Origin of the sequence: Pontibacter saemangeumensis (genome assembly GCF_039541895.1) — a bacterium.
Lineage (GTDB): Bacteria > Bacteroidota > Bacteroidia > Cytophagales > Hymenobacteraceae > Pontibacter > Pontibacter saemangeumensis.
In genome coordinates this window covers 1-115,343 of sequence record NZ_BAABHC010000039.1, presented here as the reverse complement: position 1 = coordinate 115,343, position 115,343 = coordinate 1, and the positions used below count along the sequence as shown (strand labels likewise).

At 53.0% G+C, this 115,343-nt stretch carries 76 protein-coding genes and 1 tRNA gene (1 of these 77 running past the window's edge); 45 read left to right on the top strand and 32 right to left on the bottom strand.

From position 1 onward, the window contains the following. The 3 genes from dnaK to ABD920_RS22885 form a co-directional block, all read right to left on the bottom strand. On the bottom strand, positions 1–753 hold the 5' end (the start) of the coding sequence (gene dnaK / locus ABD920_RS22895) for a molecular chaperone DnaK (protein WP_345162741.1). It extends 1,182 nt beyond the left edge of the window; only the first 753 of its 1,935 coding nucleotides appear in the window; its start codon is at positions 751–753; its stop codon lies off the left edge, out of view. Between the two features lie 314 nt (positions 754–1,067). Beyond that, the gene (locus ABD920_RS22890) at positions 1,068–2,009 is read right to left on the bottom strand and encodes a leucine-rich repeat domain-containing protein (RefSeq protein WP_345162739.1); all 942 of its coding nucleotides are present in this window, start codon (positions 2,007–2,009) and stop codon (positions 1,068–1,070) included. A 186-nt stretch (positions 2,010–2,195) separates the two neighbouring features. After that, a complete protein-coding gene (locus ABD920_RS22885; RefSeq protein ID WP_345162737.1) occupies positions 2,196–3,860 on the bottom strand; it encodes an alkaline phosphatase PhoX in 1,665 nt (554 codons plus the stop codon). 294 nt (positions 3,861–4,154) lie between these two features. Between ABD920_RS22885 and ABD920_RS22880 the strand changes: the two genes are divergently transcribed. After that, on the top strand, positions 4,155–6,110 hold the full coding sequence (locus tag ABD920_RS22880) for a cytochrome-c peroxidase (RefSeq protein WP_345162735.1): 1,956 nt from the start codon (positions 4,155–4,157) through the stop codon (positions 6,108–6,110). Between the two features lie 270 nt (positions 6,111–6,380). Here the strand turns inward: ABD920_RS22880 and ABD920_RS22875 are convergent, their stop codons facing one another. The 12 genes from ABD920_RS22875 to ABD920_RS22820 all read right to left on the bottom strand — a co-directional run bounded on the left by ABD920_RS22875 (position 6,381) and on the right by ABD920_RS22820 (position 31,273). Further along, positions 6,381–8,126: a glycoside hydrolase family 43 protein gene (locus ABD920_RS22875; protein ID WP_345162733.1), complete on the bottom strand. Its 1,746-nt coding sequence runs from the start codon at positions 8,124–8,126 to the stop codon at positions 6,381–6,383. Between the two features lie 69 nt (positions 8,127–8,195). Next, on the bottom strand, positions 8,196–11,159 hold the full coding sequence (locus tag ABD920_RS22870) for a glycosyl hydrolase 115 family protein (RefSeq protein ID WP_345162731.1): 2,964 nt from the start codon (positions 11,157–11,159) through the stop codon (positions 8,196–8,198). A gap of 113 nt (positions 11,160–11,272) precedes the next feature. Further along, positions 11,273–12,442, bottom strand: a complete 1,170-nt coding sequence (gene uxuA, locus ABD920_RS22865; protein WP_345162729.1) for a mannonate dehydratase — start codon at positions 12,440–12,442, stop codon at positions 11,273–11,275. 300 nt (positions 12,443–12,742) lie between these two features. Beyond that, on the bottom strand, positions 12,743–14,134 hold the full coding sequence (locus tag ABD920_RS22860) for a glycoside hydrolase (RefSeq protein WP_345162727.1): 1,392 nt from the start codon (positions 14,132–14,134) through the stop codon (positions 12,743–12,745). A gap of 223 nt (positions 14,135–14,357) precedes the next feature. Next, entirely contained in the window at positions 14,358–16,313 is a 1,956-nt protein-coding gene (locus tag ABD920_RS22855; protein ID WP_345162725.1) for a RagB/SusD family nutrient uptake outer membrane protein, read from the bottom strand. 11 nt (positions 16,314–16,324) lie between these two features. Further along, positions 16,325–19,438: a SusC/RagA family TonB-linked outer membrane protein gene (locus tag ABD920_RS22850; RefSeq protein WP_345162723.1), complete on the bottom strand. Its 3,114-nt coding sequence runs from the start codon at positions 19,436–19,438 to the stop codon at positions 16,325–16,327. Between the two features lie 1,256 nt (positions 19,439–20,694). After that, on the bottom strand, positions 20,695–22,362 hold the full coding sequence (locus ABD920_RS22845; protein WP_345162722.1) for a RagB/SusD family nutrient uptake outer membrane protein: 1,668 nt from the start codon (positions 22,360–22,362) through the stop codon (positions 20,695–20,697). Positions 22,363–22,384: 22 nt separating this feature from the next. Then, on the bottom strand, positions 22,385–25,444 hold the full coding sequence (locus ABD920_RS22840) for a SusC/RagA family TonB-linked outer membrane protein (RefSeq protein ID WP_345162720.1): 3,060 nt from the start codon (positions 25,442–25,444) through the stop codon (positions 22,385–22,387). A gap of 833 nt (positions 25,445–26,277) precedes the next feature. After that, on the bottom strand, positions 26,278–27,462 hold the full coding sequence (locus ABD920_RS22835) for a Gfo/Idh/MocA family protein (protein ID WP_345162718.1): 1,185 nt from the start codon (positions 27,460–27,462) through the stop codon (positions 26,278–26,280). 67 nt (positions 27,463–27,529) lie between these two features. Beyond that, positions 27,530–28,978 (bottom strand): putative oxidoreductase C-terminal domain-containing protein, encoded by a 1,449-nt coding sequence (locus tag ABD920_RS22830; protein ID WP_345162716.1) that lies wholly within the window; start codon positions 28,976–28,978, stop codon positions 27,530–27,532. A 21-nt stretch (positions 28,979–28,999) separates the two neighbouring features. Then, positions 29,000–29,833, bottom strand: coding sequence for a ThuA domain-containing protein (locus ABD920_RS22825; RefSeq protein WP_345162714.1), 834 nt, complete (start codon positions 29,831–29,833; stop codon positions 29,000–29,002). A gap of 42 nt (positions 29,834–29,875) precedes the next feature. Further along, the gene (locus ABD920_RS22820; protein WP_345162712.1) at positions 29,876–31,273 is read right to left on the bottom strand and encodes a Gfo/Idh/MocA family protein; all 1,398 of its coding nucleotides are present in this window, start codon (positions 31,271–31,273) and stop codon (positions 29,876–29,878) included. A gap of 583 nt (positions 31,274–31,856) precedes the next feature. Between ABD920_RS22820 and ABD920_RS22815 the strand changes: the two genes are divergently transcribed. From ABD920_RS22815 to ABD920_RS22800, 4 genes are all read left to right on the top strand, one after another. Continuing rightward, positions 31,857–32,885, top strand: a complete 1,029-nt coding sequence (locus ABD920_RS22815; protein ID WP_345162710.1) for a LacI family DNA-binding transcriptional regulator — start codon at positions 31,857–31,859, stop codon at positions 32,883–32,885. A gap of 120 nt (positions 32,886–33,005) precedes the next feature. Beyond that, positions 33,006–35,168: an alpha-glucuronidase family glycosyl hydrolase gene (locus ABD920_RS22810; protein ID WP_345162708.1), complete on the top strand. Its 2,163-nt coding sequence runs from the start codon at positions 33,006–33,008 to the stop codon at positions 35,166–35,168. 22 nt (positions 35,169–35,190) lie between these two features. Beyond that, positions 35,191–35,949 (top strand): SDR family NAD(P)-dependent oxidoreductase, encoded by a 759-nt coding sequence (locus tag ABD920_RS22805; RefSeq protein ID WP_345162706.1) that lies wholly within the window; start codon positions 35,191–35,193, stop codon positions 35,947–35,949. A 154-nt stretch (positions 35,950–36,103) separates the two neighbouring features. Beyond that, positions 36,104–37,312, top strand: a complete 1,209-nt coding sequence (locus ABD920_RS22800) for an endo-1,4-beta-xylanase (RefSeq protein WP_345162704.1) — start codon at positions 36,104–36,106, stop codon at positions 37,310–37,312. A 314-nt stretch (positions 37,313–37,626) separates the two neighbouring features. On the opposite strand, the gene ABD920_RS22795 is transcribed toward ABD920_RS22800, so the two are convergent. Beyond that, entirely contained in the window at positions 37,627–38,655 is a 1,029-nt protein-coding gene (locus ABD920_RS22795) for a LacI family DNA-binding transcriptional regulator (protein ID WP_345162702.1), read from the bottom strand. Positions 38,656–38,888: 233 nt separating this feature from the next. On the opposite strand from ABD920_RS22795, the gene ABD920_RS22790 reads away from it, so the two are divergent. The 5 genes from ABD920_RS22790 to ABD920_RS22770 all read left to right on the top strand — a co-directional run bounded on the left by ABD920_RS22790 (position 38,889) and on the right by ABD920_RS22770 (position 44,321). Next, positions 38,889–40,373 (top strand): xylulokinase, encoded by a 1,485-nt coding sequence (locus ABD920_RS22790; RefSeq protein WP_345162700.1) that lies wholly within the window; start codon positions 38,889–38,891, stop codon positions 40,371–40,373. Positions 40,374–40,399: 26 nt separating this feature from the next. Further along, positions 40,400–41,731, top strand: coding sequence for a xylose isomerase (gene xylA, locus ABD920_RS22785; RefSeq protein ID WP_345162698.1), 1,332 nt, complete (start codon positions 40,400–40,402; stop codon positions 41,729–41,731). Positions 41,732–42,022: 291 nt separating this feature from the next. Next, complete coding sequence (locus ABD920_RS22780) at positions 42,023–42,682, top strand: SGNH/GDSL hydrolase family protein (protein WP_345162696.1); 660 nt, start codon at positions 42,023–42,025, stop codon at positions 42,680–42,682. 187 nt (positions 42,683–42,869) lie between these two features. Beyond that, a complete protein-coding gene (locus tag ABD920_RS22775) occupies positions 42,870–43,646 on the top strand; it encodes a ThuA domain-containing protein (RefSeq protein ID WP_345162694.1) in 777 nt (258 codons plus the stop codon). Between the two features lie 180 nt (positions 43,647–43,826). After that, positions 43,827–44,321, top strand: a complete 495-nt coding sequence (locus tag ABD920_RS22770) for a hypothetical protein (protein WP_345162692.1) — start codon at positions 43,827–43,829, stop codon at positions 44,319–44,321. Positions 44,322–44,510: 189 nt separating this feature from the next. Here the strand turns inward: ABD920_RS22770 and ABD920_RS22765 are convergent, their stop codons facing one another. Next, the gene (locus ABD920_RS22765) at positions 44,511–45,296 is read right to left on the bottom strand and encodes an NYN domain-containing protein (RefSeq protein ID WP_345162690.1); all 786 of its coding nucleotides are present in this window, start codon (positions 45,294–45,296) and stop codon (positions 44,511–44,513) included. Between the two features lie 304 nt (positions 45,297–45,600). On the opposite strand from ABD920_RS22765, the gene ABD920_RS22760 reads away from it, so the two are divergent. Together ABD920_RS22760 and ABD920_RS22755 are read left to right on the top strand one after the other, a co-directional pair. Then, on the top strand, positions 45,601–46,575 hold the full coding sequence (locus ABD920_RS22760) for a DUF1028 domain-containing protein (protein WP_345162688.1): 975 nt from the start codon (positions 45,601–45,603) through the stop codon (positions 46,573–46,575). 364 nt (positions 46,576–46,939) lie between these two features. Next, the gene (locus ABD920_RS22755) at positions 46,940–48,340 is read left to right on the top strand and encodes a M28 family peptidase (protein WP_425568684.1); all 1,401 of its coding nucleotides are present in this window, start codon (positions 46,940–46,942) and stop codon (positions 48,338–48,340) included. Between the two features lie 149 nt (positions 48,341–48,489). Here the strand turns inward: ABD920_RS22755 and ABD920_RS22750 are convergent, their stop codons facing one another. Continuing rightward, positions 48,490–49,743, bottom strand: a complete 1,254-nt coding sequence (locus ABD920_RS22750; protein WP_345162686.1) for an S-adenosylmethionine:tRNA ribosyltransferase-isomerase — start codon at positions 49,741–49,743, stop codon at positions 48,490–48,492. A gap of 110 nt (positions 49,744–49,853) precedes the next feature. Next, positions 49,854–50,390: a hypothetical protein gene (locus ABD920_RS22745; RefSeq protein WP_345162684.1), complete on the bottom strand. Its 537-nt coding sequence runs from the start codon at positions 50,388–50,390 to the stop codon at positions 49,854–49,856. A 1,130-nt stretch (positions 50,391–51,520) separates the two neighbouring features. Here ABD920_RS22745 and ABD920_RS22740 point away from each other — a divergent pair. The 3 genes from ABD920_RS22740 to ABD920_RS22730 all read left to right on the top strand — a co-directional run bounded on the left by ABD920_RS22740 (position 51,521) and on the right by ABD920_RS22730 (position 65,324). Continuing rightward, positions 51,521–55,990 (top strand): T9SS type A sorting domain-containing protein, encoded by a 4,470-nt coding sequence (locus ABD920_RS22740; protein ID WP_345162682.1) that lies wholly within the window; start codon positions 51,521–51,523, stop codon positions 55,988–55,990. 1,014 nt (positions 55,991–57,004) lie between these two features. Next, entirely contained in the window at positions 57,005–63,967 is a 6,963-nt protein-coding gene (locus ABD920_RS22735; RefSeq protein ID WP_345162680.1) for a PKD-like domain-containing protein, read from the top strand. A gap of 541 nt (positions 63,968–64,508) precedes the next feature. After that, positions 64,509–65,324: a tellurite resistance TerB family protein gene (locus ABD920_RS22730; RefSeq protein ID WP_345162678.1), complete on the top strand. Its 816-nt coding sequence runs from the start codon at positions 64,509–64,511 to the stop codon at positions 65,322–65,324. Positions 65,325–65,359: 35 nt separating this feature from the next. Here the strand turns inward: ABD920_RS22730 and ABD920_RS22725 are convergent, their stop codons facing one another. Beyond that, a complete protein-coding gene (locus ABD920_RS22725) occupies positions 65,360–65,956 on the bottom strand; it encodes a DsbA family oxidoreductase (protein WP_345162676.1) in 597 nt (198 codons plus the stop codon). A 122-nt stretch (positions 65,957–66,078) separates the two neighbouring features. On the opposite strand from ABD920_RS22725, the gene ABD920_RS22720 reads away from it, so the two are divergent. Both ABD920_RS22720 and ABD920_RS22715 read left to right on the top strand, forming a co-directional pair. Further along, positions 66,079–67,263 (top strand): serine hydrolase domain-containing protein, encoded by a 1,185-nt coding sequence (locus ABD920_RS22720; protein ID WP_345162674.1) that lies wholly within the window; start codon positions 66,079–66,081, stop codon positions 67,261–67,263. 201 nt (positions 67,264–67,464) lie between these two features. Beyond that, on the top strand, positions 67,465–68,628 hold the full coding sequence (locus ABD920_RS22715) for an MFS transporter (RefSeq protein ID WP_345162672.1): 1,164 nt from the start codon (positions 67,465–67,467) through the stop codon (positions 68,626–68,628). A gap of 196 nt (positions 68,629–68,824) precedes the next feature. On the opposite strand, the gene ABD920_RS22710 is transcribed toward ABD920_RS22715, so the two are convergent. After that, on the bottom strand, positions 68,825–72,097 hold the full coding sequence (locus ABD920_RS22710) for an amidohydrolase family protein (RefSeq protein WP_345162669.1): 3,273 nt from the start codon (positions 72,095–72,097) through the stop codon (positions 68,825–68,827). A 245-nt stretch (positions 72,098–72,342) separates the two neighbouring features. Between ABD920_RS22710 and ABD920_RS22705 the strand changes: the two genes are divergently transcribed. Beyond that, on the top strand, positions 72,343–73,080 hold the full coding sequence (locus ABD920_RS22705) for an SDR family oxidoreductase (protein ID WP_345162666.1): 738 nt from the start codon (positions 72,343–72,345) through the stop codon (positions 73,078–73,080). A 69-nt stretch (positions 73,081–73,149) separates the two neighbouring features. On the opposite strand, the gene ABD920_RS22700 is transcribed toward ABD920_RS22705, so the two are convergent. From ABD920_RS22700 to rpsF, 6 genes are all read right to left on the bottom strand, one after another. After that, a complete protein-coding gene (locus ABD920_RS22700; protein WP_345162664.1) occupies positions 73,150–75,213 on the bottom strand; it encodes a thioredoxin domain-containing protein in 2,064 nt (687 codons plus the stop codon). A gap of 106 nt (positions 75,214–75,319) precedes the next feature. Further along, on the bottom strand, positions 75,320–75,679 hold the full coding sequence (locus ABD920_RS22695; protein WP_345162662.1) for a hypothetical protein: 360 nt from the start codon (positions 75,677–75,679) through the stop codon (positions 75,320–75,322). Positions 75,680–75,749: 70 nt separating this feature from the next. Further along, on the bottom strand, positions 75,750–76,727 hold the full coding sequence (locus ABD920_RS22690) for a GSCFA domain-containing protein (RefSeq protein WP_345162660.1): 978 nt from the start codon (positions 76,725–76,727) through the stop codon (positions 75,750–75,752). A gap of 184 nt (positions 76,728–76,911) precedes the next feature. Beyond that, positions 76,912–77,355 (bottom strand): 50S ribosomal protein L9, encoded by a 444-nt coding sequence (gene rplI, locus ABD920_RS22685; protein ID WP_345162658.1) that lies wholly within the window; start codon positions 77,353–77,355, stop codon positions 76,912–76,914. A 12-nt stretch (positions 77,356–77,367) separates the two neighbouring features. Next, on the bottom strand, positions 77,368–77,619 hold the full coding sequence (gene rpsR, locus ABD920_RS22680) for a 30S ribosomal protein S18 (protein ID WP_161889224.1): 252 nt from the start codon (positions 77,617–77,619) through the stop codon (positions 77,368–77,370). Further along, positions 77,619–77,987 (bottom strand): 30S ribosomal protein S6, encoded by a 369-nt coding sequence (gene rpsF, locus ABD920_RS22675; RefSeq protein ID WP_345162655.1) that lies wholly within the window; start codon positions 77,985–77,987, stop codon positions 77,619–77,621. The genes rpsR and rpsF overlap by 1 nt, the downstream gene beginning before the upstream one ends. Before the next feature lie 539 nt (positions 77,988–78,526). Between rpsF and ABD920_RS22670 the strand changes: the two genes are divergently transcribed. From ABD920_RS22670 to ABD920_RS22580, 19 genes are all read left to right on the top strand, one after another. Then, positions 78,527–79,861 carry a c-type cytochrome gene (locus ABD920_RS22670; RefSeq protein ID WP_345162653.1) on the top strand — a complete coding sequence of 445 codons (1,335 nt, stop codon included), beginning with the start codon at positions 78,527–78,529 and terminating at the stop codon, positions 79,859–79,861. Positions 79,862–79,904: 43 nt separating this feature from the next. Beyond that, positions 79,905–82,904 (top strand): TAT-variant-translocated molybdopterin oxidoreductase, encoded by a 3,000-nt coding sequence (locus ABD920_RS22665; protein ID WP_345162651.1) that lies wholly within the window; start codon positions 79,905–79,907, stop codon positions 82,902–82,904. 19 nt (positions 82,905–82,923) lie between these two features. After that, positions 82,924–84,351, top strand: a complete 1,428-nt coding sequence (gene nrfD, locus ABD920_RS22660) for an NrfD/PsrC family molybdoenzyme membrane anchor subunit (RefSeq protein WP_345162649.1) — start codon at positions 82,924–82,926, stop codon at positions 84,349–84,351. Then, positions 84,344–84,868 (top strand): DUF3341 domain-containing protein, encoded by a 525-nt coding sequence (locus ABD920_RS22655; protein WP_345162647.1) that lies wholly within the window; start codon positions 84,344–84,346, stop codon positions 84,866–84,868. Before nrfD ends, ABD920_RS22655 begins: the two co-directional genes overlap by 8 nt. After that, positions 84,868–85,554, top strand: a complete 687-nt coding sequence (locus ABD920_RS22650; protein WP_345162645.1) for a c-type cytochrome — start codon at positions 84,868–84,870, stop codon at positions 85,552–85,554. Before ABD920_RS22655 ends, ABD920_RS22650 begins: the two co-directional genes overlap by 1 nt. Before the next feature lie 25 nt (positions 85,555–85,579). Next, on the top strand, positions 85,580–86,848 hold the full coding sequence (locus ABD920_RS22645; RefSeq protein ID WP_425568682.1) for a quinol:cytochrome C oxidoreductase: 1,269 nt from the start codon (positions 85,580–85,582) through the stop codon (positions 86,846–86,848). Positions 86,849–86,872: 24 nt separating this feature from the next. Then, a complete protein-coding gene (locus tag ABD920_RS22640; RefSeq protein ID WP_345162641.1) occupies positions 86,873–87,946 on the top strand; it encodes a cytochrome c oxidase subunit II in 1,074 nt (357 codons plus the stop codon). 19 nt (positions 87,947–87,965) lie between these two features. Continuing rightward, positions 87,966–89,792, top strand: a complete 1,827-nt coding sequence (locus ABD920_RS22635) for a cytochrome c oxidase subunit I (protein ID WP_345162639.1) — start codon at positions 87,966–87,968, stop codon at positions 89,790–89,792. An 8-nt stretch (positions 89,793–89,800) separates the two neighbouring features. Then, the gene (locus ABD920_RS22630) at positions 89,801–90,883 is read left to right on the top strand and encodes a COX15/CtaA family protein (protein ID WP_425568681.1); all 1,083 of its coding nucleotides are present in this window, start codon (positions 89,801–89,803) and stop codon (positions 90,881–90,883) included. A 38-nt stretch (positions 90,884–90,921) separates the two neighbouring features. Then, entirely contained in the window at positions 90,922–91,776 is an 855-nt protein-coding gene (cyoE, locus tag ABD920_RS22625) for a heme o synthase (protein WP_345162635.1), read from the top strand. 9 nt (positions 91,777–91,785) lie between these two features. Beyond that, on the top strand, positions 91,786–92,370 hold the full coding sequence (locus tag ABD920_RS22620; protein ID WP_345162633.1) for a cytochrome c oxidase subunit 3: 585 nt from the start codon (positions 91,786–91,788) through the stop codon (positions 92,368–92,370). A 23-nt stretch (positions 92,371–92,393) separates the two neighbouring features. After that, complete coding sequence (locus ABD920_RS22615) at positions 92,394–93,140, top strand: cytochrome c oxidase subunit 3 (RefSeq protein ID WP_345162631.1); 747 nt, start codon at positions 92,394–92,396, stop codon at positions 93,138–93,140. 80 nt (positions 93,141–93,220) lie between these two features. Next, entirely contained in the window at positions 93,221–93,565 is a 345-nt protein-coding gene (locus ABD920_RS22610) for a cytochrome C oxidase subunit IV family protein (RefSeq protein ID WP_345162629.1), read from the top strand. Positions 93,566–93,700: 135 nt separating this feature from the next. Beyond that, positions 93,701–94,231, top strand: coding sequence for an SCO family protein (locus ABD920_RS22605; protein WP_345163308.1), 531 nt, complete (start codon positions 93,701–93,703; stop codon positions 94,229–94,231). Beyond that, positions 94,209–94,769, top strand: a complete 561-nt coding sequence (locus ABD920_RS22600) for a DUF420 domain-containing protein (protein ID WP_345162627.1) — start codon at positions 94,209–94,211, stop codon at positions 94,767–94,769. The genes ABD920_RS22605 and ABD920_RS22600 overlap by 23 nt, the downstream gene beginning before the upstream one ends. A gap of 32 nt (positions 94,770–94,801) precedes the next feature. Beyond that, positions 94,802–95,068, top strand: coding sequence for a hypothetical protein (locus ABD920_RS22595; protein ID WP_345162625.1), 267 nt, complete (start codon positions 94,802–94,804; stop codon positions 95,066–95,068). Then, positions 95,065–95,451, top strand: a complete 387-nt coding sequence (locus ABD920_RS22590) for a DUF983 domain-containing protein (protein ID WP_345162623.1) — start codon at positions 95,065–95,067, stop codon at positions 95,449–95,451. Before ABD920_RS22595 ends, ABD920_RS22590 begins: the two co-directional genes overlap by 4 nt. A 66-nt stretch (positions 95,452–95,517) precedes the next feature. Beyond that, entirely contained in the window at positions 95,518–99,225 is a 3,708-nt protein-coding gene (locus tag ABD920_RS22585) for a sensor histidine kinase (protein ID WP_345162621.1), read from the top strand. A 22-nt stretch (positions 99,226–99,247) separates the two neighbouring features. Further along, positions 99,248–102,718, top strand: a complete 3,471-nt coding sequence (locus ABD920_RS22580; protein WP_345162619.1) for a hypothetical protein — start codon at positions 99,248–99,250, stop codon at positions 102,716–102,718. 335 nt (positions 102,719–103,053) lie between these two features. On the opposite strand, the gene rfaD is transcribed toward ABD920_RS22580, so the two are convergent. Continuing rightward, positions 103,054–104,019 carry an ADP-glyceromanno-heptose 6-epimerase gene (rfaD, locus tag ABD920_RS22575; protein WP_345162617.1) on the bottom strand — a complete coding sequence of 322 codons (966 nt, stop codon included), beginning with the start codon at positions 104,017–104,019 and terminating at the stop codon, positions 103,054–103,056. A 95-nt stretch (positions 104,020–104,114) separates the two neighbouring features. Here rfaD and ABD920_RS22570 point away from each other — a divergent pair, with 95 nt between their 5' ends. From ABD920_RS22570 to lpxB, 4 genes are all read left to right on the top strand, one after another. Beyond that, positions 104,115–105,005 (top strand): ABC transporter substrate-binding protein, encoded by an 891-nt coding sequence (locus tag ABD920_RS22570; protein ID WP_345162615.1) that lies wholly within the window; start codon positions 104,115–104,117, stop codon positions 105,003–105,005. Next, entirely contained in the window at positions 104,998–106,005 is a 1,008-nt protein-coding gene (locus ABD920_RS22565; RefSeq protein ID WP_345162613.1) for a FecCD family ABC transporter permease, read from the top strand. The genes ABD920_RS22570 and ABD920_RS22565 overlap by 8 nt, the downstream gene beginning before the upstream one ends. After that, positions 106,006–106,428: a 6-pyruvoyl trahydropterin synthase family protein gene (locus ABD920_RS22560; RefSeq protein WP_345162611.1), complete on the top strand. Its 423-nt coding sequence runs from the start codon at positions 106,006–106,008 to the stop codon at positions 106,426–106,428. It begins immediately after the preceding gene. Positions 106,429–106,502: 74 nt separating this feature from the next. Further along, positions 106,503–107,615 (top strand): lipid-A-disaccharide synthase, encoded by a 1,113-nt coding sequence (gene lpxB / locus ABD920_RS22555; RefSeq protein WP_345162609.1) that lies wholly within the window; start codon positions 106,503–106,505, stop codon positions 107,613–107,615. A gap of 134 nt (positions 107,616–107,749) precedes the next feature. Here lpxB and clpX read toward each other — a convergent pair whose 3' ends face one another. The 4 genes from clpX to ABD920_RS22535 all read right to left on the bottom strand — a co-directional run bounded on the left by clpX (position 107,750) and on the right by ABD920_RS22535 (position 111,592). Next, the gene (gene clpX, locus ABD920_RS22550) at positions 107,750–108,973 is read right to left on the bottom strand and encodes an ATP-dependent Clp protease ATP-binding subunit ClpX (RefSeq protein WP_345162607.1); all 1,224 of its coding nucleotides are present in this window, start codon (positions 108,971–108,973) and stop codon (positions 107,750–107,752) included. A gap of 352 nt (positions 108,974–109,325) precedes the next feature. Continuing rightward, positions 109,326–110,024 carry a ClpP family protease gene (locus ABD920_RS22545; protein WP_345162605.1) on the bottom strand — a complete coding sequence of 233 codons (699 nt, stop codon included), beginning with the start codon at positions 110,022–110,024 and terminating at the stop codon, positions 109,326–109,328. Positions 110,025–110,110: 86 nt separating this feature from the next. Continuing rightward, the gene (gene tig, locus ABD920_RS22540; RefSeq protein WP_345162603.1) at positions 110,111–111,436 is read right to left on the bottom strand and encodes a trigger factor; all 1,326 of its coding nucleotides are present in this window, start codon (positions 111,434–111,436) and stop codon (positions 110,111–110,113) included. A 74-nt stretch (positions 111,437–111,510) separates the two neighbouring features. Further along, a tRNA-Leu gene (locus tag ABD920_RS22535) sits at positions 111,511–111,592 on the bottom strand. A gap of 251 nt (positions 111,593–111,843) precedes the next feature. Here ABD920_RS22535 and ABD920_RS22530 point away from each other — a divergent pair. The 4 genes from ABD920_RS22530 (at position 111,844) to ABD920_RS22515 (ending at position 115,274) form a co-directional block, all read left to right on the top strand. Next, positions 111,844–114,039: a RelA/SpoT family protein gene (locus tag ABD920_RS22530; protein WP_425568680.1), complete on the top strand. Its 2,196-nt coding sequence runs from the start codon at positions 111,844–111,846 to the stop codon at positions 114,037–114,039. Positions 114,040–114,063: 24 nt separating this feature from the next. Continuing rightward, entirely contained in the window at positions 114,064–114,564 is a 501-nt protein-coding gene (locus tag ABD920_RS22525; protein WP_345162597.1) for a Fur family transcriptional regulator, read from the top strand. After that, on the top strand, positions 114,536–114,886 hold the full coding sequence (locus ABD920_RS22520; RefSeq protein WP_345162595.1) for an STAS domain-containing protein: 351 nt from the start codon (positions 114,536–114,538) through the stop codon (positions 114,884–114,886). Before ABD920_RS22525 ends, ABD920_RS22520 begins: the two co-directional genes overlap by 29 nt. A 154-nt stretch (positions 114,887–115,040) precedes the next feature. Continuing rightward, positions 115,041–115,274, top strand: coding sequence for a hypothetical protein (locus tag ABD920_RS22515; protein WP_345162593.1), 234 nt, complete (start codon positions 115,041–115,043; stop codon positions 115,272–115,274). The last annotated feature ends 69 nt before the right edge of the window (positions 115,275–115,343 follow it).

Sequence of the window (115,343 nt, the reverse complement as noted above, 5' to 3'; positions counted from 1 at the left end):
GTCTTTGCGCAGGTCGAGGCCTTCGTCTTTCTTGAACTCATCGGCCAGCCAGTTGATGATCTTGGAGTCGAAGTCGTCACCACCGAGGTGCGTGTCGCCGTTCGTGGAAAGCACCTCGAACACGCCGTCACCCAATTCCAGGATAGAGATATCAAACGTACCCCCGCCTAAGTCGAACACCGCGATCTTCTGATCCTTGTGCTTCTTGTCCAGGCCGTAGGCAAGCGCAGCTGCCGTTGGCTCGTTGATGATACGCTTCACCTCAAGGCCCGCAATCTGACCGGCCTCTTTCGTGGCCTGGCGCTGTGCGTCGTTGAAGTAAGCCGGCACCGTGATCACGGCTTCCGTTACAGTGGTGCCCAGATAATCTTCGGCAGTGGCCTTCATTTTCTGAAGCACCATCGCAGAGATTTCCTGTGGTGTGTACTGCCTGTCGCCGATCTCCACGCGCACGGTGTTGTTACCACCCTGCACTACCTTGTATGAAACCTGCTTCGCTTCTTCGCTTACCTCATTGTAGCTGTGGCCCATGAAGCGCTTGATAGAGGCAATCGTGTTCTGCGGGTTCGTGATCGCCTGTCGCTTGGCAGGGTCACCTACTTTGCGCTCGCCGTTTCCGCCGTCCAAAAATGCAACGATGGATGGCGTTGTTCTGCGGCCTTCGCTGTTTGGTATAACCACTGGTTCGTTACCCTCCATTACGGCAACGCAAGAGTTGGTTGTACCCAAGTCAATACCAATTATCTTTCCCATTCTATAGTTTTATTATATGATTTCAAATTCAAGTTGCTGTGATGTCTCTTATATAACAACCCTTATGCCACGGGGCAAACGAGCTTTAGTTTCTGTCAATATGTCACCTTCTATTCAATGGTCATCGCTTTTGTCCGACTCATGCTGGTTATCTTTAGTATAAACCGACAGATTTACCTGTGTAACTTCGGTTGCGCCTGCAGGGGGCTTTACATTGCAACAAGGCCGTTTGGTGGTTGCAGCAGTGGGTATCAGGCAAAAAAGAAGGGATCCGGCACATTGCCGAATCCCTTTCCATCTGTTTACATAACTCTCTAAAAAATAACCGTGGCCAAAGGCAAAGCCCTTCTTATCCGGTCCTGCTCTGCTTCCGGAATACTATTACCGACTAAGAGCAACGTGCGGAGGTTTTTCATCTTTCTGAGAGCAGCCGGCAGGTGAGTAAGTTGGTTATAACTCAGGTCCAGCAGCTCGAGGTTCTCCAGCCGGGTTAGTTCCTCCGGCACAGTTTTCAGCTGGTTGTGCCCCAGCAAAAGCGTTTGCAGCGACTTTGCCTTGCCTACCTGGCTGGGCAGCGACGTGAGCTGGTTAAAGTCCAAGGCCAGGGTTTTCAGCTCTTTCAGGTTGAACAGTGCCGGAGGCACCTCCCGCAACTGGTTCTGTGACAGCGACAAGTCCTTCAGCTTCCGGACCTTTCCAATGTCAGGTGGCAGTGTTTCCATGTGGTTGTAGCTTAAGTTTAAGGTATGGAGTGCGCGCATGCGCCTCACCTGCGGCGACACCGTTCTTATTTTGTTCTCGTTTAGGTGCAGCACCTTTAGCTGGCGCAGGCTGGCAAAACCCGCGGGCAGTTCCGTGAAATGGTTGTGGCTGAAGTCGACGTTCTGCAGTGCCTGGAGGGTGTAAAATGAAGCCGGTAGGGCGGTCAGTTCGTTTTCGCTGAAGTTTATTTCCTGCAGTTGCTGCAGGTTACCTACCTCCGGTGACAGAAAGCTGATTTTGTTTTTCATGGCGTTGATGAACTGCAGGTTCACCAGCTCACAAAGGTCAGGCGGGAAGCTGTAATAATTTTGCTGCCGGATGTTCAGGCGGTGTATTTTTCCTTTCTGCTGCAGCGCCTCCGGAACATCATAGTATACTTTTGTGGAAGCCAGCTCCTGCGGAGGCAGCGGCTTTGCCTGTGCATGGGCTTTGTGCGGTTGCCAAACGGCCAGTAGTATAAGTACTGTAAATATGAATCGCTCAATATGCTGCATTACTTTTCTGTTATCAAAGGGATGAGATGTGTAGCGGTAAATGTCTCTCCTGGAACCTTAGCCTCATCCTGTGCCTTTGTTTATATACTTTGAAAGATTTATTCTATTCAGCTTGCCATCATGGAGAACAAAACACAGGCTATGGGTACAGCACCCATAGCCTGTGCTTAACATTGCTCCGATTAACTATTGGTTCACCTGGAGAATTCTTGTTGTGGACTTCTGGTCGTTTACCTGCGTTTTTACAAGGTAAATAGTGCTACCTGATGATGAAGAGGGGCTGAAGTCATAGGTATACTCCCCGGCTTGGAGGTGACCATTGAATAAAGTTGCTACCTTATTACCCTGCATATCCAGGACCTCCACGCTTACATAACCTTGCCTCGGCACTGCTACCTTTACTTTTGTATTAGCCTGGAAAGGGTTAGGGTAAACCCCTACTTGGTTTTCAGACGCCTGTGCAACTGCAGCATTGTTCTCTTTACCCAAAAACTGCTTGCGGGCAAAAACAAAGGTTATATCTCTGTCGAACTGCACCTCATTGCCGGCGGCGTCCGTGAAGGTAGCCATGTTAGCGCCGCTTGGGTGCTGAATAGAAATGAAGCCATACTTAAAGTCAGGGGAGAAGGTGAGGCCGGTAGACTCTGAACCGAAAGGAGTTGTCAGGAACAGCTCAAGTTTCGGGTTCTCCGGGGTATGGTCGGGCCGCACCACCCACAGGTTGTTGCGGCCACCATCCTGCAGGGCCCACAGGTTTCCTTCCCCGTCGAAGGTAAGGTTGTCGATACCGGTTCCCCAGTTTTCTGCCTGTGTGCCTCCGTTGTAGTTTACATTAAAAAACTGGGGCGTTACCCAGGCTTCAATCTCAGAAACTGTCATGCCATCGTCTTTGAAACGCCAGATAGTGCCTGTTCCCTTTGCTGTGAAGTACATTTTTCCATCAGGGCCAAACTCAATATCCTCCGGGTTTCTCCAGTTGGTGCCACCTACAGCAATGGCAAGGCTACGTGTGTTATTCCGGTCTGCTTGTGTGGTATTCGGAACCACCACCCAGGTGCCGGTAAGGGATGTCTCGCTGTCGCGCTTCAGTACATAGAGTGTTCCCTCAGAGAGGTTGCCGGGTTCATTGGCCACATACTTGAACACACCGCTCGAACCGCCGTCTTCTGCCTGGTACACAGTAACCCGGTCGGGGCTGATGGCGATGTTCTCGTGATTCATGCGGCCGATTGCCCAGAGCTTGTCTGGTTTGCCGTCGCCGTCATAGTCTGCAATCTTGCCGCTTACCGGGTCTATCTCAACCTGCCAGCCCACATCCTGGTAGCCGTCTTCGTTGGCGTCGCCGGTGTTATAGGTCTCTTCTGATGTAATCAAAGTCCCCCAAGGAGTTATGCCTCCGGAGCAGTTTCGGACGGTCTGGACCACCGGAGAAAAATCTACCTTTCGCACCGCATCCACCTCCCACAGGTTAGAGGCTTCATCCAGACGCATGTCCAGGATAGAAACACCTCCAGGGGAAGTTTCATGGTTTATAGTTAAATAACCTCTCTTCACGTTTCCTGCAACAGGGATGAAAGCAGTAAAGTCATTGTTGCGCCCTATTGTTTCTTCAGAACCGGTATAGTTGGTCACATTCGACTTGGCCAGCATCTGGATAGTGTGCGTTTCCGAAGGATAGGTGATTGTCTCAGCCTGTCCGTCAGGCTTTACGGAAGTAAAACTGCCAATCTTGTTTTTGTTCGGCGAGCCGCTTCCTGCAGCGGTTACTGACTGTGCACCTGCTTGCTCAGCCGTAACAGCAGCACCAGCGAAGATGGCAGCAAAGAGCAGTCTTTTGTAGAACTTGTTCATAGTTGTTTTAAGTGGTTTATGAGATAAAATTTCCAATCCCCAAAACAACTGCATTAAGGTTACTCTACAATTAGTGAATGTTTAACCAATTATTATGAATGCAGGGCTGGTGTTACCCTGCTGTTATGTTTGCTTTTGTAAACACGCAGGAATGCAAAACAGGACCTTTTGATAACCATAGGATAATTCCTGCATAAAGTACAGGTAACAGCTGCTTGCTTACTTTGTCATCATCCTTAACCCTGTTATTCCTCCATGGCATATAAAGGCTTACCAACTGATAAAGTTAAACTGATGCCCGTGTTACTGCTGATGAGCATGTGCCTGTTCGCGGGTATTGTGCTGACTTCGTTTAAAACGGAGACTGTAAGAACGAATCAGGTGGCCGACACCGTCAGGCAAAGCCTGATAGCGGATATGAGCAAACTGAAGCAGCAGTCGCAACTACTGGCAGTAACGCTGGAGCTACTAATGCAGGAACAGGCTTCGCTTGAGCAGGCGCAGGAGGCCTTTTACCAGGTGAAGCAGGCCTATAAAAAAGTTGAGTATATGGCGGAGTACCTGGACCCGGAACTGGCTAAGAGAATCAATGGGGCACCACTACCAAAAGTGCTGGTAGAGGAGGTAAACTACCAGACGCTCCACTTTCAGAAGCCCAGCGTCAGAACTTTTCCACCGGAGGGGCTGCAGGTACTGGAAGAGTTGGTGTTTGCGGAGGAGGTGGAGCCGGTTATAGCGAAAGAGGCAATAGTGTTGGCCCATGGCCTGCAGGATGCGGTGTCGCTCCTGTCCGGCTCGCTATACCAGCAGCCATTGTCCGATAAACAAATCCTGGAGAGCCTGCGCGAGCAACTGGTGCGGGTAGTGGCGATGGGTATAACTGGTTTTGATGCTCCTGCTGCCGGATGCGAACTGGCGCATGTCGCCCTGGCGCTGCAGCCGGTCCTGCATGCCGCCCAGCTATATGATTCGTCTTTGAGTGGTAAGGCCAAGACCTATAGCAGCAAAGCAGTAGAGCAACTGCAACAGGCTGTTTTATACCTGCAGCAGCATCCGGCATTTGATACATTCGACAGGCTGTACTTTACAAGAGAACTGGCAGACCTCGCGTACGCGGCTCTTACGGCGCTGCAGCAGGAACTGCTGCCAACAGCTGCTTCCGTACACAAACCAGTAAATGACCATGCCAGCAGTCTTTTCAGTGCTGATTTTCTGCAGGCGGCCTATTTTGCCAAACAAGACCGGAGAGAACAGAAACCAGAGCTAATAGAACTGGGCAAAGTGCTTTTCTTTGACCCGGTGCTGTCAGCTAACAATGAGCGTTCCTGCGCCAGCTGCCATGTTCCTTCCAAAGCCTTTACCGACGGACAGGCCCGCAGTATAGCCTTTGATTTTAAAGGGACGGTGCAGCGCAACTCGCCCACGCTGCTGAATTCCGTTTTCAGCAATGCCTACTTCTGGGACAGCCGCGCCATATACCTGCAGGACCAGGTGCCGGACGTCGTGGTGAAATCAGATGAGCTGCATGGCAATTACGAGGAAGTGGTTTTGAAATTGCAGCAGAGTTCGGAGTACCGAAAGCTCTTTAAGCGTGCTTTCTCCAGTCAGGCAGATAACGGATTAAGCACAAACACCATCAACCGGGCTATTGCGGCCTATGTGCAAAGCCTGGTGGCGCTCAACTCTCCTTTCGACCGCTACATGCGCCGCGAAACCGAGCAGCTTGGTGCATCTGCGAAGCGCGGCTACAACCTGTTCATGGGAAAAGCCGCCTGCGGCACCTGCCATTTTGCCCCGACTTTTAACGGCACGGTGCCACCCCGCTACCTCGAAAGTGAGACAGAGGTGCTGGGGGTAACCGCTTCTGCAGACTTTGCGCATCCAACACTCGACGAAGACCTGGGCCGTGCCGGTGTGATACCCGCGGACGCCTGGAAACATTCTTTCAAGACACCGACGGTACGGAATGCTGCCCTCACAGCGCCTTACATGCATAACGGTGCATTTGCAGTCTTAGCAGAAGTGGTGGATTTTTATGACGCCGGTGGGGGAGCAGGTCTTGGACTCGACGTGCCCAACCAGACTTTGCCTGATAGCCCGCTCAACCTGACAGAAGGAGAAAAGCAGGACCTTATTGCTTTCATGGAATCGCTTACTGACACCGCTACTGTTTATGCAGCCCCGGAAAGGCTTCCGCAGTTTCCAAAGAAGGCTGGATTGAATGACAGGCTAATAGGAGGGCGTTATTAGCATCAGAGAATAAGCACATTTCTTTTAGAAATTTCAATTCGAAGTTGGTTATATATGGATGCTTATAGCAGTACTTTTTGCTCCAAAGGAGGTATAATACCAATATCAGTTGGTTCATGCGCATTGCAATTTGCCTGTCTGCAGATTCCCCTCCTCGGAGGGGCAGGGGTGGGTTCTATAGAACAGCTGCGTGCGCAGTATTCAGTTGATAATGGTATAAAGCAGAAGGGCTCAGCACAAAGCTGAGCCCTTCCATGGTTCATGTCCTACTTACTTTGTTGTTGACAAGGTGTTATAGATAGGGTCTTTCCCCTCATATCTAAACCAATCGAAAGTAGCTTTGCTTTTGGAAGGTTTGCCTTGTGAGGTGGCATACATGCCCAGCGTGGTACCCACAAAGCCTCCGGAAACGCGCGTGCTTAAGAAGGTTCCGTCCACATTGTCCTGCAGTAGTTTCCAGTCACCTTCTTTGGTGCTATAATAAAAGCTGATATTGCCTTTGTCAAATTCCGTTTTCAGGTGAAGCGGCTTGCCCCTTTCGCTTCTGCTCAAGGCCTTCTCTGCCAGAACGGTGGTGGTTCCGTTCGTAGTGCCATCTGTTGGTTTTTCTGATTTTAGCAGCTGCACCACTTCTTTGCCGTTAGAGATGGTTTTGCCCAGCGCATAGTAGTTGTTCTCGCTCTGGAAAGCGGCTATACCTGCAAACTCATTCGCAGATGTGGGCTTGAAGCTCATTTTGGTACTGGCACTTCCCGTAACATGTTGCTGCCTTCTGGCAACAAAGGAAGGATTATTTTTTCCTGATAATGTGGCAGGCTGCAGGTCCAGGGTGAGGTTTCCGGCTGGGTCGCTCAGGCTATACCATTGGGTGCGGGGCGTGCGTAGGAGCAGCCAGTAGAAAGGCAACTTGCTCTCTTTAAAATCTTCCTGTTGCACGAAGTTTCCGCTCAACGGAAACTTAGGCTTTTTCGCTGAGGGCAGGTTTGGGCGCTTGTAAGAATACTGCACCTCCTCAAAATCAGCATTGATGATGGGCCAGCCGTCCTTCCAGGTAACAGGCGCCAGAAAAGTTTCACGGCCAATGTTATAATGGTCTTCCGTGTCGTAGGGGCGGGTGGCTAAGAAGATGGCCCACCACTCGCCGTTTTGCGTTTCCACCAAGTCGGCATGGCCTGTGGCAGATACGGGATTCTTTCTGTCGTTCGGTAGATGGCGCTGCGTGAGGATGGGGTTGTTCTCGTAAGGCACGTATTCTCCCATTACGTTTCTGCTCCTCAGAATCACCTCGGAATGGTTTACGCTCGTGCCGCCTTCTGCCGCCATCAGGTAATAGTAACCGTCCTTTTTATAGATGTGTGGTCCTTCAATCCAGACGGGCTTTTTAGAAATATCCACACCGCCGTTCACCAGTATCTTCGGAGACCCCACTGTTTTCATGTTCTTGTAGTCGAACTCGATAATGCGGATGGTGCGGTGGCCATCGTAGAGTGGCTTGTTGTCAGGCGCCTCGCTGTTGTAGGTGATATACGCTTTTCCATCTTCATCAAAGAAGATGGAAGGGTCGATGCCGCTTACCTCCGGAAGCCAGGTGGGGTTTGACCATGGACCAGCAGGGTCGGTGGCCGTCACAACAAAATTTCCGCCGTTGTCTATCAGGGTGGTTATCATATAAAAGGTACCCTCATGGTGAGAGATAGCAGGGGCAAATATTCCTCTGCTTGCACCCAGGCCATCCAGGTCCAGTTGCTCCGGCCTGTCCAGAATGTTGCCAATCTGGGTCCAGTTTACCAGGTCTTTGCTATGGAAAATAGGCACACCCGGGAAAAAGGAGAAGGAGGAGTGAATCATGTAGTAGTCGTCCCCTACTCGCGTGATGCTTGGGTCAGGATAAAAACCCGGCAGAATAGGGTTCTGGAATGTATCCTCATTCTGCGCAAAAGCAGGTGAACTGCCCAGGTAAAAAAGGCAGCACAGGAATACAAAAGCCTTTTGCAATAAATGGTTTCGTTGGTTCATAAGTATGCAGATTATTAATATGATGAACAGAAAGCTCCGTTAGCAGGTCTTCCAACGGAGCTTTCTGGTTTATTGATTTGCCTTTTCAGGCTGATAAAAGCTTTCCGGTGGCCCCAGGTAGGAGGGTTTTAAACCGCCTGTGTCTACCACAATCTTTTGCAGCACCACACCCGGGTCTACCATCCAGAACTTGAGCACATGCTCGCCTGGCTTGTCTACGTTGTGGGTAGAAGTCAGGATGTTGATGTTATCGGCTACCCACTTGTTCCAGGCACCTTCCGAGTTCTCCTTGTGCATGTTGATGATTTGCGGAGCCTCATCATCAATGGAAACGGCGAACTTGAGCCCGTCGGAGGCGTTGAAATTAAGGGTAGGTGACAGGTAAGCGTGTACCTTCACTTCACCGGCATTCTGGAGGTACATCTTATATTCCAGGTGCGGACTATCACCACCAGGTTTTTGCGTTTCGGCTGTTACCGGGAAAGGCGTCATGGCTGATACCGTTTTGCCCAAATCCGGAATAAGCTGCCACTCTATAATGCCGTTATCTACAGCACGGGTATAATGTGCTGCTTCCATCGATACATAGCCATTGCTCTCTACAAAGCCGCTCACCTTGCCCGGTTTTATAGTAGCCGGATTATTCACAAGGGCCTGCACTTTTACAGTGGTGCCATTCGGACCGGTAACTGTGATCGGAACACGCTGCACGCCGGTTGGTGCTTTCTGCCAGTCGATACTCACCAGCAGCCTTTGCTCTTTGTCAACAGTGCCTTGTGTGGAGGAAACATTTAGCCACGGTGCCCCAGACTGCACTTTATAATTAAAAGGCTCCTTACCCTGGTTAAACAACTCGATGTAATATGTTTGCTGCCCGAAGGGAGTAAACGCAGGTAATTCTGCATGTCCTTTCTCCAGTGGCCACCAGGCATCAGAGCCTTCCACGGCTACGCCCATTGCTGGGCCGTCTGAAGCATGCACCAGTTTCACCAAAGGCATTAGGTCTTTCTCCGGTTGCTGCCAATAGGTATAGCTGATGTGCGTCTGGTCCATCATATGGCTCCACTTGCCGCCTGCCAGCGTGTCGTTGTAATACTTTATCAGGGCCTGGTCCTTCTCAAACAGCTCCTTCACTTTTGCGGCCATGTCGTTGGCGGCGGTGCGGTTTTGTTTGGCATATAGCTGGTTCTTCCCCACCGTGATATGCAGCTCGTTGAGGTTAGCGGAGGCTTTTACCGGGAAGAGTACCAGTTGATAATAAGCGTCTTTGTATTCAGCGGGCAGCTCTTCATAGATTTGCTCTGCTTTCTCCACCAGCTTGTTATACGCTTCCACCACACGCTCTGCTTCCCGGTAATTCGTCAGGCTATAGGTTTCTGGCGATATTAATTCAGGCTTGCGGCGGCCGTTAAACTTGGAGTATTTTGCCAGGATTTCTGCAATCGGCTGGGCGTACTGGCTGCCGAACTGCTCCTCTGCCCACAGTATCGTATACTCCTGCAGCCGCTCTGCCGGCCATTTGTCCGGGTTCCAGGCATAGTCGAGGAAGAACTCCAGCGGGAACTCCATCGGTTTAATGTCGCCCACATTCACAATCCAGATGCGGTCGGCGCCATACTTATGCGCCATTTGCATCTGCTCCCATACCCTCGGGATCGGGTTGGTGTTCAGCCATTTGTAGTTTCTGGGGCCACCCACATAATCGAAATGGTAGTAGATGCCGTAGCCGCCGGCATGCTGTTTCTCGCCCGGCTTCGGCAGTTTCCGGATGTTGCCCCAGTTATCGTCGGCTAAAAGCAACGTCACATCATCCGGCACGCGCATGCCTTTGTCGTAGTAGTCCTGCACCTCTTTGTAGAGCGCCCATATCTGCGGTGTTTCGGAGGCGGGCTTTCCGGTCACGTTAGCTATGATTTCGCGCTGGTCGGTCACGATCTGCTCCAGCAGGGCTATGTTGCTTTCTTCCGACATCGGCTCATCCCCGTCGCCGCGCATCCCGATGGTCACGATACTTTCGTGGGTGCCCATGCGCTCCATGCCTTTTCGCCAGAACGCCTGCAGGTTCTCCTTATTTGTTTTATAGTTCCAGGGGCCTTTCCCGTAGCGCCTCCACTCATCGTGCGCCCGCGTCAAAGGTTCGTGGTGCGAGGTGCCGAGCACAACACCGTATTCATCTGCCAGGGGCGCGCTGAGCGAGTCATCGTCATAGATGGCGTTTCCCCACATGGCGGGCCAGAGGTAATTGCCTTTCAGGCGTAGCAGCAGTTCGAACACCTTATCATAGAACTTGTGGTTGAAGCCTCCGAATTTCTCTTTTGACCACCCGGAAAGTGCCGGCGCCTCATCGTTGATGAAGAAGCCCCTGTACTTCACCGCCGGCTCGCCCTGCGTATGGCGGCCTGGCAACACATACACACTCTGCTTCTGCTTTACCGGCACATCGGCCCACCAGTACCAGGGTGAAACCCCGATCTCGCCTGACAGGTCATACATGCCATATATGGTGCCGCGCTTGTCGCTGCCCACAATCACGAGCGCCCGGTCCACGCCGCGCATCGGCTTCTCCACCACCTGTATCAGTGAAGTCTCCCAGCGCCCGGCAATGCCTGCCACATCCAGTTTCCTGTCCCGCACCATTTTGTCGATGAGGGGGCTTTTGCCCAGCGTCCCCACCAGTACAATTTCATTCGCTTTCGGGGCTTTTTTGCCGACTAGAAGCTGCGGCTCAGCATCGGTGACCATTTTTATATCTGCCTGCAGGTGCTTTGCCACCCGCGCCACGCCTGGGTAATCCTCGGCGCTCACGTAGATAGGCGCAGCCTTGCCGTCAGCAGAAAGCGGGAAACGGCCCATCCCTTTTTCTGTGGCGATGTAGGAGGGAAGGCCGTCTGAGGCGGAAGCTGCCTGGGGGCCGGCCAGAGCAACCAGCAGCAACAGAACCAGGCAGAGCAGCCTTTGCCGCCGGTTTACCAGCGGCGCAGTACAAAGCGCGCCCCGCTGTTGCGGGTGGTGGTTTTGGAAAGATACGTTCATGATGATCTGATGTAAGGAGCCGCTGCACACAGCCGCTCCTGTTCATAAATTTCTACCTGCTTCGATTCCAGGGAAAGCTTTGCCTCACCTTCCTGCCGGCAGGCATATGCCTTTCAGCTGCCGTTCATTGATCTTTCTATTCCCATTTCCAGGCCACGCAACTCGGCCAGTCCGCGGAGCCTGCCGATGGCGGAATAGCCGGGGTTGGTGACTTTGTGCAGGTCGTCGAGCATCTGGTGGCCGTGGTCGGGGCGGAACGGGATCGGCTGCTCCCGCCCTTGGTTGATCGCGACCAGCTCTTTCATCACCCCGAACATATCCACATCGCCCGCCAGGTGGTCAGACTCGTAGAAGCTGCCCATTTCGTCTTTCAGCACGTTGCGGAGGTGCGCAAAGTACACGCGGTGGCCCACCGCTTTCAGGATGTCGACCGGGTCGTTGTGCCTTCCGGCGCCAAGCGAGCCAGTGCAGAAGCAGATGCCGTTTGGCTTGCGGTCTACTTTCCCGAGCAGGTACAGCAGGTCTTCCTTGGAGGAAACCACGCGGGGCAAACCCAGGATGGCGTAGGGTGGGTCGTCGGGGTGGATGGTCATGTTGATGCCCGTTTCCTCGCACACGTCCATGATTGACTGCAGGAAGTACACCAGGTTCTCGCGAAGCCCGTCGCGGCCGATGCGTTTATATACCTCAATACTCCGCGCCAGTTCCTCCACCGTCACGCTGCCCTCCGTCGGCACGCCCATCAGGATGATGTCGGCCAGCTGCTGCAGGTCTTCATCTGAAAGCGCTTTTACCTGCTCCCGAGCCTGCGCCACCACGTCAGGGGCGTAGTCGTTTTCTGCGCCCGCCCGCTTGAGTATATATAAATCAAAAATGGCCAGCTTCACCCAGTCGAAGTGCAGGGCCTTCGCACCGCTCCACAGCTCGTAGGCCAGGTCGGTGCGGGTCCAGTCGAGCACGGGCATAAAGTTGTAGCACACGGTGCTGATGCCGCAGGCCGCGAGGTTGCGAAGCGACTGGCGGTAGTTGTCGAGGTATTTTTCGCAGTCGGCGCTGCGGGTTTTAATGGCCTCGTGCACCGGCACGCTCTCCACCACCACCCATTCCAGGCCAGCCTCCTCAATGGTGCGTTTGCGCTCCTGTATTTCTTCGAATGGCCACACGGCACCATGCGGTATATGGTGCAGGGCCGAGACAATGCCCGTGGCGCCCGCCTGCTTTATATCCTGCAAGGTCACCGGGTCGTTCGGCCCGTACCATCTCCAGCTTTGAGTTAATGACATATGATTTTAATATTTATATGTTATGTTGTTGAATGATATAAGAAAAAAGGCATCCAACGCATTATTGACATAATATCGGGCTCCGAAACCAGATGAATCAAAAAGCTATTTCGATTTCCCTGTTTACTGCTAATATAAGCCTAACCTGCTTCGCTGCACCTATATATCCGGCAAGCAGAGCGTATTTATATAGTGCCTGCCTGCCGGATATAGATTTTCTGTGTCTCCATCCTTTTCGTCACCGTTACTGGTACTTTCCGCATCACCGGTTAAGCTGGAGTTCTCCGGCATATCAGGTGTTTATATAGCCAACACCAGTGTCGTGATGGAGGAGGCCGGAATCTTCACGGTTCCGTTAGCTGGGGTACTGCCCAGGGGTTTAAAGAAATTTCCCTCCACGCTCTGATAGCCTTCCATGCCTTTCACTTCTTCGCCCGTCACCTCCACCGCATAGTCGAAGGCGCGGGCATCGGGGTTCACGATCACGAGTGTCAGCTGCTGTCGGTCGGGGTGCATATAGCCCGTTACCTCCAGGGCAGGTGTGCTGGAGGCGACCTCCACCCGTATATGGCCCGCATCTACGTATTTTGCAAAGTGCTTGATGACGTAGTAAAACGGGCTGACAGTATAGTTACCAGCCCCGTCTATATAGATCATCGCTTTGTCTTTGGTGTTCGCATCCCCCCAAACCAGCTCCCAGTAGATATAGCCCGAGGTATGGGCGTACTTCATGGCCTGGTGGATGAACCGCGCCGTCTTGAACCATGGCATGGCAGAATACTCGGTCATGATGCCGGGCTTGTCTCCGAAGCGCCTGTGCATTTCGCCCAGCTGCGCGGTCGTCTGGCTTATATCAGTGCCCGCGTTGAAATTATAGGGATGGTAGGCATAGATGGGGCAGTATTCCTTGTCTCTCACCACGGGGGCAAAATTAAAGAAGGCCGGAATGTTCTCCGACTCAGGGCCGATCATGACGGGAGCATCCGGCCTCTCCTTGATTTTCTGGTATACCTGCTCGAAAGCTTGCCCATACCCGGCCAGTGTAGCGGTTTCGGTGGGGCTCCACTGGCAGGTGGTCCAGCCGGGGTTCACGTAGCCCGGCTCATTCTGGATGCTGATATAGTCGGGGGCAAAAGCGATGTTGTCGAGGATGTCGGACCAGTAGGTGGCAAACTCCTCGTACATATAGCCGTTCTCGTCTTTCTTCAGGGTGCCTTCCCTTAAGTGATTGTTGCTTTTCAGGGAGGGCGGCGGTCCCCAGGCGCTGAGCAGGACCTTGATGTTGGGGTTCACGGCCTTTGCTTTCCGGTAGAAGGTATTGGTGGCCTCAAACATAGTTTTGTCACCTGCCGTCAACATGGTTTCGGGCGATTTGTTAACCGGGTAATCCAGGGGGTAATACCAGTTTTTCAGGCGCAGGATGTCCATGCCCAAATCCTCAAACATCAGCTGGTAGATTTCCTCGCTTTTGCTGCTGCTCACCACGCGGTCGCTGTACCAGGTCAGGGCACCGCCAAACCCGATCATCTCCTGGTAGGCGGTCGCGGGGTTCACCGTTATGATTTTGCCGGCATCCGGTTTCGGCGCCACAGGCTCGGGGCTTTCCTTTTCGCTGCACGCATATATAGAAAAGCAGCCTGTCAGTAACACAGCCGCCATTCCTTTTCGCATCCCGTTGATTTTATATTGCATAGAAGGGTGTTAAACACATATGCCGGTTACTTACGACGTAAACCGAAAGCAACCGGCATGTGTTGATTGTGCTTGCTAAAGTTAATATGCTTCTGCTTAAACCAGCTTCGGTGTAGCAGCGGAACCCGATGAGGCGGATGTGGCCAGGTTCACTGCTTTGCCTGCCTCAACTGTTCCCGGCCGCGCTTGTACCATTTCCGGCAAGTGTAGCCCCTATAACCGGTTAATTATACCCTGGATTTTGATACGCAGCTTTTTCTGCGGCGGTCATTCCCATCGCATCCAGCTGCCCTTGCGGAATAGGGCGCAGGTAGTGATAGGGTTGAATGTTGCGTGTTACCGTCTCAGGGGTATGGTCTCCGTAGTTGCTTCCGGCAATTCGGTAGGTGCCGGCCAGGTCTTCCCATTTCTGGGTACGCACCAGGTCAAACCAGCGGTAACCTTCGGCATAGTACTCACGCGAACGTTCTGCCAGGATATAGTCAATGTCTATCACTTCCGGCGTGGCTGCGATCATCTCTTCGCTATGGTCCTCCACTTTAACAGCATCCCCGTTGTTGTCGTAGCGCCACATGCCGGCGCGTGCACGAATCACATTGATCAACTCTCTGGCGCTATAACCGGCCTGGGTATTGGCGCCCTTCACAGCTGCCTCGGCCGCTATAAAGTAGAGCTCCGAGAACTTGGCAATATTGAAAGGGCGGGTGCTGGCGGCGTTTGGCTGGCCCAGTCCGTCGCCATTGTCGGTGCGGTAGGTGCCAAGCTTCCAAAGACCAGGATACACGATTCTGCTGATGTCAAGCGGGCCGATCACAAAGTCGGATCTTCCGGGTAACTCCCCTGCGCCGATATTGCTTTTACCTGCTCCGGTAGGGTAGCTGATAGGCGTCTCCGGTTGTTCGTCCAGGAAGGTCAGGATAGGCTCACCCGGAGAAACGGGCAAACTGTTCGCGTTATACACCACTGGTGCAGCTACACCCCCTTTAGGCCAGTTGCCACGGTACACGGTGGTAAAAGTACCGTCGTAGCGGGAGTCGTTGGTCTTGTCGGCAAAGGTGTTTGTGATGACGCCGATAGGGGGAGCCATCCGTGTCCACGGACGCCCCAGGTGTTGTTCTGCCGCACGCTGAACAGAACTCACAAGGTTCGTCCAGTTTGGATCAAGCGCGCTTCTGATGTTGGTGTAGTTCCAGGTCATCATCCACACTGCAAAGTTATCGGGGGCGCCGCCGCTACCATACGTAAGGCTACCTCCGTTGTAAAACTCGCTTGTCTCGGTGTGATCGGCATACAGCAGGATTTCCGGGTTACGGTCGTTTGTGCCCACGTGCACGTCGTAATAGGTGGGCTGCAAAGCAAAAGGCCCCGGGTTTTGAATGGCGTTTACGGCCACGTCATATGCCTGCTGGAAATACCACTGCGCATCATGCCCGTCAGGGTCAGTGCGGGGTGCCTCCGGGTAGGTGGGGATATTATCCGGGTTTTCCAGCCACCAGCCGTAGGTCAGGTAGGCTTTTGCCAAATACAGGCGGGCAAGCGTTTGCGTTGCGCCGCCGGTGACGCGTGGGTTTGCAGGCAACTGTTCTACCGCTGCCAGCAGATCCGGGAAGATGGCTTTGGTATATACCTCCGGCACTGTGTTGCGCACAGAGAATCTCACAGGGTTGTTGTTGAATTTCAACTCCCCCGCACCCAAATCCAACGGCACCCCGCCGAACGTTTGCACCAGCTGAAAGTAATCGAAGGCACGGAAGAACCTGGCTTCGGCAACCACCGCGTCCGGAATCGTTCCTAATTCGGTTGCATTCTCAATCACACCGTTGGCGGTGTTGATGTTAGAGAACGCGGCTCCCCACAACACGTCGGCACGGCTGTCAGTGGAAGTAATCTCTCCCTGGCCGGAAATGTCCATTACCTTAAAATTCTGGTCTGCACTCTGCGCGTAGGTGGCCTCGTCGGTGCCGGTTTCGGTGGCGTTATAGTAGTAGGCTTGCCCGTATATATAGCGCAGGTGCGCATACATGGATGTTACGCCACCATAAATGCCTGTTTCGGTCTGAAAAAACTCAGGTGTATATATAGCGCGTGGCTGTTCGTCCAGAATATCCTCACAGGACGTCAGGGACAGCGCTACCATCAGGGCTGTTCCTATGAAAGCTTTGTTTTTTATAAATTTCATCGTTGTCTTATTTAGAATGTCACATTGAGACCAAGCAGGTAGTTGCGCGTAGCGGGTGCGTTCGTGCCAATTGTCAGCAGACGGTTAGGGGTACCACCAGATACCGCCACGTTTTGGTCGGCGTATGAGTTGGTTTCAGGGTCCATGCCGGATTCTCTGTAGTAAGGAGAGAACATCACCAATGGGTTCTGCGCTGTCGCGTAAAGCCGCAGGTTGCTGATGCCGACTGTTTCCAGCCAGTTGCTGTTGTTGAAGTTGTACCCAAGTGTGATGGTGCGTATCTTCAGGTAAGATGCGTCAAAATAACCCAGCGTGCTGGCATACTTCGGGTTGTCGCCACTTCTGATGCCCGCCGGGTTCGGATATTTGGCGTCGGTGTTCTCCGGTGTCCAATAGTCCACAGCCACGTTGCCACGGCGTCCGCTCAACAAATTGAGGTAGCCTGCCGCCCCGTAGAGCGTGCTGTTAAGAATTCCGCCGTTTTGGAAAGCTGCCACAGCAGTCAGGTCGAATCCTTTATACCCTACGCGGGTGTTAAAGCCCCCCTGGAAATCAGGGTTCGCGTTCTTCACTTTTCGGTCGTCAGGTCCAATTTGTCTCACAGGCGTACCGTCGGCGTTGTACTCGCCGGTATATTCTACTTTGATCATCCCAACGTTTCCGCCCGGTTCCAGGATGTCCAGGTACGGATCTTCCTCCTGCCAGAGGCCAGTTCTGTTGTAGTCGTAGATGACATTGATGGGATGGCCAACAAAAAGCCAGTTGGCTCTGTCTTCCTCTGCCCCCGAAGCAAGCGATACGATTTCGTTGCGGTTGCCATATATGTTGACACCGGCTTCCCAGGTCCAGCCGTTGAGGTCATCCAGGATCACACCGTTTAGTGAAAGCTCCACGCCTTTATTCTGAGTGGCCCCAATGTTTGCCGTGTAGCCGCTAACGCCCGATGTGGCAGGCAGACCAAGGTTCAGCAGAATATCGTCGGTGTTTGTTACATAATACTCTACTGTACCAGACAGGCGGTTGCTCAGGATGGCAAAATCCAGTCCGTAGTTCCATGTATTGGAGTACTCCCATCCCAGGGCAGGGTTAGGCAGTTGCGTTACATAGTACCCGGTTGCGTAAGTGTCAGGCCCAAAGTTGTAAGGCCGGGTGCTCAAAAGCCCGAGCGTGGAGTAGGGGTCAATGGCCTGGTTGGAGGTTTGTCCGTATCCCACACGCAGTTTCAGCAAGTTTACAAGGGGCACATCCTGCATAAACGATTCCCGGGCAATGTTCCAGCCGACTGACACGGCAGGGTAGGTGTTCCATTTATAGCCCGGGGCCAGCCTGGAGGAACCATCAGACCGTACGGTAGCGCTTATCATATAGCGGTCGTCGTAGGAGTACATGGCACGGCCCATCCACGACAGCAAGCCCCACTGGTAATACTGCTGATCGCCAGGGTTCACCGTGATTTCTTCGGCAGCCTGCCCTATGTTGTAGAACTGGAAGGCGTCGGAGGGAATATCCCTTCCCGCTATGCGCGATCTGTCGAATCGCTCCTGCGAGGCAGAATACAGCCCTACTACGTTCACGTTGTGCTTCCCTGCAAAGGTGCGGTCGTAGGTCAGGAGGTTTTCGATGGTCCAGTTGAAGGTTTGCGCGTTGCTGACAGAGGCAGTTGACAAGGTGTTCGGGTCTACTGCGTTAATCCCTGCTGCCGTGTAAGCACCATTCTGGCTATGGCGGTAGTTCAGGCCAAGGTTGGCGCGGTACTTCAAGCCCTCCACTCCCGGTATCTGCACTTCGCCGTAGAGGGTGTTGTAGGTGGCAAAAGCCCTTGTTTCGTTTAGCCACAGATCATCCAGGCCACCGTCTTCCAGCATGTCTTTTGTATATAACCACGTTTCATCCAAGGGCATCCGGATGGTTCTTTTCAAACTACCGTCTGCATTGTAAGGACTGGCAAGAGGCGACAAGCTTAAGATATTATACAGGCCCACGTTAGAGCCTTCCGTCTTGTTATAGTTGTTGTAGGTGTTGAAGCCGACACGGAAGCGCTTTCCGATTTCCTGGTCGATGCTGCCGCGCATGGAGTAACGGGTGTACTGCTGCGTGGGAATCACACCTTCGTCCTCAAAGTAGCCTACGCTGAAGTTGTAGCGGCCCTTTTCGGTGCCACCCGATACGCCCACGTCGTGGCTCGTGGTGATACCGGATTTGTATAACAGATCTTGCCAGTTTGTGTCTACACCCTCCGCCTCATCTACGCCCAATTGGCCTGTGAACTGCCCGGCCGCCTGACGCAGCGCAAAAAGCTCCGGTCCGCTCATCATGTCGTATTCGGCGAAAACCTTTTTCACCCCATGAAAGCCATTGTAGCTGATCTGTGGCTTTTGCCCCGCTTTGCCTGTTTTGGTCGTTACCAATATAACGCCGTTGGCGCCGCGGGAGCCGTAAATGGCGGTCGCCGAGGCATCCTTTAGGATGTCAATGCTCTTGATGTCGTTCGGGTTGATATCGGAGATAGCCCCCGGAAAAGGAATACCGTCCAGCACCACCAGTGGGTCGTTTCCGCCCGTGATGGAGCGCGTACCGCGAATCCTGATTTGCATGGAGGCACCCGGCTGGGAGGAGGACTGCGTAAACTGCACCCCTGGCAAACGCCCCTGCAAAGCCTGCGTGATGTTACCCGAAGGCACCTGGGTAATCTCTTCTGCGCTGATGGAAGCAACAGAGCCCGTCACGGCCTCCGCCCGCTGCGTGCCGTAGCCCACCACTACCACCTCTTCCAGTGCCTTGGCGTCTGTGCCCATTTGCACATCAATGGTAGAGCGGTTGTTGATAGGCACTTCCTGGTCTTCGTAGCCAATGTAAGTGAACACCAGCGTGCCGGTGCCATCCGGCACGTTGATGGTATAGGTGCCGTCCGCGCCTGTGGGGGCGGCTGTGGTGGTGCCTTTCAGCAGCACGGTTACGCCCGGCAACCCGGTATTGGTTTCCGCGTCCGTCACACGGCCGTTCACGGTCAGTGTCTGCGCCATTGCCTGCGCACTCACCAACAGGTAAGCGAACAGGACCATGGCTACCCGAATGGCTCCTGATCTAGGCGCTGGCCTGGAGCTCTGTGTAAAATCAATTTTCATGAGTGAGAATGTTGAAGGTTAATATTAATGTTCCTAAAAACAAGCCCGGGCAAATTCCCTGGCTCTTTTTTGATGAAGCTGTGGCGGTAGCTTTTCTGCATATGCTTTCTTTTGTTTCTAATCTATCCGGCTGCTTCTGGCATGTTGATTCAACTATTACATGTTGAATATCAGCTTCTTACTCTTACTGGTTTCTGTTTGGATTACGTGTTTTCCAAAGCCTTGGTGAGTAATTGCTCACGGCTGTTTTGTAAACTTGAGTATTTTATCTTTTAATTGCAACCGATTTCATAAATATGTTTTAAAATGTGGCTTGAATTTAGGCAAAACTGTGCTGGAATAAAGGAGAAAGTGATGAGGCGTATGCTGTGTGGCACCATGTGCTGCGATTAATCGCGGAATATATAATTATATATAGTTATTCTTTATATAATATTGGTAAAATACAAAGGATGTGCAGCTAACGGTTTCAGATAATGAAGGGTGGGCGGCAGGCTATATGCAACCGATTTCAAAACTGGTGTTTCAAATTCATCTTCTCTTAAGGGAAAAGCATGCAGTTGCCTGAAATTTAAGAGGGTGTGCGTGATCTTTTTTTGTGTGCAGGATACAAGGGAATCTTCCTGTAAAGCGAGACAGGACGACGGGTATATATGCTAAGAAACAAAGCCTGTAGTTGTATGAACAAGCTATCAGTCACCTTAGTTGTCAGACACTGATCGCATCGGCCTTTACTATACACCTGCATGCTTCTGTTGCCGGGAAAGAGAGGATGAGGAGCGAAGCCAGGTATAGCACAGTTTAGAGCCGTAGAAGGCAAACCAGAGAGCCACTATTTCCAGGCATATACCACAGCAGGGCGGGCGGTTGCAGTGTCCCTCTATCCCATGAAAAGGCAAACAGCGGCCCACAGTGTATCTGTTTGTTTCAGGCGATTCAGAGGCGCCCTTCCCGGTAACGTTAGGTAGCTGGCGCCTTTTTGAGAACTTTATATGATCACTGCCTGACTTGAACGCCAACGGATATACAGGGGACTATATGAAATTGAGGAGTTTTTTCTGAAAGCGGTGGGTTTGTCTACCCTTGACTTCTGGCAGGAAGGGCTCCTGGTATGCGGCATCAACTCGAAAGGAGCGTTTTTGGGAGCAGGGTCAAGCAGAGAGGAATCTTGGCTTCGCCACTATGTGTACGCCAAAAAAAAACCGCCGCCCCCTCCAGGGAAGGGGCGGCGGTTGGATGAAAAGCAAAATATTAAATTAGTACCCCGGGTTCTGACCGAAAGGAGTGGCAGCACGGTCGATTTGGTTTTGGGGGATCGGCCTTAACACGTGGTGCGGCTGGATATTCGGCGCAGCCGCCACGTTGTGGGCCTTCACCCTTTCCACCAGGATTCCCCAGCGCTTCAGATCTAGCCAGCGCATCTGCTCGCCGATCAGTTCCCTTGCCCGTTCTTCGATGATGAACTCCATGTCCAACTGGTCGGCTGTGATTTCCATCTCGCTTTCTTTGCCCGGCCACGCCGCTCTGCGCCGCACCGCATTGATGGCCTCCACGGCTTCCGCAACCTGGTCGGTTTGGAGCAGCGCCTCGGCCAGCATCAGGTACGTATCCGCCAACCGGAAAGCGATATAGTCCCGCCCGCCTTGTTCCTGGGTCCGGTCCACGCGGCCACCATCCAGGTGTTTCGTAAGGGCCGGGAACAGACGCTCGTCGTACCGGCTGGGCACCAGTACCTGGTACGGCCGCTTGGCCATTTCCTCCGGTGACATCTCATACCCCGGCAGGTATATAGTGGTATCGCCTTGGGCAAAAGTCACCGATGGTTTGGTCGTGTCAAACGTGGTGTTGTAGGTTCCGGGCTTGTTGCTTAAGTAGGTGTCCTTGAAAGACTTCTTGTACCGGCTGTCGATGTCCCGGTCTGTGAAAACCTCGTTGAGCGTGTAAGCAGTGGGCATGTACCGCTTCCATGGGCGGCCGTTCACGATGTCCCGCTGCATCCCGGGCTGCACGTCATATTCCATCAGGAAATACAGGTGCGAATTGTTTCCCCCTGCATTCGTCAGCGGGTCGCGGGTGTACTGCACAGACCAGATCACTTCGTCGTTCATCTCGTTGCCCTGTTGGTGTACCGACGCAAAGTCCGGAAGAAGGCGCAGGCCGTAGTTGTTGATCACGTTCTGGAACAAGGGGATCGCATTGGCATAATCGTCTGGAGCCGCGGCCTCCGAGGTGGCCTTTGTCAGGTACACTTTCCCCAGCAGGTGCTCAGCGGCAGGGCGTGTGACGCGCCCGAACTGCGATGACTTCGCTTTTGCCTCCAGGTCCGGTATGGCCTCTGTCAGGTCCTTGATGATGGCCGCGTACTGCTCCGCTACCGTAGACCTGGTTACCTCCTTGGTCGGCAACAGCGTTTCGGTAAGACGCAAGTCTACCCCGCCAAAAAGCTGTGTCAGGATAAAGTAGTGATGCGCCCGGATAAACTTGGCCTCGGCCACGCGTTGCTTTTTAACCTCTTCCGTCATGCCCGTCACGCCCGGAGCACGGTCGATGATAGCGTTCGTGGTGTTGATGCCCCTGTAAAACTCGTCCCAGAGCTCCCTTACGTGGCCGTTCTGTGTGTCAAACTGGGTGGTATAGGTGTTCATAAACTTCCACCCTCCGTCTGCTCCGTTCGTATAGGTATCCGTACCGAAAATTGTGAGGTTGTTGCCCCGCTCCGTACCGTACCAGGTGCGCATAGAGGAATAGGCTGCGTTTACGGCGTCTTCCAGGCCCTTGGGCGTGTTCATGTAGTCATTGCCGATCTGGGAGATCACTTCCTCGTCCAGGGTGTCTTCGCAAGCCGGTGCCCCTATCAGGAGAACCCCTAAAAGCCCGATCCTGGCCAGGCCCAGCGCCTTGTTTTTATTTATATATGCATTCATGGTTACTCTCGTTTAGCTGTCCTTAAAATTTTGCGTTTATACCGAAGGTCAACACTTTGGTGGCCGGGGTTACGTTGGAGTTTATCTCTCCGCCACCTACACCCTGGTCGCCATCCACATAGGTTTCCGGATCGATACCCTGGTACTTAGACCGGTAGGAGGCGAAAATAAATGGCTGCTGAATACTGGCGTAAACCCGCAGGCTCTCCATCTTCAGCTTGGAGGCAAATGTGTTCGGCACATTATAGCCTAAATTGATGTTCCGGACTTTCAGGAACGAGCCGTCGAAATATGTAAGTGAACTGCTGTATTTTGGAAACTCCTGGGTTACAACCGGCTGCGGGAAGTTGTTGGTCGGGTTGTCGGGTGTCCAGTAGTCTACCGCCAGGTTGTTGTAGCGCCCCGCCAGGAGGTTTACGTCATCGTGGAAGCGGCTCCTGATCATTTGCCCGTACCGGCCAAACACGAAGAAGGAGAAGTCAAAGTTCTTGTACGTGATGCGGTTGGTGATGCCCCCGGCAAAATCCGGAACGGCGGAACCCAGGATCTGGCGGTCATCCGCATTGATCAGCCCGTCGTTGTTCAGGTCCTCCACTCTCACCTGGCCTACCTTGTCCTGGAACACCAGGGCCTCATCGGCCTGGTCAGCCTGCCATATGCCCAGCTTTCTGTAATCGTAGAACACCGACAGGGGCTGGCCGATGAAGCGCCTGGCGGCCACGTCATCCACTTTGCCGTTTGCCAGCTCAATGATGGCTTCGCGGTTGCGGTTGAACACAAAGTCTGTGGTCCAGTTGAAGTCCCCTTTGTCAATGTTCACCGTCGAAAGCGTCATCTCAACCCCTTTGTTCCGCGTATGGCCGATGTTTGTCTCATACCCGCCAAAACCGATTGAGTTCGGCAGTGGCTGGGGAGCCAGCAGGGAGGTGGTGTTGGTCACGTAGTACTCGAAGCTACCGGACACCCTGCCACTGAATAGGCTGAAGTCGAGGCCGGCATTTGCCGTTTTAGACGTCTCCCACCGCAGGTCCGGGTTGCCTATGGTATTGGGCCGGTAACCGTATGCCGGGGTGTTGTCCCAGGCGTAAGCGGTGCGGCCTAACAAGGCCTGCGTCCGGTAAGGGTCAATCGCTGTGTTACCGATAGCACCGTAGCTTGCGCGCACTTTGGCCATATCCAGCCAGTTAACACCGGACATGAAGGACTCCTCCGAAAGGTTCCAGCCCAGTGCCACAGAGGGGAAATAGCCGAATTTGGTGTTCTCGCCAAAACGGGACGAGCCGTCCGCCCGCATGGTGGCAGTAAGCAGGTACCTGTTCTTGAAATCGTAATTGACCCGTCCCATATAGGATAACAGCGTCCAGGTGCGCAAATCGGTGTTCGCGCCGGTGATCTGGTTGGCATCCCCTAAGGCGTAGTACTGCTGGGTTTCGGCCGGGATTCCCAACACATTGATCGAGGAGTTCTCGTAGCGGTCTCTCTGGATGGACTGGAGCCCGGTGAAGCTCAGGTTGTGGGCGTCGTTGAACTTCTTGTTATAGGTAAGGACGTTTTCGATCGTGTAGTTAAGGACGAATTCCTCAAATACGCTTCCCGTAGGGGCACCGCCCCGGCGTGCGTTTGTCTGCGAGCCCGTAAACCTGCCACTTCTCCGTATCGTCACATCCGGGCCGAAGTTCAAGCGGTACTTCAGTCCTTCGGCAATGTCCCACTCGCCATATATGCTGTTGAAGATCCGGTAGCGTTTGGTTTCGTCAACCTGGGCGCCGTCCACGATTTCCGCCAGCGGGTTTGTCCTCAAACCATCGTTGGTAGGTAAAAAGTTGAGGGTGCCATCGTCGTTGTAGGGCTTGCCCAGCGGGTTTTCGGCGAAAGCTCCCCCGAGCGGGTTGAAGTTCTCCCCGTTCCGGATGCTGTAGACGAACAGGGAAGAGGTACCAACCCGGAGCTTGTCATTGATTTTATGGTCCAGGTTCACCCGGAAGGTGAAGCGGGAGTAATCCTGCTTTTTAACCACCCCGATGTCCTCGAAGTAGTTGCCGGAGATGTTGAAGGTTGTTTTCTCGCTTCCCCCCGATACGCCCAACTGGTGGCTCTGAATCATGCCGGTGCGCAGCATGGCGTCCACGTAGTCGGTGCTCCTGCCTGACTGGATGCTCTCCAGTTCAACGGGCTCAAAGATTTTGGCATCGGCATCGGCAGTGGCTGGCCCAAGCGGGTACTGGCCTATCGCCCTTCTGGATTCGCGCTTGTACTCCGCAAAGCCTGGGCCGTCAAGTACTTCTATTTTTCCCAACACGCTGGTTATGCCCACGAAAGCGTCATATGATACCTGTGTTTTGCCGGCCACGCCTCTTTTGGTCGTGATCAGCACCACACCGTTGGAGCCCCGCGAGCCATAGATGGCCGTGGCGGAAGCGTCCTTCAGTACCTCCATGGAGGAGATGTCCTGCGGGTTGATGTCATCGATGCCCCCGGAAAGCGGGATGCCGTCCACCACGTAAAGCGGGTCGTTGGATGCGTTGAAAGACCGCCGCCCGCGAATCCGGATCTGGGGCCCGGCGCCGGGCTTGCTTCCCGCCTGCACCACGTCTACGCCGGCTGCCCGCCCCTGGATCGCCTGGCGCGCGTTTGTGATCGGCATTTCGCTGATCTCCCGGGATGACACGGAGGAGATGGCCCCTGTCACCTGGCTTTTCTTCTGGGTACCATAGCTAATTACCTGTACTTCCTGCAGGGCTTTGGTGTCTTCTGTCAGGGTTACGTTGATGGTGCCCGGTCCCGTAAATGGCACTTCCTTGTTTGTGGAGCCGATAAATGAGAACACCAAGGTGCCGGGGCTCTCGGGCACAGACAGGGTATAGTTACCGCTGGCGTCCGTAGAAGCACCTACTGTAGTGCCCTTTAATACGACCGAAACACCCGGTAGCGCTTCTCCTTTGAGTGTCACCTTGCCGGAAATCTGCCACGCAAAAGGTGTGACTTCCGTTGCGAAGGCTGCTGGCGAGAACATGTTCCCCGCCATGATGCCGATCAGCAAGAGGCAGAGCCTGGCTTGCCATAAGTGTAAAGATTTTTTCATGCACGGATTGTTTAAGTGAAAGATGGAAAAAAAATTACTGGTGTATTTCAGCGTTTGAGGCCTTTTTTGGAATCGATTGCAGTTGCAACATACAGTATGTTTACTGGCTCATGAACTTTATATTTCCTTAGGGGGAAACGCTTTGAGAGGAAGCCGGGGAAAAGAGAGTTTCTGAGTAGATGCATAAAATTGTTTATTTTAATTATTCAATTGTAATTAATCGATTTTTTCAATCCAGCGAAAGCTTTTGACTCCCGATGATAGAAACAAACCGGGCAAGGCTTAGGCATTTAAATACTGCCCAGAACATCGGAGAAATTATTTTCTGGCCGGTAAAACAAGCTCCAATTCTGGAATCGATTGTGAAGTGTAGGAGCTATATGAGTTAAAAACTCCTTTTACTTCTAATGTCTTCAATCGGAAATTAACATTGGGGATGATTAGTAAGTAATCAATCATTCTGTATGATGTTGAAATGTAGGTAATTATTTTAATTCCCCAAAGCTTTTGTTTGTGAAAAAAATAATGCGGCGTGAGATATAGGGTATGTGGCTTTTCAGTGACGCCTGCCTATGGCCCGTCTCCTAGATAGCTGCCGAACCAATGGAGGGCGGCGCCAAAGACGAGCAGACAGCCATCTGAGGGCGTGGCAGGCGCAGATCTTACCTGCTTTTCAGCTACCTGCTAAAGAAATAAAGGCCAACGTGAGCGCGCTTTTATATGCCCGGTGAGAGTGGCAGCACAGTACTTCGGCTGCTGCTGTATATACCCTTACCCGATTCTGTTTTCCGGCAGCTGCCTTATTGCTGTGGAAAGTCCCGATACATATAAGATCACGCTTTCAGAGCCATCTTATGCGCCTGTTGCTGGGCTTTCAGGGCCAGTTCTGTTGCCAGGAAGCAGTGTTCCTGGGTCATGGCGGTTTCAGTGCGGTTCAGTACGTCATTTACAAGCTGTTCGCCGTAAGGCAGGGCCACCTCGCTGCAATCGATATATTTCGTCTCTTTCTGATCCGTTAGAAATAGGTGGTTGCCCCCGTCCCGCCCGGCGATGTCGATGTTTTTGCGGATTTCGATGAAGCCGTCTGTGCCGAGGATGGTCAGGCGCCCGTCCCCCCAGGATTTCAACCCGTCTGGCGTGAACCAATCGACCCGGATATATCCTGTTCCTCCGTCGCCGCGCACCAGCACGTCGCCGAAATCCTCGAACTTCGGATACTGCGGATGATTGATATTGCCAACCTGGGAAGCCACTATGTCGGCTTTCGTGGTGCCCGTAAAGTACAGGTACTGATCGAACTGGTGCGAACCGATATCGGTGATGATGCCGCCAAAATGCTTGCGGTCAAAAAACCAGTCTGGCCGTGTAGCCGAGTTCATGCGGTGCGGCCCCAGCCCGATTGTCTGGACTACCTTTCCGATTGCCCCGGCTTTCACCAACTCTCCGGCTTTCACCGTCGCCCGGTTCTCGAAGCGTTCGCTGTACATGATGGAGTAGATGCGCTTGGTCTCTTTCTGCACGCGGCGCACGTCAGCAAGCTGCTCCAGCGATGTTATACCCGGCTTATCGGCCATATAGTCTTTGCCGTGGCGCATTACCCGGATGCCGAGCGGCGCGCGCTCGGCAGGGACGATGGAGCTGAGAACAAGGTGAATCGAGCTGTCCTCCAGGATTTCCTTTTCGCTGCGGGCAAGCTTTGCCTCCGGGAACCGTTTGGCAAACGCTTCCAGCAAGTCGGGCTCTTTCGCGTAATAAGAAACGAACTCCCCGCCGCCCCGCTTCACTGCCTCCACCTGGCCATATATATGGCCGTGGTTTATCCCGATGACGGAGAAGCGAATACGCGGGGCAGCGGCATTTCCCTTGCGCTGCGCATGGCCGCTTTTCGATGGTTTGGCAGAAAAAAGAGCCGGGGAGGCCATCGCTTCCTGCGGCAAGGCTGAAAACATAGCCAGGCCGGCTGCCGTTGTAACCGTGTCTCTGATAAATTTGCGACGTTCAGGCTGGGAGCTTTTCATGGGCTTAACAAGGTATGGTGAATGATATTAAAGGAGTATGGGGCGATGTAACGTTCCTGAGGCATCTCTATCTTCCCGAGGTAGGACTGCTTTGCTGTTTTGCTAATTCCAACGCCTTGGTAGTGGTGTAATACTTCGCAATCATATTCGGCACTTCCCATTCCGGCATTTTACCTTCGGCCAAATACTGAAGAAACTTCTCCGCTACCTGTCCGAAGTGCGCTTCATGGCCGTCATGGTATTTTTCCGGTGCGGTCACAAGCCAGTTATTCCCGGACCTGTTTATTTCCACCCCGGGGTACTTCTGCTGTACGGTGGCCATGCTGGCTTTCAGGATTTTTTCAAACGCATTTAAATCCGTGCCCTTCGCAGGCTCAATAGAGAGTTGGGGCTTATAGCCTTGTTCCTGTCCCTGTCGGATCACCAGGTTGGCTTTGGTGCCTTTCATCATAGAAAAATGCGTATCGCCGGCACCTTCGGGTGCTTTGTAGTTCCAGACAACCGATACTTTTGCGTTGATGCCTTTTACCTGATAATTGATTTCGCCGTTGGAGTACACTCCTAACAGGCCGTCTTCCCCTACATCCTTTGCGAGGTAGGCCGGGTAGGCAGACAGTCCTGTAACTTGCTTGAATTGGGTGGGAGTTAGTTCCGTAACCCAGCGGCGTGCGCCTGTAATCCTAATGTCCTGCTCATAGTCAATCGCCTGCTCCGGAAAGCATTCCCACTGTACCAGGTCTACCAGGTGCGTCGTGACGTCTACAATGCCTTCTCCCTCCTGGGTAACGTCAAAAAACCAGGCCGGGCGCTTCAGCGGCATGCCCGAAACATATTTGAAGAAATGGTGTACGCTTTCCTTCGTGATGGCCGGGTCGGCGGGCGTGCCCTTTTGCAGGGTCCCGAAAACCTCGGGCAGCATCGAAAATTCCCGTTGCAGCATGGTCGTGATCTCATAGCGCTCGGTCATGATGTCGTAGAGCAGCACATCGTTTTTTGCGGCGGCGGCAAAAGCCTCCTGCAGCAAAGCAAAGCTCTCGGTGTCGATGGCCATTGGTTTGTCCGCTAACACGTGCAAGCCGGCATCTACCGATGTTTTTATATACTCCGTTTTTTTCTCATTATTACCGGCGATCACGACGACGTTGCCCGCTTTCCCGTTCAGCATTCTCTGCAGGTAATCCTCCCCGGTATATACGACTTCCTGCCAGGTGGTAGGCGCTTCCGGCCGGGTATTATATGCTTCAATCTTTTTAAGGTGCTCCTGTACATCGTCTCCCGCGGGCGCATATACATGCACCACCGGATCTACATTGTCGTACATGCCCTTCTGCACCAGCGCAGCATGGAAATGCCCCGGGTCCAGGGTAATGAGTTTTATTTTTTCTGGAGAGGTCACAACTGTATCTTGATGAGCGGCTGCAGCCTCTGAACTGGCTTCCTGTGTCTTGGTGGAGCAGGAAACGAGCAGGGATAAAGCTGTCGCCGTGAAAGTTAGCGTGGGGATTGCTTTTAGCATAGGGGAAGAATAAGAGCTGGGTTACAAAAGCGGGTGGTCTTTGGCAGTGGCATATGCTTTCGTGAAATCAAGGGTCTTGCTTTGGCTCGCTACAAAATGCATCCCCTGCAGGACATGCTGCATGAAAGTCGGGTCCTCGTAGGAAAGCTTATCATGCCCCAGCGTCGTTATCCAAACGGTGCCCCCGTCGAAGTGCTGATACCAGGCGGCCGGATAATACTCCGCAAACGGCGCGGAGGCGCTTTTTATCTTTTCTTCCTCTTTCTTGTCTAACGAACTCAAATCGTGCGCCATCACTACCTTGATGCCCGGATACAGTTCTTTGGCGAAATAACACTCGTCTTCTCTTTCCCAAACCGCGGGTAAACCCTGCACCGTTGGATGGTCTTTGTCAATCACTTTCACCCTGAATGGCTGGAAGCTGGCGTGCCATAAAAAAGTGCCGCCTACCATCGCCTTGAACCATTTCCAGTTCCGCTCGGTACCGGTAACGGAATGCAGGCCTACAAAACCTCCACCCGCCTCCATATACCGCCTGAAAGCTACCCGCTGCGCATCCGTGTCAAAGACGTCGTTGTTGGTGCTGGGGAACAAGAGAAAAGTGTACTGCTTCAGGTTGCTTTCTGTAAAAACTGCCGGGTTGTCCGTCACATCCACTTGAAACCCCTTCTCCTGGCTCAGCTGCTGTATCGCCTTGACTGCATGCGGAATGTTGTCGTGTACATAGCCTTTCCCATTCTTTGTATATACCAGCACATGCACCTTTTTCCAATCAACAGCATGCGTTGGCTGCGCAAAGGATATAGAGGCTATCAAAAGAAAACAAAAGATGGCGAAGCAGTAGAGTGGCTTCATATATATAATTTAAGATGTTGCCTTTTTGATAGAAATAAACAGTTAGCTAATGGCCCACGGCGATCGCTGTGGCCGCGACAACATGCTGTTTGCCTCATCGTCGTTGCGGAAGCGTTCTTTGATCGGGTCCCAGTATACTTTCCGTTTGAGCTTCATGGCAATCTGGTGGATGAGGCAGGCAGAGCAGGAGCGGTGTCCTACTTCCACCGGGGCAATCGGGGGCTGCCGGCTTTTTATGGACTCCAGCCAGTTACCGTGGTGTTCTTTGCTGTCAGTTAAATGGATCTCGTTCGGGCCAATAGCAGAAGTGATGATTTTGGAGTTACTGGCCGTAAGGGCTTTGCTGCCCTTTTTCTTCGACACAGGGTCACTGGCCGTAGCGGCATAGTCCCCGCGGGTAACGAAGATCCATCCCTCGGTGCCTTCAAACTTGATCCCGTTGTCGAATTCATTATTGACAACCATTTTTACCCCGTTCGCATACAAGGCCTCCGTCTGGAACTTGCCGTGCACATCCCACAGGCCGGACGCGGGGTACTCGGCCCACCCCGAAACCTCTATCGGCCCGGTGTATTCCGTGTCCATCGCCCAATGGGCGCTGTCTATATGATGGGAGCCCCAGCCCGTGATCATCCCGGCGCCAAACTGCTCACAGCGCAGCCAGCCTGGCCGGGCCTCGATGCTGTCCTGAGGGTGCACGCGGTTTTCGGTGTAATATACATAAGGCGTAGTGCCCAGCCACATGTCGTAGTTCAGGTTCTCAGGAATTGGCATCGCGGGCTCCTCGTTTCCGCCCGGGTCGCCTGGCAAACCGATGGAAACTGTTTTCAACTGCCCGATCCGCCCGTTCCGCACCAGCTCTGCCGCAAGGCGGAACTGCGGCGAGGAGCGTTGCTGGCTTCCTATCTGCAGGATACGGCCCGTGCGGTGGACCGCGTTACTCATTGCCCTGCCTTCGCTGATGGTGAGAGATGCCGGCTTTTGCATATAGATGTCTTTTCCTGCCTCGGCTGCCAGTATCGCAATGGGGGCGTGCCAGTGATCGGGTGTGCTGATGATGACCGCGTCAATGTCTTTGTTCTGCAGGAGCTCCCGGAAGTCGGTGTAGGCGGTCACGCCATCGTATGTCTTCCCGTTTTGCTTCGTGTAATAATCGTTCACGAACTTTTTGCCTGCTGCTGCCCGTTTGCTATCCACATCACAGACCGCCGTAATTCTGGCGGTATCGTACTGCAGCACCCCCGGCATGTCGTGGCCGAATGAAATACGCCCCGTGCCGATCGCGGCCACGTTGATGCGGTTACTGGGGGCATTTTTGCCGAATACGGATGCGGGCACAATGGTCGGAAAGCCGCTGATTCCCAGGGAAGTGGTGAGCGCTCCCGTTGCCGTGGCTTTGATGAAATTCCTCCGGTTGATAGCGTATTCTTTATGCTGCATTGCCTTCTTATGTTTAAGGAGTTTGACTTTAGGTTTCTGGGAAACAGGCTGCTCCCGGTACTGTTGGTAAAAAGGAGGTAAACAGAGGGTGCCCCTTTATGAGCGACTCCTGTTTCTGCAAATGCTGGAACTTGCTGCTTGCTATATATAATGCCCGAAAGTGTTGATCGTATTATAGCCAGCGGGCCTCTTGCCTGAGGCGATAGCCAACGCAGTAGACGGTTTTAGTTTAGTGCTTATCAGTAATTTATATGTAAGAAGTTGCTGCGATAGCTTTCGCCATAGCATGCGTGCATACAATATAAAAGTAACTGCTCACTTTTGTAAACTTGAATATATTTTTTGGTAATTGCAACCGATTTCATAAGTTTGTTTTATCAAGATGAAAGCGGGTGACTGAAGCATAGGCGGGGGAGGTTGACACGGAAGCAAAGTTAGGTAGTGAGGAAGTCAGCCGTTCATTCAATTCGGCGGTATGAATTCAGGCTATTTGCCGGTGGGGGTGGAAAATCTCAGGCAGCATGCCTTTCGCAATGAAAGCTTAAGATCGGTTTAGACCCTGGTCCTATATAAATTTTAGTAAATGGATAAAGACATCACCATATATGACATTGCGAAAGGAGTGGGTTTTTCACCTACCACGGTTAGCCGTGCGCTGAATAATCATCCGGCGGTAAATCAGAAAACAAAGCAGCGCATATATGAGATCGCAACCCAGATGGGGTACCGCTCTAATATGTTCGCCAGCAACCTGCGGCGGCAGCGCACCCATACCATCGGCGTCATTGTGCCGATCCTGAACAGCAGCTTCCAGTCTTCGGTGATGGCCGGCATGGAAAAGGTGGCGACCGAGGCGGGGTACAACCTCATCATCAGCCAGTCGATGGGGACGGCCGAGAAGGAAGTGGCGAATGCAAAAACCATGTTCAACAGCCGCGTAGACGGCCTGCTGGTGTCACTGGCCCACGACACGGAAAACATCGACCACTTCGAGCCCTTCTTCAAGAAAGGCATCCCGGTGCTGTTTTACGACCGGGTGGCGGAGCACAAGCAAAGCACCAGCATTGTGATAGACAATGTGCAGGCGGCCTACAAAGCCACCACGCACCTGATCGAGCAGGGCTGCAGAAACATTGTGCACATCAGCGGCAACCTGAAAATCAATGTGTACGCCAACCGGCTGAAGGGCTATAAGTACGCGCTGATCGACCACAACCTGCCGTTCAGGGAGTCGCTGGTGATCACCAACAACCTGACGGAGGAAGACGGGATAAAGGCGGCTGAGCAGATCCTGAAAATGAAGCCGCGCCCGGACGGTGTTTTTGTCTCGAACGACTTCTGCGCCGTGAACTGCATGAAGGCGCTGAAGCAGGCAGGCATTTCTATCCCACACGACATCGCCGTGGTCGGTTTCAACAACGACCCGATTACGCGGGTGGTGGAGCCCAGCCTGACGACCATCGACTATCCCGGTTATGAAATGGGGGAGGTGGCTGTCCGGAGCCTGATCAATTACCTCGATGCCTTATCTGATATCAGCATCACCAACACCATTACGCTGCGTTCCGAGCTCATCGTCAGGGAATCTTCCTTGAGGAAACTCCAAAAATAAGATGATCTTGGCGGCTGCTGTAAACAGAAAGGGCCGTGGCGGGTGCTTGTTTACTGCCCATATATATAACTCATTCAGTAAGGGCTGCGCTGTAGCCTCCTTAAATCACCAGATTACCTTATGAGAAATAAATTCCGAAACCTCCTGTTTTTGCTGTTGCTGTGTTTAGTAACGGGTTCTGTATATGCAGAAGACGGCTACAGGCTGTGGCTGCGCTACGACAAGCTGCAGGACGAGGCAAAGCTGAAAAACTACCGGCAGGCTATCACGGAGGTGGTGTTCGAAGGCAACGCACCCACGCTGGTAATTGCGCAGAAAGAACTCGTTAACGGCCTGAGCGGGCTGCTGGGGCAGGAGGTGCCAGCAGCACAGCGGCTGACGCAGGCCGGGGCGGTGGTGGCAGGCACGCCGGCCAACTCAGCGCTGATCAAGTCACTGGGGCTGGCGGACAAACTCCAGCAGGTGGGCGACGAAGGCTATCTGCTGCTGTCTGCGGACGTGAGCGGGAAGAGAGGCACCGTGATTGCCGCCAACACCGATGTGGGGGTGCTGTATGGCACTTTTCACCTGCTGCGCCTCATCCAGACACAGCAGGACATCAGCAACCTTGCTGTCACCAGCATGCCCAAAATTCAGCGACGCGTTCTCAACCACTGGGATAACCTCGACCGGACGGTGGAACGGGGCTATGCCGGCTTCTCGCTCTGGGACTGGCACAAACTGCCGGATTATATAGACCAGCGCTACCTCGACTACGCCCGGGCCAACGCCTCCATCGGCATCAACGGCACCGTGCTGACAAACGTGAACGCCAATGCCCTGGTGCTCACAAAAGAATACCTGGTAAAAGTAAAAGCGCTGGCTGATGCCTTCCGGCCCTATGGCCTGAAAGTATACCTCACCGCCCGGTTCAGCGCCCCCATCGAGATCGGCGGGCTGAAAACGGCTGACCCGCTGGACCCGCAGGTGCAGGCCTGGTGGAAGCAGAAAACAGACGAGGTATATACCTATATCCCTGATTTCGGGGGGTACCTGGTAAAAGCGGATTCGGAGGGGCAGCCCGGCCCGCACAACTATAAGAGAACGCAGGCGGAGGGCGCCAACATGCTGGCCGATGCCGTGGCGCCACACGGCGGCATTGTGATGTGGCGGGCATTCGTGTACAGCGAGCACACCCCGGACGACCGCCACAAGCAGGCCTACAACGAGTTCAAGCCGCTCGACGGTAAGTTCCGGGACAATGTGCTGGTGCAGGTGAAGAATGGGGCGATCGACTTTCAACCGCGGGAGCCTTTTCACCCGCTGTTCGGGGCCATGCCTAAAACGCCGCTCATGATGGAGTTCCAGATCACCCAGGAATACCTCGGGCAGTCCACGAACCTGGCATACCTGGCTCCCCTCTATAAAGAAGTGCTGGAGTCTGACACCTACGCCAGGGGCAAAGGCTCTACTGTGGCCAAGGTGATAGACGGCACGCTCGATAACCACAAACTGACCGCTATCGCTGGCGTCAGCAACATCGGGACAGACCGCAACTGGACGGGCCACCAGTTCGCCCAGTCTAACTGGTACACCTTCGGGCGCCTCGCCTGGGACCACCGGATCTCCTCTGAAAAGATTGCGGACGAGTGGGTGAAGATGACCTTCACGAACAACAACAGCTTTGTAGCGCCCGTGAAAAAGATGATGCTGAACTCGCACGAAGCCATCGTGAACTATATGACGCCCCTGGGCCTGCACCACCTCATGGGCTGGTCGCACCATTACGGCCCCGGCCCCTGGATAAAAGACAAGCCCCGCGCTGACTGGACCTCCGTGTACTATCACCAGGCGGATGAAAAGGGGATCGGTTTCGACCGTACCAAGACCGGCAGCAACGCCGTGGCGCAGTATCACCAGCCTGTGCAGAAGGTGTTCGGCAGCCTGAAAAGAGTGCCGGAGAAATACCTGCTGTGGTTCCATCACGTGCCCTGGGATTATAAGACGGACTCAGGCAGGATCCTATGGGATGAACTGGCTTACCGCTACTCCGGTGGGGTGGATTCTGTGCGGCAGATGCAGCAGACATGGGATTCGGTGGAAGGCATGATAGACGAAGGCCGGTTCAACCACGTGAAAACCTTTCTGTCCATTCAGGAGAAAGAGGCCAAGTGGTGGCGCGATGCCTGCCTGCTTTATTTCCAGACCTTCTCGAAGCGGCCTATCCCGCAGGGGTTGGAGGAGCCGGCTCATACCCTGGAGTACTATATGCAATTAGACCCGAAGTTTGTGCCGGGTATATAAACAAGACCTTATTCCAACTTCTATGAACGAGAACAATTTCTCAGATCAAAAAATAGCCATCGTGACCGGGGGCGGCTCGGGCCTGGGCTATGCCATCGTGGAAAAATTTGTAGAGCAGAACATCCATACCATCATCATCGGGCGGGATCAGCAGAAACTGGATACTGCCAAGGAGGCATTCGGGGATCTCTGTTCCTGCATTTCCTTCGACCTGAGTAACCTGAAGGGGATTCCGGCGCTTGTTGAAAGGATTGCGGAGCACTACGGCAAGATTGATATCCTGGTGAACAATGCCGGCATCAATATGAAAAAGCCCTTCATAGAAGTGAGCGATGAGGATTTCCAGCGGATCATCCTGACAAACGTGACCGCCGTTTTTGCCCTAAGCAGAGAAGTGGCCAAGGTGATGCTGGCGCAAAATGCGGGGAGCATCGTGAATATCAGCTCGATGGCGTCGCAGTACGGCATTCCGAAGGTGATCGCCTATACCGCGTCCAAGTCAGCCATCGAGGGCATGACCAGGGCCATGGCCGTGGACTTGTCGCCGGAGGGCATCCGGGTGAATTGCGTCGCCCCTGGCTTTATTGCGACTGATATGTCTGCCAAAGCCCTGAACAACGACCCGGAGCGGAAGAACAAGGTGCTGTCGCGGACACCGATGGGAAAATTAGGCACGCCGGCGGATATAGCGGAGGCAGTTTACTTCTTCTCCACCGATGCCTCCAAATACGTCACAGGCACCGTGCTGCCAGTGGATGGCGGCAACTCCATCGGATTTTAAGAAGTCGCCCTTCTATATAGCCTATAGGTTGGGAACCCCGGCATTCAGCTGGTGAAAATGCACAGCTATAAGTAGCCCCTATATAGGATCAAAATAAAAAGCACCATCTGTTTTACTTGCATAAAATCCTTTACACCTGTTAACAACCTGTACCATGAGACTATATAAAACACTGATCGCGCCTTCGTTGCTGGTTGCCTGTCTGGCAACTTCCTGCGCAAATTCCAATGAGGCCGCCACGGCACAGGAAGCGACAAACCAACCGGCCACGGCCTTAGCCCAGGCCACCGCGCCTCAGGCAGCGGCGGCCCCTGCCACATTGAAGGGCGCTCTCAAAGATGCGTTCTATATAGGCGCTGCCCTGAACGGAAGACAGGCATATGAAAGAGACGAGCAGGCAAAGGCCATCATTGAAGCCAACTTCAACACCATCAGCCCGGAGAACCTGCTGAAGTGGGAGAGTGTGCACCCGAAGCCGGAGGTATATAACTTTGAGCCCGCCGACAAGTACGTGGCCTTCGGCGAGCGCAACGACATGTTTATCGTGGGGCACGCGCTGGTATGGCACAACCAGACGCCAGATTGGGTGTTTGAGGACGGAAACGGCAAGCCCGCCAGCCGCGAGGTGCTGCTGAAGCGCATGCAGGACCACATTAGCACCGTGGTGGGGCGTTATAAAGGCAAGATCGACAGCTGGGATGTGGTGAACGAGGCCCTGAATGATGATGGTACGCTGCGGCAGTCGAAGTGGCTCCAGATTATTGGCGAGGAATTTCTGGTGAAAGCATTTGAGGCTGCCCATGCCGCCGACCCGGAACTGGAACTGTACTACAACGATTACAACCTCTGGAAACCCGCCAAGCGCGAAGGCGCCGTGCGCCTGGTGCGCAGCCTGCAGGAAAAAGGCATCAAGGTAGCGGGTGTCGGCATGCAGGGGCATTACGGGCTGAAGTCACCTTCGCTGGAGGACATTGAGGCCAGCATCAAGGCTTTCTCTGACCTGGGCGTGAAGGTGTCGTTTACGGAGCTGGACATCGACGTGCTGCCAAACCCAAGTGGCAGAGCAGGCGCAGACATCGACGCGACCTTCGAGGTTGACGAAAAATATAACATATATACCGATGGCCTGCCAGACTCAGTGCAGCAGCAGCTGACGCAACGATACGAGGAACTGTTCAGGCTGTTTCTCAAGCACAGCGACAAGATCGACCGCGTCACCTTCTGGGGCGTCACCGACAACGACTCCTGGCTGAACAACTGGCCGATCCGAGGCCGTACCAGCTACCCGATGGTATTTGACCGCAACTACCAGCCGAAGCCTGCCTTTGAGGCGATCATGAAAGCGGCTGTGAACTACAAGTAAGCGAAGCTCTATAGAAGCAGACAGCTGACGCTTTATCTCATCAGGAGGCGAAGTGTCAGCTGTTTGCTTATATGCCAGCTGTATAGTTATATATGAATGTTTTTTACCTCGCTCGCCTCTGGCGAGTGTGCGCTATTCTTCGGCCTCTGGCCGCTTAAGTTTACCTGTTCATTCTTATTATGTAACGTGGCGTGACGCCACCCAATAATTCACACTCGCCAGAGGCGAGCGAGGGCATTTATGGTTACGCAATGCTGATTTGATCATGGTATAACTGTATACAGGAGATGATGAATGAGTGCGGTGAAGAGTAATTAAGAGGAAGCCAATCGCGCTGTGGATGCCCGGGCAATCAGGTGCGGATCAAGGACCACGCGGTTTGGCAGGTTGTTATAGAGATCCTCTGACCGCAGCATCTTTAAAAAAAGCCCGGCGGCGGCTTCTCCCATCGGCACGGTTTGCTGGTCGATGGTGGATAAACCCGGGGTTACCAGTGCGGCAAACGATTCATTCGCAAACCCGATAACGCCCACCTCCTCCGGTACCCGCACTTTATAGGCTAAAAGTTGCTGCAACGCGCCCATGGCCGTGAAGTCCTCTAACGCGAAGACGGCGTCGAAGGCGATTTTCTGCCGGTGCAGCTCCCGGATGCATTCGCGCCCAAAGTCAAGGGAGAAGTCGCCGTATAGGATCAGGCGATCATCAACGGGCAGGCCATATTGTCTCAGGGCATCTCTGTAGCCTTTCAGGCGTTCCGTGAAGATGCCCATGGTTTGCCTGGCGGTAATATGCACAATGCGCTTGTAGCCTTGCTTTATCAAATGCTCTGTTGCCAGAAAGCCGCCTTTGTAATCATCTATCGTCACAGAAGGAACCTGAAGCGCCTCCACCACCCGGTCGAAAAAGAGGAGCGGGATGCGGCGGCGCTTGATCTCAGCGAAATGCTCATAGAGTGTAGTTTCCTTGGCAACGGAGGCGATGATGCCTGCCACCCTCGAGTTCAGGAACGTTTCTATGCCTTTCTTCTCGCTTTCATAAGACTCGTTCGACTGGTAAAGCAGGATGCTGTAGCCGTTATCGTTCATAATCTTCTCGATGCCGTGCACCACCGAGCTGAAGAAACTCACATCCAGGCTGGGCACCATGATGCCGATCGTGTTGCTGTGGCCCGAGCGGAGGGAAGAGGCCAGCTTGTTCTGGCGGTAACCGAGCTTTTGCGCCGTTTCCCGCACCGACTTTTTGGTGGCCTCGCTAATGGCCGGGTGGTCGTTCAGTGCCCGGGCCACTGTGGAGAAGGCAATGTCAAGTTCTTTGGCAATATCCTGTATGGTAACTTTCTTCAATGGTTTCTGCTAAACTGAAAGACAATGCCCGACAAATGTAAAGCTTCTTTCCGGTTGCAGCTTATATATGGCCGCCAGGGCCGGCTGGCACAACCGAAAAAGAATAAGTAAGTAAACACTTGTGAATATAAATAAAAGTTTTCAAATTTATGCCAACGTTGGCATAAAAGCGGGCGCCATCCCGAAAAGAAGAAGTGAAAACAGATCGATAAGCTGCTCAAACCATAGAGAACATGCTGTTATTAGGAATTGATATAGGTACCTCCTCCATCAAAGTCTCGGTGGTGGATGCGCAGACGCAGCAAACCATAGCCGCCGCGCAGTACCCCGACAAAGAAAGTGCGATCACCTCCGTGAAGCCCGGCTGGGCGGAGCAGTCGCCGGAGATGTGGTGGGAGCACGCCCAAAAAGCCATCGCCAAAGCAAACGCGAGCGGCAGCTATAACCCGCAGGACATCAGCGCCATCGGCATCGCCTACCAGATGCACGGCCTGGTGGTGGTGGACAGGGAGCAGCACGTGCTGCGCGATTCCATTATATGGTGCGACAGCCGCGCCGTGGAGATCGGCAACAAGGCGTTCGATGCCATTGGCCATGATAAGAGCCTGTCGCGCCTGCTGAATTCACCAGGAAATTTCACGGCCTCTAAATTGGCATGGGTGAAGGACAACGAGCCGGAAACCTACAGCAGGATATATAAAGTGATGCTGCCCGGCGACTTTATAGCCATGAAGCTCACCGGCGACATCACCACCAGCCCCTCGGCGTTGTCGGAAGGCGTGTTCTGGGATTTTAAGCAGGATGCGCTGTCGGAGGATGTGATCCAGTACTTTAAGTTCGATAAGGAACTGATCCCGGAGATCAGGCCGGTGTTCTCGGAGCACGGCAAAGTGAAGCAGGATATAGCTGGCGCATTAGGTCTGAAAGCAGGCATTCCGGTTACTTACAAATCCGGGGATCAGCCCAACAACGCGCTTTCGCTGAACGTGCTGAAGCCCGGCGAGGTGGCGGCCACGGCGGGTACCTCCGGCGTTATATATGGCGTGAGCGACCAACTGGTATATGATCCGCAGTCGAGGGTGAACACCTTCGCCCACGTAAACCACGAAACGAACGAGAAGCGGGTGGGCGTGCTGCTCTGCATCAACGGCACCGGCATTCTCAACAGCTGGGTGAAAAACAACGTCGGGTCAGGGCTTGATTATGCGGCTATGAACGAGGCAGCGCAGCAGGTAAACATCGGCAGCGACGGCTTGCGCATCCTGCCTTTCGGCAACGGGGCAGAGCGTATGCTGAACAACAAGATCGTGGGAGCGCACTTCCTCAACATCGACCTGAACCTGCACACGCAGGCGCACATTTTCCGGGCGGTGCAGGAGGGAATCGTCTTCGCCTTCCGCTACGGCCTGGATATCATGCGCGAAAACGGTATGAACCCGCAGGTGATACGTGCCGGGCAGGCCAACCTGTTCCTGAGCCCGCTCTTTGCGCAGGCTTTCGTGGATGCCACGGGCGTGCCGGTAGAGTTATATATGAATGACGGAAGCGTGGGAGCAGCGCTGGGCGCCGGAATCGGTGCCACGGTGTTTGGCTCGCCCGAGGAGGCCTTCAGCAACTTCAGGCCGGTGAAGCTGATAGAACCGCAGGCAACTGCCGTATACGAACCTATATACCAGGAGTGGAAATCGCTGCTGCTGGATCAACTAAACAGGAAATAAATCAACTACAATTAAACTTTAAAGCTATGGCAAATCCGCTGATAGGAGACACAGAATTTTTTAAAGGTATAGGAAAGATACAATACGAGGGGCCGGAGTCGGACAACCCGCTGGCGTACCGCTGGTACGACGAGAACAAAGTAGTGGCCGGGAAAACCCTGAAAGAGCATTTCAAGTTCTCGGTGGCTTACTGGCACTCCTTCAACGCCAATGGTTCTGACCCTTTCGGAGGCGCTACCATGCACTTCCCCTGGGATGAGAGCTCTGACGTGATCCAGCGCGCCAAAGCGAAAATGGATGCCGCGTTTGAGTTCATCACCAAAATGGGGATGCCCTACTACTGCTTCCATGATGTGGACGTGGTGGACTATGGCAACGACATCGCTGAAAACGACCGGCGCCTGCAGACCATGGTGGAATATGCCAAGCAGAAGCAGGCAGAAAGCGGCGTGAAACTGCTTTGGGGTACGGCCAACGTATTCTCGCACGAGCGTTACATGAACGGCGCCTCCACGAATCCGGATTTCCATGTGTTGGCCCATGCAGCCGCGCAGGTAAAAGGCGCGTTGGACGCTACCATTGCCCTGGGCGGTGAAAACTACGTGTTCTGGGGAGGTCGTGAAGGCTATATGACTTTGCTGAACACCAACATGAAGCGCGAGCAAGAGCATTTAGCGCGTTTCCTGCACACGGCAAAAGACTACGCCCGCAAGCAGGGCTTCAAAGGCACCTTCTTCATCGAGCCGAAACCGATGGAGCCAACCAAGCACCAGTATGACTATGACTGCGCCACCGTGATCGGTTTCCTGCGTGAGCATGATCTGTTAGGTGACTTCAAAATCAACATCGAGGTGAATCACGCTACCTTGGCCGGCCATACCTTCCAGCACGAACTGCAGGTGGCCGCTGATGCCGGTGTGCTTGGATCTGTGGACGCAAACCGCGGTGACTACCAGAACGGCTGGGACACCGACCAATTCCCGAACAACCTGAACGAGCTGACAGAGGCCATGCTGATCTTCTTGGAAGCCGGTGGCCTGCAAGGCGGCGGTGTGAACTTCGACGCCAAGATCAGGAGAAACTCCACCGATCCGGCGGACCTGTTCTACGCCCATATAGGCGGCGCGGACACGTTTGCAAGGGCGCTGATCACTGCTGACAAGGTTCTTCAGAACTCTGATTACAGGAAAGTACGCCAAGAGCGCTACGCCTCATTCGACAGCGGAAAAGGAAATGCGTTTGAAGAAGGCCAGTTGACGCTGGAGGACCTGCGCCAGTTCGCCATCGAGAACGGTGAGCCGCAGGTGAAGAGCGGAAGACAGGAATACCTCGAGAACCTGATCAACCGTTATATATAAGGCCCTGGTTTTTTAATCATATATAACTCCGGTGATACTGGAGGATATATAACCTATAAAAAAGAGAAGGCCCGCTGCCTATGCAGCGGGCCTTCTCTTTTTTATAGCGAGTTAGGGGTGAGAATTAACACAGCCTCAGCATCAACGCAGCATACAGACACTGTCCGTTTCTGTAATTTCCGGGCAGCCCCAATCTGCAAGCCTCCTGAAAGAGTATATAAAGGGGAAGCAAACACGAACCTGATGATGCACCGTAACTACATTTTTCTTTTATTGCTGTTAGTTATATCCATGACCGCCTGCAAAGAAGACGCACCCGAACCGGCGCTTACGCCCACCTCAAATGAAGATGAAATGAAAACATACCTGGCCCTGGGCGATTCCTACACGATTGGAGAAAGCGTGCCCGCCGCCGACCAGTGGGGCATGCAACTGGCGGAGATGCTACGGGCAGAAGGTGTGGCTGTCAGTAATCCGGTGACGATTGCCCGCACCGGCTGGACCACCTCCGAGCTGGCCTCCGCCATTGCCGCCGCTGCCCCGGATCCAACGTTCGACCTGGTGACCCTGCTGATTGGCGTGAACAACCAGTACCGCGGGTTGCCACTTTCCGACTACCGCACCGAGTTCAGCGACCTGCTGCAAACGGCCATTCGGCTGGCCAAAGGAAACCCAAAGAATGTGCTCGTGCTGTCTATCCCGGACTGGGGCGCCACACCCTTCGGGCAGGGTCGTGACCGGGAGCAGATCAGTGCAGAGATAGCTGCTTTTAATGCGGCGGCGAAGGAAATAGCGCAGGATGCGGGCGTCACGTTCATCGACATCACACCACTGACAGGAAAGGCGGCCGATAATTTGTCCTATGTGGCCAGCGACGGCCTGCACTACTCGGGGAAGATGCACCGCGAGTGGGCGCTGCTGGCCCTCCCTGAAGCGAAGAAGATCCTTTAGCAGCCTGCCAACCACACCACATCTGCTGATCATATTCCACACCAGGCAAGCATACAGAATGTGACCCGAGCGGGGGTGAAAGCGCCATCAGACTGCATGTTTAAACAATATAGCCCGGGGCTTTCATTTGTTGGCGTAAAAAGCTAAGTTTATATCTTATCTGATTGTAAACACTATACGTCTCCACATGAAAAAAGAATTGCTTCTTTATGGATTTGCGCTGTTGGTTGCCTGCAGTGCCCAGTCCTGCTCCTCCTCTTCCTCCGAGCCAGAAACGCCCGTTGTAGCGGAACAGGAACCGGAAGACTCCTCCCGCATCCTGGTGTTTTCTAAAACGAGCGGTTATTACCATGAATCCATTCCGGACGGTATCGCAGCTATTCAGAAATTAGGCAGGGAGCACAACGTTATGGTAGACACAACCAAGAACGCGGCCTACTTCAACCCCGATTCGCTGCAGAATTACAAGGCGGTTGTGTTTCTGAGCACCACCATGGATGTGCTGGACACGGTACAGCAGGCAGCATTTGAGAAGTATATCCAGGCCGGAGGCGGTTTTGCGGGAATACACGCCGCCGCCGACACCGAGTACGACTGGCCGTGGTACAACAAGCTGGTTGGTGCCTATTTCCTGAGCCACCCAAAGCAGCAGAATGCCACTGTCAGGGTAAAGGATAAAAACCATCCCTCTACCAGCCACCTGCCTGACGACTGGGAGTTATTTGATGAGCTCTACAACTACAAGGACATCAACCCGGAAGTAAATGTACTGGCAACATTGGATGAGAGTACTTACGAAGGCGGGGAGAACGGCGAGAACCACCCGATTGTGTGGTACCACGACTACGATGGCGGCCGCGCATTCTACACGGGCCTGGGCCATACCAAGGAAAGCTACAGCGACTCCCTGTTTCTGCCGCATATATGGGGCGGAATAACCTACGCCATGGGTGAAAAAGAGTAAAGAGCGTCTATATGATTTAACAAGGGGGCACGGCTACAGCCGTGCCCCCTTGTTTTTTGTGGGAGGATTATCCCGACGTGCCGGCTCTTGCAGCTCCCGGATATAAAAAGCGGTTGCATGGCATGCAACCATTCACAATGAAAAAGGCTCCTACGGATATACCTTTTTTTCTGAAGCCCGATGACGAGTTACCTTTATATCCCATTACTGCTGCTGGGACTTTTACAGTGCCAGCGCGAAACCATCACAGAGCCGGAACAGCCTGCAGGGGCTTCCATTGTAACGGGTGGCGTAAAGTTCGGGCAGGAGTTTACGCTGCAGCAATTTGACCAGGTAACGCTTTACGGCGGGGATACCCCGCGCAAACTGCACCTTACGGCCCAGCAACTCACAGACTCACGCTGCCCGGCCAATGCCACCTGTGTGCACTACGGCAGCGCCGCGCTGGTGCTGTCGGCCTCCAACAGCCAGGGCAAGATAGACAACATCCAGCTGTGCATCGGTGCCTGTGGCACCGGCGGCGTGCGCAGCACCCACAGCGTAACGGCCGCCGTGGGCGAGACGGCCTACCGGTTCAGTCTGGTGGATGTCGAGCCTTTCCCCGGTTTAGAGAAAGAAGGCGAGGCAAAAGTGGCAAGGCTGCTAGTGGAGAAAATTGGCGGAGATGCTTCATAAGTGGTTCCGGCAGCCACCCGGCGCCAGCGCACGATAACTCCCCACTCCCGGTTGAGGCAATTGACTGGCCTCTATCTTCAACCTTCAACGCCAGCTGAAATCGCAAGCACGCTTATGTTCGTCCTCCCATCTGCGTTCGAAGAGTAGGCCTGCGCAGCTTTGTTGCTTGTAACAGCCAGAAGCGATTGATTAGCTGACTGGTTTTTTCATTGTTTTGGCTTCTGCCTGCGGCTTTTTCCGGGTGCGGCTTTTCGGCTTGTCTTTGCGTTTTACATACACAGCCGAAGGGCCTTTGTCATCCTCTTTCCGGATGGTGAACAGATCCTTCTGCGCCTTAATGAGCTGCAGCAGCTGTCCGTAGCCGAAGGTGCGCGGGTCGAAGCTGGGGTCGAGCTGGCGCAGGTTCACGCCCATCACGCCCAGGTGCGCCCACCCGTCCTCATCCTCCGACATTACAAAGGCTTCCTTTAAGAGCGGCACCGGGTTCGGCGCCTGTTTTGCGGTGCCGCCGCTTTCGGGTTCTTTTGTGGCAGCGGCTATTTTCTTCTCGTCAATGTCATCGGTCAGGTTCTCCGTGAAAATGAACACGTTGCAGGCATTCACAAAGGGCTTCGGGGTTTTGCGCTGGCCAATGCCCATCACAAAAATGCCCGCCTCGCGGATACGCGTGGCCAACCGGGTATAGTCGCTATCGGAGGAGACGATGCAGAATCCGTTCACGAACTCGCTGTGCAGCAGGTCCATGGCGTCGATGATGAGGGCACTGTCGGTGGCGTTTTTGCCCACTGTGTAGCGGAACTGCTGTATGGGCTGTATGGCGTGGTTGTTCAGGCAGTCTTTCCAGCCGTTCATCTGCGGCGTGGTCCAGTCGCCGTAGATGCGGCGGATGGTGGTGGCGCCGTATTTACCAGCCTCGGCCATTAACTTTACGATCAGGCTTGGCTGCGCATTGTCGCCGTCTATAAGCATGGCCATGCGCGAAGGTTTTTTTTCTCGTACTGAGTTTTTCATGAGTGAAGGGATGAGTGCAGGTGCAGGAAAGCGCCCGCTTGTGCGTAGTGGTTATATAATATCGTTATACTGCTATTTTTAGCAGAAGTTGTTGTGTGGCTAAACCTGCCGCTCCTAATCGGAAAACATTTATATTTGTTTTGAGTGCAACAACCTCATCTGAAAGCACTCTCCGGTAAGGCTAAGGTTGCCGGTGGATTGGGCGCAGGAACTGCAATATAAGGGTATAATTGGCAACATGGGAAAGTATAAAGCAACGGTAATCGCTATGGGAGTTACATTATTGGCCTCGCTGGGTGCGGCAAAGGCGCAGGTATACAAAGCAGCGGAGCCGCTGGCGCATACGTACTCCATCGTTGCCCGCGACCCGAAAACGGGCGAGATGGCAGTGGGCGTGCAGAGCCACTGGTTCTCGGTGGGCACGGCCGTGCCGTGGGTAGAGGCGGGTGTGGGCATCGTGGCCACCCAGTCCTTCACCAACAAGTCGTTCGGCCTGCGCGGGCTGGCGCTGCTGAAAGAGGGCAAAACGCCGGAGGAGGCGCTGGCCATTCTGCTGGCGGATGACGAGGCGCGCGAGGTGCGGCAGGTGGCGATACTGGATGCGCAGGGCCGCGTGGCGACGCATACCGGCAAGCAGTGCATCCGCTACGCCGGGCACATCACGGGCAAGAACTTCTCGGTGCAGGCCAACATGATGCTGACCGACAAAGTGTGGCCCGCCATGGCGAAGGCTTTTGAGCGGAGCGAAGGACAGCCGCTGGCCGAACGGGTGCTGCTGGCGATGCAGGCGGCAGAGCGCGAGGGCGGCGACATACGGGGAAGGCAGTCGGCGGCGCTGGTGGTGGTGAAGGGGCAGAAAACCGACGAACCCTGGAACGACCGCATCCTGGACCTGCGCGTGGATGACGGCGAGCAGCCGCTGGACGAACTGGCCCGCCTGCTGAAGGTGTACCGCGCCTACGAGCACATGAACGCTGGTGACCTGGCGATAGAGAAAGGGCAGATGCAGCAGGCCATGCAGGAATATGGAAAGGCTGAGGAGATGTTCCCGAACAACCTCGAGATGAAGTACTGGCACGCCATCGGGCTCGCCAACAGCGGGCAGGTAGAGGAAGCCGCCAAGCTACTGCGCGAGGTATATAAAAAGGACGATAACTGGCGCGAACTCACCAGCCGCCTCCCCGAAGTGGGCCTGCTGACGGTTAGCAAACAGAACATGGAAAAGCTGATGCGGATCAAATAGCATGCTGAGTCACTGGGTTCCGGAGGCGGCATGCTAGTGGAGCAGGGGATAAATGGAGGTTCTTGGCTTGCTGAGTATTGAGCCAAATTGCCCCTTGCCCAGCGTTCTGTTCCTGCTGCGGACACTGTCTGATGCTGTAGAGCAAAGCGTTTATATATCCTTTTGAGAAAATCTTAGACCTGATTTACATGGATCATATATAACACCGCGGTAAAGACGGCGCAGGATAGAAAGTGTTTTACCACCTTTGCCATATACACCAGTCGCTAGCTTTGCGTCAGTTGCAGGGACTCCCATAAATTTAGTAACTTCAAGCCGCTACCATATACTGAAATCAAACACGCTATATCACTTTAAAGACTACATGCCTACGTTAAAACCATTGCGCCACCTACTGATGGTGGCTGTCACAGTCATCACCCTGCCGGCGACGGCACAGCAAAAAGCCACCACCGACTCTGTCACGATCAGGAAGATATATGACGAAGCCCTCACAAGCACCGAAAGCTACGAGAACCTGCGCTACCTCACCAAGCAGATCGGCGCGCGCCTCAGCGGTTCGCCACAGGCCGCCGCCGCCGTGGAATGGAGCCGACAGGTGATGAAAGAAATGGACCTGGACACCGTGTACCTGCAGGAGGTGATGGTGCCGCACTGGGTGCGCGGGGATAAAGAGATCGGGCGTGTCTACAACTCGAAGCTGATGGGCACGGTAGACATGAACATTGCCGCCCTGGGCGCCTCGGTGGGCACGGGCAGGAAAGGCCTGAGTGCTGAGGTGGTAGAGGTGCAGAACTTTGAGGAACTGGAGAAACTGGGCAAAAAGAAGGTGAAGGGCAAGATCGTGTTTTTCAACCGCCCGTTCGACAACACGCACGTGCAAACCGGGGTGGCGTACGGCGGCGCCGTAGACCAGCGCGGCGGCGGGCCGGTGGCAGCGGCTAAACTGGGGGCAGTCGGGGTGCTGGTTCGCTCCATGGCCAACGAGATTCAGGATGTGCCGCATACCGGTAACACGCGCTACGAAGACGGCGTGCAGAAGATCCCTGCGGCAGCCATCAGCACCAAGCATGCGGAGCAACTGAGCAGCCTGTTGAAAGATGATCCGGAGCTGCGGTTTTATATGCGCATGACTTCCGAAATGCTGCCTGATGTGCTCTCTTACAACGTGATCGGGGAGCTGAAAGGCACGGAGAAGCCCGATGAGATCATCCTGGTAGGGGGCCACCTCGATTCCTGGGACCTGGGCGAAGGGGCACACGACGACGGCACAGGCTGCATGCAGGCCATCGAAGTGCTGCGCCTGTTCACAGAGCTGGACATCAAGCCGAAACGCACGGTGCGCGCCGTGCTGTTCATGAACGAGGAGAACGGCCTGCGCGGCGGCACCAAATACGCCGAAGTGGCAAAAGCAAACGGCGAGAAGCATATTGCCGCCATCGAGTCGGATGCAGGCGGCTTCACTCCGCGCGGCTTCGGTATGGAAGGCAGCGCTGCCCAGTTGGCGAAACTGAAATCGTGGCGGCCGGTGCTGGAGCCCTATGGCTTAGCTGATCTGGGCGCCGGGCACGGAGGCGCCGATATCGGTCCGCTGAAAGGCCAGGGTACCGTAGCTTTGATCGGATATAAGCCAGACTCTCAGCGGTACTTCGACTATCACCACACCGAAATAGACGTATTTGAGAACGTGAACCGCCGCGAAATGCAGTTAGGCGCTGCGGCGATGGCCTCGCTGGTTTACCTTATTTCAGAAAACGGGATATAAGATTCAGTTGCACAGCTATATATAAACGGCCGGCTTCGCTTCGTGCGACGCTGGCCGTTTATATATAGTCCTGGTTTTGCCTGCTATAGGGCTGTGCGAGTTGCGGACGATCTTAGGTGCAGCGCATGCTGCGCGGTCATTTCCAGGTGCTACGGGAGCAGAAGGGAACTGTCGCCGTAACTCAGGAAACGGTAGCCTTGCTGCAGGGCGTGCCTATATACGGCGCGCCAATCGTCCCCGATCAAAGCGGCCACCAGCAGGAGCAGCGTACTTTCCGGCTGGTGGAAGTTAGTGATCAGGCCACGGCAGATGCGGAACGTGTAGCCGGGTGCGATGATGATCTGGGTGCTGGCATGCAGGTAGGCGGTTGCCTTGCTTTCCATATAGTGCAGCAGTGCCTGCAGGGCTTCGGCGGCAGTGGGGAGTTCGGTGGCTTCATATGCCTGCCACTGGCTCACATGCAGTTCCTGTACCGGCAGCGCGGGTTGTTGCAGTACTTTAGCTCCCAGCCAATATAAACTCTCCAACGAGCGCATGCTGGTGGTGCCCACCGGTATGATGGGGTTACCGACATGGCGTAGCAGGCGCTGGAGCAGGGGCTTGGTTATATAGAGCTGCTCGGCATGCATTTCGTGCGATTCCATCACATCTGCTTTCACAGGCATAAAGGTGCCGGCGCCCACGTGCAGCGTCAGGTAGGCCATGTCGATGTGCTGCTCCCGTAGTCGTTCCATCACGCGCTCCGTAAAATGAAGGCCTGCCGTTGGGGCAGCCACGGCGCCCTGCTGGTTGGCGTATATGGTCTGGTAGCGGGTGTGGTCGTCGGGGGTGAGGTCGCGGTTGAGGTAGGGGGGCAGCGGCAGCCTGCCGCAGCGCTCCAGCACCTCCGCGAATGTCAGTTCCGCAGGTTCCCACGTGAAACGTATCAGAAAATGGCCTTCCTGCTGCGCCTGACGCTCTGCCCGCAGCATCCCGCCATCAAAACGCAGTTGTACGGGGCCGCTCTTCCAGCGCTTGTTGTTGCCCACCAGGCATTTCCACACGGCGTTCCCGGTTTGCTGCATCGCCATTTGCACCTCGCGGTAAGGGGCTACCGGCTCCAGGCAAAAAACCTCCACGCCGCCGCCTGTCTCTTTCTGAAACAGCAGCCGCGCCTGCACTACCTTGGTGTTGTTAAACACCAGCAGGGTGTGGGGAGGAAGCAGGCGGGGCAGATCGGTGAAGGCGCAGTCGGTAATTTTGCCGGCACTGTATTGGAGCAACTTCGACTGGTCACGCTCCGGTAGCGGGAATTTGGCAATCCGCTCCTCCGGCAGTTCATATACAAAGTCCTTTATGGCCAACTTCTTCGGGTCAATCATGGTATCGGTATTGGAAATGCTGCAAAGGTAGCGCTTGTTCATAAAATAGCTACCTATTGCTATCTTTGCAATAAGAGCAACTGCATCAAAAAAAGCAAAAGAAAGGCGACTGCCATAGGGATTTATATATGGCAGCAGCTGTTAGCGGCAGGCTACAGGTTCTTCAGGAAATCCTCATTCAGCGGCTCATTGTCGTCCGGTTCGTCGTAGTTCACGTCCCAGTCTACGTGCTGCATCAGGTCGAGCCCCTCAAATATCAGTTCATCCAGTTCTTCCTTCGACCCCGCGTCCAGGGTCTGCTCAAAGAGCCCGAGCAATTGTTCGCGCTGATCGTTCACAAAAATCTCGTGGTACAGGTTGTCGAAGGTGTCGATCCTTTTCTGCACGATCTTATCGATCTCTTTTGTGCTCTTTGCCTGCAGCGCATCCTGCAGCACACCGAGTACCTCCCCGCTTTTCTCGTTGTGGGAGAGGCGGGTGAAAGCCTTCACAAAGGCGATGGCAATAACGAGCCGCAGCCGCTCAAAACGGAAGTTGACTTCCTCAGTCACGTTGCCAGCCGAGGTGAGGGAAGCTTTATAGGCTTTCTCAAAATCCTGGTAAATGTTGCCGGCCTCTTCGCCCGACACCGGGGTGTTCCCGCTGTCGTAAGCTGTCTCAAGTAATAGCTCTAAGCTTCTGGCGCTCATATATGCTCGTTATTTCGTGTGAAGGGTGCAAAGGTAATGGTTTATACTTTCTTACGCTACGGCAGGAGGGTGCTAGCAGGTTCAGCTACCTGACACGTAAGAGCGGCTACGCAGCGATATAGCGCCGCCTGCACCTTTCATACAAAACGTATGGAGCTATCCTATATGCAGGGGACAGGGTAGTAGAAGCGAGATCTGAGGCAAACGGGTTTTTCCAGTTTTGGCGTCTCTTCTGCGGAGCCTGCTGCCTTCCTTAATACCTTGTTTTCATAGCCGACATTGTATCCCTAAACCCGCTGTGTAAGACATCTCTATTTGAAGAGGAGGCATCTGAGCGACCTTTTACAGGCTCCTATATCCCTTTTTATATCCTACTAAAGAATAAACCTATGCTGACTTTACGGGAGCACCTTGCTTTTCGATGTATAGGCAATCAGAAGTATAAGCCCATGACTATAAGCAGATAAGAGAATATAGAAAAAGTTTAATGCTCGCTGAATTGATGCTTCAGTCAATTTCTTTGATAGTTCACAAGCGAAATTACTGGATTGACCATTAATGTATTTTTATTTTTATTATTAATTGTAATATATAGCCATGAAACGGGGTGGCCGCTTAGGAATTCACCTTAAGTGGCTGCCTCTGAAACACAAAAGCGGGTGGAGGGCCATGTTCCCAAAACAACAGGAATAGCCCCCAATTTACAAACCGGGTGTGCTTCCGCATATAGCCGGTATCCTGCTCCTTATTCCATTTAAATAATACCTAGTATTGGTTAGATCGCATCTATACCATCCTGTAATGTAATGCCAGCAAGGCAGCCTTCATTTACATTACCATTGCCTCTTTGCCTCCAATGTAAAGCTATTCACAGCTTTTCTTGTATCTGATGTTTCTGCAGACCTACCGAAAGCTTTCCTGCAAGCTTACAAATCCTATCCTGTCACACCTGTTTTATGGAAAAAAACTTTACTCAGATCTTTTTGCATGCTACAAACTTAAAGAGGTACTTCCTTTCGGCTGTTATCCTGCTACTGGTTTTAGCAACCTCTCTCTATATATGGGCAGCCATCAAGCCCATACCAGTACAATCCGTTTTCGTTTCTGCGGATACGGCGCCAGGAGGCCCCTTGGCAGGATTCACGGAACTTGAGCCCATCGAGTTAGAGGAAAACGATCTAGATGATTTCAGCGAAGGGGATGGGGCTATCATGATTACCGCCCCCACCGGATGGGCATTCAGGCAATCCGGTGTGACCACAAACGTTTCACCGGATACTGAAATTACAGTCGACGATGGCGATATAAGCTACACGTTAACGACAATCTCTATTCCGTTCTCTGTCGGGGGAACCGACGCGTCCGATAAATTTACAATCAGCGGGGTGGCCTTACAGGCACAATCCGGAGAAGTATTGCCTGCCAGTGACGTGCTGTTAGCTGTAACCGGGATCGAGATAACGGGCATTACATCGCCTATTCCGGTAGCAAATATTGCACAGACGCACGGCGCACCAACCCAACTCGCTTTTATTTCCCAGCCTGAGGAAGTTCAGGCTAACGAAAGCTTTAATCCTGTAGTTGAGGTACAGGACTGGTATGGGAACACCGTAACCAGCGCCTCAGGTAACGTTAGCCTGTCGCTTACCGGTACGCCCGCCACCGCACTTATCAGCTCAGGCGGAACAGTAGCCTCGGTAACCAATGGCATAGCGCAGTTCAATAATATAGTAATTGATGAAGGAGGGCAGTTTCAGTTGGTGGCTTCTTATGGCCCAGCCATTCAGGGAGCAAGCAGTCCGTTCGTTGTTAATAACGAAGTTCCTTCTGTAACCGAGGTAACGCCTTGTATAACGGCGGGAAGCAATGTGAGCACCATCACGGTGACAGGTACTGATTTTATCAGAGGCTCGGTGGTCAGCATTGGCGACGAAAAAAGAGACTTCATTTTTATTGATTCGCAAACGCTGTCCGTAAGCTTGTTACCTGAAGATGTTGATGATGCACAGACTCTTATCCTGACAGTATTCAACCCGGAACCGGGCGGTGGCTTATCAAATGCTATTGACGTGGTTGTTCAGCCAGTCTACAATGCGGGGACAATTACAGGCGACGTAGCTGTTTGCGAGAACACACAGAACGTTACTTACTCAGTTGATGATATAGGGGCAGAAGCCTATAGCTGGACAGTAGGGGCTGGTGCGACCTACCAGCAGAGTGAAAACGGCAATTCCATTACAGTTGATTTTGGAAGTACCGCACCTACTGTGAATATATCTGTCAAGGCCATTAACTCTTGTATTGTAATCGGCTCGACTTCTGAATTAGAGGTGGCGGTAACCCCCTATCCTGTTAATGTGAATGCTGGTGCTGACCAGACTATCTGTTCAGGTAAGGAGGTAGCATTGGGTTCAGAAGCGCCGGCAGTTGCCGGGTACGTATATGAGTGGTCGCCTGCAAACGCGGATTCGCCTGCAAACGCCTTGTCCAGCACAAGCGTCCCGAACCCGACGCTTACTTTACCGGTAAATAATACTGCTCAAACGCTGTTTTATGCCTACGAACTCACCGTAACAAACGGTAATTCAGATTGCCAGGTGACGGACGAGATCCTTGTCGGGGTTTACCCGGCAGTGGTCACCGTGGCAGATGATGTAGAACCAGTTTGCGAGGGAGGAGTCATTGAACTAAGAACGACAGGAGACCCTGCCTATACCTATGCTTGGACAGGCCCGAACGGATTCAAATCAGCAGAGCGGTTTCCTGTAATTGAGAATGCCACTCTGGCAAACGCAGGCGCGTATACGGTAGAAATCACAAACCAGAACGGATGCACCGGTACAGATAACATCAATGTTACCGTAGTCTCGCCACCTACAGCCAACGCAGGTGATGATCAGGCAAAATGCGCAGAGGGCGCCACCACTTCCTTTGCTTTGGCTGGAATCGCGACCGGGGGCGGCGGTGTCTGGAATGTAGTAGCGGGCACCGGTACTGCAGTAATTACGAATCCGGCCTCTTTGACCCCTACGGTTTCTGTATCCAGCGCAAGTGTTACCTTACAATTCACGGTAACCAACGGTGCAGGATGCAAGGATACAGACCAAGTGGTGCTGACTGTTAAACAGCCCACCCCTGTCACCATCTCCTCTCCAACCAATGGCGCGACCTACTATACCGCAGGTAACAGTGTGGCCCTTACAGCCTCCCAGGCAGGGGGCACTTTCTCAGGCAAGGGAGTGAGCGGAAGCGTTGCTGCTGGTTTCACCTTCTCGCCCTGTGCGGCCGGGGCAGGAAAACATTCGATAACTTATACTTATATAAACGCAGCAGGATGTACAAGCACAGCGCAAGCGCAGGTAACGGTGGTACAATCTACCTATACGGTCATCATTACAGCCGCTCCATTCCCTATCTGCAAGGGACAGAATACTACCTATACCGCTCGGGTATATCGGGATGCAGTGGTTATATATCCTTATAAAGAAAACCCTGCGCTTATCACCAAGACAAATACAACAACAACTTACAACGAGGCATATGATCCATACCTGCCGGCAGGCTGGCAGCCAATCCATAAACAATTCCCGGCAAGGTATTTTCAGCCCGTGGTACTAAGTGGAGTAGAACAACCTGTTGGTGACTTTAATTATCAATGGACTAAGAATGAAGCAAATAGTATAGGCTCTGACAGAGATTATTTTGGTCAGGCGGGTTTATCATCCACAGATTACTTTAAGGTATATGTTACACAGAAAAAGAATGTCTCCTGTGTGACAACAATAACGAGGCAGTTGTCTAACCCGATGTTTATAGCCGAGCCGGCAGGTTACCAGATGACCATAACTGCCGCACCTAATACTATCTGTAAAGGGGCAAGCACTGTGTTCACGGCATTTCTGGATAGCGCCTTTCCTTGGGCGGCGTCTAACCTGAACATGACCTGGAGGCTAAGCAGAGGAGGCACTATATACGACATAAAGACTGTGTCAGGAGTGAGCACGCTTACCGCAGTACCCAACGGCTATAACGCCTACCTGAGTTCAGCAGAGATCAAAACTGCTTTGGGGGCAGCGGGTGCTGCTGATACGGACCTTGTGAATGGGGACCAGGTATTTGTGGAGTTTAGCACGGATATCGAGAAAATCGGAACAGAGAAATGTAAAGAAAAGCAAACAAGTGTACAGCCTGTTGTCATGACGGTTAACCAGCCGGTGACTACCACTACGAACCCACAGTTGCAAAGCCAGGCCGTCTGTGCAGGCGGAACCGCTACTTTTAACGTGAATGTAAGCGGGACTGCGCCTTTAAGCTATATATGGACGATGGGAGGCACTACCAAAACCACCACCACGCCCACAGTCTCTTTCAGCGGCGCTGAAACAGGAGCAGCAGGTACGTACCCTGTCAGTGTTTCCGTATCAAATTCATGTTCACCAGCTGGGCTGGGAATAAACTTAGGTAACCTCACCATAAGGAACCTCACCACATTTGCAATGACAGGCAGTGGCGAATATTGCGCGAATGTCCCTGAAAGTATACCTGTTGGATTAACTGGTTCTGAACAAGGGGTAAACTACACTTTAATGCGCGGAACGGATGTAGTCGAGACAAAACCCGGTACAGGTGGGGCTTTGGAGTTTACGGCTCAGACCACCGAAGGGACCTATACCGTTATAGCAGCATATGCCACAGCTCCCGCCTGCTCTGAGCCAATGGGAGGTAGTGCCACTATTACAATCACTGAGCCTGCAACCACTTTTGGTGACCTTAAAGTTACGTGGGTTGATGATGAGATGACTCAATGGGAGGTGGAAGCATTACAGTACGCTGAAAGTTATGGAGATAACCCTGCCTACCTATGGTATGAAGGCGCCACGAATGCGGCGGGAGAATTAGAGTGGATCCGAAGAGCGGACCTATCCGGAAACCCAGTCATAGTCGATGTAAATAACCCTGAACTCTTATTGATGGTGGAAGTGCTCAGGACGGATGCGGTGGAATGTTCCAAGTTTGTTTTAACCAATGAGGATGTTGTCCCGCTCCCGGTAGAGATCATCTACCTGAACGCCAGCAAGCAGGGCAACAACGTTTTGCTGGAGTGGGCGACGGCCATGGAGCAGGACAACGCAGGCTTCGAGGTGCAGGTGTCCACGGACGGCTTCACCTACAGGAAGCTGACGTTCGTGCCGGCCAAAAACGGCAACGCCAGCACCCGGCAGGAGTATGAGTTCACTGACAAGGAGAACGGCAAGTTCGGCACCCGCTACTACCGCCTCAAGCAGCTCGACACCAACGGCACGCACGAGTACTTCGGTCCCAAGGCGGTGAGCTTCGGCAGCGTGGCCAGCCAGGTGATCGCCTTCCCCAACCCCTTCCACGACGAGGTGACGCTCGACATCGCCTCCGAGACGGCCGGCGAGGCGCTCATCACGGTGACCGACGCGGTGGGCAAGCAGCTGCTGGTGCGCAAGGTGCAGGTGGAGAAAGGCTTCACCACCGAGAAGCTGCGGCTGGACGCAGGGCTGCCACGCGGCCTCTACATCATCAAGGCGCAGGTGGGGGGCGTGACCCAGTACATCAAGATGATCAAAGAGTAATTGCATACAAATAACTAATAGGGTTTAACGCTGAAAGGGCCGGGTATTTTACCCGGCTCTTTTGCGTTGGTAGGTCGCCTGGAGATTGGTACATACGTCTTAACGTTTAAGATGCACCCTCGTCATATCCCTTCAGCAGGCGCACTTGTCTTTCATGTTGCATCCTGTTACGCAGGCGCTGGATCTGCTTCATGGCTGAAATGCAACTGCCCTCTTTTCATATAAAGTGCTTTCGGCACAGGAGTATAGTATACTTTATATATAAAGTTGAATCGTTGTGTGGAAATACATGTGACACCTGTTTAAGAGAGAGCAGCGATAGCTGTTCTTTAGGTTTTCTGTGCCTTCAGCTTAAGGCTTACCAAGACTGAATTGCAGGTGAATCAGTCAGATCCTGCCATGAAGGGATAGCTGGTGTCAAGACAATTCTCTATTCAGGAGGTTAGGGGAGTTTTTTTAACTTTTAAGCGCAGGAGTATCTGAATGACAGAAGATGGCTCGGATTGCTGCTATAGGTAAAATATATCTTATTTTATTTACGTAAGAAGCTCGCCAATAAAACAGTAATATGCCTCTTTTACAATACTTTATGAATTAAGGTGTTTTTAATTGCATGATTTTGCAGTATTTTTTTACTCTTTGTTGTAACAAAATTAATTTTTGAAGGTACATGTACTCTAATAGCTAAGTTTTATATATAAAAAGTTAAATATAGCTTGGTTAGACTATCGTGAAAGCTCAAAATATTAATGATAAACTTTAAAATGTGGTTTTGTCGCAACAAACATTACTTGAACTCGCCCTCTTTTCCGCCTAACTAACCTGGATAGATAGCCTCTATACCTGCCAGTAATGTAATAAGTGTCCTTTGATAAAGGCAAAAATTACATTACCAGTCCTTTTTGTGCCCTTACGTGAAGCTGTTCATTGCTTTTGTTTTATCTGATAAGCTTAAAGTTCTATCAAACCCTGACATAACAAGCTTTTAAACCCAAACCTATTAACCCTGTTTTTATGCAAAAGAATTTTACAAAATTGATTGCTCATTTTCTGAGTACGAAGAGGTACACTGTTCCGGCAGGTGCCTTCTTATTGTTTCTGGCGACCTCGCTTTATGTGTGGGCTACAATTTTTCCTGCACCAGTTGATCGTAGTGCTACTGTAGACCAAGCAGCCAATGGAGCTTCTCCCGCATTTGTCTCTATTGGTAATGTGGTGATAAACGAAGAAGGCGGAAAAGACTTTGATACAAATAGCTTTGTAATCAGAACTAATGGTAACTGGAGGTTTGACCCCAGCAGTGCGACTACTGTAGCATTAAGCAGTTCAGGAGGTAACATAGTTAGTGGTAGAATTATTAGGCCGTCCGTATCTTCTGACAATAAGACACTTACTTTCGGTATCACATATGATAATAATGGTAATAGTAATGAAACCATTACTATTAGTGGGATTCAAGTGCAGCCTATTAGTGGTGCTGTTGCCCTTCCTTCAGCAGGTACCGTCTTTATAGAAACCAATAACAAAGTTTTAGGATTAGGAAGTGACAGGACTGTTGCTAACCTGACGATGACACACGGTGCTGCAAGAAAACTTGCTTTTGTTACACAGCCATCTACTGTGGAAACAGGTTCAGCAATCACACCAGCACCTCAGGTAGTTATTCAGGATCAATTTAACAACACAGTAACTAATGCTACAAACACCGTCACGCTTACCAGAGCTGCCAATGCTTCCTTAACCGGAGCGCTTACACCTGGTACAGCTACCATATCGAATGGTATAGTTACCTTCACAGGTGCAAGCATCAATGCAGCAGGAGTTGGCTATCAATTAGTTGCTTCAAGCAGTGGGTTAACCGCCGCAACCAGCACAGCTTTTACAGTAAACAATAAGCAGCCAGTTATAAGCGCTGTAAGCGGTTGTTTATCCATTGGAGACCCTGATACAGAAGTCATCATCACAGGTCAAAATTTTGTCTCTGGGGCAGCAGTTACCTTCGGAGGGGTTGCAGCAAGTTCAGTAACTGTTAATAGCGCAACCACTATAACAGCAGTAATACCATCGTCTGCATTTACTACTTCTGGAAGTAAGAGTGTAATTGTTACAAACCCTCTTCCTGCCAGCAGCAATGGCGTATCTGCAGCATTTGCAAAATCAGTTACAGCACTCTTTTCACGTCCTATCAATGGGCCAAACTCAATCTGCGGAAGTACATCAAATTCTACTGCATTCACTATTGAAACCGGACCAAATATTGACTCCTATCTTTGGACTATAGTCTCCGGAGATGCATCAATAGCCTCAGGTGAAACGTCTGGAAACCCTCGTATTAATTTTGGGGAGCCGGGAGAAGTTGAACTTTCAGTAGTATCTTATAATGTTTGCGGCAAACCAAGTCCTGCAGTTACTAAGACCATCACGGTTAATGCAAGGCCTGATGTTTTACTTAGTGCCAGCAAAATAGCTATCTGTGCGGGCGAGACAGTGCAATTGTCAGCAAGTGGAGCAGATTCTTATGTGTGGTCTGGTACAGGTGTTGCCGCCGGTACAACAGGTAGTAGCATTGATGTCACTCCAACTACAACTACTACTTATACTCTTACAGGTAGTAATGCATATACCTCAGGTACTACTACAATTAATTGCCCTACCACACGAACTGTAACTATCACCGTAACACCTGCACTTTCACAAGGTGCTATAACTGCTGGTAACACACAGCTTTGCCAGAATGGGGCATCTACAACGCTAACAGCTACAGTTTCCGGCGGTGGTACTGCTACAAGATCCTTTATATGGGAAGAGAGTGTAACCGGTGATGAAGGTGCCTGGTCTCAGGTGGCTACCTCAGCTACTTATTCCCCTTCAACTGCTACAGCCGGTACAATATACTACCGCAGAACTGTAAGTGCAGGTGCGTGTACAGTAGTTTCAAATCCTATAGCAATTACTGTTACACCAGCCATTGAGGATAACACTATTAACACACAAGATCAAAATGTTTGCTCCGGCTTTGATATTGCGTTACTGGATGGTGCAACAGCTGTTGCAGGTAGTCAGGAGGTAACATATGTTTGGGAGCAAAGTTCTACAGGAAATGGCAACTGGACACCTGCTGTTGGTGCCAACGGTAACACCGGAGAGGACTTACAGCCTGAAGCCAGAACCGTAACAAGTGCAAGCACTACATTCTACCGAAGAAAAGTTACATCCGGAAACTGCGAATCCTATAGCAATATAGTTTCAGTTAAAGTTAATCCGGCACCTACCGCAACAATTACACAAGGCCAGTTTACATACTTCTGTTCGCCTGGTACGGCCTTGTTGTCTGCTGCAGAGGTTGCCGGCGCTTCTTACAAGTGGTTTAGAGCTGAATCCGGTGGCCCAGTAGAAGTAGCGGATACCAGAATAACTAATGTAGGCGTTGTCGGAACATATTATGTAGTGGTAAAGTACGATAATACAACCTGTGAAAGTACATCAGCTACTATTTCAGTACAGGAAACAGTGGTTGGTAACAATATTGTTGGTATCGATAATGGTAATCAGGAGGTATGTTACAATGCTGTGCCTGCAGAAATTGTTGGTAGCGAAGCAACATCAAGCGTAGGTCCGATTACATATCAGTGGGAAGTGAGTGAAGATAATGTAACCTTCACTATTTTGAAAGATGCAACAGGTTTGAATCTTTCCCAAGCCCAGTTAGGTGCGCATACTGCTGACAGATGGTATCGCAGAATAGCTCGTGTCGGTAGCTGTACTAATGTAAGTCCTCAAACAGTTCACATATCAGTAAAACCCGAACTGCTATTAACAAGTGCAAGTGGAGCAACAGTGGTGGAAACTATTTGTAGCGGCACAACCTTTTCTTACACTCCAGCCAGCAACGCGCCAGCCGGTTCTACTTACTCTTGGTCACGCGCCGCGGTTTCGGGTATAAGCAATGCACCAGCCAGTGGTGTAGGAGCAATATCTGAAGAATTGGTCAACACAACATCAATGCCACTTCAGGTTACCTATGTTTACAGGATCACAACTCCAGACAACTGCGAGAGTGCCCTTCAATATGTAAACGTTCGTGTTAACCCAAGCCCTGTATTAAATAATACAACTACGGAAGTAGCAGTTTGCAGCAACGCACCTTTTACTTATACAGCCACAACAGCCACAACAAGTCTGCCAGCCCCTACTTTCGGGTGGACACGTGCGGCTGTGGCAGGTATTGCTAATGCAGCAGCAAGTGGTACAGGAGCTACTATAAATGAAACATTAGTAAACACTACCAGTGCACCTGTAGAGGTAACCTATCTATATACTATAACTTCTAACGGCTGCGCAGGCAGCGAACAGAGTGTAATGGTGACGGTTAACCCGACGCCTACTGTGAACACCATCGCCAACGCCTCCTACTGCAACGGCGCAGCGGGCGCGGCCATTGTCTTCGGCGGTCCAGTGAGCGGGGCCACCTACAGCTGGACCTCCTCGGCTAACGTGGGCTTCGGCTTGAGCGGCACGGGCAACATCGGAGCCTTCACGGCCACCAACACGACAGCGGCACCAGTGGTAGCCACCGTGACGGTGACGCCATCGGCCAACGGCTGCCCGGGCACTCCGCGAACCTTTACCGTGACGGTGAACCCGACGCCGACGGTGAACACGATTGCCAGCAGGACGCTTTGCAACGGGGCGTCGGGCGCGGCCATCAGCTTCGGCAGCCCTGTGGCGGGGACCACCTACAGCTGGACCTCCTCGGCTAACGTGGGCTTCGGCTTGAGCGGCACGGGCAACATCGGAGCCTTCACGGCCACCAACACGACAGCGGCACCAGTGGTAGCCACCGTGACGGTGACGCCATCGGCCAACGGCTGCCCGGGCACTCCGCAAACCTTTACCGTGACGGTGAACCCGACGCCGACGGTGAACACGATTGCCAGCAGGACGCTTTGCAACGGGGCGTCGGGTGCGGCCATCAGCTTCGGCAGCCCTGTGGCGGGGACCACCTACAGCTGGACCTCCTCGGCTAACGTGGGCTTCGGCTTGAGCGGCACGGGCAACATCGGAGCCTTCACGGCCACCAACACGACAGCGGCACCAGTGGTAGCCACCGTGACGGTGACGCCATCGGCCAACGGCTGCCCGGGCACCCCAAGGACATTCACCGTGACGGTGAACCCGAATCAGCCAGTTGCCTTCACTGGAGTGATTGCCAGTACCAATACCTTCTATACAGGTCAGAGCAGTGTTGCATTAACAGCTTTACCAACAGGAGGTGTATTTAGTTCTTCGAAGAGTGGTGCAGTTACTTTGAGCAATGGGATATATTCATTCAACCCTTGCACAGCCGGGCCAGGAACCCATACGATTACATACACCCGCACAACCGGAAGCTGTACAAGTACTGTTTCAAAAACAGTTACCGTAGTACCGTCAACATATACCGTGGTTGTTACAACAAACAACTTCCCGGTTTGTAGGGGGGAGAATACGGATTATACAGCCCAAGTATACCGCGACATCGAAGGGGTTATATATCCTTACATGACGAATGCGCAAGGTCAACCGCTAAATGCTCAAGGCCAGGTAGTAGCTGATGATGAGGACCCTGCTCCAAATCCAGACTATATCAATAACCCGGCATATGTTCCTGCTAACACGCCTGCTATAATCAAGCAGCAAGCCTACAGATTTTTTGAGGCAAAGGTTATTCTTGGCAATGGAGCAAAAGTGAATGAGAATGATGGCCAAGATAGTAAAGTGAATTCATTTACCTATGGATGGACTCGCAGCAAATCGGATGGCAGCAGTATATCAAATGATGCCCGAACCAGAGGCTTTGCAGGACTTTCTGCCACGGATTGGGTAGCGGTTTGGGTAAGCCCTAAGAATCCAGGTACTACTACTTGTTCTGCTAACTTTAATATCCTTTCCAGCAGAATTTACTTTAGCGAGCCAAGAGGATATACTATGACCCTGAGTCCTGTAGCTCCTTGGTGTTATAATCCTACTGATCAAAGCAACGTAACGCTTACGGCAAATTTGGGAGCCTTGTCCGTAGGTTGGGATGCTACTAATGTTAGAGTAGATTGGTATATAAAACGCAGTGGAGTAGCCGATATATTATTGAGGACAACTACTGGTGCGAGTGGCTCTACTATAAGCATTGAAGAACCAAGGAGCAAGTTCCAGAATGGAGATCAGGTTTACCTGAATTATTCTTCAGCCTTTGATACCTTTGCTGATGCCGATTCTAAATGTACTAAGAAGCAAAATCTTACAACTCCCATTACCATTACCATTGACCAGCCTGCTGATATTACAGCGGCTCTTGCAGCACCTGCAGCGATGTGTGAAGCAGGTAGTGTAACCATGAGTGTAAATGCTACGGGTACTAATCTACAGTATGCCTGGTACAAGGCTGGTAGCGCAACACAGCTTGTAAATAGCACAGGTAAGATAAGCGGTGCTACAACAAATGCTATCACTATAGCTAACTTAGCAACAACTGATGCCGGCAACTACTATGTAACTGTAAGTAATGCTGCTTCTTCAGCCTGTGGTGCGACTGAAACATCAAATGAGGTAACTCTGGTGGTTAATCCTTTAACAAGAATAACCGCTCAGCCAATTGCACAAACGCTTTGTGTAGGTCAGGGAGCCTCCTTTAATGTTGCAGCCACCGGAACTAATGTAGCTTACCAATGGCTGAAAGGAGGAAACATAATCAGTGGTGCAACTTCCGCCACTTACTCCATACCAGCGGTGACTACAGCAGATGCAGGAATCTACAGTGTAAGTGTAACTGGTACATGCGGAACTTTAACTTCTGATGCAGTAGCACTCAATGTGAATACGCCGCCTGCCATCACTGCTCAACCTTTAGCACAGAATGTTTGTGCCGGTACGGGAGCTACATTTAATGTAACTGCGACGGGTACAGATATTGCTTACCAATGGTTGAAAGGAGGAATTGTGATTCCTGGTGCAACCGCGAATAGCTACACAATACCTTCTGCAACGGAGGCTGATGAAGCTAACTACAGTGTGCGTATAACTGGTACAAGTGCATGCGGAAGTATCACCTCTGAAGCAGTTGCACTCACAGTTAATCCAATAGCAACGATAATCGCTACCATGGAAGTTAATCCAGATCCTGTCATGGTCAACGAGTCGGCTACTTTCACTGCCTTTACTGACATAAAAGATGGTGTACAAGTAGTGTATGAGTGGTATATAGGGGACGAAGAAACTGGCGCCTGGAGATTAGCAGCGACTAACACTGTTACCTCAAACACCAATTCATTCACTATAGAGTCAGTTGAGGAAGGAGCGTTTAATGCAAGAGTCGATATCAAACCAATGAATGACGGAACCAACTGTTATAATGCGACAAGTGTTGTGACAGGTGAAATCACCCCGCTCCCGGTAGAGATCATCTACCTGAACGCCAGCAAGCAGGGCAACAACGTTTTGCTGGAGTGGGCGACGGCCATGGAGCAGGACAACGCAGGCTTCGAGGTGCAGGTGTCCACGGACGGCTTCACCTACAGGAAGCTGACGTTCGTGCCGGCCAAAAACGGCAACGCCAGCACCAGGCAGGAGTACGCCTTCACTGACAAGGAGAACGGCAAGTTCGGCACCCGCTACTACCGCCTCAAGCAGCTCGACACGAACGGCACGCACGAGTACTTCGGTCCCAAGGCGGTGAGCTTCGGCAGCGTGGCCAGCCAGGTGATCGCCTTCCCTAACCCGTTCCACGACGAGGTGACGCTCGACATCGCCTCCGAGACGGCCGGCGAGGCGCTCATCACGGTGACCGATGCGGTGGGCAAGCAGCTGCTGGTGCGCAGGGTGCAGGTGGAGAAAGGCTTCACCACCGAGAAGCTGCGGCTGGACGCAGGGTTGCCGCGGGGCCTCTACATCATCAAGGCGCAGGTGGGCGGCGTGACCCAGTACATCAAGATGATCAAAGAGTAATTGCATACAAATAACTAATAGGGTTTAACGCTGAAAGAGCCGGGTATTTTACCCGGCTCTTTTGCGTTTTAGTCTTGCTCAGTATCGAATAACAGTATCAGCTGGTTCGTGCGCATCCAATTTTATACACTTACTGGAAATTCTCCTCCGAGGTGGGGTTAGGGGTGGGTTCAAGTTGCGCACAAAATATTGAACAGCTTCATTGCGCATTTTTCAATTGATAATGGTATAAGTTTTAAAGTTGTGATGTTTGAGTTCGGGGTGTGACGCGGATGTTAAGGATGCCCTTTCCTAACTTATTCCTTTTCTCTTGTATCAGAGTGGCCTTCGTTTAGCTTTTCGGCATAGCAGGACTTCATAGAAGACGGCTTTTTATATGCAACTATCTTATATGCCAATAAGTCTAAAACAACTTCTTGCATAAGCTATCAGGATTGCCTGTGTTGATCTGCCCGAAGCCTTTGCTGTAAATGCCTATATACCCTAACCCGCCTTGGTGATAGGCCGTTAATACAAGGCATACATAAACTTATGAAAGCAAATGGAACAGGAACAAACAACCTTACTTAAGGATTACGCTATAGAGGAAAAAGGGGCATATTTTGGGGCGCTGGCCAGCATGGCGTCAGCCGACGGCAAGACATCAGAGGAAGAGCTTGAGTTTCTGAGCCTGCTGGGCGAGGCGGCAGAGCTTCCGGAAAATGTGCAGCAGGAGGTGGTGCAGATCGCCAGGAACCCGTCACAGATCAATGTGCAGAAATGCCTGGATACGCTGAAAGGCAGCCAACTCCGGTTCTCCTTCATCACAGACATCATCAGCTTTGCAAAGGCAGACGGACATTACGCCCCGGAAGAGCAGAAAGAGATACAGCAAATGGCCGATTACCTGGGCGTGAACCAGAAGCAATACAGCATTCTGGAGCAGTTTGTGAACAAGGCCGACGAAGCACAGCAGCAGGGCGAAGACCCGACGTCACAGTCGTTCCTGAACAAGAACGGCTTCGGCGATATGTTTAAAAATGCGGGTATCTCACCGCAAATGGTGCAAGGCATAATCGGCATTGCGGCTCCTTTCGTGATCGCGAAACTCCTGAGCGGCGGCCGCCGCAGGGGCTATGGCGGTGGTATGATGGGCGGCATGGGCGGTGGCTTGCTCGGCGGCCTGTTAGGAGGCGGCATGATGGGCGGTGGCATGGGTGGCGGCATGTACCGCAGCGGCGGCGGGCTCGGCTCCATCATATCTATCCTGGGCGGGCTGAACGGCAGAAAAGGCTATGGTAATGTAAGAAAATCCGGTGGCCTGGGAGGCTTGCTGGGGGGTATATTGGGCGGCCGGCGAGGCGGCTCCGGCTGGTAATTTATTATTTATATAGTAGAGCAGGAATTTGGTGTTTACGCCAATTCCTGCTCTACTATTTTCCGCAGGTCCTCTTCACGCAGCAGACCCTGTATTTTTTTGTTTCCGATGATAAAAGTAGGCACTGCTGTTATGCCAGCTTCCTTATAGGCGTGCTGCAGCGCTTTTTGATGGGCCTCCCTGTATCTGCCTGATTCGATCGCCTCCCTGAACCCCGCCTCCTCCAGCCCTACATCCTTTGCCAGGGTTGCCAGCACGTTTATATCCCCCAGGTCCTGCTCCTCCTGAAAAAAGGCCGTAAACATACGGTGCGTATAGGCCTCTCCCAAACCTTTCTCTCTGGCATACTGATACCCTTCAAAAGCGAGGTGCGTATGTGGCTGCGGCGACACCTTCGGCAACACCATTTTTATACCCAACTGGCTGGCTATCGGGTATACGGAGTTCTGCCAGGTGCTTTGCAGATAATCATCTTCCGGTTTCAGTGTGGGGGTGGGGTATGCACGGAGCTCAAACGGCATCCATTCTACCTGCACCTGGTCTTCCATGCCTTTTAAGGCCCGCTCCAGCACCACTTCCCCGAAGAAGCAGTAAGGGCAAACGAAGTCGGAGTATACCTGTATCTGTACCATATATACGTTCTGTAGTGGTACACATAAGTACCGGTGTGCCTGCAGTAATGTTTTCCTTTTTGTACAAAGAAAAGCTTGCAGCCAAAACTTTGTAAATTGCCTTCCTAAAGCGCATTTTATATATGATTCGGAAATATTTTCTCCTGCTGTTGCTGGGGCTGAGCCAGCTTTCGTGCCAGCAACAGCCCACGCAAACGCATACCACACCGGCTTCGCAACAACTTACAGCTGCTGTATATTACCCGGGCGAGGGAGACGACTGGGAGCGGCGGACGCCGGAACAGGTAGGGCTGGACGCTGCAAAACTGGAAGAAGCTGTCGCCTGGGCCAAAACACAGGAAACGCAGCAGATGGCGAAAGACTTCGCTACGCAGGAAGATATCTTTGGGAAGATGCTCGGCCCTTTGCCCGCCGACAGAGCCAGCACCAACGGCATCATCCTGAAAGACGGCTATATAGTGGCGGAGTGGGGTGACACCGAACAGCCTGACCCCACCTACAGCGTAGCCAAAAGTTTCCTCTCCACTATTCTTGGCCTGACCCTGGACCGTGGGATGATAAATGACCTACAGGACCCGGTGGTAAAATATATAAAGGACGGCGGCTACGATTCGGAGCAGAATCGGAAGGTGACCTGGGAGCACCATGCCCGGCAAACCTCGGAGTGGGAAGGAGAACTCTGGGACAAGAAGCACGATTTTGTGGGCGCCGCGGAATATGGGCGCGGGGAGCGAAAGCCGCGTGAACTGCAGGAGCCCGGCACCTTTTACGAATATAACGATGTGCGCATTAACCGGTTGGCATTGTCGCTGCTGCGCCTCTGGGAAAAGCCGCTGCCCGAGGTGCTGGAAGACGAGATCATGGACCCGATTGGTGCCTCTGACTCCTGGGAATGGGTGCCTTACCGCAACTCCAATGTTGTGATCAACGGCAAGGAGATGCCATCCGTGAGTGGCGGCACGCGCTGGGGCGGCGGCCTTTGGATCAGCACCCGAGACGAAGCCCGCTTCGGTTACCTGTTCCTGCGCAACGGCCGCTGGAAAGACAAGCAACTGGTTTCGGAGGCGTGGGTGCAGGAAGCAACCACAAAACGAGGTCTCGTTGGGCCGGATTACGGCTACCTCTGGTGGCTGAACACCGGAGGGGAAGCGTGGCCAGGCGCTCCTACAACCAGTTACGCCGCTTTGGGTGCGGGCCAGAACACTATATGGGTGGATCCGGAGCACGATATCGTGGTGGTGTGGCGCTGGCACGATGGCAAGCAGGACGAGCTTATCAAGCGGGTGCTGGCAGCGGTGATCAGGTGAAGGATTGTCAGGTAGCCTATAGGAGCCGCCAGAATTATCCTGTTTACTATGTAAAAACCATCTTTGCAACGGGTTTGGCAACGAGCCCCCATATACATCTTTTACATTTACTTTACAGGTGCTTTAGCAGCTGTGCTTTTAAAGTTCTTAATTTTGCGGTTTGCCAGTTTGGCACATCTGCAAAACGCTTTTATATATAGAATGCTCTCTTCCACATCAGTTCAAAATCAGCCGAGGCGGGTGCACCGGCTGGCCGTTGGCTGCTTCTTTTCCCTGCAGGGACTCTCCTTTGCCAGCTGGGGCTCCCGCATCCCTACCATCCAACAGCAAATGGGTTTGTCGGAAACTGCGTTGGGCGGGGTGCTGCTGGCACTACCTTTAGGCTTGCTGCTCTCACTGCCGCTGGCCGGGTGGATGATCGCGAAAGTCGGAAGCCGCAGCGTCCTGCTGGCTGCAGGTGTCTTATACTGCGCAACGCTGGTGGCCATTGGCTACGCCACAAGCCCTTTGCAACTGGTAATGGCCTTGTTTGTGTTTGGCTTTGGCGGGAATCTGATGAACATCTCCGTGAATACGCAGGGGGTGGGCGTGGAGGCTTTATACCAAAAATCCATTATGGCTTCTTTCCATGGGTTGTGGAGCCTGGCCGGATTTACCGGTGCCGCGATCGGTACACTGATGATCGGGGAAGGCGTTTCCCCGTTCCATCACTTCCTCCTGATCATGGCCCTCTCTATTGTGGCCATTGCGCTTGCTTCACGCTTTGTGCTGCGCGAAGATGTGAACACGGATGCCGATAAACCTATTTTTGTGATGCCGGATAAATCGCTGATTGACCTGGGAGTTATATGCTTTTTTGCCATGATCTGCGAGGGTGCGATGTTCGACTGGAGCGGTGTGTACTTTAAGAAGGTGCTGGGAGCCGAAAATGCCTGGATCGGCGCGGGCTACACCGCCTTTATGTGCACCATGGCCGGTACCCGCTTTGTAGCCGATTGGTTTACAAGTCGTTTCGGGTTGCAGCGCATCCTGCAGGCAAGCGGCGTCCTGACCGCATCAGGTTTGCTTATTGCCGTCCTTTTACCGCATTTGTATACTGCCATTGTGGGCTTCCTGCTGGTTGGAGCCGGTATATCGGCGGTGGTGCCCCTGCTATATAGTGCCGCCGGGAAATCGAAAGTGATGTCGCCGGGCGTGGCACTGGCCGCCGTGTCTACCATCGGCTTCTTTGGTTTCCTCATCGGGCCGCCGCTCATCGGGTTTATCGCGGGTGCCACCAGCCTGCGCATTTCATTCACAGTAATAGCCGTGATGGGGCTAAGCATTGCGGTAGTTGCGACTAGATCCAAATCGATCGCTTCGTAGGATCAGTATTAACTCGCAGCGTGCGCAACTCCCGCGAGCGTCTGATTTGCTTCGAAGCAAAAGCAGCTGTTAACAAATGCTGGCAGGAACTGCGTACGCTGCGAGGTTCTCAAGACAGGCATATATAAACAGCCATATATAAACAGGAGCGCCCCCCAAATGAGGTGGCGCTCCTGTTTATATATGATTTTGCTACTTACTGGCGGCAGGTGCAGTGCTCTCCGGCAATGCCTTCGAAGCGGGTGTTGGTGCCCTCGTGCCAATCAAACGCCGTGGCGTACTTCTCGTTTTCCCACCAGAACTTGCCCGGCTTCTTGTCGTAGTTGCCGGTTTCGGCCATTGTGGCGGCATCGTACAGGTGGCCGTTCACCATGGTGTACTGCACGTGCTCTGAGTTCCGGATGTTCTCCAGCGGGTTTTTGTCCAGCACGATCAGGTCAGCCAGCTTTCCTGGTTCCAGCGAGCCAATCTCCTTGCTCATGCCCAGGTATTCAGCCCCGTTCATTGTCGCCGCACGCAATGCCTCATGGTTGGTCATACCGCCCTGCTGCAGCATCCAGAGTTCCCAGTGCGCCCCTAAACCTTGCAACTGGCCGTGTGCTCCCAGGTTTACTTTCACGCCGTTGTCAGTCAGGGCTTTACAGGCCTCCGAGGTTTTGAAGTAGCCGTTCTGGTACTCCTCCTCCGGCACCTGCGTCACGAAGCGGGAGCGGCCATCGATCACAGAGCGCGGCGTGAACTTGAGCAGGCGCTCCTTCTCCCACACGTTCGTGTGCTGGTACCAGTAGTACTCCCCGTTCACGGCACCGTAGTTCACGATGAGGGTTGGCGTGTAGCCGGAGTCAGATGCTTTCCATACCTCTATCACGTCCTTGTAAAGCGGTGCCACCGGAATGTTGTGCTCCACGCCGGTATGGCCGTCCAATACCATGGTCATGTTGTGGAAGAAGGTGGAACCGCCCTCCGGGTACACGCTCATATCCAGTTCGCGGGCCGCCTGAATGACCTGCTGGCGCTGCTCGCGGCGTGGCTGGTTGTAGCTCTTCACCGAGAAGCCTCCCACTGCCTTGAGGCGGCGCAGGTGCGAGCGGGCATCGTCGAGGCTGTTGATCACGGCTTTGAAATTGCCATCAGCGCCATATAAAATGGTACCGGTAGAGTAGATGCGCGGACCGATCATCGCACCCGACTTCACCGCCTCCGACTGGCTGAACACCATTTCTGTTGTGGAAGAAGGATCGTGGGTGGTGGTGACGCCGTAAGCGAGGTTGGCATAATAGGACCACTGTTTCTGCGGGCTCATGCCTAACCGGAACGTGCCCATATGCGCGTGCACGTCTATGATGCCCGGCATAATGGTTTTGCCGTTCGCGTTGATCACTTTGGCGTCCTTCGGCACCTGCACGTCTTTTCCGACGGCCACGATGCGGTTGCCGTCCACGACCACGGTGCCGCCTTCAATTACCTCATCGCCTTTCATGGTGATGATACGGGCGTTCGTAAAGGCCACTTTGCCTTCCGGAATGTTGGTTTTCAGCATCAGCCCGATCTTCGTGCCGGTGGTGTCGATGGTAGGAAGGGTATCCGGCGCACCCGGTACAAAGGCAAACCGGTTTTTCAGGTCGTTCGAGAAATACTCGTCGCCCAACACCCAGTTCACTTTCTTGCTGTCCGAGGACCAGTGGATGCTGGTGCCGGCGTCGCGGGTGAAGCGGGCAACCGGAACGGCTTTTGTCTCAGCGCTCAGCTCCAGACCGGCCCCGTTGTCAGAGAACGGCGCGATATAGCCGTTAAACAGCTCCACAAAAGCGATCCACTTGTTGTCAGGGCTAGGGTAGAACTGGTCGGTGTAGGTGGAGGTGTAGTGCGTCCGCTCATTTTTGCCGTTCAGGTCAATGCTCTTGAAGGCGTATTTATCACCGGCACGGCCCGTGAAGAAAATGCGGTCGGAGGTGGCGCTGAACTGCGGCGAAGAACCGTTCTTCTGCACCAACGTAGCTTTACCACCGTCGGCAGGTATATAATAAATGCCTTTCTCGTTGCTGTGCGCGTAGCCCTGGTGGTTGTTGCCGCCCTCGCGGGTATACACGATGTACTTACCGTTTGGCGAGAATACCGGCTCGTTGTAAAAGCCTTTCTCGGTGTTCAGCTTGGTTGGCTTTGCGTTCTTCCTGCGGAGGTCCAGTTTATACAGGCTGCTGAAGTTCTCGTCGTTCCAGGTGGTATACACAATCGATTTACCGTCTGGCGAGAAGGATGGGTAGAACTCAAAGTCCTGGCCCTTGGTAAGGCGCTCCGGCTTTCCGTTGGGCAATTCCTTTTTGTATATATAACCGGCCGCGTTAAACACCAGCGTCTTGCCGTCTGGGGAAGTAACGGCGTGGCGGATGGCTTTGGCTGTAAACTGCTTCGGCGACAAGCCTTCTTTGCTGTGGTCGTGGCGCACGGCGTCCGTAATCTGGTGCGTGGCTGTCGCCTCAAACGGGATGTTCGTTACCTGCTTGCTGGCCACGTCCACTTTGTTGATCTTGCCGCCGGCCCAGAAAACGATCTGCTTGTTGTCCGGTGTCCAGGAGAAGTAGGGGTAGAGGCCGAAAACTGCCCAGGCTTCCTGCTGGTCGTGGTTGAGGTTATCATATATAGGCCATTCTTCGCCGGTCTTCAGGTCGTGCACAAACAGCACCGACTTAGTGCGTACGCGCCGCACGAAGGCCATCTGCTTGCCGTCGCGGGAGATCACCGGGCGCACAGAGCCACCGTTTCCGGTCACCACATTCTCGATCTCTCCTGTGTTACGGTCTACGCGGCGAATCACGTAGATCTGGCCGTTCGGGTCTTTGTTGTACTCAAACGTGGAGCCGCCGCTCATATCCTCCGAAAAGTAGATATACTTCCCGTCAGGTGAGGCAACAGGCTCCCCGGCGTCCTGCTGGTCGTTTTTGCGCTTGGTGAGCTGCACGCCCGTTCCGCCGGTGCGGTGGTACATCCACATCTCGCCGGCGCCCAGCGAGCGGGTGTTGGTGAAGTGCTTGCGGGCCACGAGGTATTCGCCGTCGGGGGTCCAGACCGCGTTGTTCAGCAGCCGGAAGCTCTCGTTCGTGATCTGCTTGGCCTCAGAGCCATCGCGTTTCATGACCCAGATGTTGTCGCCGCCGCCGGCATCCGAGGTGAAGGAGATATACTGGCCATTCGGGCTGAAGCGGGGCTGCACCTCGTACGCGCGGCCGCTGCGCAAGAGCTTCGCCTTACCGCCAGAAGCTGGCATGATGTAAAGGTCGCCGAGCATGTCGAAGATGATCTCCTTGCCGTCCGGGCTCACGTCCACGCTCATCCAGGTGCCTTCGGTGGTGGTAACGGTCACTTCTTTCTGCGGGCCGTGCTGGGCTTCCACGTTCCACTTCGCTTCTTCTTTTTTGTCCTGCGCCTGCGCCTTGCCTAAAGGGAGGGCCAGCGCTGCGGCCAGTAACATACTCAGATAAGTACGTTTATTCATGTGAGGTGTAAGGTAAAGGGTTCGTTATGATCCTCAAATTTAAGCATTCGGGGCCATAATGTGAAGCGCTATATTCCAGCGACTAAAAGTGTAGGGTATATGATCAGAACAGAAACCCCAGGGCCATAGTTTGGAGTACAAACGTTAGAGCTAAGCAAAGGCAAGCATAATCTAAACACGGTGGCGGGGATATCATATCACACTTAAGATAAAGGAGAAACATGAAGTTAGCAGGAAATACCATACTGATTACAGGAGGTGCCACAGGCATTGGTTTTGCCTTGGCGGAGCGTTTTTTGCGGGCCGGGAGCGAGGTGATTATTTGCGGCAGAAGGGAAGACAAGCTGCAGGAGGCCAAAGCGAAATGCCCGGGCCTACACACCCGCACATGCGATGTGGCGGACGATGGGGAGCGTGTGGCGTTATTTGAATGGGCAACAAGGGAGTTCCCAAAACTGAATGTGCTGGTGAACAATGCCGGCATTCAGCGGAGGGTACGCTTTCTGGAGGACCAGGAGCCTTGGGCGGTGCGGCGGCAGGAGATTGCCATCAACGTGGAGGCGCCTATCCATTTGTCAGCACTGTTTATACCGCATCTGCGGCAGCAGGAAAACGCAGCCATTCTGAATGTATCCTCGGGATTGGCTTTTACACCCGGTACTTTCGCAATGGTTTACAGTGCCACCAAAGCAGCGCTCCATGCTTTTACGATGACGCTGCGCCATGAACTAGCCAACACCAGTATCCAGGTAGTCGAAATAGTGCCGCCCGCCGTTGACACGGACCTGGGAGGGGTGGGCATTCATACCATGGGCGTGCCGGTAGACGAATTTGCCGACAACATCCTGCAACGCATCGTGGCCGGTGAACTGGAAGTAGGGTATGGCCGGTCTGAGAAAGCGCGGCTGGCGAACCGGGATGAGATTGATGAGACGGTGCGAAGGATGAGCGCGCTGTAAATCAGATGAGGCGCTTCCTCTATATAAACAGGGGAGATCTACTTCTGCCCTGTTTATATAGAGGGGTGTTTAGAGCGGTGGGAATTTAGTTTTCTGCTGCATGCCCTGTAGCTGCTCCAGTGCGGCGGCGGCGTTGTGCACCGGCAACTGGCAGGTTTTGTTGTAGCAGACGTAGATGGTGGTCTTCCCATCCAGCGCCACTTTATCCTCCAGCAAAGCCAGCTTGCTTTGGCCGTTGCTGGTGCCCAGCAGGATCATGTTGGGGATATAAAACGCGCTGAGCTCATCCCGCATCCGGGCGGCTTCCTTGCCTGAAATCGCGACTTCTGCGGTTGGCGTGAGTTTGTGGAAGTACAGCGTGGCCCAGTTGCTCAGGTGTGAGGGTTCTTTCACCAGCAGGTCCTTCACCTTTGCCAGCATTTCGTTGGAGAGGGATATATAGCGGTCTTCATCAAAGTACAGCCCGAGGAAGTGCAGGTTGGTGGCCATCACGGAGTTAGAGGCAGGCGTCACATTGTCGATGATCTCCTTTTTGCGGGCAATGAGTTTCTCCGAGCTCTGGTCGGTGAAAAAGAACAGGCCCTCTCCCTCGTCAAAAAAGTGCTCCAGCGTGTAGTCCGTCAGCTGCTTCGCCTGCTGCAGCCACTGCTCGTCAAAGGTTACTTCATATAACCGGGTGAAGGCACGGATAAGGTACGCATAATCTTCCAGGAACCCGTCTATGGTAGCTTTGCCTTGCTTGTAGTTATGGTACAGTTTCTCACCTCTCTTCAGGTTCTGAAGCAGGAAGTTAGCGTTGCGCAGCGCCAGGTCCAGGAAGTGGTCGTTGCCGAAAACATAGTAGGCATCGGCCAGCCCTTTCAGCATCAGGGCATTCCAGGAGGTGAGTATTTTGTCATCCAGCCCTGGCCTGATGCGTTTGGCCCGCACCTCCATGAGTTTGTTCTTCCAGTTTTGCACCATGTCCTGCAGCACCTCTACCTCCAGCTCATGCGCTCTGGCAAACTCCTCGTCGCTGGTGCGGCGGTGCAGGATATTGCGGCCATGCTCGAAATTGCCTGCCGCCGTGGCGTGGTAGTACTTGGAAAAGAGCGGCTCCTCGCTGCCGAGTATCTCGTGCAGCTCGTCTTTCGTGAAGGTGTAAAATTTGCCTTCCTCGCCTTCGCTGTCCGCATCCAGCGAAGAATAGAAGCCGCCTTCCGGGCTCATCAGCTCCCGCTCCACAAACCGGATAGTTTCATATACCACCTCATGGTACAATGTTTCACGTGTAGCCTGATACGCCTCGGCATATAAGGTTACCAACTGGCCGTTGTCGTAGAGCATTTTCTCGAAGTGCGGCACCAGCCACTCGGCATCCACAGAGTAACGGGCAAAGCCGCCGCCGATCTGGTCGTAGATGCCGCCGTAGGCCATCTCGCGCAGCGTCAGGTTCACCTGGTTCAAAGCGGTCTGGTCGGAGGTGTGGTGGTGGTAGCGCAGCAGGAACAGGTAGTTGGTGGGCATCGGGAACTTGGGCGCCTGCCCCAGCCCACCCAGCTTCCGGTCGAAGCGGGTGCTGAAGTTATAGCCCATCAGCTTGAAGTCGTCTTCGCGCACATGGAAGTTGCTTTGGCCAAGGCCATACTTCTCCAGCTCGCTCCGGTTAAGGTGCTCCACAAACTGCTCCGCCGACTTGTCCAGTTTCTCCCTGTCTTTCTGGTAAGCCTCGGCGATATTCTGCAGCAGGCCCACCCATTGCTTTGGCGGGAAGTAGGTACCGCCATAAAACGGCTTGGCCTCGGAGTTCAGGAAAACGTTGAGCGGCCAGCCACCCTGCAAACCCATGGCATGCACGGCATCCATATATACCGCATCCACATCCGGGCGCTCCTCCCGGTCTACTTTGATGCACACGAAGTGCGCGTTCATCACCGCCGCTATCTCCTCCTTCTCAAACGACTGGTGCTCCATCACATGGCACCAATGGCAGGCGGCATAGCCAATGCTCACCAAAATGGGCTTGTCCTCCTGCCTGGCCTTCTGCAGCGCCTCCTCGCCCCACGGGTACCAGTCCACGGGGTTGTGGGCGTGCTGCAGCAGGTACGGGCTGCTTTCGTTCAGGAGGCGGTTGGGTTTTCTGTCTTCTGCCATGGTTGTCTGGTGGTTGTGCCGGCTGTGTCCGGTGGAGGTGGTTGTCAGTTATATTGGTTTCAAATGTAAAAAGGCATACAGGAGATTAGCCTGGCTGTGGCGAAGCCTATTGCTTTTTATAGGCTGTTCCTGTTTCCTTGATAGGCTCCAAGGTAATCTTCATAGTAGCCACATGAAAGGAGTATTTTGTTTCGGGATCCACTATCTTATCATAAGCAGCATAATAGCGCAGGCCGGTTTCAGGGTCTTCCATATATCCGGCTACATCAAGCGAGGGCATGGGAGCCGGAGGGTTGCCAGGCTCGGGTTTGGCGATAGGCATTCTCGGCTCTATATGCCGGGGATGCGTGGCTATATAGGTTTGCAGCTTCCCTAAGAAGATGCTCAGGTCGTTGACAGGTGCCTGCGCGTTCGCATCGAAAAGCGTTACGAGGGACAGTAAGAAACAGAGAAGTAGCGTTTTCATTGGCATTGGTATAATCTATATATACTGCCGGATACAAGCCTTAGTTTTACGCACCAGCCAGCTACATTCCCTACAGCAGCTGGTCGCGCAGGGCTTTCTCCTCTGCCGCCGTCTCTATGTTATACTGCGCACCCAATTGCGTGAGTTGCTGCAAGGTGTTTCGCAGGAAGGCCTGGTGCGCCTCCGATTGCGGGTTAAACGGCCTGTGCGCCACAGCACGCCGTATTTTCTGCCACGCGTCCACAAACTGATGGAAGCGCTTGTCATAACAAGCCCCCACAAACTTCTGCCATATATAAGACTCAGCCACTTCTGTCGGGTGAATCATATCCTCTTTGTAAAAGCGGTAGTCGCGGAGGTCGTCCATCATCACCTCGAAAGCAGGAAAGTATTGCACATGGGTACTGGCTTCTGCCAACTCGTGGCACAACACCCGCAGCGTTGCTTTGCTCACAGCGTTTAAGGGAAGCGTTTCCTTTATATGCCGGACAGGGCTCACCGTCAGCAACACGTTCAGTGCCGGGTTAAGCTGTTGGAGCAGGGCGAGCGTCTGCCCGAACGCCTGCCGCATTTCCCCGGTTTGCAGCAGCACGCGCTCAAAGTTCCGGGCAGGCAGCTTGTGGCAGTTCGCAACCACTTTGCCTCCCGCGTGCAGCTTATATGCCACGGCGGTGCCGAAGGTGACAATGAGCAGCGACGCCTGTTGCAGGTAATGCCTGGTTCGCTGCAGCCTTTCCTCTATCTGTTGCAGCAGGTCGTCTTTAGCAGGGGAGGAGAGGGAGGAGTGAAGGTCATAGGCGTACCAGATGCCGTTCTGCTCCACCAGGTGCTGCTCAAAACCGTAGGGCTGGCCGGCAGCGGCCTGTAACAAGAGGCAAACGGAGAGCGGGTTGAAGATCGCTCCGAAGGGGTTCACCAGCGCGTCCACTTTGTTCTGCTGCAGCCGGTCCCCGATCACTTCTGCAAAACAGGAGCCGACCGTCAGTACTTTGTCCTGGAGCGAAAGCTGTAATCCAGTGGGGGCAACCTGTATCTCTGTCCGGAACATGGGGTATATATGGATGAATATATGGTGTGTATACGAAAGAATATGTTGCTGTACCGGGTCCAACCACCCCTGTCCCTCCTGGGTGCGGGGGGGGTTGGAGAAGTCAGCGCCCTTCAAGTATATATAAAAAAAGCGTCCTGCCTTTTGTGGGGCAGGACGCTTGGTCGTAGTCGTTTTGATGCGCTTACTGAGCCACCACGTTAAACTTAACCTGGTGCTTCACCTCTTTGTGCAGGTTGATAGAAGCGGTGTATTCACCGGCAGTCTTCACATCCTGATCGAAAGAAATGCGCTTGCGGTCCACTTCGATACCCTTAGCTTTTAAGGCATCCGAGATCTGAAGGGTAGTTACGGAACCGAATATCTTACCAGTCTCACCAACTTTGGCCGGAATCTCAAGCGTGATGTCACCGATGCTGTTCGCAATCTCCTGGGCATCGTTCTTGATCTTATCGGCTTTGTGGGCAGCCTGGCGGATGTTCTCCGCTACCACTTTCTTGTTTGATTTATCAGCGATAACTGCCAGCCCCTGCGGGATCAGGTAGTTACGGCCATAACCTGGTTTTACAGATACGGTGTCGTTCTTGTAACCAAGGTTTTTTACGTCGTCTTTAAGTATTACTTCCATCTTGTCCCCTCCTTATTTTAAAGAATCTCCAACATAAGGCAAGATCGCGAGGTGTCTTGCTCTGGCAACAGCCTGCGATACTTTGCGCTGGAACTTCAGGCTGGTGCCTGTCAGTCTCCTAGGAAGGATCTTCCCCTGCTCGTTTACAAACTTCAGCAGGAAGTTACCATCTTTATAATCGATATACTTAATTCCGCTCTTCTTGAAGCGGCAGTATTTCTGGCGATTATCTTGCTTGTGTACTCTTTCGTTAACTAAGCTCATTATGCTTTAACCTCCTCTTTTTTTGCTTGTGATTTGAATTCACCGTTTCTTCTGCGCTCGTTGTACGCCACAGCGTGCTTGTCGAGGGCAGTCGTTAAGAAACGAACAACTTTTTCATCACGGCGATAAGCCAGCTCAAGAGCATCGATCACGGTGCCGGGTGCCTTGAATTCAACGAGGTGGTAGAAACCCGTGGATTTCTTCTGGATTGGGTAAGCAAGCTTACGAAGACCCCAGTTCTCTTCGTGAATAATGTCGGCGCCATTTTCCTTAAGCACCTGTCTGAACTTCTCGACCGTTTCTTGCATCTGCACCTCGTTCAAGAGAGGCGTCAGGATGAAGACCGTTTCGTAATTTTTCAATTCCATCGGTTCGATTGTGTATTTAATTTTAGCCTGCAAAGGTATAGGTTAATTATCTTCGAAGCAAATGTTTCACAAGAATTTGCATCTGTGGCTGTTGCCCTTCGCAGACTACAGCCACAGAATAAGCAAGAGATTAAGGTCTTCCTATATATCCTAATGGCTGCTTATATATATAAAGGTGTCAGGCGAACGAAAAACCTTGTACTTTAATGCCTAAAATGTGGCGGAAAACAAGTGCAACCCAGCGCTGTTAAAGTAGAGCAACAGCGGCTGAGATTAAGAACAAAGAAAGGATAAAATATGATAAAAATTATACAAGCAGAAGCTGTAAAAAGCATCCTTTATTTAAAACTGTTCTAAATAAAACAGCCTAAATCAGGGTAAAAACACAATTATATACGCACTTTAACAGCATTTATACGCATGGTTCCACCAGGGGGAAATAATAAACTTATTCTGTTTGAATAATGGAATTCGCATAGTAGATTTGTGGCCGTAAAGTAATTTTACCTCATACTAAACACATACAAGAGATCTTGGCAATGATTAGCTGTATAGTTAAAACAAAAATCAAAGTTTTCCTCGTCTTCTTGTTTGCATTGGTGGTCTCTTTTGGCGCTTATGCCCAGGAGGCCAGCGAGCAGGCAGAAGTGTCTCAAAAGGGAGTGGTGCCGGGGGCTGCGGAAGGAGCCGCGCAAGCTGCAAGTACGGGCGGATTGCCTGTTGATGACGCCGCCATTGTAGAGGCAGGAGATGCGTTATTTAAAAATAACTGTGCCGTTTGTCACTCTGCCGGCTCTGACGTGATCGTGGGACCTGGTTTGCAGGGTGTGAACCAAAGGAGGAGCCAGGAATGGCTGCACAGTTGGATCAGGAACTCGCAGGCGCTCATCCAGTCCGGGGACGCCGATGCCATTGCCGTATATAACGAGTATAACAAGCAGGCAATGCCGTCGTTCAACTTCACTGACGCCGAGATCACCTCTATCCTCACTTACATCGAGGCGTCCGCCTCGGCGGCTGCGGTGCCTGCCACCGTAGGGTCTGATGTGGCGCAGGCTCCGGGTGAGGGTGTGGGTTCAGATGCCATTGGTGCCGTGGGCGGTTACCTCGATATCGTGCTGGTGGTGCTGATCCTGGTGCTGATCGTGCTGGTGGTGACGCTGTTGTTGATCACCTCGGTGCTGAAGAACTACCTGAACACCAATCGCAAGCTGAACGAGTACGACAACGAAGTGGTGAACCAGCGCTTCGACTTCTCCAAGATATATAAATCAAAGGCTGTCCGGACTCTCGTGGTGCTCATCTTTGTGGTGGTGCTGCTGGATCTGACCTGGGATACGGCCATGGGAATCGGCATACAGGAAGGCTACCAGCCTAAACAGCCAATCGCTTTCTCGCATAAGCTGCACGCCGGCGAACACCAGATCGACTGTAACTACTGCCACACCACGGTATATAAAAGCAAGAGCGCCAGCATCCCGTCTGCAAATATCTGTATGAACTGCCACAGCCAGATAAAGAAGGAGTCCCCTGAGATTCAGAAGATATACAAAGCGATCGAGCGCGGCCAGCCGATTGAGTGGGTTCGCATCCACAACCTGCCAGACCTGTCTTACTTCAACCACTCGCAGCACACCCAGGTGGGCGGCATCGAGTGCCAGACCTGCCACGGCCCTATCCAGGAAATGGATGTGGTATACCAGTATTCACCGCTTACCATGGGCTGGTGTATCGATTGCCACCGCGAAACCCCGCTTAACACAGAAGGAAACGGCTATTACGACAAACTGGTGGAATTGCACGAGTCAAGTTCCAAGGGTGCGTTCACTGTTTCGTCGAATGGTGGTACAGAATGCTCTAAGTGTCACTATTAATTAATTCTATTTTAGATAAAGATTCGAGTTTTCTACATATAATATGCAAAACAGAATAAAATACTGGAGAGGAATTGAGGAGTTAGAGAACACTCCGGAATTCGCTAAGCATGCTCATAACGAGTTTCCAGAATTCCTTCCTGTTAAGGGAACCAGTGACGACGAAGGGGCTTTGAATGGCAAAACGAAGCGACGAGACTTCCTGAAGCTGATGGGCTTTAGCCTGGCGGCGGTTTCGCTGGCTTCCTGCGAGGCACCGGTTCGGAAAGCGATTCCTTATCTGAATAAGCCAGTAGACGTAGAGCCGGGCGTGGCCAATTGGTACGCCACTACCTATTACCAGGGCGGTATCTACAACAGTATCCTTGTTAAAACGCGGGAGGGAAGGCCAATAAAAGTAGAGCCAAACCCGAGCTCCGCACTCACGCCGCTAGGTACGCACGCACGGGCACAGGCCTCTTTGTTGGGCCTGTATGACAACAACAGGCTGCGAACCCCGCTCATCAAAGGCAAAATAGCCCAATGGGCGCAGGTTGACCAGGAAATCACTTCCCGCCTCGGTAGCACAACCGGCAAAGTGGCTTTTGTGTCTTCAACCATCATCAGCCCGTCGACCAAGCAGCTCATCAGCGAGTTTGGCTCCCGGTTCGGCAGTTTCGAGCACGTGACCTACGATGCGAACTCAGCCTATGGTTTGCTGAGTGCCAACGGCGGCGTTGTGCCAGGATATGATTTCAGCAATGCCCAGGTAATCCTCAGCGTGAACGCTGACTTCCTCGGCACCTGGATCGCTCCTACCACCTTTGCCAAGCAGTATATCCAGAACAGGAAAGTAACTGCCCAGAACCCAACCATGTCGCGCCATTACCAGTTCGAGACCAGTTACTCCGTGACTGGCGCAAACGCAGATGTGCGTGTCCCGATCAAGCCGTCTGAGGAGGCTGCCGTAATCACAGCACTCTATAACGGCATCACTGGCCAGGGGGGCGCAGGCAATGTTCCTGCCGCCGCTGCGAAAGCGCTGGCCGCTGCTGTTAAAGAACTGAAGGCAAACCAGGGGAAAGCCCTGGTCGTGTCTGGCTCCAACGATCCGGGCACACAGGCCATGGTCGCCGCCATCAACAATTCACTGGGTGCGGCAGGCTCCACCATCGATGCCAACAAGCCTTACTTTGTGAAGCAGGGTAACGATGCGGCCATGATCCGCCTGATAGAGGAGATGAATGCCGGTACGGTAGGTGCGATATTCTTTTATAATTCAAATCCGGTATACGACCACCCCCTGTCAGAAAGAGTTGTTACCGGCCTGAAGAAAGTGCCGTTGAAAGTGTCATTTTCTGAGCGGGTGGATGAAACTGCGCTGTTAGCGGACTACGTAACCCCGGATCACCATTACCTGGAATCCTGGAACGACAACGAGCCGCGCCGGGGATCGCTTAGCCTTACCCAGCCAGCGATCAGCCCGATCTTCCTGACGCGCCAGATGCAGGACAGCCTGTTGACCTGGGGTGGCAACAACGTGAATTACTACGAATACATCCGCAATAACTGGCGGAAAATAGCGCCGGCAGGCGATTTCAATACCTTCTGGGAGCAGTCGGTGCACGATGGCGTGCTGGAGACCGGCGCGACCATGCTCACGGTGAACAGCAATTTCACGGCGGCTTCTCCTGTCGCAAAACCAGTGAAGGCCGCTGCCATTGAGGCTGTTGTTTACGAGAAAGTAAGCATCGGCACCGGTGAGTATGCGAATAACCCGTGGTTGCACGAAATGCCCGATCCGATCTCTAAAGCGAGCTGGGGTAACTATGTAGCCATGCCGCAGCGGATGTCGGAGGAGATGGAGCTGGTGCAGGGCGACGTGGTGAAGGTAACGACACCGAGCGGCAAGAACTTTGAACTTCCTGTACTGGTGCAGCCAGGTCAGGCGAACGGCACGGTGGCCATTGCCATGGGCTACGGCCGAAGCCTGGAGTCGATGCCGGTAGCGGAGGGACTGGGCGCAAGTGCCTTCCCGATCATGACGGTTGTGGACAATACCGTCCTGTATACCGGACCGGTAACGATCGAGAAAACGGGTGCAGTCTCTCCGATAGCGCAGACGCAGACGCACCATACTATCATGGACCGTCTGGTCGTGCAGGAAAGCTCGCTGGCACAGTACAAAGAGAACCCAAAGGAGGTAACTGAATACATCCGCATTGCCACCAAGGAAGGACCGGCAAAACCAGCCACTATATCGCTCTGGGATGATTACGAGTACAAGAACCACCACTGGGGCATGGTCATCGACCTGAACTCCTGTATTGGTTGCGGGGCCTGTACCGTGAGCTGCCATATCGAGAACAACGTGCCGGTGGTAGGGAAGGCCGAAGTGCTGAACCGCCGCGACATGCACTGGATGCGCATCGACAGGTACTACAGTGCCGTGGAACATGAGGAAGGCGATTTCGCTGAAATGGAGAACCCGGCCGAAAACCCTTCGGTCATCTTCCAGCCGATGCTCTGCCAGCACTGTAACCACGCTCCATGCGAAACGGTTTGCCCGGTTGCCGCCACCATGCACAGCTCGGAAGGCATCAACCAAATGGTGTATAACCGCTGTGTGGGTACCCGCTACTGCGCCAACAACTGCCCCTATAAAGTACGCCGCTTCAACTGGTTCGCCTATTTCAACAACGATAAGTTCGCGAATGAGAACTATATGATGAACAGCGACCTGGGCAAGATGGTGCTGAACCCGGACGTGACGGTGAGAGCCAGGGGTGTGATGGAGAAGTGTTCTTTCTGCGTACAGCGTGTGCAGCTTGGTAAACTGGAGGCAAAGCGCGAGAACAGAAGGCCGAAAGACGGTGAGATCGTGACAGCCTGCGCGCAGTCGTGCCCGACAGAGGCCATCGTATTCGGCGACATGCTTGATCCGGAAAGCCGCGTGTCTCAGATACTGGCGCGTGAGCAGGGCGAGCGTGCATTCCACGTGCTGGAAGAGCTTAACACGCAGCCAAACGTAACGTACCTGACGAAAATTAGAAATTTAGCTTAAAATATAATTCGAGAGCGTTATGCAGCATGTATCTCCGATAAGAGAGCCTCTTGTAACGGGGGGGAAAACATACCACGACATCACAGAAGATGTTTGCCGGCAGGTGGAGGCAAAGCCCAACCCGCGTTGGGCGGCTGCCTTTGCTATATCTTTAGTAGGGTTGGCTATCTTCTTTTACTCCGTTTACCGCACCGTGTGGTTCGGTATAGGGGAGTGGGGCCTGAACAAAACCGTGGGCTGGGCCTGGGACATCACCAACTTCGTGTGGTGGGTAGGTATCGGTCACGCCGGTACGCTGATTTCCGCGGTGTTGCTCCTGTTCCGCCAGAAGTGGAGAAGCTCCATCAACCGCGCAGCCGAGGCGATGACCATTTTCGCTGTAATCTGTGCGGCCATGTTCCCGGTAATTCACATGGGGCGTCCGTGGCTGGCCTACTGGGTGCTTCCGTTGCCAAACACCTTCGGCTCGCTTTGGGTGAACTTTAACTCGCCGCTGCTTTGGGACGTGTTCGCCATCTCCACTTACTTCTCCGTATCGCTTGTTTTCTGGTATATCGGACTTATCCCTGATTTTGCCACCATCCGCGACCGTGCGGTTGGGCCAATAGCGCGAAGAGCTTACTCTGCCCTTTCGCTGGGCTGGACGGGATCGGCGAAAGGCTGGTCACGTTACGAGACAGTGTCCCTGATCCTTGCCGGTGTGGCAACACCCCTGGTACTATCAGTGCACACGATCGTATCCATGGACTTTGCAACCTCTGTGATACCTGGCTGGCACACAACGATCTTCCCGCCATACTTTGTGGCCGGTGCCATTTTCTCCGGATTCGCAATGGTGCTTACCCTGATGATCATCACCCGGAAAGTGTTCAAGTTAGAACACTACATCACGCTGGAGCATATCGAGTCGATGAACAAGGTTATCATCACCACCGGCTCTATTGTGGGTATCGCTTACACCACCGAGTTCTTTATCGCCTGGTACTCCGGGGTTGAGTACGAGCAATATGCCTTTATCAACCGCGCGACGGGCCCTTACTGGTGGGCTTACTGGTCGATGATGACTTGTAACGTGATCACGCCGCAGCTGTTCTGGTTCCGGTCAATCCGACGCAGCCTGACGGCAACCTTTATCATCTCTATCTTCGTGAACATCGGGATGTGGTTTGAGCGTTTCGTGATCATCGTAACCTCCCTGCACCGCGACTACCTGCCTTCTTCCTGGGCAATGTTCTCTCCTACCATGATTGACGTGGGCGTATATGTCGGGACGTTTGGTTTGTTCTTCACACTGTTCTTCCTTTTCGTAAAGTTCTTCCCGGTAGTGAATATGGCTGAGGTAAAAGCCATTCTGAAGTCTTCCTCAGGAGTGACACACACGCATGCAGACACGATGCACAGCACTGACAAAGATTTGAACACAAATACAGACCACAGACATGAATAAGAAGTTTGTTCTTGGCATATATGATGACGAAGATGTGCTGCTACACGCCATCGAGAATGTCCGTGCTGCCGGCACAAAGATATATGACGTATTTTCCCCGTACCCGATCCACGGCATCGATGACGTGCTGGGCATCAAGCGCTCCCGGCTGCCGATTGTGGCTTTCTTCGGAGGCTTGACAGGGATGAGCTTTGCGCTCTGGATGCAGATATGGATGCTGGGTTTTGACTGGCCGATGATCATCGGCGGTAAGCCGCACATCGCGCTGCCATCTTTCATACCGGTAACGTTCGAGCTGACGGTGCTTTTCGCTGCCTTCAGCATGGTGATCGCCTTCTTTATTGTACAAAGGCTGAAGCCGTCCTTGCGGGTGAATGTGTTCGATAAGCGCTCCACGGACGATAAGTTTGTGATGGCCATTGAGGTAAAAGAGGGTGTAACGGATCTTTCGGCTTTAAATAAACTGCTGCGCTCTAACGGAGCCGTGGAGGTTAATGAGAAGGAGGTAGTAAAATAATGAGAAGATTTACGAAAATAGGATTACAGGCCTCTGCGCTGCTTTTCTCATCGGCAGTAATCTTTGCATGTGGCAATGAGCAGGACCCGGGGCTGGAATATGCACCGGACATGTATCACTCCATTCCGCTGGAACCTTATTCTCAGATCAAGGAGAACAAGTATAATCCGGGCGGCATGAACATGCGGGAGCCGGCAAAAGGAACAGTGCCCAGGGGCAAGCAGGGATATAACCTGTACCTGACGGAAGAGACGGCAGAGGCTGCCGGCGCGGAACTGAAAAACCCGCTGGAGGCGAACGAAGAGAATATAGCCCAGGGTAAAGTGTTGTACTCCCGTTTCTGCGCACCATGCCACGGGGAGCAGGGCGACGGGCAGGGGCTGGTCGGTGTGAAGTACAAAGGGGTACCTTCCTTCAATGCCGGGCGTGTGGCTGAGTTGCCGGGCGGGCATATATACTATGTGATTGCGCAGGGAAGGGGTCGCATGATGCCATATGGCTCGCAAGTGAACCCGACGGAGCGCTGGAAAATAGTGATGTACGTGCAGCAACTTCAGAAAGGCGCCGGCGCTGATGTAGCCACTACGGAGCAAACGGAAAATGAGGCTGGCGGCGAGGCAATCACGGATAATCCTGTGACTGGCACACCAGAAGATACTCCAGCGAAAGAAACACCTAAAAACTAAGTCTAAGGCATAATATTATAGGATAATGACAGAAGAAAGACTCATCATTACCAGAAAAACGAACAACAAGTTTTTCTTAATGATAGCTGTAGGTGTAGTTTTACTTATAGCAGGTATTATCATTATGGCCGCAGGCGGGGGAGGGGAACACCATGCGGAAGGCCATGAGGCCGCCGCTGCGGGGCACGAAGCAGCAGATTGGACCACACGCCTCTTTGTGAACCTGTGGATGAACAATGTCTACTTTACAGGCATTGCCCTGATCGGTACGTTCTTCGTGGCTTTCAACTATGTCGCCTATGCCGGTTGGCCTACCCTTATAAAAAGGGTGCCGGAGGCAATGGGTTATTTCCTGCCTATTGGTGGGGTAATCATGCTGCTGGTGTACCTGTTCGGATCACACGATATCTTCCACTGGACGCACGAGGGGCTCTATGTTGTGGATGGCCCGGAGTATGACCCGATCATTGCCGGTAAATCAGGCTACCTGAACACGCCGTTTTTCCTGATCAGGATGATTGTCTACTTCGCGCTGTGGATCCTGTTCTCGATGTGGCTGCGAAGGAACTCCATCAACGAGGACCTGTACGGAGGCACGGACTACTATCACAAGAGCATCCGCCTTTCAGCGATGTTCCTGGTAGTATTCGGTATTACATCTTCTACATCAGCCTGGGACTGGGTACTGTCCATTGACACGCATTGGTTCTCCACCATGTTCGGCTGGTATGTATTTGCCAGCTGGTTTGTCTCAGGGCTTGCTGCCATTACGCTAACCGTTATCCTGCTGAAGCAGAACGGATATCTGCGCATGGTGAACACGAACCACCTGCACGACCTGGGTAAGTATGTTTTTGCGTTCTCCATCTTCTGGACTTATATATGGTTCTCGCAGTTCCTGCTGTACTGGTATGCCAACATACCGGAAGAATCCATCTACTTTATTGAGCGCCTTGGTGGAAACGGGGGCATATATAAATGGGTGTTTTTTACCAATCTTATTATAAACTTTGTGTTCCCCTTCCTTGTTCTCATGACGAGAGATGCGAAGCGACAGATGATCATGCTCAAGTTAGTGACAATTGCCATCCTGGTAGGACACTGGTTAGACTTCTACATGATGATGATGCCGGGAACAATGGGTGCGGGTGCAGGCATTGGATTCATCGAAATAGGGACCGCCCTCACTTTCCTGGGTATATTCCTGCTGGCACTTACAAAAGGACTGACAAAAGCTTCCCTGGTGCCGCTTAACCATCCTTTCCTTGAGGAGAGTGTTCACCATCATGTTTAGAGATTATACTAAAAGCGTTATATAATGATTACGATCGCAATAGTTTTATCCATAGTTCTTTTATTGGTCATCCTGTTCCTCCTTTTCCGGATCGGGACACTTGCCTCCATCTTCAGGGGCTCCACGGAGCGGGCTCCGGGCACTACGCCTACGAGTAACCGCGTCAACAGCATGCTGCTCCTGCTTTTCCTGATTGGGGGAAGCGCCGCTTTCATCTGGTCTTTTGCAGACTCATGGGAAGGGATGAACCAGCCGCTTGCCTCCGTGCATGGCCGTTGGACTGACAGCCTGTTCTGGACGACTATGATCGTGATCGGAATAGTGTTCGCTATCACCCAGATTCTCTTGTTTTGGTACTCCTATAAGTACCAGCACAAGGACAACAAGCGCGCATACTACTACCCGCACAACAACAAAGTCGAGATTATCTGGACGATGATCCCTGCCATCGTGATGGCGCTGCTGGTGTTTGCCGGCTGGAAGACGTGGACCAAGATCACAAGCGCCGCCCCTGAGAGCGCGGTCGTGGTGGAGGTAATGGGCAAGCAGTTTAGCTGGATGGTGCGCTACCCAGGTGCTGACGGGAAGTTAGGCGTGGCCAAAACCACCCTGATCGATGCAACGAATGAGTTTGGTGTAGACTTCAGTGATCCGAATGCAATGGATGACATCATCAACCCGAGCCAGATTCATGTGCCGAAGGGCAAGCCGGTTCTGCTTAAGATAAGATCAAGAGACGTGATCCATAGCGTGTTCCTGCCCCATTTCCGCCTGAAAATGGATGCCGTGCCGGGAATGCCCACAAAATTCTGGTTTGTCCCTACCAAAACCACTGACGAAATGCGGAATGAGACGGGCAATCCTGACTTTAACTATGAGCTTGCCTGTACGGAAGTATGTGGGCGCGGGCACTTCGCCATGCGCTACCTGCTGGTGGTAGACGAGCCAGAGGATTACGAGAAATGGTTGGCAGAGCAGCCGGCATTCATAGAGAATAACCCGAATGTACTGGCTAAATTCGCTCCTGAGGCTCCCAAGGATCTGGCACTTGATGCAAAGGCAGGGGAGAAGGCAGAGGAAGTAAAAACTGAGTTGTAGCATATAAATACTGTTGACTATGTCGAGTACAGATATTACCATCGACCAAGATGTACATCATCCGCACGAGGAGCATGATCATCATCACGACCAAAGCTTTATTGAGAAGTACATCTTCAGCCAGGACCATAAGGTAATTGCAAAGCAGTTTCTCTTTACGGGCATAGCCTGGGCCTTTATAGGAGGTTTCCTGTCGATCCTTTTCCGCCTGCAGTTGGGCTGGCCGGAGGCAACGTTTACCTTTCTGGAGCCTATCCTTGGAGGTTGGGTTGAAAACGGAAAACTGAACCCGGAGTTTTACCTGGCGCTGGTGACCATGCACGGCACCATCATGGTGTTCTTCGTGCTGACAGCAGGCCTTAGCGGTACCTTCAGTAACTTCCTGATTCCGCTGCAGATCGGGGCACGTGATATGGCATCGGGCTTTATGAACATGCTGTCCTACTGGATCTTTTTCCTTTCCAGTGTTATACTCTTTATCTCGCTGTTCCTGGAGACAGGCCCAGCCGCGGGTGGCTGGACGGTATATCCGCCGCTGAGCGCATTGCCACAGGCAATCGAAGGATCCAAAGGGGGAATGACGATGTGGCTGATCAGTATGGCCCTCTTTATTGTGTCGCAGTTGCTGGGTGGGGTGAACTATATCACCACGGTAATTAACCTGCGCACACGGGGAATGTCAATGACGAAGCTGCCGCTCACGATCTGGGCTTTCTTCTTTACGGCTATTCTGGGCCTGCTCGCATTCCCTGTTCTTCTTTCTGCTGCCCTGCTGTTGATTTTCGACCGTAGCTTTGGCACAAGCTTCTTCCTGTCTGATATTTTTATCGCTGGAGAGGCCCTGGCGAACACAGGCGGTAGCCCTATTCTGTTCCAGCACTTGTTCTGGTTCCTGGGTCACCCGGAAGTATACATCGTGATCATGCCAACATTCGGTATTGTATCAGAGGTGATCGCTACCAACTCCCGCAAGCCGATCTTTGGTTACAGAGCGATGATTGGTTCTTTGATCGGTATCGCAGTACTGTCCTTCGTTGTGTGGGCGCACCATATGTTCGTGACGGGTATGAACCCGTTCCTGGGCTCCGTCTTTATGTTCCTGACGCTGATCATTGCGGTGCCATCGGCGGTGAAAGTATTTAACTGGCTGGCTACCCTCTGGAGAGGAAATATACGCTTCACCTCTGCCATGATGTTCGCAGTTGGCTTTGTGTCGCTGTTCATCTCCGGTGGACTTACCGGTATCATCCTGGGTAACTCCGCGCTCGATATCCAGTTGCACGACACCTATTTCGTGGTGGCGCACTTTCACCTGGTGATGGGCGCTGCGGCTTTCTTCGGCATGTTCGCGGGCGTGTACCACTGGTTCCCGAAAATGTTCGGACGAATGATGGACGACAAGCTGGGATTCGTGCACTTCTGGCTGACCTTCCTGGCTGTGTATCTGGTATTCATGCCAATGCACTACATCGGCATCGCCGGTTTCCCGAGAAGGTACTACGCCTGGACAGGCTTTGAGGTATTCAACGGATTCTCTGATATGAACACGTTCATCAGTATCTCTGCTATCCTCGGCTTCTCCGCACAGTTTATCTTCCTGTTCAACTTCATATACAGCATGTACCGCGGCCGGAAGGCAACAACCAATCCATGGCACTCTAACACGCTGGAGTGGACTACTCCGGTGCTGCCAGGGCATGGTAACTGGCCAGGAGAGATTCCTGCCGTTTACCGATGGCCATACGACTATAGCAAGCCAGGTTCAGTTGAGGACTATATTCCGCAAAACGTACCATTCTCCCAGACACAGTCGTCAAACCTGCCACAGGAGAGAGATTTTGAATAAACCACTTAATGGCTAAAAAGTCATTGCATAGTAAAAGATTCATAAATTTTGGGGTAGTAACAGTGTTAGCTGTTTACTTCCTGATATTAGTCGGAGGAATCGTCCGCAGCACAGGGTCCGGAATGGGATGCCCGGACTGGCCCAAATGCTTCGGAAGCTGGGTTCCTCCGACTGATGTCAGCCAGTTGCCAGAAGATTACCTGGAGGTATACAGGCAGAAGCGGATTGAGAAAAATGAGAAATTGGCAGCCTCCCTGGATAAGTTGGGCTTTGATAAGTTGGCCGCCACAATTTTCTCACATCCAAGTCAGTACATCGAGACAGAGTTTAATGTAACGAAAACCTGGATCGAGTACCTGAACCGTCTGGTAGGTGTACTGATAGGTGTTTTCATTTTTCTGACGGTTGTGTTTGCCTGGCTCTACCTGAAGCGCGACAAAACAATTTTCTTTCTGGCCTTTGGCAGTTTCCTGCTGGTGGGGTTCCAGGGGTGGTTAGGTTCCATCGTAGTTTCCACCAACCTGCTACCGGTAACAGTAACGGTGCATATGGCACTGGCCCTGGTGATCGTGGCGATGCTGCAATATGCAGTCACGCGTGCGCAAAAGCAGGACTTAAAAGGTCACCTGCCCCACTCGCCGAAGTTAAATAGCCTGTTATGGGTGCTGGCACTGGTTACGTTCGGGCAGATTCTGCTGGGCACGCAGGTGCGGGAGGAAGTGGATGTGGTATCATTTGCCATGAATGGCGCTGAAAGGGAATCCTGGATAGGGAAGTTGGGCGCAAGTTTTTATATCCACCGTTCTTTCTCTATTGCCGTGCTCGCGCTGCACATCTATGTGGCTTACCTGCTCTACAAATTAAAAGACGCTGCCCTTACCCGGCTAACGAATGTGATGCTGGTAATGGTGGCGATAGAAATAGCAATTGGCATTATAATGGCATATTTTGCCATACCACCCGTGCTACAACCGCTGCATTTAACTTTTGCCGCCCTGCTCTTCGGTGTGCAGTTCCAGTTGTTGATCATGTACCATTATGCCTCTCGTGAGGCACTTAAAAAGCCAGTAGCAATTCATCAACCATGTTAGTACAACAAGAAGTTGCGTCACTACTGCCTGCATCGACTATGGCACAAAAAGCAAAAGCGTATTTCAAATTGCTGAAGTTCAGGCTGAGCTTTACTGTTGCCTTTTCCAGTGCCATCGGATATATACTGGGTTTTCCGGGTGCCTCCTACATAAGCATTGCCATGGTGATGCTGGGCGGGCTGCTTGTAACGGGCGCTGCAAACATCATTAACCAGATTATAGAGCGCGACCTCGACAAACTTATGAAGCGCACGGCCAAGAGGCCGCTGCCGACAGGGGAGGTTTCCGTAACAGAGGCTATTGCGTTCACAGTGGTTCTTGGGGTGAGCGGCCTTGCCTTGCTCGGCTTTTATTTCAACTGGCTCACTGCCGCGCTGTCACTACTCTCGCTGGTGCTGTATGGTTTCGTCTATACACCGCTTAAGCGGATCAGCCCGATATGTGTGTTTATCGGTGCCATTCCGGGCGGTATGCCCCCGCTGATCGGATGGGTGGCTGCCACTGGCATACTCGGCGCGGAGGCCTGGATTCTGTTCGGCATCCAGTTCATTTGGCAGTTCCCGCATTTTTGGGCGATTGCCTGGGTGCTGGACGATGACTATAAGAAAGCCGGTTTCAGGATGCTGCCGATGGAGGGGGGCAAGAACCTCAAGACAGCCATACAGATCATGATTTACACGCTGGTGCTGATCCCGCTGAGCCTGCTGCCGCTGCAGTTCGGCATGACGGGTTCTACCTCCGCACTGATCGCCGTAGTATGTGGCGTGCTGTTCCTGGCCCAGACATTCTACCTGATGCGCACCTGCTCCAAAAAGGCCGCAATGAGCATTATGTTCGGCTCATTTTTATATCTGCCGATTGTGCAGATAGCCTTTGTATTAGACAAAATATAACGTGTAGCCATGGCTAACGAAGCTTTTAAAAACGACAACAACAGCACCGGGGTACACCCACTAAAGTTTTCGCTGTGGTTGATTATTATAAGTATTATCATGATGTTTGCAGCTTTTACAAGCGCCTACATTGTGAGAAGGGCAGAGGGTGACTGGCTGGAGTATGACCTGCCGAATATCCTGCTGATCAACACCATCGTGATAGTGCTCAGCAGCGTGGCCATGCAACTGGCCTATGTGGCGGCGAAGCACAACAACCTGCAGCGCCTGAAGATCATGCTGCTGCTGACGCTGGGTTTGGGCGTCGCTTTCCTGATCGGGCAGTGGAATGGCTGGGCTATTCTGGTGGAGAACAATGTGTATTTCGGGGGACGGGGCAGCAACCCTGCCGGCTCGTTTCTGTATGTACTCACAGGCGTGCATGGTTTTCACCTGGTTACAGGGCTCATTTTTGTAGCGCTTACCTATATGAGCAGTTTGAAGTACAAGGTGCACTCTAAAAATTTGCTTCGGATCCAATTGTGTACCACCTACTGGCACTTTTTAGGAGGACTTTGGCTATATTTGTACATATTCTTAAGAATAAATCACTAAACACGTTTTTCAAAACATAATCTATGTCTACTTCATCTACGCTGGAAAAGCCAAATACGGGTACCTGGGACGGTGGTAATGAGCCGTTGAAGGCGAGCTATGGTAAACTCATGATGTGGTTTTTCCTGCTCTCTGATGCGTTCACCTTTGGTACTTTCCTGATCGTTTACGGTTTGTCGCGCCATATGCATTTGCCTTATACCGGCGAGGCGGAGACTTTCACGTTCTCCACACAATGGTGGCCGATACCCGAGAAGGTGTTCAACGCTTTCCCTGGCTTTCATGGGGTAGACCTGCCGCTTGCGTTTGTGGCCCTGATGACGATGATCCTCATCTTGAGCTCCGTGACCATGGTGCTTGCGGTGGAGGCAGGACATAGAATGGACAAAAACGATGTGCAGAAGTGGTTGCTGTGGACAATCCTGTTCGGCTCAACGTTCCTGGGCTGCCAGGCATGGGAGTGGAGCCACTTTATAACGGGTACTGAAGAAGGCATGCTGTTAGCAGACGGCACGCGTGTGATCGGTGCCAACCTGACGGTGAACCAGTATGGCCCGCCCTTGTTTGCCGACCTGTTCTTCTTCATCACCGGTTTCCACGGTACGCACGTTTTCTCGGGCGTGGTGCTGCTCGTCATGATCTTTATCAATACCGTGAACGGTGTCTATCATAAGCGCGGGCACTACGAAATGGTGGAGAAAGTAGGTTTGTACTGGCACTTTGTAGACCTGGTGTGGGTATTCGTGTTCACATTCTTCTACCTGATCTAATTAACGCACATAACTCACAGCCAGCGCTGCGGGTATATAATATACAGAAGCACTAAGTAGAATTCAAGACATCGACATATATGGCAATGCATCATTCCGACAACGACATGCACCAGACAGGTGAGATTCCGAAGGCACAGACCAAAGCGATCTGGAAAACGTTTGCGATCCTGGTGGGTATTACGGCGCTGGAGTTCGTGTTCGCTTTCTTTATGGACCCCGGCACGGCACGAAACGTGATCTTTATTATCCTCACACTGTTCAAAGCGTTTTATATAGTGGCTGAGTTCATGCACCTGAAGCACGAAACGAAATCGCTGATCTGGTCAATCATCATCCCGTTTGCCCTGATCATATGGCTGATGGTGGCCCTGATTTCGGAAGGAAGTTACTATTACGAATCCGTAACGAATTTTTTCAGATAACAATCTTCTATAATGAGTAAAGCAAAGGCACTGATATTAGGATTCCTACTATTGGTGCCTCTTCTTATTTTTGCATTTATCAGTATTTTTGGCGTTCATCACTTTACCCTTAAAACATATTTCCCGGAAGTGGATATGTCTGGGGAGGTGATTTATGACGCCAGCGGTGACACTGTTTTCCAGCAAGTCCCCGACTTTTCCCTGACCTCGCTCCAGCGCGGGCAGTTCACGGCGTTGGACCTGAAAGGTGCTATAACTGTTGTCCAGTTCTTTGAAACCGCTTGTCCGGAATGCTCGGAGATCTCGTCTCAGCTCGTGCGTCTGCAGGAGGCCTTTGAGGAATTCCCCGAAGTTAAGTTTGTCTCCATCACCGTTAACCCGGAGCGGGACAGCACAGCTGTACTGCAACAGTATGCCGCCACCTATGGCGCAAAAGCGGGCAAATGGTATGTACTGACAGGCGATAGGGAGGAGATTCTGGCGCTGGCGCAGCAGGGCTTTAGATTACCGGTAGGCAAGCAGCGCGTGCTGGTGACAGAGAACCTGATGCTGCTGGACAAAGAAAGAAAAGTGAGAGGCATCTACAACGGGACGAAGCAGAAGGAAATCGACCGGCTGGTAACAGAAATAAACGTTTTGCGGGATGAATACGGTAAAAGAAAATAAAGACAAGCTGACGAGCGGCCAGGACAGGAAGTTCCTAACCCTGATTGCCGTGCTTTCTGTGGCTGTGCCGGTGGTGGTGGCGCTGCTCTTTTTCCTGCCGAAAGCCGGTGATGGTTCGGTGGATGTTTCGTGGCTGCCGGGCTTTTACGCCGCCATCAACTCACTCACTGCAGTCGCGCTTGTGGTGGGGTATATAAACATCAGGCGCGGCAATGTGAAAGTGCACCGCTCCGCCATGCTCACCGCTTTCGGACTGTCCTGTATTTTCCTGGTGTCTTATGTGGTGTATCATTACTTAGGCGAGCGCACCACCTACGGGGGCGAGGGCGCTCTGAAATACATTTATTATTTTATCCTGATCACGCACATCGTGCTGTCTGTGGCCATTGTGCCGCTGGTGCTGCTTTCGGTGTATTTTGGCATCAGCAACCAACTGGCGCGTCACCGCCGCATCTCCCGCTGGACCTTTCCTATCTGGCTATATGTCGCCGTGACAGGGGTTTTAGTCTATCTGCTGATATCACCGTACTATAATTAAACTACTCACTACATATAACTGTTACTTCTGTAATGAGAACGAAACTGAAAAATACTCTTGCCGCTGTATCGCTTACGCTGTTGCTTATCTTTGCAGGCACCGATGCCTATAGTCAGTGTGCCATGTGTCGTGCCACGGTGGAGTCTAACGTGGGAACAGGCAAAGGCCATAACCACGAGCCTGAGTCGGAGGTGGGTTCTGGTTTGAACACCGGCATCCTCTACCTGATGGTCATCCCTTACCTTTTGATTGGCACGGTTGGTTTCCTGTGGTATAAGAACAGCCGCAAGAAGGTATGAGCCAACCCTCGATGCTAAAGGCTGTTCTCGCCTGCCGCTGTCCACGCTGCAGGCAGGGAGAGGTTTTTACGCACTCGTTCCTCAACTTACGCAAGTTTGACAGCATGTACGAGCGCTGCCCCGTTTGTGGCCTCTATTATGAGGTGGAGGTAGGCTTGTTCTGGGGTGCCATGTATATCAGTTACGGCTTCTCCGTGGGCATTGTGCTGGCGGTAGGGGTGCTGCTTTATTATCTCGCCAACGACCCACCCATGTGGGTCTATCTCACCACGGTCGCGGCCGTCATCATTCTTTCCACCACGCTTCTCTTCAGGTACGCCCGTGTCCTGATGCTCTACTTCTTTTCCGGTATCAAATACAACCCAGACTACAGCAAACGGTAGCACGATTTTTGAATTTATAGTGGTTATCGTGCGTTTTGCTTAAATTCGTAGAATAACTACGTTGATTTGAACCGGAAATTTACTCCCTTCTTCCTGTTAATCGTTTCGCTGCTGTGCTTTCTGGCTACAGCCGCTCTTCATTTCAATATAGCTTACAAAGCCCCCGTCGCCGACCACCAGCGAGAGCTGGCGGACATTGTCGCGCTGGTTCAGGCTGAAATCGAAAACGCGCAGCAAAGCGCTGAGGCAATCGGGGTGCAGTTACAGGAGCGGAGCGTCACGTTCACGGAGTTGCTGCAGCAGTGCCATTACCCGGTTTATATATACAGGGGCGGCAGCCTGGTGTTCTGGTCCAACCATACCATCGCCCCCTCCCTCGATCTCCCGATGCCAGCCAATAGGCTGGTGGCAGTAAGCAACCAGTATGGCAGCTTTATCGTGGTACCGCACCGCGCCAGAGATTACGATATTAAAGTATATATACCCCTGCAGTCTGACAGCCGTAGTACCGGCACCTATCTAGGCTACCGGCAGGCAGGGGGCGAAATCCTGAACAGCAAACAGGTGAACCTGGTGTGGGATCCCTCGGCAGACCTGCCGAAAATCTACAGCAGGCAGGGCGATTTCCTTTTTGCCGTGTCTTTTGCGCAGCAGGACGTGAAAACACCGCTGAATGCGCTGCAGTTGCTGCTGCTGCTGGCCGGTTCGGTCTTTTTCCTTGTTTTCTGTGCGGCCCTGGCAAAGCAGTACGTGCGCCGACGCCGGTATGGCACCGGAGTGCTGTTGTTCCTGGTGTTGCTGACAGCATTCCGGGCCGCGCTGTTGCTCCTCGACCTGCCTTACTCCATTGCGGAGGTAAAGCTTTTTGACCCCAGGCTATATGCTGCCTCTTTCTGGTCGCCTTCCATCGGAGACCTGGCCCTGAATATGCTGCTGCTGGTTACGGTGGCCGGCTCGGGGCTTTACCTGTTCATACGCACCAATGTGCTGGCGCAGCTCGTCATGGTTCCGAGGCAGCAGCGCCGTCTGTTGCAGGCGGGTTGCATCGTGGTTTTCTACCTGCTGCTGTTCGTGCTTTACCAGTTTTACTTCAACATATACCACAACACCCCGCTCGACCTCGATGTAAGCCGCTCCCTGAACTTCACAAAGTACAAGCTGTTGCTGTACGGCGTAATGCTGGCGCACACGATTGCCTTGTGCATGTTCACTTATATGCTGGCGACGGTGGTGTCGGTGCTGGTGCTGAAGGAATCGAGGTGGATGACGTACCAGGTTTTGCTGGGGGTGGCGCTGGTGTCTGGAATCGTCACCCTCGTTTTTGCCCCGGACCTGGCAGTCATCAGCCTCACCGGTTTTTTATTCTGGTTTATCATTATCCTTGCCGCACAGTACCGGAACGCGGTAAGTCTGGCTTACCGCACTTACCTGTTTTTCTTCCTGGTGATCATCGTCAGCGCCCTGATCGGGGCGATGTCGCTTTACACCCACTACCACAGCGAACTGAAACTGTACAAGCAGGAGTTTGCCTACAGCATCCTGCAGGACAATGACGTGCTGGGGGAGTACCTGCTGGAAGAGGAGGTGGCAGGCAAGATTGCCTCCGATGCTGTGATCCGGATGCAGATGATGGGCCCCTACGTGGATGCCTCGCTGATCAAGCGCAAGATCATGCGGCAGTACCTGCCCAGCTATTTCGACAAGTACGAAGTGAATGTGATGCTTTTCGACAGCGAGGGGAACGCATTGGAGAGTGCCGACACGACGGCTGCCACGCTGCAGGACCTCCGCAGCCGCTTCGACACGCCGCAATCGCAGACGGAGCATGAAGACCTTTTCCTGCTGAAGGAGCCCACCCGCTACAACGCCCGCATCTACCTGAAGCTGATAGAGGTGCCGATTTACAACCTGCAGAAAGGCGGCACCATCGCCCTCCAGCTTACCCTGAAGAAGCTGCTGCCCAACAGCGTGGTGCCCGAGCTGCTGGTCGACCAGCGGTATGAGCAGCCTTTTAGGCGCGACATGCTGAGCTACGCCTTCTACAGCGATGGGAAACTGCAGTACAGTGAGGGCGACTACGATTACGCCACCAACTTTAACCGCAGGCTGCTGCAGCGGCCGGAGCTCTTCCGGCAGGGCACCAACCTGGACAACTTCCATCATTTCGGGGTAAACAGCAGCAGCGGGCAGACGCTGGTCATCACGACGGAGAAATACGGCGTGTCAGAGATCCTGTCCAATTTCTCGTTCCTGTTCCTGCTCTTTGTGGCGGGCCTGGTGCTTTGCGGCCTAGCGTACCTCCTGTTGCAGCGCCACCGGTTGCAGGAGTTCAGCCCCAACTTCAGCACCAAAATCCAGATCTTCCTCAACTTCGGGATTCTGCTGCCCTTGCTGATGGTGAGCATCGCTACCGCGGGCCTGGTGACGGCATCCTATCGAAAAGACCTGATGGCAACCTACGAGCAGCGGGGCGAGGCCGTGCAAAAAGCCCTGGCGCAGCAGCTCAGCAACGGGGCTTTGCAGAACAGGCGGCAGCTGGAGAACAGGATCGCAGAGATAGCGGCGATATCAGAAACGGATATTAACCTCTACGACCGCAACGGCCGGCTGCAGGTGACAAGCCAGCCCCTTATTTTTGAGATCGGGTTGCTGTCGAAGCTCATCAACCCGAAGGCATTCGCGGCCATATCGGAGCGGCAGGCCCTGCGGGTGCTGCTGGAGGAGCAAACCAGCAACCTCTCCTTCAACGCCATTTACCTGCCGCTGCGCGATGAAGTGAATGCCGGGGAACTGATGGGTTTCATCGGCATCCCTTTCTTCGACTCCGAGAAGGAGCTGGACCTGAAGCTGATTGAGCTGATCACCACCACCATGAATATCTTTACGGTGATGTTCATCGTCTTTATGGTGCTTACCTTCTTCGCCTCCCGTACGCTTACGGTGCCCTTGCGCATGCTGGCAGACAAACTCAAACGCACCTCCCTGACAGGCAAAAACGAAATGCTGGCTTACGAGGGCGCGGATGAGATCGGCATGCTGGTGAACGAGTACAACCGCATGCTGCTCACGCTGGAGCAGAACAAGCAGGACCTGGCCATGCAGGAGAAGGAGGCGGCCTGGCGGGAGATGGCGCGGCAGGTGGCCCACGAAATCAAGAACCCGCTCACGCCCATGAAGCTTTCGCTGCAGTACCTGCAGAAGGCCATCTCCGAGAAGCGCCCGAACACCGAGCAGCTGATCGAGAAGATATCGCATACGCTGATCACGCAGATCAACATACTCAGCGACATTGCGACGTCGTTCTCCAGCTTTACCAACATGCCGGAGCCGAGGGCGGAGCCGATGGACATTGCCGCCGCCCTGCACAAAGCCGCCGACCTGCACAACGACCCGGCCACGGCCGTGCTGAAGAAGTGCATTCCGGAGGAGGAGGTGATTGTGAAGGCAGACGAGAGCCTGATGGTGCGCACATTCAACAACCTGCTGCTGAATGCGATACAGGCGGTTCCGGCTACGCGCAAACCCCATATAGAGGTGGGCTTAAAGAAGCAGGACAACAAGGAGGCCCTGATCTGGATCCGGGACAATGGCAGCGGCATACCGGAGGAGATACGCAGCAAGGTCTTTATCCCGAACTTCAGCACCAAGTACACGGGTTCCGGGATAGGGTTGGCCGTAGCCAAACGGGGAATTGAGAATGCGGGCGGCCGCATATGGTTTGAGTCGGAAGAAGGGAAGGGCACCACGTTTTTTATTGCGTTACCGCTGGCGTAGCATGGGTTGGAGAGGGTTATATATGATGTTGCTGCTGGTCGGGTGGAGCGTGCCGCTGTTGGCGCAGACGCCGCTCGCCAACAACCAGCGCTGCGTCTGGCTGCCCGTTCCCGCCATGCCCCAGCAACTCGACTCCCTCACGCTCGTGCCAGAATCCGTCACCTTCACCCACCCAAAGAAAGAAGCTTTTGCCTTCGACTATAATTACAGCCTGAACGAGTTCACCCTCACCAGCTTTCCGGCGCCCGACTCCGTGGCCGTGGATACGCTGGGCACGATGCAGGCGCTCCGCGACTCGGTGCTGGTGTGTTTCCGGGTGATGCCACTGAACCTGACCAAACCCGCCTTCCGGCGCGACATCACCAAGCTGGAGGTGAACTCTTTCCGGGACGGCTTTTACCAGGAGGACATCACCACCAAAGAGGAGATTTTCCGGACGCCCGGCCTGAACAAGACTGGCAGCATCTCGAGGGGGATTTCTTTCGGAAACACACAGAACGTGTTCGTGAACTCGGCCTTGAATTTACAACTGGACGGGAAACTGACGGAGGATATCAGCATCACGGCCGCCATCACGGATCAGAACATCCCGTTTCAGCCGGAAGGCAATACGCAGCAGTTGCAGGAATTCGATAGGGTATATATAACGCTGCAGCACCGGCTCTGGCAATTGACGGCGGGCGATGTGGTGCTCAAAAGCAAACCGTCCTACTTTCTGCAGTATTATAAAAACGTGCAGGGCGGGGCTTTAGAGACGAAGTTCGGGAGCAGACCCGGGCGGGAAGGAGTGACGACGGTGGCGGCCTCCGTCTCGAAGGGCAAGTTTGCCTCGCAGGTGCTGGAGGCGCAGGAGGGGGTGCTGGGACCTTACAGGTTGCGCGGGCCGAACAACGAGCGCTTCATCATCGTGCTGGCCAACTCGGAGCGCGTGTTCCTGGACGGCAGGCTTTTGGTGCGGGGCTACGACTATGATTATGTGATAGATTATAACCAGGCGGAGATAACCTTCACCACCCGGCACGTCATCACCAAGAACACACGCCTGAAAGTGGATTTCGAATATTCCGACCAGAACTACAGCCGCGGTATATATAACCTGAGCCATTACCAGAACTTCGGGAAGCTGAAGGTATATGGCAATTACTACAATGAGTCGGATAACCCGAACAACCTCATCAACCTGAACCTGCAGGACGAGGAGAAGCGCCTGCTGGCCAGCGTGGGCGACAGCCTTGAACTGGCCGTGAGCACCGGCGCCGACAGCGTGGCCTTCGTGCCGACGCAGGTGCTGTACGCCCGCCGCGACACCATCTACAACGACGGGCAAACGGCAGCTTCCATCTACGTCTACTCCAACTCCCCCGACTCGGCTTTCTACAACGTGAGCTTTACGGAAGTCGGGCTCAACAAGGGAGATTATGTTCTGGCCAACAATGCCATCAACGGGCGGGTGTACCGCTGGGTGATGCCCGTAAATGGCGTGCCGCAGGGGAATTACGCGCCAATGCGGGTATTACCGACACCGAAGAAGAAGCAGCTGATCACGCTGGGCAGCAGTTATGAGTTGCAGCAGGGCGTGAGCTTTTTTGTGGAGGGCGCGGCCTCCGAAAACGACATCAACCGGTTTTCTGATATTGACTCCGGGGATGACCAGGGGAAAGCGATGCGGGTGGGGTACCTGGTGCAGGACAAAGAAGTGAAGCTGCTGGGCAAGTACCGGCTGAACAGCACCCTGAACTACGAGTACACTGACGAGAACTTTGCCCCCATTGACCGCTACCGACCTATCGAATTCGACCGCGACTGGAACCTGCTGACGACGGAGCAGGCGGAAGACCATATCCTTAACTTCGCGGTGGGCGCAGCGCAGGATGCGGCCAACCTGTTCAACTACCGCATCAGCAGGCGCTCCCGCCAGGATCAGCTGGACGGGGCGCAGCATTACCTGGACGTAATGAAAAAGCTGGGAAAACTGCAGTTGCGCAACCACCTGTTCATGCTCCAAAGCGAGCAGGAACAGCGGGAGTCTCAGTGGTACCGGGGTGATGTGGGGGCGGCCTACAACTTCGGAAAGATTTCACCTGGCTATATATACCGCTTCGACAAAAACAGGATAACGGCGCTTGGCAGTGATTCTGTGGTCGGCTCGGCCATGTATTTTGAGGAGCACCAGGTATATATAGAAAGCGGCGATTCCACGCGCACCAGGTTCCGGCTCGACTACAGCCACCGCAAAGACAGGCGCCCCACCGGCGTGGGCACCATGGGCCGGCCGGAGGTGGGCCAGACCTATAATGCCGTGCTGCAAACCAAGCTTGGGGCAGAGAATGAACTGTCGCTGCAGGGCACCTACCGGAAGCTGCGCGTGGTAACCGGCGATGACGAGGAAACCATCCAGTCGCGTGTAGACTGGAACGCGGGTTTTCTGGATGGTAGTTTCAGGTCGGAACTGAGTTACGCCACCGGCACGGGGCGAGAGCTGAAGCGCATCTATATCTTCCAGGAGACCCTGCCGGGGCAAGGCACCCACTACCTGCGCGAGGGCGGACAGCCAAGCGACCTGAACGATTACCTGGAGGCCCAGACCGTGGACCAGCGACGGTATATAAAAATCTACCTGCCCACCGACGAGTATATAAACGCCTACACCAACCGCTTCACTTACCGCCTCACCAGCAACACGCCCCGCAGCTGGCGCTCCGGCAAAGGCATCAAAGCCGGACTGGCGCACTTTTCCATGCTCACGTTTGTCAGCATCGATAAAAAAACGACGGACGAGGCTATAGAACAGCGCTTCAACCCATTTGCACAGGACATTCAAGACCAGTTTCTGATCTCGCTGGTAAAGTCGATGCGCCACACCGTGTACTTTAACCGCAGCAACCCCAAATACGGCGTGGAATACACGGTGCAGCAGAACCAGCAAAAGTCGCTGCTGACCAACGGCACCGAGACCCGCAATGTAGGCAGCCATCTGCTGGCTGGCCGCTTAAACCTGAACGAGGTGCTGAGCTCTCAGCTGACGCTGGGGCTGAACGTGCGGGAAAACCAATCGAATTTCCTGACTTCAAAAAACTTTGAGATCGAGAGCCGTGAACTCTCGCCGGAGCTGTCGTATCAGCCGAACACCAAGCTAAGGTTTACGGGCAAATACCAATATTCTCTGCGCGAAGACGTGATGGCAACGGCGGAGGCGGAGCAGCAGGGGGCGTTTCATGAACTGGGCGTAGAGGCGAAGCTGAGCCAGGTGAGCAAGCGCACCTTTACGGGCAACCTCAAGTACGTGAACATCGATTTTGATGGAGATGAGTTCTCCTACGTCGGCTACGAGATTTTGAACGCGCTGCGCCCGGGCAACAACATGACGTGGTCGCTGAACCTGCAGCAGCGCCTGAGCAACGGCCTCAACATCTCGCTGAACTACGATGGCCGCAAGGCAAACGGCGTCGGCGCGGTGCATACGGGCCGCACGCAGGTGTCGGTGCTGTTCTAATTTGCAGGAGCGCAGGCAGCGGCAAAAACTAAGTCCACTCACGCAATGCAAGTGGGCTTTATATATACAGTAGCCGGTTCATTCAGCCCTTGGCTATCAATAATACTTCCGCCATTGTTGGTGTTTTCACCAGCATTCCATTAGCCTTCCCCTTACAAGTCTTATCTGCCACGGCTATCAACTTTGCTGTTGGTGAAAACACCAACAGCGGCGGCTAAAAGCCATCAAGCTCAGCGCAACCCAAATAAAAAGCTGTTTCATTTCATCGGTTTTAAACCACAATGCCGCTTTGAGAACAGGAGCTCTCAGGGCGGTATTGCTCATATATCCAAGCGTTAGTAATATTCCCCTGGAATCAGGTAGTGCTGCACGTAATCCTTTACGCCTTCCTCCAGCGTGTAAAACGGTTTGTCGTACCCGATGGAGCGGAGCTTGCTCATGTTGGCCTCGGTGAAATACTGGTAAGTGTCGCGGATCGCCTCCGGCGTGTCCATGAAATCGATGTTAGGTTCCACGCCCATGGCATCAAAGGTGTTCAGGGCCAGCGCCATAAATGTGCGGGCCTGGCCGGAGCCAAGGTTGTAGATCCCGGAATTCTTGCGGTGGTGCATCAGGAAGAGGCACACGTCCACCACATCCTTCACATAGATGAAGTCACGCATCTGCTCGCCGTCGGCAAAGTCGGGGTTGTGCGAGCGGAACAGCGCCAGCCTTCCCTTTTCTTTGATCTGGTGATAGGCATGGAAGATCACCGACGCCATTTTCCCCTTGTGGTACTCGTTCGGGCCATATACGTTGAAGAACTTCAGCCCGGCCCAGAAGAAAGGCTTCGCCGTTTGCCCCAGCGCCCATATATCAAAGTCGTTCTTCGACTCGCCGTAAGGGTTCAGCGGCTTCAGTAGCGGAATGATCGTTTCATCGTCGTCGTAACCCAGGGCGCCTGCGCCGTAGGTGGCCGCCGACGAGGCATATACCAGCGGAATCTGGTACTCGCAGCAGGCGTTCCACACTTTCTTGGAGTAGTTCAGGTTCAGCAGGTCGAACACGTCTTTGTTGAATTCAGTCGTGTCGGTGCGGGCGCCGAGGTGGAAGATAAACTCTACCTCCTCGTACTTCTCGTCCAGCCACTCGAAAAACGTGTCGCGGTCCACAAACTCTTTTATCTTTTTCCCCCGCAGGTTGTCTTCTTTTTTAGCGACAGAAAAGTTGTCTACCACCACGATATGGTTGAAATTTGCCTGGTTCAGCCTGCTGACAAGGCAGCTGGCAATAAACCCTGCGGCACCGGTTACTACGATCATATTCAGTTTTTAAAGCTCTAACGTAAATTGCGTTAAATTTACTAAAATAAATGGAGCCGCCTTGCTTTGAGCCGGACCATAACCAAACCTCAAACTTGAAAAAGAAGCTACTCCCGCATTTTATATATATATGGATGCTGTGCCTGTCGGCGCTGACCTCCTGCAACCCGAAAGAGCAGGAAACACAAAAACAGGTGTTACTGAAAGATGATCTGGGGCGGGAGATCCGGCTGAACGGACAGCCCGGGCGCGTGATGGCGCTGGCCCCCTCCATGACGGAGATGCTGTTCGCCGTGCTCGACACCGGCACCATCGTGGGCCGCACCCAGAACGACAATTACCCGGCAGCTGCCCTGTCCAAACCGGTGGTGAACAATTACCCCATGGATTATGAGCAACTGCTGCGCCTGAAGCCAGACCTGATTTTCACGGTAGACGGCATTACGCCCCTGGATGTGGCGGCACGGCTGGGGGAACTGGGTATCCCGGTGTATTATCAGAAATATGCGTCGGTGGAGGATATTTTCTCGGGGCTGGAGGATATCGGCCGGATCATGGGGCGGGAAGCGCAGGCCCGGCAGCTCACGGATTCGCTGCGGCGGGAGGTGGCGCAGATCGCCGCACGGCACCAGGGCCAGGCCCGGCCGCTGCGGGTGCTGGGCCTGGCCGGCTACGACCCGATCTATGTATATGGCCACAGCACGGTAATATCAGACAAGCTGCGCATTTTAGGCGCTGAGAACGCGGTGGAGGAAACGTTTGATGCCATGACGCGGGAATACATCCTCAAAAGCAACCCGGATGTGCTGCTGGGAGGGACCCCGCAGGAACTCGAGGAGAGCTTCTTCGGCATATACCCGGAACTCCGCAAGATAAACGCCTACCAGAACCAGCGCCTGTACGCCCCCAACTTCGACCTGATGTCCCGCCCGTCGCCGCGCGTAGTGGAGTCCATTCGCGAACTGGAAGATTTCCTGTATGAGTAAGGCGCTTTATTTCATAGCGGCGCTTCTGCTCATCCTGGCGGTGCTGGTGCTGGGCTTGCAGGTGGGCTCTTTCGAGTCTGACCTTGGCGTTTTAGCCGATGCTTTCCTGCACTACGATGCGGCCAACACCACGCACTTTGCCATTATGCACCTGCGCCTGCCGCGGCTGTTGCTGGCGTTGGTTGTCGGGGCTTCGCTCGCCATGTCCGGGTACCTGATGCAGGCGATGGTGAACAACGGCCTTGCCGACCCTTATCTGCTGGGAACTGCCTCCGGCGCTTCGTTAGGGGCTATCATCGTGTTCTTCGGGTTCGTGCCCATCACGCTGCTCGGTGTTTATATGCCGCCCATCTTCGCTTTGCTTGGGGCCTTTGTGGTCACGTTGGTAGTGGTGGCGCTGGGGTACCGCAAGCGGCAGCTCATTCCGTCGCAATTGCTGCTGGCAGGTATCGCCATCAGCTCGCTGGGTACGGCGATGGTCGGGCTGCTTACGTTTTTGTCTGATTCGGAGAGCAAGCTGCGCACAGTTATTTTCTGGTCGATGGGGAGCTTTGAGCGCGCCAGCTGGGAGGTACTGCCATATCCGGCCGTGGCGCTGCTGCTGGCCTTGCTGCTGTTTGTCTATTACCAGAAGCAGCTGAACATCCTGCTGCTGGGGGAGGAGCGGGCAGAGGCGCTGGGCGTGCCCGTGGCGCAGACCCGTTGGGTGATTCTAGGAACGGTTTCAGTGGTGACGGGGTTTGCGGTGGCCACTTCGGGGCCTATCGGTTTTGTGGGGCTGATCATTCCGCACGTCACGCGCGGGCTCATGGGCACGACAGGGCAGGCGAACCTGCTTTTCTGCGCGTTTGTGGGGGGGCTCTTCATGCTGCTCTGCGATTTACTGTCGCGTTTGATTTACCCGCCCGCCGGCTTGCCGATTGGAATCATTACTTCGTTCTTTGGTGTTCCTTTCTTCGTATATTTGCTACTCAGAAAGAATTACAATTTTAAAGGTTAGATGATTTACGTAAGCAGGTTAGAGCACTTTAATGCGGCCCACAAGCTGCACAACCCGAACTGGTCGTTGGCGAAGAATAAGGAGGTTTTCGGGCCGTGTGCCAACACCAACTGGCACGGGCACAACTATGAGCTGATCGTGACGGTGAAAGGCCTGCCCGATCCGGAAACCGGCTTTGTGATCGACCTCAAAAAGCTCAGCACGCTCATCCGCACCCATATCATCGAGAAGGTGGACCACAAAAACCTGAACCTTGACGTGGATTTTATGGAGGACAAGCTGGCCAGCACCGAGCACCTGATTGTGGAGTTCTGGAAGATCCTGCAGCCCCGCGTGCTGGACATCTCCGAAAAAAACGCACAGCTGCACAGCCTGAAGCTTTACGAAACGCCGCGCAATTACGTAGAGTATTTCGGCGAGTAACAGCAAGCGCCTCTTACATTCCAGCGCTGCCCATCCGATACCTGTTCCGGTAGACGCTAACAGAAACAAACTGCATGAAATATTACATCATAGCCGGGGAGCGCTCCGGCGATTTACACGCCTCCAACCTCATCAGACAGCTCCGGGAGAAAGACCCGGAAGCGCAGATCAGGGGCTGGGGCGGCGATATGATGCAGGAAGCCGGCATGGACCTGGTGCGTCATTACCAGGAGATGGCATTCATGGGCTTTGCCGAGGTGGTTAAAAACATCGGGAAGGTGCTGGGCTTTCTGAGAGAGTGCAAAAAGGATATAAAAAGCTATCAGCCGGATGTGGTGATCCTGGTGGATTATGCTGGTTTTAACATGCGCATCGCGAAGTTCGCCAAGGCCCGTGGCATCAAAGTGTTCTACTATATATCCCCGAAGATATGGGCCTGGAACCAGGGGCGGGTGCATAAGATCAAAAAGGTGGTGGACCGGATGTTCGTGATCATGCCCTTCGAGGAAGACTTTTATGCCCGCTTCGACTACAAGGTGGATTACGTGGGCAACCCGGTATATGACTCGGTGACCGACTTCGTCCGCACGCCCGATTTCCGGACCCGGAACAAGCTCTACAACAACAAACCCATTATTGCCATACTGCCGGGAAGCCGGAAGCAGGAGATAGAGGGCATGCTGGACGTGATGCTGAGTGTGCTGCCGTCGTTCCGCGATTACCAGTTTGTGGTGGCGGGGGTCACTAACTTCTCAAAGGAATACTACGAGCAGTATAACAAAGACCCCAACATCAAGATCATATATGACCAGACCTACGACCTGCTGGCCCATGCGCAGGCGGCGCTCGTAACCTCCGGAACGGCTACGCTGGAAACCGCGCTGTTCGGCGTGCCGCAGGTGGTGTGCTATAAAACCAGCGCCATTTCTTACTCCATCGCCAAAATGGTGATCAAGGTGCCCTATATCTCGCTGGTGAACCTGATTGCTGACAAGCCGGTGGTAACCGAGCTGATACAGGACGACTTCACCCCGAAGAAGATCGTCGCGGAGCTTAAGAACGTGCTCTTCGACAAGCACTTCATCAAGAAGCAGGGAGACGGTTATGCGCTGGTGCGCCGGAAAATCGGCGACTTCCGGACCGCAGAGCGCGCCGCCGAACTGATGGTGCAGTACCTGGAGGCCTAGCCGGTTAAGCACCGCAGCTACACCCGTCAGATTGCACATCTCCTCTATATAAACAGGAAGCCCCGGCAATATATAACTGCCGGGGCTTCCTGTTTATATAGAGGAGATGTTATTTCCCCCCTTTCTCAGATCAGCTAAGCCACTTTCAGTTGCTTCAGCGTAGATTTCTCAAATTTTTCACGGGCATAATCCCCTGTGATCAGCAGCTCTTTAGTGCCTTCCTCTGACGGCAGCTCAAACATAGCGTCCGTCATGATGCCTTCGCAGATGGAGCGGAGCCCGCGGGCACCCAGCTTGTACTCAAAGGCTTTCTCCACAATATAGTCCACCGCGCTTTCGTCGAAGCTGAGGTTGATGTTCTCCATCTCGAACAGGCGCTTGTACTGCTTCACGATAGAGTTCTTCGGCTCTTTCAAGATCAGTCGCAGGGTGTCTTTGTCCAGCGGGTCGAGGTGCGTCACGACTGGCAGGCGGCCGATGAGTTCGGGAATCAGGCCGAAGTTTTTTAGGTCCTGGGCGGTGAGGTACTTCAGGAAGTTCTCGTTTTCCTCTGCGTCGTCCTGCTTCGACTTCGAGAAGCCGATGGGGCGGGTATTCAGACGGTTTTTGATCAGCCTGTCGATGCCCACAAATGCCCCGCCGCATATAAACAGGATGTTCTCCGTGTTCACAGAGATCATTTTCTGCTCCGGGTGCTTACGGCCTCCCTGCGGCGGCACGTTCACAGAGGTGCCCTCCAGCAGTTTGAGCAAGGCCTGCTGCACGCCCTCGCCACTCACGTCGCGCGTAATGGACGGGTTGTCGCTCTTGCGGGCGATCTTGTCAATCTCATCTATATATACGATGCCGCGTTCCGCAGACTCCACGTTGTAATCAGCGGCCTGCAGCAGGCGCGTCAGGATGCTTTCCACGTCCTCGCCCACATAACCGGCCTCTGTCAGCACCGTGGCATCGGCGATGCAGAAAGGCACCTGTAGGATACCGGCCATCATGCGCGCCAGGTACGTTTTGCCTGTGCCCGTTTCGCCCACCATGATGATGTTCGACTTCTCAATGATCACGTCCTGATTCTCAGTAGGCTGCATCAGGCGCTTGTAGTGGTTGTATACCGCTACCGACATCACTTTCTTCGCCTCATCCTGGCCTACCACAAACTGGTCGAGGTAGCCTTTCATCTCTTTCGGCTTCATCAGGTTGAACTTCGGAGTACGGCTGTTCGCGCGAATTTTGTTCTCCTCGTTCAGGATTTGCTGCGCCTGCCCGATGCAACGGTCACAAATGTGCGCGTTGATACCGGAGATCATCACCGATACATCCTTCTTGTTTTTGCCACAAAATGAGCATGTAATTTCTGCCATAAGAACCAGTTGAGCCAGATAATTGCGGCCTTGCAAGTCAAAGCCTGAAACAAAGGTACAAAATTGAAAAGTTATTCAAGCACAATATTTTTAACGCAAATGTTGTGATAGCGTTAAAACCATGGCTTAAATTTTAAGATGTCTATTTTTATATTATTAAATAATATACTGATTTTAAATTACTTACATGTGTAATGTTTCCACATATACCTGTTGATAAGTTTTTTCAGATTATGAGATTTTTAGAAGAAAATGCGCTGCAACCACGGCGTATACAGGTGCAGGTCAGGCAAATAAAAACCCGCTCCAGTTTTCGGAGCGGGTTTTGTGCAATTTCACATAAGCATAATGCTTAGCCTTTCTTACGGACCAGCACTTCGTCAATCAGGCCGTACTCCTTGGCCTCATCGGCCTTCATCCAGTAGTCGCGGTCAGAGTTGTCATATACCTCCTGGTAAGATTTACCGGAATGCTCCGCCAGGATCTCATATAGCTCTTTCTTGAGCTTCAGGATCTCGCGGGCCGTGATCTCGATGTCAGAAGCCTGGCCCTGGGCACCGCCCATTGGCTGGTGGATCATGACACGGGCATGCGGCAGGGCAGAGCGCTTGTTGGGGGCGCCTCCGGCCAGTAGCACGGCACCCATCGAAGCAGCCAGTCCGGTGCAGATGGTGGCCACATCCGGGCTCACATACTGCATGGTGTCATATATACCGAGGCCGGCATACACCGAGCCGCCCGGGCTGTTTATATATAACAGGATGTCTTTCTTCGCATCCGCCGACTCTAAGAATAGAAGCTGCGCCGTAATGATGTTGGCGATAAAGTCATCTACTTGCGTACCGAGGAAAATGATTCGGTCCATGATCAGACGGGAGAATACGTCAATCTCACGGAAGTTGGTCGGGCGTTCCTCAATCACAGAGCGCGTCATGCTTTCGATGGTGTGCATGGCCTTGCTCTCCACGTGGTGGAGGTATTGATCTACGCCCAGGCTGCTCATGCCCTGGCCTTTAACGGCAAATTTCCGGAACTCGTCTTTGTTAAACATATCTTGTTTAGGTTTACGGTTTATTCAAAAATAAAAAAGGTCCTCTAAAAAAAGGACCTTTTTGCTAATATACTTGATTCGTTTGCTTATTCAAACGAATTGTTTTTGAAGTCCTCTGCAGTGATCGTTTTCTCTACAACAGTCATCTGCTCTTTTAGTTTAGCGAGCACCTTCTCGGCCAGCAGTTGCTCGTACTCCTGTATATAGTTACGGCCGTTGTCCTGCTGCAGGTACTGGTTGGCATAGTTGTTCATGCTCTCCAGCAGCTCCTCGGGTATCTCCGGCATGTTGAACTGGGCAAGCATCTTTTCTTTCGTGGCTTCCACCACTTCCTCGTTGCTCACTTTCAACTCGTTCTCCTCTACCACCTTGTTCTTGATCATCGACCACTTCAGCTCGCGCAGGTACTTGTCAAAGTTCTCCTCGATCTGCTCCGCCGTCAGTTTGCCCTCGTTGGTTACCTGCAGCCAGCGCTTGAAGAACTCAGTCGGCAGCTCCACGTCCGTGTTATCCACCAGCGTGTCGATGATGTTGCGATACAGCAGGTTGTCAGCCTCGCGCTCGTAGTTCTCCTTGATGGTTTCGCGCAGCTTGGCGTCGAAGTCTTCCTCCGTCGTTACTTCGTCTTTACCGAAAAGTTTGTCAAAAAGTTCTTGGTTTAGCTCGGCAGGCTCGGTGCGGCTGATCTTATCCAAGGTGAACTCAAACTCGCCGTTCAGGTCAGCCACCTCTTCTTTGCCCAAGCCGGTTACATGCGCCAGGGCCGCGTTGTCGTCGCCGAATGTTTTACGTAGATCGAAACGCAGCACGTCGCCGGCTTTCACGCCCACAAACTGCTCCTTGCCTTCCACCACGCGGGTGGTCGGGATGAGTGTTTTGGATGAAAACTCGCCCTCTACTGCCTTCAGCTCACCGGATATGAAGTCGCCCTCCTCAGATGTCTCCGGATTCACGGTTTTGCCGAACTGGCGCTTCAGGTTGGCATAGGCCTCGTCGATCGTTTTCTGGTCTACTTCAATATTAAAGCCTTCCACGCTCTTGTCGAGCGGCAGGTTTATCTCCGGCAGCAAGCCCACCTGGTAGTTAAACTCGAATTCTTTCTGGTTGTCCCAGTCAATCTGCGCCTGGCTTGGCTCCGGAAGCGGCTCGCCCAGCAGCTTTACATCGTTCTCGCGGATGTACTTGGAGATCTCCTCCTGCAGCAGCTTGTTGATCTGCTCCACCAGGATGCTCTTGCCGTACATCTTCTTTACAAGCCCTGCCGGCACTTTGCCAGGTCTGAAGCCCTTGATCTGGGCTTTTTTGCTGTATTCTTTTACCTGCTGGTCAACTTTTGGGGCGTAGTCGGCCTCCTCCAGTACTACCTTCAGTTGCGCGTTGGTGCTGTCGGTTTGGTTTAATGTAATATTCAAGGCTTATCAGGTTTAATATTTGAAATATCTACTAAAAACAAACCCCCAACATGGCTGTTGAGGGTTTATGATTGTGCGGATGGAGGGACTCGAACCCCCATGCCTCGCAGCGCTAGATCCTAAGTCTAGTGCGTCTACCAATTTCGCCACATCCGCATGCATGTGCTTTTTGTAATAGTGGTGCAAAGTTACTACCTCAATTTTTAAATGCAATACCGGCCCTTAAAATTTATGAAATATTTTTAACTTACAAAGGGTGCCAACCTGCCGTGGCGGGTTATTGGTTGCATTTTATAATCCGTTATATTTGAACGAATATCCCGGCTACCTTATTTATATAGTGTACAGGAGGTATATACGCACCGGGAAAGGGCGTATATATACCTGTTCTTCCACAATAATTGAACATGATTGATCCAGAAGCAGAGCGCAAAGAGATCTTAAGACACTACCGACGGTTACTCCGTTACGCCAAGCCTTTCCTGAAGGACAACGATGCCAAAATCATCAAGAAAGCTTTTAACACCTCGCTGGAGGCGCATAGCGGCATGCGCCGCAAATCCGGCGAGCCCTATATCCTGCACCCGCTGGCCGTGGCCCAGATTGCGGTAGAGGAAATCGGGCTGGGCACCACCTCCATCGTGGCGGCGCTGCTGCACGATGTGGTGGAGGACACCGAGATGGAGATTTCGGATGTGGAGCGGGAATTCGGCCCGAGCGTGGCCAAGATCATCGAGGGGCTTACCAAAATCTCCGGTGTGTTCGACTACGGCACCTCGCAGCAGGCCGAGAACTTCCGGAAGATGCTGCTCACGCTGAGCGACGATGTGCGCGTGATCCTGATAAAGCTGGCCGACCGCCTGCACAACATGCGCACCCTCGACAGCATGCCGCGCCACAAGCAGCTCAAGATCGCCTCCGAAACCATGTATTTATATGCCCCGCTGGCGCACCGGCTGGGTTTATATGCCTTTAAGATGGAACTCGAGGACCTGTACCTCAAGTACACCGACACGGAGACGTATAAAGACATATCCAACAAGATACGCCAGACACGCAGTGCCCGAAACAAGTTTATCAAAGACTTTACGGCGCCGATTGAGGAGGAACTGCGGAAGTATGGTTTCAAGTTCGCGATCAAGGGGAGGCCGAAGTCCATCTACTCCATCCTGAAGAAGATCAAAAAGCAGAACATCACCTTTGATGAAATCTATGACCTGTTCGCGATCCGGATTATACTGGACGTGCCCCTGGAGAACGAGAAGGCGGCCTGCTGGCAGGTATACTCTATTATAACAGACTTTTACCAGCCGAGCCCCGACCGCCTGCGCGACTGGGTGAACACGCCCAAGGCAAATGGGTACGAGTCGTTGCACACCACGGTAATGAGCCGCTCGGGGCAGTGGGTGGAGGTGCAGATCCGGACCAAACGCATGGACGAGATTGCCGAGCGCGGCTACGCGGCCCACTGGAAGTATAAAACAGAGGGAGTCGCCTCGGGTGAGTCCGGGCTGGAAATGTGGATAAACAAGGTGCGCGATATGTTGGAGGCCAACAATTCCAACGCGCTCGAGTTTATGGACGAGTTCCGTAAGAACCTGTTCGTGGAGGAGGTGTTCGTGTTTACACCCAAGGGGGAGCTGATCATTCTGCCGGACAAAGCCACCGCCCTCGACTTTGCCTTCGAGATACACACCCATATAGGTCTGCAGTGCCTCGGCGCGAAAGTAAACCAGAAACTGGTGCCGCTCAGCTATAAGCTGAAGAACGGGGACCAGGTGGAAATTCTCACCTCGCAAAAGCAAAAGCCGAACGAGGAGTGGCTGCAGTACGCCGTCACCTCCAAGGCACGCACGCGCATAAAGGACGCACTGCGCGAGGAGCGTAAGTACAAGGCCGAGCTCGGCAAGGGGATGCTGGAGAACCGGATGAAACAGCTGGAGGTGAACGACACGCAGAACAACATCAATAAACTGCAGGCGTACTTTAATGTGCCGTCGGTGCAGGATCTGTATTACCGCATCGCGACGGGGCATATAGATATTAAGAGCATCAAAGAAGTTATTTTTACGGCCACTGCTGAGAAGGGCTCCTCTATGCTGGAGCCAAAGTCTTTCGACAAGGAAGTGCAGAAGATCCGGGGGGTGAACTCCGACATGCTGGTGATTGGGGAGAACACCGCCAACATGGAGAACTACACGGTGGCCAAGTGCTGCAACCCCATACCGGGCGACGATGTGTTTGGCTTCCAGACCGAGGACGGGGGCATCGAAATCCACCGGACCAGCTGTAAGCGCGGCATCGAGCTCATGTCGAACTACGGTAACAGGATCATCAAAGCCAAGTGGACGGATCAGAAAGAGCTCGCCTTCCTGGCCGGTATCCGCATCAAGGGAACGGACCGGGTGGGCCTGGTGAACGACCTGACGAAAGTGATCTCCACCAGCTTGAAAGTAAACATGCGCTCCATCACCATCGACTCCAACGACGGGATCTTTGAGGGCAACATCATGGTTTTTGTAAACGATACCGGCCACCTTGATCTGCTGATGCAGCGTATGGGCAGGGTAAGCGGCGTGCTCACGGTAGAGCGCTTCGATTAAAGGGGGGCTATTTGTAAAACAGATATGGCATTAAACACAGTAAAGTTCGAAGAAGTAAAAAAGATATTCACGGCGTACCTGGAGAGCAAGGGCCTGCGGAAAACGCCTGAGCGCTACGCCATTTTAGAGGAGATATACTCCCGTGACGGGCATTTTGACGTGGAGTCGCTCTACATCAGCATGAAGAACAAGAACTACCAGGTAAGCCGGGCCACCGTATACAACACCCTGGATTTGCTGGTGGAGAACGACCTGGTGAGCAAGCACCAGTTCGGGCGCAACCTGGCCCAGTACGAGAAATCATACGGCTACCGGCAGCACGACCACGTGATTTGCACCGAGTGCCACAAGGTGGTGGAGTTCTGCGACCCCCGCATCCATAATATCCAGACCATGGTGGGGGACCTGTTAAATTTTCATATCTTGCACCATTCCCTAAATTTATATGGTATCTGCGGCGATTGCCGCGCCAAGAAAGCGACAGAAGCGCAGCAACATGAAGTATCAGACAGAGCTCAAGGATGACATTCTCTTTATCAGGCTGATGGGAGACCTGATAGCCGGTACTGACACACAGCGCCTGATAGAGGATGTGGACGGCGGCAAGCCCCTGGTTTCCCTGCTTTGCGCCGTAGACCTCTCCAACGTGCGCTTCATGGACAGTAGCGGCATGGGCGTGCTGGTCTCGCTGCTCACCAAGTTCCGGAACCGCGGCGGCGAACTGGTCCTTATCAAGCCATCCGACCACATCCGCAAGCTTTTGATCGTGACAAAGCTGAACGCAATTTTTACTATCGCAGAAAATGATGATTTTGCGGTGCAATTCTTAAAAGAATCAATTTATTGATGCTTTGCTACATAGCAGCGGCTTAAAAACAGAGGGCTACTCAATAATTGGGTAGCCCTCTGTTTTTGATATAAGTTGTGCTTTTACTCAGCAGCTTATTGAAAAACAATGTATATTTCATATTCACACAATCAATCTCATCAATCCGTTATTTATGGCTTATATAAGATTAGCAATAGCGATATTGTTGCTATGCACATGGACTAACTTATATGCTGCTCCTGAGGATACACTTATATCAAAAGCCTATATACAATCCCTTGAGGAGAAGGTACAAAGGTTAGAATCAAACACTGGAGATAGTGAACTATCAAGTGAGAGGTGGGATCTGCTCAATGATAAGATAGAGAACCTCCAAGGAGAGACTGAGCGTTCTGAGATGCTCTAGTAAATACGGACAGTCGATTTGCTTAATTTAGCAAATCAATATGAAAGAAAAACCATTAACTGTTAGCCG

Bases quoted from the DNA above. Each gene is read 5' to 3' on its own strand.
- ABD920_RS22665 (WP_345162651.1), top strand. From the start codon at position 79,905: ATGCAAAACAGAATAAAATACTGGAGAGGAATTGAGGAGTTAGAGAAC.
- ABD920_RS22770 (WP_345162692.1), top strand. From the start codon at position 43,827: ATGACGAGTTACCTTTATATCCCATTACTGCTGCTGGGACTTTTACAG.
- ABD920_RS22545 (WP_345162605.1), bottom strand. From the start codon at position 110,024: ATGTTTAACAAAGACGAGTTCCGGAAATTTGCCGTTAAAGGCCAGGGC.
- uxuA (WP_345162729.1), bottom strand. From the start codon at position 12,442: ATGTCATTAACTCAAAGCTGGAGATGGTACGGGCCGAACGACCCGGTG.
- cyoE (WP_345162635.1), top strand. From the start codon at position 90,922: ATGGCACAAAAAGCAAAAGCGTATTTCAAATTGCTGAAGTTCAGGCTG.
- rpsR (WP_161889224.1), bottom strand. From the start codon at position 77,619: ATGAGCTTAGTTAACGAAAGAGTACACAAGCAAGATAATCGCCAGAAA.
- ABD920_RS22810 (WP_345162708.1), top strand. From the start codon at position 33,006: ATGAGAAATAAATTCCGAAACCTCCTGTTTTTGCTGTTGCTGTGTTTA.
- ABD920_RS22840 (WP_345162720.1), bottom strand. From the start codon at position 25,444: ATGAAAAAATCTTTACACTTATGGCAAGCCAGGCTCTGCCTCTTGCTG.
- ABD920_RS22620 (WP_345162633.1), top strand. From the start codon at position 91,786: ATGGCTAACGAAGCTTTTAAAAACGACAACAACAGCACCGGGGTACAC.
- ABD920_RS22805 (WP_345162706.1), top strand. From the start codon at position 35,191: ATGAACGAGAACAATTTCTCAGATCAAAAAATAGCCATCGTGACCGGG.
- ABD920_RS22755 (WP_425568684.1), top strand. From the start codon at position 46,940: ATGCCTACGTTAAAACCATTGCGCCACCTACTGATGGTGGCTGTCACA.
- lpxB (WP_345162609.1), top strand. From the start codon at position 106,503: ATGAAATATTACATCATAGCCGGGGAGCGCTCCGGCGATTTACACGCC.
- ABD920_RS22560 (WP_345162611.1), top strand. From the start codon at position 106,006: ATGATTTACGTAAGCAGGTTAGAGCACTTTAATGCGGCCCACAAGCTG.
- ABD920_RS22640 (WP_345162641.1), top strand. From the start codon at position 86,873: ATGATTACGATCGCAATAGTTTTATCCATAGTTCTTTTATTGGTCATC.
- ABD920_RS22565 (WP_345162613.1), top strand. From the start codon at position 104,998: ATGAGTAAGGCGCTTTATTTCATAGCGGCGCTTCTGCTCATCCTGGCG.
- ABD920_RS22515 (WP_345162593.1), top strand. From the start codon at position 115,041: ATGGCTTATATAAGATTAGCAATAGCGATATTGTTGCTATGCACATGG.
- ABD920_RS22860 (WP_345162727.1), bottom strand. From the start codon at position 14,134: ATGCAATATAAAATCAACGGGATGCGAAAAGGAATGGCGGCTGTGTTA.
- ABD920_RS22595 (WP_345162625.1), top strand. From the start codon at position 94,802: ATGAGAACGAAACTGAAAAATACTCTTGCCGCTGTATCGCTTACGCTG.
- ABD920_RS22760 (WP_345162688.1), top strand. From the start codon at position 45,601: ATGGGAGTTACATTATTGGCCTCGCTGGGTGCGGCAAAGGCGCAGGTA.
- ABD920_RS22870 (WP_345162731.1), bottom strand. From the start codon at position 11,159: ATGAACGTATCTTTCCAAAACCACCACCCGCAACAGCGGGGCGCGCTT.
- ABD920_RS22730 (WP_345162678.1), top strand. From the start codon at position 64,509: ATGGAACAGGAACAAACAACCTTACTTAAGGATTACGCTATAGAGGAA.
- ABD920_RS22790 (WP_345162700.1), top strand. From the start codon at position 38,889: ATGCTGTTATTAGGAATTGATATAGGTACCTCCTCCATCAAAGTCTCG.
- ABD920_RS22605 (WP_345163308.1), top strand. From the start codon at position 93,701: ATGTCTGGGGAGGTGATTTATGACGCCAGCGGTGACACTGTTTTCCAG.
- ABD920_RS22670 (WP_345162653.1), top strand. From the start codon at position 78,527: ATGATTAGCTGTATAGTTAAAACAAAAATCAAAGTTTTCCTCGTCTTC.
- ABD920_RS22720 (WP_345162674.1), top strand. From the start codon at position 66,079: ATGATTCGGAAATATTTTCTCCTGCTGTTGCTGGGGCTGAGCCAGCTT.
- ABD920_RS22650 (WP_345162645.1), top strand. From the start codon at position 84,868: ATGAGAAGATTTACGAAAATAGGATTACAGGCCTCTGCGCTGCTTTTC.
- ABD920_RS22765 (WP_345162690.1), bottom strand. From the start codon at position 45,296: ATGGCCATGCTTATAGACGGCGACAATGCGCAGCCAAGCCTGATCGTA.
- ABD920_RS22815 (WP_345162710.1), top strand. From the start codon at position 31,857: ATGGATAAAGACATCACCATATATGACATTGCGAAAGGAGTGGGTTTT.
- rplI (WP_345162658.1), bottom strand. From the start codon at position 77,355: ATGGAAGTAATACTTAAAGACGACGTAAAAAACCTTGGTTACAAGAAC.
- ABD920_RS22655 (WP_345162647.1), top strand. From the start codon at position 84,344: ATGAATAAGAAGTTTGTTCTTGGCATATATGATGACGAAGATGTGCTG.
- ABD920_RS22615 (WP_345162631.1), top strand. From the start codon at position 92,394: ATGTCTACTTCATCTACGCTGGAAAAGCCAAATACGGGTACCTGGGAC.
- ABD920_RS22825 (WP_345162714.1), bottom strand. From the start codon at position 29,833: ATGAAGCCACTCTACTGCTTCGCCATCTTTTGTTTTCTTTTGATAGCC.
- ABD920_RS22690 (WP_345162660.1), bottom strand. From the start codon at position 76,727: ATGTTCCGGACAGAGATACAGGTTGCCCCCACTGGATTACAGCTTTCG.
- nrfD (WP_345162649.1), top strand. From the start codon at position 82,924: ATGCAGCATGTATCTCCGATAAGAGAGCCTCTTGTAACGGGGGGGAAA.
- ABD920_RS22885 (WP_345162737.1), bottom strand. From the start codon at position 3,860: ATGAACAAGTTCTACAAAAGACTGCTCTTTGCTGCCATCTTCGCTGGT.
- ABD920_RS22820 (WP_345162712.1), bottom strand. From the start codon at position 31,273: ATGCAGCATAAAGAATACGCTATCAACCGGAGGAATTTCATCAAAGCC.
- ABD920_RS22835 (WP_345162718.1), bottom strand. From the start codon at position 27,462: ATGAAAAGCTCCCAGCCTGAACGTCGCAAATTTATCAGAGACACGGTT.
- ABD920_RS22635 (WP_345162639.1), top strand. From the start codon at position 87,966: ATGTCGAGTACAGATATTACCATCGACCAAGATGTACATCATCCGCAC.
- ABD920_RS22780 (WP_345162696.1), top strand. From the start codon at position 42,023: ATGACCGCCTGCAAAGAAGACGCACCCGAACCGGCGCTTACGCCCACC.
- ABD920_RS22580 (WP_345162619.1), top strand. From the start codon at position 99,248: ATGATGTTGCTGCTGGTCGGGTGGAGCGTGCCGCTGTTGGCGCAGACG.
- ABD920_RS22705 (WP_345162666.1), top strand. From the start codon at position 72,343: ATGAAGTTAGCAGGAAATACCATACTGATTACAGGAGGTGCCACAGGC.
- ABD920_RS22725 (WP_345162676.1), bottom strand. From the start codon at position 65,956: ATGGTACAGATACAGGTATACTCCGACTTCGTTTGCCCTTACTGCTTC.
- ABD920_RS22830 (WP_345162716.1), bottom strand. From the start codon at position 28,978: ATGCTAAAAGCAATCCCCACGCTAACTTTCACGGCGACAGCTTTATCC.
- ABD920_RS22710 (WP_345162669.1), bottom strand. From the start codon at position 72,097: ATGTTACTGGCCGCAGCGCTGGCCCTCCCTTTAGGCAAGGCGCAGGCG.
- ABD920_RS22775 (WP_345162694.1), top strand. From the start codon at position 42,870: ATGAAAAAAGAATTGCTTCTTTATGGATTTGCGCTGTTGGTTGCCTGC.
- ABD920_RS22735 (WP_345162680.1), top strand. From the start codon at position 57,005: ATGCAAAAGAATTTTACAAAATTGATTGCTCATTTTCTGAGTACGAAG.
- ABD920_RS22645 (WP_425568682.1), top strand. From the start codon at position 85,580: ATGACAGAAGAAAGACTCATCATTACCAGAAAAACGAACAACAAGTTT.
- ABD920_RS22715 (WP_345162672.1), top strand. From the start codon at position 67,465: ATGCTCTCTTCCACATCAGTTCAAAATCAGCCGAGGCGGGTGCACCGG.
- ABD920_RS22875 (WP_345162733.1), bottom strand. From the start codon at position 8,126: ATGAACCAACGAAACCATTTATTGCAAAAGGCTTTTGTATTCCTGTGC.
- ABD920_RS22630 (WP_425568681.1), top strand. From the start codon at position 89,801: ATGGCTAAAAAGTCATTGCATAGTAAAAGATTCATAAATTTTGGGGTA.
- ABD920_RS22530 (WP_425568680.1), top strand. From the start codon at position 111,844: ATGATTGATCCAGAAGCAGAGCGCAAAGAGATCTTAAGACACTACCGA.
- ABD920_RS22800 (WP_345162704.1), top strand. From the start codon at position 36,104: ATGAGACTATATAAAACACTGATCGCGCCTTCGTTGCTGGTTGCCTGT.
- clpX (WP_345162607.1), bottom strand. From the start codon at position 108,973: ATGGCAGAAATTACATGCTCATTTTGTGGCAAAAACAAGAAGGATGTA.
- ABD920_RS22700 (WP_345162664.1), bottom strand. From the start codon at position 75,213: ATGGCAGAAGACAGAAAACCCAACCGCCTCCTGAACGAAAGCAGCCCG.
- ABD920_RS22745 (WP_345162684.1), bottom strand. From the start codon at position 50,390: ATGAGCGCCAGAAGCTTAGAGCTATTACTTGAGACAGCTTACGACAGC.
- rpsF (WP_345162655.1), bottom strand. From the start codon at position 77,987: ATGGAATTGAAAAATTACGAAACGGTCTTCATCCTGACGCCTCTCTTG.
- ABD920_RS22525 (WP_345162597.1), top strand. From the start codon at position 114,064: ATGGCATTAAACACAGTAAAGTTCGAAGAAGTAAAAAAGATATTCACG.
- xylA (WP_345162698.1), top strand. From the start codon at position 40,400: ATGGCAAATCCGCTGATAGGAGACACAGAATTTTTTAAAGGTATAGGA.
- ABD920_RS22520 (WP_345162595.1), top strand. From the start codon at position 114,536: ATGAAGTATCAGACAGAGCTCAAGGATGACATTCTCTTTATCAGGCTG.
- ABD920_RS22600 (WP_345162627.1), top strand. From the start codon at position 94,209: ATGAATACGGTAAAAGAAAATAAAGACAAGCTGACGAGCGGCCAGGAC.
- ABD920_RS22750 (WP_345162686.1), bottom strand. From the start codon at position 49,743: ATGAACAAGCGCTACCTTTGCAGCATTTCCAATACCGATACCATGATT.
- ABD920_RS22890 (WP_345162739.1), bottom strand. From the start codon at position 2,009: ATGCAGCATATTGAGCGATTCATATTTACAGTACTTATACTACTGGCC.
- ABD920_RS22845 (WP_345162722.1), bottom strand. From the start codon at position 22,362: ATGAATGCATATATAAATAAAAACAAGGCGCTGGGCCTGGCCAGGATC.
- ABD920_RS22880 (WP_345162735.1), top strand. From the start codon at position 4,155: ATGCCCGTGTTACTGCTGATGAGCATGTGCCTGTTCGCGGGTATTGTG.
- ABD920_RS22850 (WP_345162723.1), bottom strand. From the start codon at position 19,438: ATGAAAATTGATTTTACACAGAGCTCCAGGCCAGCGCCTAGATCAGGA.
- rfaD (WP_345162617.1), bottom strand. From the start codon at position 104,019: ATGATCGTAGTAACCGGTGCCGCAGGGTTTATTGCCAGCTGCCTTGTC.
- ABD920_RS22590 (WP_345162623.1), top strand. From the start codon at position 95,065: ATGAGCCAACCCTCGATGCTAAAGGCTGTTCTCGCCTGCCGCTGTCCA.
- ABD920_RS22695 (WP_345162662.1), bottom strand. From the start codon at position 75,679: ATGAAAACGCTACTTCTCTGTTTCTTACTGTCCCTCGTAACGCTTTTC.
- ABD920_RS22855 (WP_345162725.1), bottom strand. From the start codon at position 16,313: ATGAAATTTATAAAAAACAAAGCTTTCATAGGAACAGCCCTGATGGTA.
- ABD920_RS22610 (WP_345162629.1), top strand. From the start codon at position 93,221: ATGGCAATGCATCATTCCGACAACGACATGCACCAGACAGGTGAGATT.